Origin of the sequence: Nocardia transvalensis NBRC 15921 (assembly GCF_000308875.1) — a bacterium.
Classification (GTDB): Bacteria; Actinomycetota; Actinomycetes; order Mycobacteriales; family Mycobacteriaceae; genus Nocardia; species Nocardia transvalensis.
Window position 1 is genome coordinate 1 of record NZ_BAGL01000018.1, and the last position, 81,557, is coordinate 81,557.

Below are 81,557 nucleotides of genomic sequence, written 5' to 3' on the forward strand. Positions count from 1 at the left end.
CAGATGCGTACGGCTGGCATAGACGTGTTCGGCGATGAGGGTCGCGATGCGATCGGGCGCCTCCAGCATCGGGACGTGGCCGACGCCGTGCATCATGATGCGGTCGGCGGACTCGGGTAGCTCCCGCAGAAAACGCTTGGCGAAGGAGCGATTCGGGATCACCCGGTCGTATTCGCTCATCAGCAGGCGCACCGGGGTCCGCAGCGTGGACATGTCCTCCAGCGCGGGCATGCGCAGGCCACCGGCCAGCAACGGCAGCATGCCGGGACAGTTCAGCGCCGAGGTGATCGCCGCCTGGATCCCGCGGCGGGCGGCCGCGGCGGTGTCCTTGCTCAGCAGCAGGGCCACGGCGTGCCGGACGGGAGCGCTCATCCGGATCGGGTCGGGCAGCTGCTTGCCGATCTCCACCATCGGGACCAGCGACAGGAATTTGAGGCCTACCCGCAGCTGTAACAGCGAGGGCGTCTGCCAGCCCCCGGCCGGTGCGATCGCGGTGAGGGTGCGGGCCCGGCCGCGGCGCGCCAGCTCGAATCCGACCCACGCGCCGAGCGAGTTGCCCGCGATATGGCAGGTGCGCCAGCCCAGTTCGTCGAGCTGATCCTCGACGCGGTCGGCCAGCGTGTCGACATCGAGGTACCAGCCGTGCAGATCGGGGCCGCCCCAATGCCCGGTGAAGGCCGGAGCGAACACCTCGCAAGTCCCGGACAATCGGTCCGCCACCTGCTCCCAGCAGTGCGGCGACAGCATGAAACCGTGCAACAACAGGAGCGGATCGCCGGAACCCGTGTGCAGGGCTTTCATCGGTGTGAGCGGACGAGTGGACTGGGCGGTGCCGGACGTCATCGTCGTCACCCCTTCCTGGACCTCGATGTCCACCGGGAGGTGTTGATGACCAGCATTGTACGGTCGTCGGGTGGCATCCATCGTCTCAACGATCAACGTAAACGGGGTTCGCGCCGCGACGGGCAAGACGGGTAGGGGATGCTCGAGTGGCTGGCGGCCACCGAAGCGGACATCATCTGCCTCCAGGAGACCCGGGCAACCGACGAGCAGACGCACAAGGCGCTGGCGCCCGCGCTGGAGAACGGCTGGCATCTCGCGCTCGCCGAACCGGGACTGAAAGGGAGGGCGGGCGTCGGGATCCTGTCCCGCCGCGAGCCCCGCGCGGTGCGAATCGGCTTCGGCAGCGCGGAGTTCGACGGCAACGGCCGCTACGTCGAGGCCGAGTTCGACGACCTCACCGTCGCGAGCGTGTACGTCTACACCGGCGAGGCCGACACCCCGATGCAGGACGAGAAGTACCGGTTCCTCGGCGAACTCGGCAATCATCTGAAGGCGCAGACGGGCGACTTCGTGATCTGCGGCGACTGGAATATCGCGCACACCGAACTCGACATCAAGAACTGGAAGGGCAATGTGAAGAACTCCGGCTTCCTGCCCGGCGAGCGCGCCTGGGTCGACGAGATACTCGACGCCGGGTACGTCGACGTGGTGCGCACCCTGCATCCCGGCGTCGCGGGCCCGTACAGCTGGTGGTCCTACCGCGGCCGGGCGTTCGACAACGACGCCGGGTGGCGCATCGACTATCAGCTCGCGCGTGGCGACGTGGCCGAGCGCGCGAAACAGGCTGTGGTGGAACGCGCCCCGGAGTACGCGCTGCGCTGGTCGGATCACGCCCCGGTGACGGTGCAGTACCGATGAACCTCTCCGACAAGCGAATTCGCACCCTGTTGGTACTCGGCGGACTGATCGTCGCCGTGATCGTCGCGGGCGTGCTCGCGCTGCGCGGCGGGACGGATTCGTCCTCCACGCCGTCGAATTCGGCCGCCAGCGCCACGGCGAAGGCGAATACCAGCCGCGCGCCCGGTGTCCCCGACCGCGCGTACCAGACGTTGCGGGAGATCGATGCCGGTCGCTGGCCCGATTCGGCGAACGCCCCCGGCACGAAGGGCGGTGATCAGTGGATGAACCGTGACGGAACACTGTCGAAAACGGATTCCGCCGGCAAGCCGGTCACCTATAAGGAATGGGATGTGAATCCGAAGAAGCGCGGCCAGACCCGCGACGCCGAACGGATCGTCACCGGCAGCGACGGATCGGCCTATTACACCGGCGACCACTACAAGACCTTCACGAGGATGCGGTGATGACCACGTCGACGAGGTTGAAGCAGTTCCTGTCCGGCCCTGTGGAAGCGGCGTCGGGTGGCCCAGCGGGGCGAGGGAACGGCGGCGACGTCCCGGTCCTGGGCGCCCTTCCGGTCGACAACGCCGAATTCAGTGGCGTGCGTTATCAGGCGCCCGAGGGGTACGTCGTGCGCGAGCTGCGCGGCGATCGGATGCGCACGGTGGCCGGGCTCTACGACGAGTTCGCCGCGGCCTTCCAGTTCCCGTACTACTTCGGTGAGAACAAGGACGCCTTCGACGAATGCCTGCGCGACCTGGACGACTTCGTCGGCCGCGCACCGGGATACGTGGTGGCGATCCGCGACGCCGACCAGGTGCTCGCCGATCAGCCGGACCAGCGGGACTGGTTCACCGAGGCCATGCGGGACAACGCTCGCTACTGGTCCGTCCGCGACACCGTCTTCCGGGTCGTGCTGCAGGACAAGCCGGCGGGCGAGGCCGTGGCCCTCACGCTCTGAGCGGTCAGCCGAGGCGTTTCGCCAGGTCCTCGCCGAGCAGGACGAAGACGTCGGTGGTGTGGTCGATCAGCTCGTCCCGGGTCATCGGGAGATCGCCCTGCAGCCAGCTGCTCAGCGACTGGGCGAGCCCGCCGACCAGATAGGTGGCGCGGAATCCGATCGCCGGATCCAGATCGTCGGTGGTGAGGCCGTAGAAGTCGACGCCCCGCGCGGCAACGAGATTCGCGAACGAGCGAATGCTCTCCAGAGTGCGGGAGCGCAGCTCCGGGGTGGCGGTGCCGACGATCGAGACCACCCTGGCCTTGCGCGGATCGTCGGTGAGCACATGGATTCCGGCCGCGATCGCCGCGTGGGCCGTACCGCGGGTATCGCTGGGCGCGGTCTGCAACGCCGTCACGATGGCCGCCGCCAGTTCCTCCGCGATGCCGTCGAACAGCGCGGTGAGGACGGCGTCGCGGCCGTCGAACTGCTCGTAGTAGTACCGCTCGTTCAGTCCCGCCTGCGCGGACAGTCCGGCGACGGTGAGTTTGTCCAGGCCGTGCGTGCCGATGATCTCGAGCGCGGCGTCGAGCAGCGCGGCCCGCCGCTGGGCGCGGCGCTCGGCCGCCGAGACCCCGCCATATGTCCGCTGTGCTGCCACGCCCCGATTGTGGCACGCCCGGAGTACAACAATTCTGGTGCTTACTCTTGCCAGATGAGAAATTCTGGTGGATTCTATTGCCAGATGCTCTGCACGAGGAGGCGACGATGCCCGGCCCCGGCTACTTCTCCGACGATTCGATGATTCGCCGCGTCATGCGCAAACGGGCGGTCGGGTTGACCTACGGCCAGCGCGCGCTGGTGGTAGGCGCTGTCAATCCGCTGCTGTACGTCGGCACCGCGGAGAACACTGCGCATCGGACCACCCCCTATACCCGGCTGGCCCTCACCGGCCGGCTGTTCGAGGCGGTGTTCCTCGGTACCAAGGACGAGGCCGACCGGGCGCTGGCGTTCACGCACAAGAAGCATGTGCGCGTGCGGGGCGCGCTGCCGGAGGATGCCGGCCCGCGTCATCTCGCGGGCAGCGGCTATTCCGCCACGGACCCGCATCTGATGTTCATGACCATGGCCTTCACCTTCGACTCGGCCGAGGTGATGCACGACGTCCTGGTCCGCAGGCTCACCGACGCCGAGCGCGAGGATCTCTACCAGGACTATGTGCGCTGGGGCGAGCTGTTCGGCATGCCGCGCACCGCCGCTCCTGCCGACTACCCGGCCTTCCGCCGCTATTTCGACGGCTACCTGGCCTCCGGCGAGCTGTTCCTCACCGACGAGGCCCGCCTGGTCGGCTCGTATCTGGCGGGCAAACAGGTCCCGTACCCCATGCCCATGCCGCTGCACCAGGTCACTACGAGCGTCTTCCTCCTGATCCAGGGCAGCCTCCCGCCCCGAATCCGCGACATGTACGGAATCTGCTGGGGCACAAGGGAAGAACTGACGTACCGCACCCTCGCCCGCGGCGTCCGCACCGCCCACATCACCCTCCCCTTGGCCCCGCGCCCCCTGCACACCACCCTTGCAGGCCCCAGCGCCCCGGTCTACCGCCTGCTCTCCCGCCGCGAACACGAGCTGGTGAACTCGGGTCGGCCGAGCATGCCGGGCGTGGATCCCGGCCAAAAGCGTGCCGGGAAATGAGGTGGGGAGCGCCGGGAAATGAGGTGGGGAGTCCTACCCTGTCAATCCGCGCTGACCCCCGCCCCGCCATCCTCGACCCGCCCCGTCATCCGCCGCCGAAACCCCGAATCCTCCACGGCCGCGATTTCGATGTCGTACCAGCCGTTTTCGGTGGTCCAATCGACGGTGCGAAATGCCCCGGCAGGCAGGGCGACCCGCTGCTGAACCCCGCCGAACCGCCGGGAGGCGACGACCAGCGTGACGTCCCGCGTCCCCCGATTGGCAAGTGCCCCACGCAATCCCACCCCTGTCGGCACGGTGGCGACCTCGACCCCCGAGGCCGCTCCGTCCACACTGCCCCGCATCTCGTACCAGAACCGATTCGGCCCCTGAACCACCAGGTCGTAGGCGTCATCGATCTGGAAGACCTCGCTCGCCTCACCACGCACATCGCGATGCCGCGGATTCTCCTGTACCCCCGCGAACGGATAGATCGCGAAATGCGCCGAGGAGGCCCCCTCGTTGGTGAGCCGCACCGTCAGCGTCGTCCCGGACAGCGACCCGGAGACCGCCGGTTGATAGGGGAGCGGCCGCGCGGGCCGCGACCCGGACTCCTGTTCCGGCACCGCCTGTTTCCCCGGCGGCACAGGTTTCCACCGCGCGATCGGCTGCGGAACCGACTCGGGCCGGGTGAGTTTCGGCGGCGTGCCCGGGGCGGCGAAATCGAAGACCGAGCGCATATCCCCGCACACGGTCCGCCGCCACCCGCTGATATTGGGTTCGCGCACGCCCGTCCACTGCTCCAGGAAACGCAGGACCGAGGTGTGGTCGAACACCTCCGAGCTGACGAATCCGCCCACGGTCCACGGCGAGATGACCGTCATCGGGACCCGCGGGCCCAGGCCGATCGCCTTGCCGTCGTACCACTCGCCGGTCTCGCTCGGCGGCGGCACCGGTGACGGCACATGGTCGAAATAGCCGTCGTTCTCGTCGAAGTTGATGAATATCGCCGTCTTGGACCAGAGATCGAGATCCGAGGCGACGAGGTCGAGTAGCTCGTAGATCAGATTCGCGCTGCCGACGGGTGTGGAGACGGACGGATGCTCGCTGTACTTCGCGCTCGGCACCAGCCACGTGACCTTCGGCAGCCGCCCCGCCCGGATATCGCCGGCGACCCGCCGCAGCAGGGTGTCCGGTTCGCTGCGGTACATCGCCCGATCGAACAGGCGCCGCTCGCGCGCACTCAGTCCCGCCCGCGCGGCATCCAGCTGTGCGAGCAGCCGCCGCCGGTCGTCGGGCGATTTCCCCGCCAGCGACTCGTAGAACTTCTCGGTCGTCGGATAGTTCCCCTCCACCTGTGCCAGCAGCTTCGCCCCGATGCGTTTGAACGGCACGAAGTACTCCACCGGATTGTCGGTGAAGTTGTCCCACTCCTGATAGATCTGCCAGGAGACCCCGGCGGCCTCCAGCCGTTCGGGGTAGGTGGTCCAGTCGTAGCCGGGGTGGGCCGCGTCGTAGGCGTCGTTCTCGACCGCGCGCCTGCCGGTACCGGGCTCGTAACCGGTGGTCCCGGTGAAGAAGTAGTTGCGGTTCGGGTTCGTGCCGCCGAACAGCGAGCAGTGGTAGGCGTCGCAGAGGGTGAAGGTATCGGCCAGCTCGTATTGCAGGGGCAGGTCGCGGCGCTCGTAGTAGGTCATCGTCGCCGGGGTCTTGGCCGGGATCCAGCCGTCCCACCAGCCCTGCGCCCAGGCCGCGGCGCTGCCGCTCCACGCGTGGTCGAGGCTGTCCAGGTACTGGATATCGGTCTCGGGACGGCCCGCGCGGGCCGTCGCCTGCCGCAGGGAGAACGGCAGCACCGGCGGGAGTCCGGGCACGGGCTGCTCGAACACCGACGAGCCGCCGCGCAGCCGCAGCGGGGTGGAATCGGAGAATCCGCGCACGCCGCGCAGGGTCCCGTAATAGTGATCGAACGAGCGGTTCTCCTGCATGAGCAGGATCACGTGCTCGATCGCCCGCAGCCCGCCCGGCCGCATCGGCGCGGCCATGGCGTGGTGCAGCGAGGGAGGAAGTAGGGACAAACCCGCACCCAGCGTGACCGCCGAGCGGAGCACATTCCGCCGCGAGATGCCGGACATGACTGTAGTGAACCAGTGGAGCGCGGACGCCGGGTGATCACGACACGATCGGAACGTGAATTCGAATTTGCCGTTTCCGGGTGTGTGACCAGCGCCCATGCCCTTCCACCCTAGGGTGCCGACGGTGCCGCCGGGCGGTCCGCTCCGGCATGGAAAGATCGGGTGCATGTCGAGTCCCGCAGCATCCGGTGAGCGCAAGCAGCGTGTCCTGTCCGGCATCCAGCCGACCAGTGATTCCTTTCACCTCGGCAACTACCTTGGCGCGCTGCAGTATTGGGTGACGCTGCAGGACGACTACGACGCCCTCTACTTCATCCCCGACATGCACGCCATCACGGTCTCGCAGGACCCGAAACAGCTGCGCAACCGCACCAAGCGGGCCGCCGCGCAGCTGCTGGCGCTGGGGATCGACCCGAAGCGCTCGACCCTGTTCGTGCAGAGCCAGGTGCCCGAGCACGCCGAGCTGACCTGGGTGCTCAACTGCATCACCGGGTTCGGTGAGGCCAGCCGGATGACCCAGTTCAAGGACAAGTCGGCCAGGCAGGGCGCGGAGAACGCGACCGTCGGCCTGTTCACCTATCCGGTGCTGATGGCCGCCGACATCCTGCTGTACCGGGCGCATCAGGTCCCGGTCGGCGAGGACCAGCGCCAGCACCTGGAGCTGACCCGCAACCTGGCCCAGCGGTTCAACACCCGGTACAAGAAGACGTTCGTCGTCCCGGAGGCGCATATCGTCAGCGGCACCGCGAAGATCTACGACCTGCAGGATCCGACCTCGAAGATGAGCAAGTCGGCGGCCACCGACGCCGGCCTGCTGAACCTGCTCGACGACCCGAAGGTCTCGGCGAAGAAGATCCGTTCCGCGGTCACCGACACCGAACGCGAGATCCGCTACGACCCGGAGACCAAGCCGGGGGTAAGCAACCTGCTGGTAATCCTGTCGTCGCTCACCGGTACGCCCATCGTCACGCTGGAGAAGGATTACGCGGGCAAGGGCTACGGCGACCTGAAGGGCGATGTGGCCGACGCTCTGGTCGAATTCGTCACGCCGCTGCAGGCGAAGGTGCAAGAGTATCTGGATGACCAGGGCGAGCTCGACCGCATTCTCGGCGTCGGCGCCGAACGCGCTCGGGAAATCGCCGGCAACACCCTCGCTCAGGTATATGACAGGGTGGGTTTCCTGGCTCGGTGAGATTCGCCGCGCGGGGCTGTACTCGATCGCCGACAGGTTTCGGGAGGACGGGTGTTCGGCAACATCAAGGCGCGCATCGAAGGTGAGGTCCAGGCGCGGCCGTGGCTGGACCACGTCATCCGCGCCGGCGGGCGGTATCAGAAGCAACGCGGTGACTACTTCGCGGCGGGCATCACGTATTTCACCGTGCTGTCGCTGTTCCCGCTGGTCATGGTCGGATTCGCGGTCGCCGGATTCGTGCTGGCGAGCAATCCGGATCTGCTGGCCGAGATCCAGCAGACGGTCATCGAGAAGATTCCGGGATCGTTCGGGAGTCAGCTGACCGACCTGATCAATCAGGCGATCAACTCGCGCACCAGCGTCGGCGTGATCGGCCTGGTCGGCGCCCTCTACGCCGGGATGGGCTGGATGGCCAACCTGCGCGCCGCGCTCACCGAGCAGTGGGAACAGGAAGCGCCGGACGGCAATTGGGTCGGCACGAAGATCTCGGATCTGATCGCGCTGGCGGGATTGGGTGTGGCGATGCTGGTGTCGCTGGGCCTGTCGGCGCTGGCGGGCAGCGGTCTGGGGCGCACCCTGCTCGAGGCGATGCACCTCGACAACGCGCCCGGTGCGGGGGTGCTGCTGACCGTGGTGTCGCTGGTGCTGGCGATGCTGTCCACGTGGGCGCTGTTCGCGTGGATCATCGCCCGTCTGCCGCGCCAGCCGGTGACGCTGGTGAGCGCGGCGAAGGCCGCCCTGATCGCCGCGCTGGTCTTCGAGGTGTGGAAGCAGATCGCCAGTATCTATCTGAAATCCGTCCTGGGCAGCCCGGCGGGTGTGGCGTTCGGTCCGATCGTCGGCCTCATGGTCTTCGCCTACATCACCGCCCGCATCATCCTGTTCGCCACCGCCTGGGCCGCCACCGCCCGCGAGAACGAACCGGAGCCCGAGATCGCCCCGCCCCCGCCGGCGGTCATCTCGCCGCGGATGGTCGCGGGGATGACGGCCCGGACCGGTGCCGTGCTGTTCGGTGCGGGAGCGGTGGCCGGCGTGCTCGCGGGGTGGCGCGGGCGAAAGTAGCCGGGATCGGGAACCGGACGGGGATCCGCTGCGTCAGAACAACTGACGCATCCAGTCCGACCTCAGGGGAATCACGTGGATCCATCCGGCTACGACCAGCTGCGCGCACGCACCGGCGCGCTGCAGACGGAAGTCGACTCGATGCTCGACGCCTATCAGCGGCAGCTGGCCGATATCGACAGCGCCCGCGAGAATTTGGCCGCCACCACGGTCGAGGGCTGGTCGTCGGACAATTTGGTCCGCGTCACCAGTAACGCTGCCGGCGTGCCCGTCGGCGTCTACGTCGACCCGGCGGCCTTCAAACGCTCCACCCCGGAGAAGCTCGGCGCGGCGATCACCGAGGCGGCCCAGGTGGCGGCCCGCGCCGCGCAGGAGACGATCGGCGCCGCACTGGCTCCGGTCCTGGCCGCGGCCGACCGGTTCCAGCCGCCGCACAATCCGCTGGGCGACGATATCGAGTTCCGTCCGGTGGTCGGAATTCTGCCGCCCCTGCCCTCGCCGCAGGAGGTGCCGCCGCCCGCACCACCGGCGGACGAGCAGCCCCCGGCGGAGGACGAAGACGGCCCGCACTGGAAGGGCTGGTAATCCGATGGCCGACGACACTTTTCGTATCAATGTCGACCAGGTGCGTTCGCAGGCACCGAAATTCGAGGATCTGGCCACTCAGCTCGAGACTGGCCTGTCGTCGTTGCAGAGCACGCTCGCCGGCTACGGGGAGATGTGGGGGAACGACGAATTCGGCGCTCGATTCGCGCAGAACTACACGGGTAAGGCCGAGGAGGCGCTCACGCTGATCCAGGGCGCCGTCGCCATGTTCCGGCACCTGAACTCCGGTGTCGGCACGGCCGCGAATCTCGCCGAGGGTGTCGAGCAGAATTCAGCCGCCGCGATCCAGAAGACCGGCGACGCGATCGACCGGAAGGCCTGAGCGGCATGGGTTTGGAGATACCCGACGAGCTGAAACCGGTTGCCGCCCTGGTCGTCACCAAATGGCCGGAGGCGGACGAGACCGGCCTGCGCGGCGCCGCGGACCAGTGGGACCAGATCGCCGACCTGATCGATCAGCTCAACGACTACGGCGGCGACGTCGTCAAGGTGGTCCTCGCGAATACCCAAGGCGAGACACACGATTCGATCGACCAGTTCTGGAAGAAGGCCGGTGGCGACGAGGGCGCTCTCGGTGAGCTGTCCGAATTCTGCCGCGAACTCGCCTTCGCCCTGCGTGTCATGGCCATGCTGGTGCTGGCGGTGAAGGTGTTCATCATCGGCATGCTGGTCTATCTCGCTGTGCAACTCGCCATCAGCGCGGCGCTCGCCGTGGAAACATTGGGCGCCAGCGTCGCCGAGGGCGCCGCGGTACAGATGACAGTCCGCACGGCCATCACCCAGGCCCTGCAGAAGCTCCTACAGGAAATCGCCGTCAAGACCATCATCAAACGCGCGGCGGTCGGCGCCGGCATCGGCGCGGGGATAGGCGCCGGCAAGGAGTTCGGCTTCCAGAGCCTGGAGAAGTTTCTCGGCCTCCGCGACGGTTACGACTGGCAGGACGTGGCCTCCGAGGGGGTGCACGGCGGCATTCAGGGCGCCATCGCCGGCCCGATCAGCAATGCGCTGAAGGACAAGGGAATCAAGTTCTCGAACAACGGCGCCACCGACTGGTTCATCCGCAGCACCATCGGCAAGAAGATCGGCGACCCGATCGCCGACGCCGCCTGGGGCGACAACCAGGGCATCGGCGACCGAGTCAAGGACGACGCGGGAAAATACGTGCGCCAGCAGGCCGTCGAATTCCTGACCGAGCAGGGCTCCGGCACCGACACACCGGCCGTCGACACCGGTTCCGGCCAACGCCAGAACCACAATCCCGCCCCTCTCGCCCCGACCACCCCGGAAGAGGGGTACGAGCTGTACCCCGATTCCAGACCCGGCGGCGGCAACCAGTCCCAGCCACCCGTAACCGCGCCCGGCGGTGGGCTTTTGGACATCGGCCCCGACGACTTCCACACCGACGACGACGGAACCAAGCTCCGCATGGACTGAGCGGGTTCGTCGCTCGGTCCGCGGCACGCATCCATCGCCCAGAGGTTCCGTCCACCTGGATTCTGTTCATCTGCTGAACCTGTTGTGCACCAGTGTATTTCGAACACTTGTCCAGTGTGAAGACGTTGGTATCAGATGTGTGCGGGCCTGTTGCCGGAGGCGGGGTTGGGATAGAATTCGAACATGAGTTCGAGTGGGGGAATCGAAGGGCGGGCCGCCGGTCCGCTGTATTCCGCGGTCACCGATCTCCTCGAACTGCCCCTGACGCCACTGACCGATGACGAGGTCGTCGACGTGATGCGGGATGTCGAACGCTGTGTGCGGATGCTGGTGTCGGTCCGGCATCGGCTCCTGATCGAGGCCAGCGAACGTTCTCTCCCGGCACGGTTCGGATTGAAATCGTTGAAGAAGTTCCTGATGGAGACATTGCGGTTGGCGAGTGCGGACGCCGGGGCGCGAGTCCACCAAGCATCGTGGGTGGGCACCTTCCACGACATGACCGGCCAGCCGACCGATCCGCGCCTGCCCCACACGGCCGAAGCCTTGGCAGCAGGCGAGATATCGGCTGACCACGCCCGCGGTGTCGCGGCGGTGATGAACCGGGTACCGCGCGGTGTCTCGGAGGAGGACCGGGAGGCGGCGGAGCAGGTTCTGGCCGAGTTCGCGCGGTCGGGCAGCCCGGACGATGTCGGCAAGGTCGGCTACCAACTGCTCGCCCACCTGGACCCGGACGGCCGGTTGACCACCGACCACGACCGGGCCCGGATGCGGGGAGTCATCGTGGGCCGCCAGCGCCCCGATGGGATGTCACCCATCCGCGGCGAGATCACCCCCGTTCTGCGCGCCCTGCTGGATCCGCTACTGGCCGCCTACGCACGTCCCGGGGTGTGCAATCCGGAGGATCCGGATAGTCCGTCGGTGGATGTCGGCAACGCGGACCCGCGCACGCTGGCCGAAGCCGCCGGGCGCGACCGGCGCTCCACCGCGCAACGCAATCACGACGCGCTCACGGCACTGCTGTCGTCGGGGGTGATCACCGGCGAGCTGGGCTCGCATCGCGGAATGCCGGTGGCGACGGTCCTCACCATGAATGTCGAAGACGTGGAACATCTTTCCGGTGTGGCGACAACCGCCACCGGGGGCACGGTACCGATCGGCGACGCACTAGCACTCGCGGAGCGATCGCAGCCGTTTCTGGCGGTATTCGATCATTCGGGTCTCCCGCTGCACTTGGGCCGGATGAAACGCCTGGCATCCAGAGCACAGCGGGTGGCGTTGATCGCCGCCCTGCGCGGGTGCTCGCGGCCGGGCTGCGACGCCCCGGCCAGCCTGTGCGCGGTGCATCACGTGCTGGAGTACCGCAAAGGCGGCCGTACCGACCTCGACAATCTCACCCTCGCCTGCGACGCCTGCCACGCACTGATCCACGACGGACCGGGCGGCTGGAAAACCGTTGTCGAGGGGGACAATTCACCGTACGCGGGCCGGGTGGCCTGGATTGCGCCACCACACATCGACCCCCAGCAGATCCCACAGTTGAACCACCGCCACCACGCCGACGAACTATTCGCCGAAGTCCTCACCCGGATCCACACACGCAACCAACGCGAGCGCAGACGACGAAAACCTGTCGCGGCCTGAGGCCGTGGTTCAGGGTGTGAGATCGTGCCCCGGCACAGGCCAGGGGCACAACCTCACGTCGCAAGCTGAGCGGGCCGGCGGATATCGCGTCGCCGCACCGCGACAACTTGCTGGTACCCGTCGGATGAGTTTTCGAGGGCGAGGTTGATACCGCGCAGAAAGTACCAGACTAGGAGGTTTCCGAAGGTGGGCCGACCGCCGTCTTTCCCACGAATAACCGCCAGGCCGAAGAGGGCTTTCCCGACCGAGGCGCGGAGTACCCATTGCACGAGGGTGGTGTTGACGAACGATGCGACCAGATACGCCGCGACCGCCAGCGCGCCCGTGACGATTCCAGGCGTACCACTCGATCCCACCGCGAAGGCGATTCCGCCGTGCACGGCCACATCGACCACGACCGCGCCGATACTTCGCAGGAAGCGTGGGGAGGGGTAGCGAGGATCGTCCTCGTCGCCGTGATACTTCGACGGCCTGGGTGATCTACTCATGCTCCGAATCCTGTTGTGCCATGCGGGCTATCTCGCGGTGGATGGTCTGCTGGGAGCAGGGTTCTATGTGGAAGTCGTTGTGTTGTTCGCGGTAGATGTAGCGGCCGTCGCCTTCGACATCGATCCAGCTCAGGTACTGCGGCGGGTATGGGCGGGGGCTCTGCAGTCCGCACAATACCTCGATGTGGCCGGATCCGGAGCGTGGGGCGTGTAGTAGGCGGCGCATGCGATCGGTGACGGACTCCTTTGTGCCGGTCCAAGATTCGAGGCTGGTGCGGATCCGGTCCAGGCTCTCGACCATGGCCGGCCGGCTGCCCGCCGGTACATTGCCGAGGACGGCCGCGAACACCTTGTAGACGATGGCGGGTGACCCCACCTCGATCACGACGTTGCCGCCGAATTCGTCGGTCGGTCCGGGCCGCTGGACCATGGTGACGCCGACGGTGGTGTCGACGGCGCCGAACGCGCGCAGCGGACGCCGACGCTTGCCCGTGATCACCAGCGACACAGCCGGATTCGCCGCGACGCGCAGGACGGCCGACAAGTCGGGGTCGCCTCCCGGGGGCAGCCGCTCGCGTAGCTCCTGCGCCACCCTCGCGAAATCGTCCTGCCAGCGCACCGCCGAGATCAACTTCAGGGGGAACGGGTACCGGTCCTTACCGGTCTCGTTCCAGACATGCATGAACTCATCCGGCGTGAACTCCCACTTCACCCCCGGCGGCCCCTGCCGTCGTTCTGATCATATTGTGCCGCGGGAATATCCGCGCCGATCGCCTGCGGAACCGTAGGATCCCGCCGCCCCAGCAACTCCTCCTCGCGGTCCATGATCAGATAATCCGGAGTCTTGTGCTCGTTCTCGGACTCCTCATCCTTACGTCCACCAGCGCCGTGCCCCATTCCGGGCATCCCGCCCATCCCGGATGCACCGGCCTTCCCGGCCCCCATCCCGGAAGCCGCAGCCGTAGCATTGTTTCCAGCTCCCGGCACACCGGACGCGCCGCGCCCCGCGCCACCACTCGTCCCGCCGGCCCCACCGCCCGACAGTCCGGAACCACCGCCCCGGCCGCCACTACCGGCACCGCCGCCGAAACCAGCCGCGGACGTCGCACTCGGCCCGGCACCCGTCCCAGTCGTCCCCGCGCCCTGCTGCCCGGGAGCCGTGGACTGATTCCCTTGATTCCCTGCGGAATTCGAGGAATCCCCAGCGCTCGAGGTGCTGGTGGCATCGTTACCGGCCTGCTGCTCACCGTTGTCGGTCTTACCGTCGTTCCCCTCGGTCTTACCGTTCGTCCCGCCGGTACCACCATCGGTTCCACCGTTTCCGCCACCGGAGTTGGGGATCCCACCGTCGTGATCGTTGCCGTTGCCGTCGCCACCAGGTGCAGCGACTGGGACGAAGGTCGGAACACCTTTGCCCGCAGGGCCGTAAGTGGTGTCGTAGTTGGCCTGCATCGCGGCAATGGCATCCCGCCAGAGTTCATCTTCGGAACGTCCGGCTGCCACTGCTGCGGCCGGATTTCCGGCACCGAGTACATCAAGTACCGTGGGCACCTGCGTGCTGGCGGCACCATCCCCTGCCTTGGGCGGTGGCACGGTTCGCATGACCGCTTCGGCGCCGAAGGCGGCCGTTTCGATCCTGAGCCCCACGGCCTGGATCACCTCTTGCACATCGGTAGCCTGCTGAACGAACTTCTTAGCGGAATTGAGAGCGGCGTCGCCGAATTGGCCGTGAACACCGTCGGATAGTGCCTTCTGGATGGAAAGATTGAGGCCGAAGACCGCGCCCCCAAGACTTGCGGAGATCGTGTTCCATGCCTTTGCCGAGTCGTGCATGGCCCCCGGTTTCATATCCTGGGCATGGCTGTGGATGTCGTGATGTGACACGCCCGCCCACTCTTCGAGGCCCCGGATGTAATCGTCGTCAGTGCTATTGAATCCAAGCTGGTCCTGCATGTACTTCGAACCCTGCTTGGTCTTCGTCGCCTGCAGGAGTGCAGGGTCGATCCCCACGATCGTGGCCAGCGTGGCCTGCTGTGGATCGAGCGGAGGGTTGTCGCCGGTCATGTCAGTTGTCCTTGCCGATCGTCGGCTCGATGGCGGTGGCGATGTCGAGTAGACCGTCGCAAGGCTTCGCGTCCTGGGTTACGCCGTTCAAGGTCAACGTGGTCCCGATATCGGCGAATCCGACCTTGGTGCGAAGGTGAATGTCACAAGCGCGCGGGAGACCGGGGTCCCGAACCCACATCGCTTCTCGGCCGTTGATGGTAATGGGCTCGCTCCAGGAACCGTTCTTCCGAAGGTCTTCGTCCCAGGTTGCATTCCCGGAAAGGACTGTCAGGGTGCGAGGCTTTGAACTGAAATCACAGCTCAAGAAGGTAATCTCGGTTACGCGATCGCCAGAGCGTTTCCGGCTGGCGGGGTCGAAGCCGGCTTGCGAAATGACCCCGTCGGGTATCCATGTGCACGGGTCGAAAGCGACGTTTGGGCGTCCGTACTGTTTCTGAGGTGGCGGCTGCAGCGACGATGCGGTCAATGTCGGCTGCGGTGCGTTCGGCTGTTGGCTGGGGTGGAGCTCAGTGGTGGTCACGCTTACTGACGTGCTTCCGGGGTCCGGCGCATCACTGCCGGATGTGCACCCGGCCGCCAGTGTCGCGACAGTCATCACCGTCAGATAGAACACGCTCTGTCGCTCGCGTTTCACTTCGGAAGCCTCTCTCCCGCGACTTTGATGGCCGCATTGTTCATGGATTCCGCATCCTCGATGTGCCCGCCTGCTTGCAGGTATGCCGCCGCCATCTTGAGGGAAGCCTCCTCGAGACCGGTCAATGCCTCGATCATCTTCAGGCCCTTTTGCTCGAACCCCTGCTGCAGCGCAAGAGCGGAATCGAACGTGCCGAATCCGTCGAGTCGTTGCAGGTGGTAGGAGTCTGTGATCATCTTGTCCACCGACTCCGCGAACCGCTGATAGATCTCAGCGCACTTCTGCGCGGCCCCCGGCTCCATCTTGAAAGTCCCCGCCACGGCCTGTTGATACAGCCCCGTCGCTGTCGACTGCCCCACGTCCATCGACAGGCCCTCCCTTCGCGTCCGATCGCCTACCTTACTGGACGCATCGTCGGGGGATCTGGTTCCCTCGACTCGCGAATTTGGGGTACGGGCCTGACAGGAAACGGGACGCTTCCTGGTGTTATGTGGCGAATCGGTCGGATCGAGGGGCGGGTGGACGCCGGTCGTGTCAGGTGTCCGCACCGATGGTCGGCTCGATGGCGGGGCGATGGCGAGGAGGTCGTCGCACGGTGCCGGGCCGAGGTGAATCCGGCCTTCGTCGGCAGTGGGTTTCCTCCTGGATTGCCGTGCCACTCGAGCTGAAAGTGCAACTCTTCCTGGGGTTATGCGGTATTCGAATGAGAATTCGCTGTGGTGGGGGTCCTGGGGATTGGGCGGTGGTTCGCTGGCGGGGTCCTTGTACACGTGGAGGGAGGCGGGCATGTCGGAGAACGGGTCGACGCTGCCGCGGCGGCAGCTCGGGCGGTATCTGCGGAACGGGCGGGAGGAGTGTGGGCTGACGTTGCAGCAGGCGGCGGCGTTGATACAGCGCAGTGCGAGCACGTTGCAGCGGATCGAGCGGGGGATGGTTGTGCATGTGCGGGAGGTGGATATCGAGGCGTTGTGCAAGATCTACGGGTTCGATGATCGGCAGATGGCCGCGATGAAAGCTCTTGCGGTGCAAGGCAGCGAGCTGAGCTGGTGGTGTGAGTACGGCGACGTCATGCCCGAGAACTTCGATTTCTATGTGGGGCTCGAGGCTTCCGCGCATCGGCTGTTCACCTACGAGTCCGAACTCGTGCCGGGCTTGCTCCAGACCCCGGCATACGGAAGCGCGCTGATGCATGCGGCGCATCCCGAGGACACCGCCGAAGAGCATGGCCGTCGAGTGCAGTTGCGAATGCGTCGGCAGATGAGGATCACGCGGAAATACGAGCCCGCGACACTTGATGTCGTCCTGCGAGAATCGGCTATTCACGGCATGGTCGGAGGTCCGAGGGTCATGGCCGCGCAACTGAAACACTTGAGCGACATGGGTACTCGTCCGAATGTCAGTGTGCGGATTCTTCCGTTCTCCGCGGGCTTCCCGTTGGGAGACCCTGTCGAGTCTTTCGTGATCCTGGAGTTCGGCCCGGATCGCGCGGGACAACCGATCGAGCCGCCGGTCGTCTATGTGGAAGGTCTCCTCGGGGACTTGTATCTCGCAAAACCACGTGCTGTCGAGCGGTACCATCAAGCCTACGAGTGTCTACGGCGCAGCGCGTTGGACCCTACCGCCAGCCGAACGCTTCTCCGGCGGGCAGCGAAGGAGTATTGAGCGTGATGGTCGACCTATCTACCGCGAGATGGTTCAAGAGCAGCCGCAGTGGCGGGTCCAAGAATTGTGTCGAGGTTGCTTTTCTCTCCAATGAGCTTGTCGGCGTGCGTGATTCGAAGGCTCGAACCGGTCCCGCACTGGTATTCAGCACCGCCGAGTGGACCGCGTTCACCGCGGCCGCTCGGCGAGGTGCCTTCGATCGCTGAATCGCACTCGACGCGGAGGCGGTTTCCGTCCAGGGCCGATGCGAGTTCTGCCCGGACCGGACGCTGATCGGGGCTGATCCGGGCGGATTGCCGCTAGCGTTGCGCTGGTGTGGAGGAGAATCATCGGGGTGGTCGCGCTGGTGGGCGCGGGGGTTGCTGTCGTCTCGTGTTCGTCCGAGTCATCACCCGGGGATGCGGGTCCATCGAGTTCAGCTGCGCGGCAACCGTATCCGCAGTTTCTGGACAAGCAGACGCAAGCGGTGGTGGCTTATCGCGATACCCTCCGGGGCCTGGATCCGTGCGGGTACCTCGATGAGGCTGCGGTGAATCGGATCGGGACACCGGACTACGTCGGCGCCGACGGTGCGTTCAGCACCTGTTCGGTGATGTTCGGTGAGCCGGTGGGCGCCAAGGAGATCGTGAGCATCAGCGTGGCGATGTCCTCGCGCAGTACCGGGACATCGGGTAAGCCGGTGACGGTGGGCGACACGACGGTGCAGGTCACCGACTCGCGTGATTTCTGTAGCGCCTATCTCCCGGTAGACGACAAGATGAGTCTTCGGTTCCAGGTGACGACCAAGGGCGATCTCATGGACCGCGGCCCGAAGTTCGATCTGTGCCCGGAGACGGCGGCGATCACGGCGGCGGCCGCTTCACACCTGGGGGACCGTCCGTTGCGTGCGAACTCGACACGCGCGCATATGAATACGAAGCTGGCGCGGTTGGATCCCTGTGCGGTGCTGAGCGCCTTCGCTCAGGAGCATCCAGCCCCTTATGTGAATCCGTCGCCGAATCCGTGGGAGTGCATCGTCAACCTCGACTGGGGTGACAATTCGACCGGGCGGAATATCGAGTTCAGTTACGACTCCGACGCCAAACTCACGCGTAGTCCGGGGTCTCACGAGGTGGAGTCGCGAATAGACGGGCTTCCGACCCTGGAGGCTCCGGGCCGGCGCGGCAGCACGTACGCCGATGCGTGCCAGATCTATATCGGCACCGATCCGAACTGGGCTCCCGCCAAGGGCGTTCACGACCGCAGAACAGAAATGATCATGGTCAGTGTGCAGGGCGGTGGCTGCGATGCCGCCCGGACCGTAGCCACCGAGACCGTGCGCCTGTACAAGCAACTGCCGGAGTAACCTCCGCACCTTTCCCGCCGGACGGCACGGGCCGCCCGGCGGGCTGGGGGTGGGTCAGCGGTCCTTGTCGTGCCGCTGCTCGGGGTCTACGCCCTCGGTATCGATGCGTTCCTTGCGCAGGTTCTCGGAGACCGTGCGGTGGTCCTCGACCTCCTCGACGCCGAGGCGGACGCGCTCGACGGGCACGGATTCCTTGTGGACGTTCACCCGATCGGCGTGCAGGGTGACCTCCTGCTCCTGCTCACCCATCCGGGCCGAGCGCACCTCCGACGGGTCGGTGATGGGTTCGCGTTCGACGTACACCTCCTCGTGCGTGGTGGGCACATCGACCGTCTGTTCCTCGGTGACAACGTATTTGCGCAGCCGGGCCTTGCCGACCTCTTCCCGCTCGGTGCCGATCTCGAGCCGTTCCTCCGAGCGAACCATCTCGTCCCCGCCGTGCCCGTGGGTCATCGGCTCGTCGGGTCCGGGGCGGATCTGCTGGCGGCCGTAGGCGTTCCATCCGGCCTGGCGGGGGTCGATGCCGTAGTGCGCGAACAATTCCTGTTCGCCCGCGCGGCTGATGTGGCCGTCGTCGTCCAGGTAGGGCGCGGACTTCACGTGCTCCTTGTCCACCCGGACCTGCAATGTCCCGGCGTCCGCCTGATGCTGGGCGCCGGCCAGCGGGACCATGGAGTCGCCGCTGAACAGGCCGGTCGACACCGCGGCCCAGGTCGGTGTGCCGGTGTCGTTGTCGAGATAGATCTTCTTGACCTTGCCGATCTTCTCGCCGGCCGAGTCGTACATGGTGTTGCCGATGACGGAATCCAAGGTTGCGTTGGTCATGATTCCTCCTCACGCGCACCGTGTGATTCGGGTGTGGGTAGTGATCAGTTGCCGACGAGCACACGCGCGGTCCGGATGAGTAGCGATCGCGCCGTACTCCATCGACCAGTGGCTTCGGCGATCGCCGGATGGTTGTCCCCCAGATGCCGGTCGATCGTCAGCTACATCTTGGCAAGTACCCGGGAGTGGGGTGGTCAAACGGGGGTGCCGCGCCCGTTGTGTGGATCTCCCGGTCAGGGGGTGATGGCTCGCGAGAAAAATTTCGGGGGCGTGTCGATATGCCGTCTTCCCCGTTCGACCTATGCGTGAGAGGGTCCGACAGGGGCCCGAGAGCCGAGGAGACAACCGTGAAGTACATGCTGATCATGCGTGCCACTGACGAGGCGTGGGCGAAGATGGCCGATGTCGACTTCAACGAGGTGCTCGACACCATGGGCCGCTTCAACGACGAGCTGATCCGGGCGGGCGTGCTGCTCGCCGCGGAGGGTCTCGACGACGCGCAGAAGGGCGTGGTCGTCGACTACTCCTCCGAGACGCCGGTGGTCACCGACGGACCGTACGGCGAGACCAAGGAGCTGTTCGGCGGGTACTACATCCTCAATGTGGCGTCCCAGGAGGAGGCCGTCGAGTGGGCCAAGCGGATGCCGATGACCGGTCCGGGCATCAAGACGGAGATCCGGAGGGTCCCCAGCATCGACGAGTTCCCGCAGGACAATCAGTGGGTCAAGAAGGAGCGGGAGTGGCGCGAGGCCACCGGCCAGCTCTGAGCGGGCCGGTCGATCCCGCGAGCCGCGCGGATGTGGCCGCGGTCTGGCGGATCGAATCCGCGCGGATCGTCGGCGCGCTGGCGCGCTACACGGGTGATTTCGCGCTGGCCGAGGATCTCGCGCAGGAGGCCCTCGCCGAGGCACTCGTCACCTGGCCGCGCGACGGTGCGCCGCGCAATCCCGCGGGATGGCTGCTCACCGTCGCCCGGCGGCGCGCGATCGACGGGTTCCGCCGCCGCGCCGCCCTCGACGACAGGTATGCCGCCCTCGCTCGCGACTTGAGTGAGGGCGGCATCGTCGCTGGCGGCGCGGGCACGTCGAGGAGTAACGGGGTGGGCGCGGCGGCGAGTGAGGATGCGGGGACGTCGGCACATGGCGACACAGACATGCTGTGGGACCCGGACCTGATCGACGACGACGTCCTCGCCCTCATGTTCATCTCCTGCCACCCCGTGCTGTCGCGGGAGGCGAGGGTCGCGCTGACCCTGCGCGTGGTCGGGGGCCTGACCAGCGACGAGATCGCCAAGGCCTGCCTGGTGCCGACCGCGACCGCGCAGGCCAGGATTACTCGGGCCAAGAAGACCCTCGCCGCGGCCCGGGTGCCGTTCGAGGTGCCGCCGCCCGAGGAGCGGGCCGGGCGGCTCGTCTCGGTGCTCAGCGTGATCTACGTGATCTTCACCGAGGGGTCCTCGGCCAGTTCCGGCGACGCGCTGATCCGGGTCGATCTCGCCCGCGAGGCACAGCGTCTCGCGCGCGTGCTGTCCCGGCTGATGCCCCGGGAGCCCGAGGTGCACGGACTGCTGGCGCTGCTCGAACTCACCGCGGCCCGCTTCCCCGCGCGCACCGGTCCGGACGGCGAACCGATCCTGCTCGAGCAGCAGGACCGGCGTCGCTGGGACCGGGCCGCGATCGTCCGGGGACGGGCCGCCCTGGCGCGCGCGGCGCAGGTCGGCCGCGGGCTCGGAACCTACGGCCTCCAGGCGGCGATCGCCGAATGTCATTGTGTGGCACCGTCGGTCGAGGAGACCGACTGGGAACGCGTCGTGCTCCTGTACGAGGCGCTGGGCCGGCTCGCGCCGTCACCGGTGGTCGAACTCAACCGGGCGGTCGCGGTCGCCATGGCACAGGGTCCGGCCGCCGCGCTGTCGATCGTCGACGAACTGGCGGCGTCCGGAGCCTTGCCGACCTCGCACCTGCTGCCCACCGTGCGCGGGGAACTGCTGACCCGTTTGGGCCGCACCTCCGAGGCGCGCGCGGAACTGGAGCACGCCGCCCGGCTGTGCGCCAACGAGCGCGAGCGGTCGGTGCTCGAACGCAAGATCGGTGCCTTGGGCTGATACCCAAGGCACCGAACAACTCAGGGGAGCAATGCTTCCCGCACGGCTCAGCGACCGCTGTGGCTGTGCTGCCCGCCGCGCGATTTGGCCGCGGTGGGCTGGGCGGCGGCGCCCTTCCGGCCGGCCTCCGACGGATCGGCGCTGTGTGCCGAGCCGAAGCTGCCGGTACTGGCCAGGCCGCCCTTGCGTGCTTGCTTAGCGGTGTCCGGCCGATTACCGAACTGGCCGCGATTCTTGGGATTCGGCATGGTCGTCCCTCCTCTCCGATCCTCAGTAGGAGCCACGAGGGGCTCGTTACGCGTGTGCCCGGACATCGGGGAGTCAAACGGCGCGACGGAAATACATTTAGCGGCGGGAGCCGCCCGTCAGCTTCCAGGCCGCGACGGTGAGCACCAGCGCCGCCGCCAGCCCGCCGACGATCAGGATCGTCAGCAGATTCTCGTTGTGGTGCTCCTCCGTGGTGGCCGAGCCGGTGTCGCGCGGCGGCGGGGAGGCCACGGCCACATTGGTATTCGACGAGGTCGACGCCTCGTCCGGCAGGGTGCCGACGGAGGCGTCCGAAGCCAGCGCGAAGCCGTAGTCGAGCAGGCGCGCCGCCTGCTCGGGCGGGCGGATGGGCAGCACGTCGGCCTTCAGCAGGGTCACGACGAGCCGGTGCCCGTTGCGCTCGGCGGCGGTGACGAAGGTCTGGCGGGCGTCGTCGGTGTATCCCGTCTTGCCGCCGAGGGTGCCCTCGTAGTCGTAGAGCAGATGGTTGTCGTTGGCGATCGGGAAGCCGGGATGGTCCTGATCGCCGGGGATCTTCGGATCGGCCGGGAAGCCGGGGAAGTCGACCTGCTCGGTGTGAATCAGCTCGGCGAAGGTCGGAATCGACATCGCCTCGCGGAACAGCGCGGCCAGGTCGTAGGGCGACGTGCTCATGCCGGGACCGTCCAGGCCGGACGGGGTGGCGGCGCGAGTATCCAAGGCGTGCAACCGCTTTGCCAGGTCGTTCATCTTGGCGACGGTCGCCTTCTCGCCGCCGAGCTGTGCCGCGACGGCGTGCGCGGCGTCGTTGCCGGAACACATGATCAGCGCCTGCATCAGCTGCTTGTTGGTGTAGCGGCCGCCGGGGCCGATGCCCACGCGGGTGCCGTCGGCGTTGGCGTCCTCCTGGGTGCCCACCACCACCTTGTTCAGGTCCAGGCTGCGCAGGGCGACCGCGGCCAGCAGCACCTTGATGGTGGAGGCGGGCCGGTAGCGGCCGTGCGGATCCTTCGCGGCCAGCACCCGGCCGCTGTCGAGGTCGGCGACGAGCCAGCCGGTGGCCGAGATGTCGGCGGGCACCGGTGGCGCGCCGTCGGGCAGCACCAGCCCGCACCCGCCCAGTTTGTCGCCGCCGATCGGGGGCGACGGGACGGGGAGGGGCGCGGGGGCCTCCTCGCCCGGCTCGGGGACCTCGGAGGTGTCGATCGCCGGCGGCGTTGCCGTCTTGTTCGGGCAGCCGTCGGTATTGGGCGTGGTGAACGGCGCCGTGGTGGAGGCGGACGGAGCAGCCGCGGCGAGGGGCGCGACGGCGCCGGTCGCGGCGGTGGCGCCGATGAGCCCGGACGCCAGCGCGGCGGCCGCGAACGAAATGGGGCGGCGGAAGCGCCGGGACATGCACGTACTCATCGCCTGCGAGCTTATGCGGCGCCGCGTCGTAGCGCTCCCGGCCGTCCCCACTGGGACATCCAGGTATTGACATACCCTACAAACTGGAAGCTACTATCAAAATAGATAAACCTCCAAATGATTGGAACTGTCATGAAGACCTTGAAGTCGCGGGAGGGGATCGCGGCCGTGGGTACGGCGGGCGAGACCGGCGGCAAGGCGCGCTGGCTGGCGCTGGGCGCCCTGGCGGTCGCGATGCTGACCATCGGATTGGACACCACGGTGCTGGTGGTGGCGCTGCCCACGATGGCCGTCGATCTCAGCGCGAATACCGCTGCGCTGCAATGGTTCACAACCGCGTACACGCTGGCGCTGGCGGCTTTCATGCTGCCCGCGGGCGCGCTCGGCGACCGCTACGGCCGCAAGAAGTTCCTGCTCGTCGCGCTGGCGGTGTTCGGGGCGGCCTCGGTCTGGTGTGCGCTGGCGAGTTCGTCGGGTGAGCTGATCGCGGCCCGGGCGGTACTGGGCATCGCGGCCGCGACCATGATGCCGCTGTCGATGTCGGTGTTGCCGACGATGTTCCCCGAACCGGCGGAACGGCAACGGGCATTGACGATCTGGGTCACCTCGACCGCGATCGGACTGCCGCTGGGGCCGATCGTCGGTGGCTGGCTGCTGCAGCACTTCTGGTGGGGGTCGGTCTTCTTGCTGAACGTGCCGCTGGTGATCGTCGGGCTCGCCGCGGTGGCGGCGCTGGTTCCGGAATCCCGGAGCGACAACCGGTTCCCGATCGATCTGCCGGGCGTGGTGCTGTCGGCGGGCGGAATGCTCGGGCTCACCTACGGATTCATCCGCTTCGGTGCGCAGGGCTGGAGCGACGGCATCGGCTGGGCGACCGTGGCGGGCGGAGTGGTCGTCCTGGCGGCGTTCGTGCTGGCGCAGCGCCGGGCCGCGCATCCGCTGGTGGATCTGGCGCTGTTCCGTGCGAACGGGTTCCGCTGGGGCACAGGGTTTTCCATCCTGGTGCAGTTCGCGATGCTGGGCCTGTTCTTCACGGTCCCGCAGTACTTCCAGGAGGTTCTCGGCACCGACTCGCTGGGCAGCGGAGTGCGCCTGCTGCCGCTGATCGGCGGCCTCGTCGTCGGCACCCGCATCGCGGACAAGCTGCTGCCGAGGTTCGGGTTGCGGGCGGTGCTCACCACCGGCTTCGCCGTGCTGACCGCGGGGCTGGTGCTGGGCGCGCTGACCTCGGTGGACAGCGGATACGGCTACACCTCGGTCTGGATCACGCTGCTCGGTGTCGGTATGGGATTCGTCATGCCCTCGGCGATGGGTATGGCGATGGGCGAACTGACCCCCGAACGCGCCGGATCCGGGTCGGCGTTGCTGCAGGCCGTGCGGCAGGCCGGAGGCACCATCGGCGTCGCGGTCCTGGGGACAGTGCTGGCCACGCAGTACCGGTCCGAGCTGGGTGGTTACAACCACGAACCGGTGTCGGACGGGGTCAGCGCGGGCGTCGCGGTGGCGCGCACGATGGGCGATTCGGCGATGCTCGGACATGTGCAGTCGGCGTTCGTGAGTGGTATGAGCGCCATGCTGTGGGCGTGCGCCGGAATCTGTGTGATCGCGGCCGTCCTCGCGGCGATCTTCACCCGCGGCCGGGTACCGGACACTCCGGATGCCGCGGGTGCGGGACAATCTGTCCATGTCGGCTGAGTCGAAGGCACCGCCAGCGCGGGCTCATGGCGGGGCGTCGCCCCGCATGGGCCTGCGTGAGCGCAAGAAGGAGCGCACCCGCCACACCATCCGCACCGAGGCGTTCCGATTGTTCCGCGAGCAGGGCTACAACGAGACGACCGTGGAACAGATCGCGGAGGCCGCGGAGGTCTCGCCGAGCACGTTCTTCCGCTATTTCCCGTCCAAGGACGAACTGGTGCTGGCCGACGATCTGGATCCGCTGATGATCGAGGCGCTGGCGCGGCAGCCGGCGGACCTGACCATGCTGGAGGCGTTCCGCAACGCCACGCAGGATACGTTCTCGTCCATCGGCGAGGAGATGTTCGCGTTCGAGCGGCAGCGGGTGGCGCTGATCCGCTCGGTGCCGGAGCTGCGCGGCGCGCTCGCCAGGGAATTCGAGCGCAGCGTCCGGATGGTCGCGGATCTGACCGCCGAGCGGACCGGGCGCTCGCCCGACGATATCGAGGTGCGGGCCTTCGCCGGGGCCCTCATCGGCGCCGCGCAGGCGGCATTGCTCGACCGCGATCCGTTCGACAGCGAGACCGTCACGCGCGTCATGGACTTCCTCGCCGAGGGCATGCGGTTCCAGCCGGTCACCCGCGGTCGGCCGCGGCCCCGCTGAGGTGCGGCGCGACCGTCTCCTCGGTCGTCGACGCGAAGAACTCGCCCACCACGTCCTCGATCTCCGCGACCGATTCCGCGCAGTACAGCACCGGTTGATAATGGGTGATGTCGTAGGTGCGCGTGCCCATCTCCGCGATGTTCAGCGGCCGCAGCTGGGCGTGCCGGAACTCCTCGATCTCGCCGTACGACGACAGCAGTCCCGCTCCGTAGCAACGGATTTCGCCGCCCTCGCGGACCACGCCGAACTCCATCGAGAACCAGAACACATCGGCGAGGAACTTCAGCGCCGCGTCGGATTCCAGCCGGGCCACGGCGGCTCCGACCTCGGCGTAGATCGCGGCGAACCGCGGGCTGGCCAATTGGTTGGCGTGGCCGATGATTTCGTGGAGGGCGTCGGGTTCGGGGGTGTACAGCGGGGCCGAATGATGGCGAATGTACTGGGTGGAGTGGAAGATCCGGTCGGCGAAGGAGCCGAAGAATTCGCGCAGCGGCACCAGGCCGGCGGCCGGTACGTATCGGAAACCGCTGAGCGGCATCAGCTTTGCCGAGACCTCGTCCAACTGCGGGATGCGGTCGTCCGGTAGATCGAGGCGCTCGGCGGCGGCCAGGACCTCCGCCGAGGCGTAGGCGCGGTGTTTGCGCGCCAGCTCGGCGGAGGCGATCCGCCAGACCTCCTGCTCCTCGTCGGTGTAGTCGATACGCGGTGTCGATTCCCCCGATCGGTACGCCAGCGCCCGGGCGGCGATCGCATTTCGGCGGGCCCGGTAGTCCGGGTCGTTCACACCGGGATGCTCGTCGCTCAGGTGCACCGTGACGTCACCGTCTGCCCCGGTGGTTACCGGGGAGTACAGCTGAGCTTCGTTGAACATGCCTAAATGCAAGCACTGCTGAGCTGATCAGACAATGAACTGCCGGCTAGATGGGCAATGTGCCTAGTTCAGTGGCCGTGCAGCGAATGCACCACCGCGTGGCCCTTGCCGCGGCCGATCATCCACTTGTTGACCGGCGTGGTGATGACGAAGGCCACGGCCAGCGCGAAGATCAGCGAACCCCAGAACAGGCCGTCGGCCAGCCCGGCGTCCATCGCGCCCGGCACCGCCAGCACCACCGCGTTGTCGACGATCTCCATGACGATGATCGACACGGTGTCGGCGGCCAGCGCCAGCGATACCGCCGCGCCCAGCCCTAGGCCCGCGGCCAGCGCGCCCCGCATGGTCAGGCCGTAGCCGAAAACGAAGGCCAGCACGATCGCCAGCACCATGGTCGGCGCGTTGTGCCAGCCGAGCGCGGTGCCGATGACCAGGCCGAGGATCTCGCCGATGGCACAGCCGGTGAGGCAGTGCAGCGTGGCGCTCGCGGCCATCTTCCACGTCGCGGGGGCGTGGGTGGCCATGGTGTGTCCGCTGTGCGACTCCGTCTCGGGTCGATGCCCGCCGTGATCGTGGTGCTGATGCGATCCGGCGTGTTCCGTGTGATCGTCCTGCATGCCTCGAACAATACCCCTATGGGGTATATTGTCAACCCCATGGGGGTATGTGGCATGGCCTGTCGCGGACTTGCCGGATTTTTCCGTTTCGAAACCGATCTCTTCGCAATGATCTTGGTATCGTTGGCCCGCTAGATTTCAGATATGAGCTGTGCCACACAACTGTTTCGACGGTAAGGAGTGTGCAGGTCATGACAATCGCCAGCGGGGTACTGAGCCGCAAGCTGGATCGAATCTTCCGATTTCTCGACGCCGACGGGGACGGCGAACTTCGCCCCGAGGACGTGACCGTCCTGGCCGCTCGCCTCGCCGGCGCGTTCGACGCTCCTGGCGACAGACCCAAGATCGACGCGCTGGAACGGGCGCTCGCCGAGATCGTCCGGACCGATGTCATGCCGATGGACGCCGACGGCAACGGCGGCGTCGACATCCGCGAATTCGGGGCGGGCTTCCGCCACGCGATCGACAACGGCCCCGAGGCCATGCTGAGCCGGTTCGACGTCATGGTCGACGCGTGGATGAACCTGGCCGACTCCAACGGCGACGGCGTCATCGACCAGGCCGAATTCACGCGGATGTACACGATGACACTGGGCGTGCCCGCCGACGACCTCGCGATCGCCTTCGCCAAGCTCGACCGCGACGGCAACGGAACGCTGGACCGCGAGGAGATTCGCACGGCGACTCGCGAGTACTACACCAGCGACGACCCCGCGGCGCCGGGGAACTGGTTGTTCGGTCCCATGTGAGATGCGCCGGGTGTGGGCGGGGTGATTCCGCGCCCGCATCCGGTTCCACAATGTAAGGGGGCTGGTTGTGGTTGTGTCCAAATCGTCGGAGCGCATCGAGAGAGCCGACTCTTCAACTGTTGTACCCGCTGCGGATCCGCTGACGGATGTTGTTGCCGCGCAATCGGATCCGATGGTCGCGGAACCGGCGGGCCTGACCCAACGGCTCGAACGGCACCGAGCGCGGGTCGCGGCCGACTGGTGTGGTGCGGACCTGTTCCGGGACCGGCCGCCGATCGGCGCTGCTGATATCAACTTGATGAGCAACGATTACCTGGCCCTGGCCGGGCATCCCGCGGTGGTCGACGCGCAGGTGGCCGCGCTGCGCCGTGGCGGCGCCGGGGTGATGATGTCGGCGATATTCCAGACCGACCATGATCCCGACCGTGCGTTCGAGGCGCGGATGGCGTCGCTCTGGCAGACCGAGACCGCGATCCTGTGCCAGTCCGGCTGGGCGGCCAATATTGGCCTGCTTCAATGTATTTCGAGCAAAGACAGCCCCGTGTACATCGACAAGATGGCGCATGCCTCGCTGTGGACGGGCATCGTCGGCGCGCGGGCGCGGCCGGTGCCGTTCCCGCACAACGATGTGGATGCGCTGGCCGCGTCGATCCGGAAGTCCGGGCCCGGGGTGATCCTGGTGGACACCGTGTACAGCATGCTCGGCGATCGCTGTCCGCTGCGCGAGGTGGTGGAGATCGCCGAGCGCTACGGGTGCCAGGTGGTGGCCGACGAATCGCATGCGCTCGGTGTCTGCGGGCCGGGCGGCGCGGGCCTGGTCGCCGAATGCGGCCTCGGGTCGCGGGTGGCCTTTCGTACGGCCAGTCTGTCCAAGGCATTCTGCGGGCGCGCGGGGATCATCGGCTGTTCGCGCCGGCTCGCGGAGTTCTTTCCGGTGACCGCCTGGTCGGCGATCTTCTCCTCCAGCGTGCTGCCGTGCGACGTGGCCGGACTCGACGCCACGCTGAATCTCGTGCTCGCCGGTGATCGGCGTCGTGCGGCACTGGCGGTGGCGGCCCGGCGGCTCTGGGACGGGCTCACCGGACTGGGTTATCCGGTGGGTGACCTCGCGCCCAGTCACATCCTCGCCGTGCGCGCGGGCGCCGAACCCCGGCTGGTGGCGTTGCGCCGGGCCTTCGAATCGCGGGGCGTCTTCGGCGCGCCGTTCTGCCCGCCCGCCACGTCGGCCGAGCACACGGCATTGCGGCTGTCGCTGCACAGCGCGCTGAGCGAGGAGCACTGCGCGCGCATCCTGCGGGTAGCGGGCGAGGTCCGGGACGAGCTGAATTTCTCCTGACGGAACTACCGCCTGTCGAGATACGGTCGATCTGTTCGTCATCCTCTTCGACCGACCGTGAAACGGGTGAGTGGAGGACCTGTGCAATACATGCTGCTGATCTACGACTGCCGACGGCCCGAGCCGGACGATCCGGACTTCGCCGAGGCCCTGGCCAGGGTGAACGCCTTCGCCGACGAGTGCCGCCGGCGCGGCGTCTTCGTCTCCGGGCATCCGCTGCAGGACGAGCACGCCGCCACCACCGTCAAGGTGCGGGACGGTCGCACGATGATCACCGACGGGCCGTATGCCGAGACGCACGAGCATCTCGGCGGGGCCTACGTCCTGGACTGCCGCGATTTGGACGAGGCGCTGGAACTGGCGGCGCTGTGCCCGCTGGCCGAACTGGGCGGTATCGAGGTCCGGCCGGTCGCCCCGGTGCCGGGTCTGGACCATCGTCGCTCGGATTCGGCGGCCTCCGGAAGATGAGCGCCGCGCCCGTCCTGCAGCGGGTCTACGGCGAGCATCGGGCACGGATGCTCGCCGCGCTGGTCCACGCGCTCGGCGACTTCGAACTCGCCGAGGACGCGTTGCAGGAGGCGTGCGCGAAAGCCCTGCGCACCTGGGGAGATTCGGCCCCGGACGATCCGGTGGCCTGGCTGCTGACCACCGCCCGCAACAGCGCGATCGACCGGCTGCGGCGGGCCCGGCTCGGACGGGAGAAGCTCGCCCGGCTCGGTGCCGCGCCCGAGGTGACGACCATGACGGACGTCGGCGACGACAGCCTGCTCGAACTGGGTGACGAGCGGCTGAGCCTGATCTTCACCTGCTGCCATCCGGCCCTGGCCGAGGAGGCGCGGGTCGCGCTGACCCTCCAGGCCGTGGCCGGGCTGACGGCCGGGCAGATCGCCCGGATGTTCCTGGTGGGCGAATCGACCCTGGCCCAGCGGCTGGTGCGGGCGAAACGGAAGATCCGCGATGCCGGCATCAGCCTGGCGGTGCCCGCGGATCCGGTACTGCCCGAACGTCTTTCGGGTGTGCTGGCGGTGATCTACCTGATCTTCACCCAGGGCTACACCGCCGCCCCGGATCGCCCCGAGCACCGTGCGCTGCCCCGGGAGGCAATCAGGCTCGCCAAGCTGGTGGCCACGCTCATGCCCGACGAGCCCGAGGCGCTCGGAATGGTCTCGCTTCTGCTGCTGCAGGATTCGCGCACTGCCGCGCGGTACGACGAGGCCGGTGCTGTGGTGCTGCTGGCAGACCAGGACCGATCGCGCTGGGATCGCGCCGAAATCGCCGAGGCCGTACGTCTTTTGGGCCATGCGTTGCGCCGGGAAGAGCCGGGCCCGTATCAGGTGCAGGCCGCCATCGCCGCCCTGCACGCCCAGGCGGTCTCGGCCGAAGCGACCGACTGGCCCGCCATCGCGGCACTGTACGCCCGTCTGCTCGCCATGACACCGTCGCCAATCGTCGCTCTCAATCACGCTGTCGCCGTGGCCGAGTCGACGACTCCGGATGACGGGTTGGCGTTGATCGACGGGCTCGCGGGGCTCGACACCTATCACCTCCTGCACGCCACCCGAGCCGACCTGCTGCGTCGCCTCGGCCGCGAGGCGGAGGCGGCGCAGGCGTACCGGCGCGCACACGAACTCGCCGCCAATCCCGCCGACCGGCGCTTCCTCGCCGGGCGGTTACACGACCTCGACATCACGGAGTTCCGATGAGACTGTCCGTCCTCGACCACGGCCACCGTCGCCGCGCCAAGCTGTTCCTGGGATTCACCGCGGCGACCTCGCGGGTGGACAGCCCGGACATCGTGAAGATGCTGCTGTACCGGCCGGGCCTGCTCACCCGCCCGCTGCTGGACCTCACCGCCGACGCCATGCGCGGACCGTCGTACTGGACCGCGGGGGAGCGCGAATACCTCGCCATGAGCACCGCGCAGCTACACCGGTGCCCGTTCTGCGTCGACTCCCACGCCGAACTCACCCGCATCGCCGGTCAGGGGGAGATCGACCCGGACGACTCCGCGTCGGCCCGCCCCGAGCTGCGCGCAGTCCGCGAATTCCTCGACCTGATCAGCCGCACGCCGGACGAGGCGGACGCTACCGGAGTCGCCGAGGTGCCGGAACACGCGGTGCGGGAGGCGCTACGCGTGAATCTGGTGTGGAACATCGTCAACCGGCTGGCCAACGCCTTCGGCTTCGTCCTGCGAGAAGGCCAGCTGCACAGCGGAACTCGCGCCCTGCACCGCTTCGGCTATCGCTTCCCGCGCTTCCTGCTCGCAGACGGGCCCGCCGTCGATCACGGCGACGATGCGGCCAACCTCAGTTACTCGGTGCTGGAGGCCCCGGCGACCACCGACCCGGCTCTACGCGCCGCCGCCGCGACCGGCGATACTCTTCCCGAACCCGTGCAGGCCTATGCCGCATCCGTTCGCAACGCGTCCTACCGGATCACCGACGTCGACATCGAAAAGCTCACGGCTGCTGGGTATTCCGAAGACCAGATCTTCGAGATCACGGTTGCGGCGGCGGTCGGCGCAGCCCTGCGCAGCTATGACGCGGGCCTGAACGCATTGGAGCACAAAGCGACTCGCTGAGATGCGGCGTGGAGGTTCGGCTCTGTGCGCATCCCGAAAGCAAAGACCGCCCCCATCCGAAAAGACGGGGACGGCCCTTGGTCTCAAAGATTCACCGCGCGAAGAGCAGAGCGCGCTTGACTTCCTGGATGGCCTTGGTGACCTCGATGCCTCGGGGGCAGGCGTCGGTGCAGTTGAAGGTGGTGCGGCAGCGCCAGACGCCCTCGACGTCGTTGAGGATGTCCAGGCGGTCGCGGGCGGCCTCGTCGCGGCTGTCGAAGATGAAGCGGTGCGCGTTGACGATCGCGGCCGGGCCGAAGTAGCTGCCGTCGTTCCAGTACACCGGGCACGAGGTGGTGCAGCAGGCGCACAGGATGCACTTGGTGGTGTCGTCGAAGCGGGCGCGGTCGGTCTGGGACTGGATGCGCTCGCGGGTCGGCTCGTTGCCGTGGGTGATCAGGTACGGCTTCACCGCACGGAACGCGTCGAAGAACGGCTCCATGTTCACGACGAGGTCCTTCTCCACCGGCAGGCCGCGGATGGGCTCGACGGAGACGGTCAGCGCCTTGCCGCCCTTGGGCAGCATGTCGCGCATCAGCACCTTGCACGCCAGCCGGTTGACACCGTTGATGCGCATGGCGTCCGAACCGCAGACGCCGTGCGCGCACGAGCGCCGGAAGGTGAGCGTGCCGTCCAGATAGGACTTGATATAGATGAGCACGTTCAGGAAGCGGTCGGTCGGCAGGACCGGCACCTGGAACGAATCCCAATGCGCCCCTTTGTCGTCCTCCGGGTTGAACCGCGCCACCTTGACGGTGATCATGGTCGACCCGTCCGGAACGGGCGCCGGCTTCTGGTTGGCGGGAGCTTCGGCTACAGCGGTCATCAGTACTTACGCTCCATCGGCTCGTAGCGGGTCTGCACCACCGGCTTGAAGTCGAGGCGGATGTCGGCGATCAGCTTGGCGTGCTCGCCGGGCTCGACGTCCTTGTAGGCCATGGTGTGGCGCATGAAGTTGGTGTCGTCGCGATCCGGGTAGTCCTCGCGGGCGTGGCCGCCGCGCGACTCCTTGCGGTTGAGCGCGCCGACCACGGTGACCTCGGCCAGCTCCAGCAGGAAGCCCAATTCCACGGCCTCGAGCAGGTCGCTGTTGAAGCGGCGGCCCTTGTCCTGCACGGTGATGTGCTCGTAGCGCTCCTTGAGCGCGTGGATATCGGTGAGCGCCGTCTTGAGGGTCTCCTCGGTGCGGAACACCGCGGCATTGGCGTCCATGGTGACCTGCAGCTCGCTGCGGATGTCGGCGACGCGCTCGTTGCCGTGGTCCGACAGCAGCCGGGCCAGCCAGCCCTGCACGTACTCGGCGGGATCCTCCGGCATCTCGACGAATTCGGCGCGCGACGCGTACTCCGCCGCGGCGATGCCCGAGCGGCGGCCGAAGACGTTGATGTCCAGCAGCGAGTTGGTGCCCAGCCGGTTCGAGCCGTGCACCGAGACGCACGCGCACTCGCCCGCGGCGTACAGGCCCGGGACGACGTCGGTGTTGTTGCGCAGCACCTCGCCGCGGATGCGGGTCGGGATGCCGCCCATGACGTAGTGGCAGGTCGGCATGACCGGCACCGGCTCCTTCACCGGATCCACGCCCAGGTAGGTGCGGGAGAACTCGGTGATGTCGGGCAGCTTCTCCTCGAGCACGTCCTCGCCGAGGTGGGTCACGTCGATGAAGACGTAGTCCTTGTTCGGACCGCCGCCGCGGCCCTCTAGGACCTCCTTGACCATCGAGCGGGCCACGATGTCACGCGGCGCCAGGTCCTTGATGGTGGGGGCGTAGCGCTCCATGAACCGCTCGCCGTCGGAGTTGCGGAGGATGCCGCCCTCGCCGCGGACCGCCTCGGAGATGAGGATGCCCAGGCCGGCCAGGCCCGTCGGATGGAACTGGTGGAACTCCATGTCCTCCAGCGGAAGTCCCTTGCGGAACACGATCGCCATACCGTCGCCGGTCAGCGTGTGCGCGTTGGAGGTGGTCTTGTACATGCGACCCGAACCGCCGGTGGCGAAGATGATCGCCTTGGCGTGGAAGACGTGCAGTTCGCCGGTGGACAGCTCGTAGGCGACCACGCCGGTCGCGACCGGGCCGCGGTCGGTCTCGGTCATCACCAGGTCCAGCACGTAGAACTCGTTGTAGAACTCCACGTCGTGCTTGACGCAGTTCTGGTACAGCGTCTGCAGGATCATGTGGCCGGTGCGGTCGGCGGCGTAGCACGCGCGGCGGACCGGGGCCTTGCCGTGGTCACGGGTGTGGCCGCCGAAGCGGCGCTGGTCGATCTTGCCCTCGGGCGTCCGGTTGAAGGGCAGGCCCATCTTCTCCAGGTCGAGCACCGCGTCGATGGCCTCCTTGGCCATGATCTCCGCGGCGTCCTGGTCGACCAGGTAGTCGCCACCCTTCACGGTGTCGAAGGTGTGCCACTCCCAGTTGTCCTCTTCGACGTTCGCCAGCGCGGCGCACATGCCGCCCTGCGCCGCGCCGGTGTGGCTGCGGGTCGGGTACAGCTTGGTCAGCACGGCCGTGCGGGCCCGGGGCCCGGCCTCGATCGCCGCGCGCATCCCCGCACCACCGGCGCCGACGATCACGACGTCGTACCGGTGCTCCTGAATCGGTCGGGATTCACTCATGCCTGCACCTCGCTGCGCTCGGCTCCGGCATAAGCGAAGCACGCTGTGTCGATGATTCGTTCGCTGCGCTCACTCATCGTCGGGGCCTGTTCCTAACTGATGTTGGGGTCGAAGGTGAAGATGACGTAGCTGCCGACGCCCATGATCAGGATCATCGAGACCGCCAGCAGGGTCTTGAGCCAGAACCGGGTGGAGTCCTTGCGGGAGTAGTCGTCGATGACCGTCCGCAGGCCGTTGCCGCCGTGCAACTGGGCCAGCCACAGCATGGCCAGATCCCACAGCTGCCAGAACGGGTTCGCCCACTTGCCGGCGACGAACGCGAAGTTCAGCCGCTTCACGCCGCCGTCGACCATGAGCCCGATGAACAGGTGGCCGAAGACCAGCACGATCAGCAGCAGGCCGGAGAACCGCATGAACAGCCAGGCGTACTTCTCGAAGTTGTTGCCCGCGGTGCGCCGGGGCGCGCGGGGTGCGTCGAGGCTGGCGGGGATGTCGTAGGACTTGCCGAGGATGGGGGCGCTCATATCAGTGCTCCGTCAGCAGGTAGAAGAACTGGCGACCGATGCCGGCGGCACCGACCAGGATCCAGACCGCGAGGACGATCCAGAGCATCTGGCGCTGGTACTTGGGGCCCTTCGACCAGAAGTCGACGAGGATGATCCGGACGCCGTTGAGCGCGTGGAACAGCACGCAAACGACCAGGCCCATCTCCATGAAGGCCACGAGCGGGTTCTTGTACGTCTCGATGACCCGGTCGTAGGTGTCCGGGCTGACCCGCACGGTCGCGGTGTCGAGCACGTGCACGAACAGGAAGAAGAAGATCGTGACGCCGGTGATTCGATGCAACGCCCAGGACCACATGCCGGGGTCGCCGCGGTACAGCGTCTTCCGCTTCGGCTGTGCCGGAGCTTCGAGTGTGGCGGTCATTGAGTGCGATGCCTCCAACGTCGTTGATGGACACGCCGGCGAGCCGGCAAGTCAGTCCCGGTCGCGGTTTTCGGCGCGCGGGCATGGAACCGTTGGATCTGGAAAACACCAGCTCGCGTCCGGGGCCGACTCCCCGGCGGTGGAGGCCGGCCCGCCGCCGGGAACCTGAACCGATCTGTCTCGAACTCTAATCCCCGGCGATTCGCGGAACTAATTCGGCGTGCCGCGCGTTGAGCTGTAAATCAATGAGTTAGGTTTGCCTTGCCTGACGAATTGACCGGCCCGCGATGCCTTTTCTACGGTCGTGTTCGACACGTTCGAGCGGAGGTCCGTTATGCCCGAAACCGATTGGGACGCATTGCGCCACAGTGCATTTCAAGTTATGCAGAATGCGTATGCACCGTACTCCGGGTTCCCGGTCGGTGCGGCGGCTCTCACCGGCGACGGCCGAATGGTGAGCGGTTGCAATGTGGAAAATGTCTCATACGGCGTCGGCCTCTGCGCCGAAACTGTACTCGTGGGTAACTTGTTCGCGACCGGCGGCGGGCGATTGCTGGCGGTTGCGGTGTGTGATTCCCGCGGTGCGATTCTGATGCCGTGTGGCCGCTGCCGTCAGGTGCTCTACGAGCACGGAGGTGCGGAAATGCTGGTGGATCACCGCGACGGGCCAGTGCCGCTCGGGCGTTTGCTGCCCGATGCCTTCGGTCCCGATGATTTGGCGGCCGGGCAGCGTTCTGTGTGAATTTCGGCACCCCGGCGACGATTTGGCGCCATTCCCGGGAATGCCGCCCGCGTCGAATCGGCTGCGGCAATCGCGAACAGCCCTGGTGGGCACGTATTCACGCGCCGTCTGACAGGCTGTCGGGCATGGTGAGTGCGCATTCGGCGGTGTCGGTGATCACGTCCAAACGGGACGGGGGAGAACTCGACGACGGGCAGATCGACTGGGTGGTGGACGCTTTCACCCGGGGCGAGGTGGCCGACGAGCAGATGTCGGCGCTGGCGATGGCGATCCTGCTGCGCGGGATGACGCGCCGTGAGATCGCGCGGTGGACCCGGGCCATGATCGAGTCCGGCAAGCGCATGGACTTCACCGATCTGCCGCGGCCCACGGTCGACAAGCACTCCACCGGCGGTGTCGGGGACAAGATCACGCTGCCGCTGGCGCCGCTGGTCGCCGCCTGCGGGGCGGCCGTCCCGCAGCTGTCCGGGCGCGGGCTCGGGCACACGGGCGGCACGCTGGACAAACTGGAGTCGATTCCGGGCTGGCGTGCCGACATCACGGTGCCGCGCATGCGGGAGATGCTGGCGGACCCGAAGATCGGGGCCGTGATCTGTGCCGCGGGCGCGGATCTCGCCCCCGCCGACAAGCGGCTCTACGCGCTGCGCGACGTCACCGGCACGGTCGAATCCATTCCGCTGATCGCCAGTTCGATCATGAGCAAGAAGATCGCCGAGGGGACCGCGGCGCTGGTGCTCGATGTGAAGGTGGGCGGCGGCGCCTTCATGAAGGACATCGGCTCGGCGCGGGAGTTGGCCACGGCGATGGTCGAATTGGGGACCGACGCCGGGGTGCGCACGGTGGCGCTGCTGACCGCCATGGACACCCCGCTCGGCCGGACCGCCGGAAACGCCCTGGAGGTGGCCGAGTCTGTCGAGGTGCTGGCCGGCGGGGGACCGGCCGACGTCGTCGAACTCACCCTCGCCCTGGCCCGGGAGATGGTGGCGCAGGCCGGGATTCACGACGTGGATCCGGCCGAGGTCCTCGCCGACGGCCGCGCCATGGACCACTGGCGGGCGATGATCGCGGCCCAGGGCGGCGACCCCGACGCCCCGCTTCCGACGGCGAAGCACACCGAAACGCTGACCGCCGTGGACTCTGGGACTCTCACCCGGCTCGACGCTCTCCCCGTCGGTCTCGCCGCTTGGCGGCTCGGCGCGGGCCGCGCCCGCCAGGGCGACCCTGTCCAGTCCGGCGCGGGCATCGAAATCCACGCCAAACCCGGGGACCCCGTCACCGCGGGCCAACCCCTCCTCACCCTCCACACCGACACCCCCGACGCCATCCCCGTAGCCCTGGAAACCCTCCGCGACGCCTATGCCATCGGCCCCGGCTCGGCCGCCCCCACCCCCTTGGTCCTCGACCGCATCGCCCCCTGACCCCGGCCCACGTCGGCAACGCACCCCTTGTTCCCGGCACGCCAGCCCCTTGTTTCCTGCATGCCAGCCCCCTTGTCCCGGCACGCTTTTGGCCGGGAGCCACTGCGGTGGGTGGATTCCGGCCAAAAGCGTGCCGGAAACAAGGTCGGTGTGCGTGCGGGGAGCGAGAGTGGTGTGGGCGGGGCGATTCCCACGCACAGGAACCGGAGGACATGGTGCTGGGATGATGGGGCGCGTGTCTGAGCGCCTGAAGAGCGGAACTCATGGTTCCAGGGCTACCGCGATGGTGGCCCGGCGGTTCAGCGTGCTCGATGGGGTTCGGGTGGGGTTGTTGGTGGCGGGGGTTCTGTGTGTGGTGACGGGGTTGTTGCCGCGGGCGGAGGCGGCGGCGAATATGCGGCGGGTCGGGCCGCTGCTGTTGTTTCTGGGGAGTGTGATCGTGCTTGCCGAGTTGGCTCGGCAGGCGAAGGTGTTCGACGTGATCGCGTATCGGCTCGCGATCGTCGGGCGGGGGCACTATCCGGCGTTGTTCGTGTTGTGCGTGGCCTTCGCCTCCGCGACCACGATGCTGCTCAACCTCGATACCACCGCGGTGCTGCTCACGCCGGTGCTGCTGGCGCTGGCGGTGCCGGCGCGCATTCCGGCCCTGCCGCTGGCCATGACGACCCTCTGGCTGGCCAACACCGCGAGCCTGCTGCTGCCGGTCTCGAATCTGACGAATCTGCTGGCGGCGGAACGGGTCGGGCTGAGCGGGACCGAATTCGCCGCGACGATGTGGCTGCCACAGCTGGTCGCGGTCGTGGTGACGATGCTGTGGCTGTGGATGTGGTTCTGGCGGCGCGGGCAGCGGGGCGTCGATCGCTATCTGCCGCCGGAGCCGATCCGGATCGACGACCCACGCCGGCGCGTGCTGCTCTACCTCACCGGCGGCGCGTGCCTGCTGTTCATCGCCGCGATCCCGATCGTCGGTGACCTGATCGGGATCGCCGCCCTGGCCGCCGCGCTGCTCGCCGTCGGCGCGTTCGCGATCCTCGATCGTTCGGCGCTGCGGCCGTCGCTGATTCCGTGGCAGCTGCTGATCTTCGTCGTCGGCCTGTTTCTGGTGGTCCCGACGCTCGGGCGGTTCGGTCTGTCGCCGCTGATGCACGCGCTGATCGGCGCGGATTCCGGTGCGGCCGGGACGTTCCGGGCCGCGGCGGCGGGGGCGGGGCTGTCGAACGTGGCCAACAATCTCCCGGCCTACACCGCCGGGGAGGCCGTGGTTCCCGAGGGCAATCGCACCCAGCTGCTGGGCCTGCTGATCGGCACCAATCTCGGGTCGGTCGTCACGCCGTGGGCGTCGCTGGCGACGCTGCTGTGCCTCGAGTTCTGCCGCACCCACGGCGTGCGGGTCCCGATCGGCCGGTTCGTGGCGGCGGGCTGTGTCCTCGCGGTGACCGCGACCGCCGGGGCCGTCGGGGCCCTGCTGCTCGCGATGTGACGCCCGCCTCCCAGCGCTGGGGTTAACCCTTCAACTAACGTGCCATTATTTGACGGTACATTGCGTGGGTTACTCCCTAGACGAAGGACGTGTGCTCGTGAGTGCTGTCGCTCTTGGGCTGGTCTTCCTGTTCATCCTGGCCGCGGGCGGATTGCGATCCGTCGAGGTCGGTTGCCAGAACACGCAGAAGATCCACTTGAAGAACCTCTGGTTGTGCGCGGTGGTGTCCTATGCCGTTGCGCTACTGGGATTTTCGATCTTCCTAGCGGTGTCGGCCGTGGTCTCGGACTCGGCCTGGCCGACGCTCGCCGACCTGCGCCAGATGCCGTGGTGGGCGCCGTTCGGCGGGCTGATCGGCGGTGTCGCGGTGGTCGGCATGATCACCGTCGCCCGGTACGTCGGCGTCGCCACCTTCAACGCCGTGGTGATCGTGAGCGAGATGCTGGTCGCCCTGATCATGGACGACCTGGGCCTGATGGGTTTCGCTGTCCGGGAGATCACGCCGCCGCGCCTGGTGGCCGCCGTCCTGATCACCGTGGCGGTCTATCTCATGGCCAGCGACTCCGGTGAGTCGCAACCCGAACCGCGGCCCGCGGTTCTCGTGGGGGAGGGATCCCGATGACCGCGCAAGCCACCGCCGCAACCCCTGCGCGCCCGTCCCTGCGGGGTCGCGCCCTCGCGCTCGTCTTCGTCTTCATGCTCATCGGCGGGGCCCTGCGCTCGGTGGAGGCCGGGTGCCAGAACTCGCTGAAACTGGCTCTGCACAACGTCTTTCTGTGTGGAGTGATCTCCTACGCGGTGGCGCTCACGGGCGTCGGACTCATCTTCGCCGTCACGCTGGCGCTGTCGAAGAACCGGCGCTGGCCGTCGCGGGCCGACCTGAAGGCCATGCCGCGCTGGGCCCCGTTCGGCGGATTGACCGGCGGCGCAGCGATTTTCGCGATGATCGCCGTTGCCTCCAGCGTCGGCGTCAGCACCTTCAACGCGCTGATCATCGCGGGCCAGATGCTGCTGGCGACGGTGATGGACCACTACGGCGTCATGGGTTTCCCGCGCCGCCGGATCACCGTGCAGCGCCTGGCGGGATGCGCGCTGATCATCGTCGGTTCCTATCTCATGGCGAAGTACTGAGGCGCTGTCACCCCAGCGACACGCGGGCGACATTCCGGCTACGACATGCCAGCGAGAGGATGGACACACGGAGAGTCGGGTGCGGAACCGGGCCGGGACGGATAGCGTCGGTACATGACTGGACCGATGCCTTTGACCCTTGCCTCGATCCGCCAGGCCCCCAAGGCCGTATTGCACGATCACCTCGACGGCGGACTGCGCCCGTCGACCGTGCTCGAGCTGGCCGCCCAGTGCGGCTACGACCAGTTGCCGGCGCACGACGCCGACTCCCTGGGCCAGTGGTTCCGCGATGCCGCCGACAGCGGGTCGCTCGAGCGCTATCTGGAAACCTTCGCCCACACCGTGGCGGTGATGCAGACCCCGGAGGGGCTGCGGCGGGTCGCGCGCGAATGCGCTCTCGACCTCGCCGCGGACGGCGTGGTGTACGCCGAGGTGCGATTCGCCCCGGAGCAACACCTCGAACGTGGCCTCTCGCTGGACGAGGTGGTCGAACACACCCTGGCCGGATTCGAGGAGGGCGCCGCCCTGGCCACCGAGGCCGGCACCCCGATCCGCGTGATCTGCCTGCTCACCGCCATGCGGCACGCGGCCCGCTCGCTGGAGATCGCCGAGCTGGCCGTGCGCTTCCGCGACCGCGGGGTCGGCGGATTCGATATCGCCGGCGCCGAGGCCGGCTATCCGCCGAGCCGGCACCTGGACGCGTTCGAGTACATGCGCGCCAACTGCGCGCACGTCACCATCCACGCCGGTGAGGCGTTCGGCCTGCCGTCCATCCACGAGGCCGTCGCGTTCTGCGGGTGCGACCGGCTGGGGCACGGCGTGCGGATCACCGACGACATCTCCGATTCCGAGACCGAACCGCGGCTCGGACAGGTCGCGAACTATGTGCGGGATATGCGCATACCGCTCGAGCTGTGCCCGTCGTCGAATGTGCAGACCGGTGCGGTGCCGTCGCTGGAGAAGCACCCGTTCGACCTGCTCGCCCGGCTGCGCTTCCGGGTCACGGTCAACACCGACAACCGCCTGATGAGCGATACCGATATGAGCCGCGAGATGCTCAAGCTGGTCGAGACCTTCGATTACGGCTGGAGCGATCTGGAACGCTTCACCATCAACGCGATGAAGTCGGCCTTCATCCCGTTCCCGGATCGCCTGCGCATCATCGACGAGGTGATCAAGCCGGGATACGCCGTGCTGCTGGGCTAGCGCCTAGCCCTTCTGCAGCCGGTTCTCGAAGGCCTGCTCCAGGGCCCGCCACTGCTCGGCCTCGGCCGTGAACGGCGGGCTCGGAGCCATCCGGCTCGGATCCGGCTCCAGCAGATACGACACGTACCAGCCCAGCGGGGTCGACTTGGCCAGCGCCTGTTCGACGGTCTCGTCCTGGGCGTAATCGGCTGCGTCGGTGAACAATTCGACCGCCAGGTCCAGCTGCTCGATATCGACCGCCTTCGGGCCCTCGGCCAGGTCGTCGGCCAGGCCGGGCAGGACGTAGACGTTCTCGTCGCTCACCTCGATCTCCAGCGAGCCGTCGGTGGCGGCGGTCTGGACCTCGCCGTAGGTGCTCACCCGGGCCAGGTCGTGATCGTGGTCGTCGGCCAGGTAGCGGGCCAGGGCGCGCTCGGAGGTGAACACCGTGATGGTGCCCTCGGTGCCCAGGAAGACCGGGTCGTCGTCGAGGTAGCAGCGCAGGGTGAACAGCGTGTCGCCGGAGGTGACGATCTTGACCGGGTCGATGCCGACCTCGTGCCAGAAGGTCTCCTCTTCCTCCTCGTCGTCCTCTTCTTCTTCGTCCTCGTCGAGGTTGACCGGCTCGAAGTCGTTGTCGTCGTCGTTGTCGGCGGCGTCCTCCGCGTCGACCACATTCTCTTCGGCCGCAAGCAGTTCCGCCTCGGCGACGGACACGGCCTCGGCATCCACGTCGGGGGTCTGCATCGCCGAATCGATGGCGTCGACGACCGCGTCCCAGTCCTTGGCGATGGCGGCGCCGATCTGGTCCCACAGCTCCTCGCCCTCGCGGCCCGCGAACGCGCTCACGCCGGCCGGCAGCGCGCCCAGGACCGGATGCGAGCCGAAGAACTTCGTGACCACCTCGAGTTCGCACACCTCGCCGAGGGTGCGGACCATGTCGAGGGTCTCCTCCAGCTCCGAGAGCGTTTCCGGATCGGGCTCGCCCGCGGCCAGCTCGGGGACGCCGACCAGATCGAAGGCGTACTGCTCCTCCGGCTCCAGCTCCGCGGCCGACAGCCCGGCCACCACCTTCCACGACGGATGGTCGACCAGGTCGTTGTCGTCGTTGGTGCGGATGAACGCGGCGAGCTCCGCCACCGACTCGAAACCGTAGAGCGCGTCCTCGTGACCGAGGAATGCCTCCCACTCGTCGTCACCGTCTCGCCAGCGCGGTGCCCACAGTGTGACGAGGTCGCCGTCGGTCAGGCCGAGCTCGATCGGGACGATGTCTCCAGAAGCCATGACCGGAAGCCTATCGAGCCGACGCCTGCGGCACTATTCGGCCCGCCCCCCAACAGTTCCCGACTCCGGGGATGCCGACTCCGGCGGCACGAATGCGGAGTTCAGCTTGCCGACGACTTCGGAACGCTGCGTGCCCGCATCCTGCGCGGCCTGCTGGCACGCCCAGACGATCAGCTGGCTGACCTCGGCCGGTGGCCGCGCGGTGACCGTCTCGGCCAGCTCCAGCCCCACCAGCGCGCCGCTCGAGTCCACCTCGACGGTGACCGAGTCGTCCTCGGAGGTGTAGCGGCCCCGCACCTGCTGCAGGCCGTACAGCGCGGCCTCCAGCGCCTCGAGCTTGTCGGTCGCCCGTGCGACCAGGGCATCCATCTCAGCACTCATGTTTGCGCCTCGCTTCGCTTCCCCTAGACCGGCCGCATCCAGGACGTGGGGCCCGTATCCGCGTCGTCCATGCGGTCCAGTTCGTCGACCGCCTGGGCGCGCGTCGGCAGCCCGAGCTTGTCCAGGATCTCGGTCGGCATGCCGGACTCGGCCAGCAGCTCGCGCCGCCGGGCCTTGGCGACGATAGCCGACCGCTTGGTCAGGCGCAGGATCTCCGCGGCCAACGCCTTTGCGCCGTAACGGTATTCGCTGCGCTCGAATTTGATCTCCACCGGCATGCCCTGGTCGGTGGCCCGGACGCTGATGGTGCCGGCGCGATTGGTGCTCGCGGCGACCGTGACGTTCGGGATCTGCTGCTGTGGCTGCTGCTGGTCGCTCATGCGGTGGGCCTGTAGAAGCCGTGGAACGCCATTCCGCTGTTCTCCGTTCGGATCGGGCCGGTCTGTACGGGATCACCGGCCTCGACGAGCTGTCCGTTACCGATGACCATCGCGACATGACCATCCCAGATGGCCAGATCGCCGGGCTCGAGGTCGCCGGGGCTGACGGGCATGGCGCCCGCGCTCTGGTCCGCTGCCAGGCGCGGGAGGTCGACGCCCGCCTCGCCGTAGGCCCACTTGGTGAGGCCGCTGCAGTCCAGGCCGGAGCCGGGAGTGTTGCCGCCCCAGACGTAGGGGGTGCCGGTGGCGCTCAGGGCCGAGGTCACGGCCTTGGCCGCCTTCTCGTTGGGCGCCTCGACCTGGCTGCCGTCGGGCAGGGTGATCATGACGCCGCCGTGGCGGCCGCGCTCGCCGGACGTCGAAGTCGACCGGTCCTTGGGCGTCCCGGAGCTGTGGCCCGACTTCGAGGACGACGTGGTGGCGGCCGACGCCGGGCTCATCAGCGAACTCATCATCGAGCCGCCGGTGGAGGCGACGCCGCCCAGCATCGAGCCGGCCGTCGACAGGCCGCTCGCGATCGGGGCGGCCGACGCGGCGGCGACGGGGGTGCCCGCCGTCGACGGCGTGGACGGCGGCGGGGTGAGCTCCGTCATCGACGCTGTGTGGGTGTCCATCTCGGAGCGGGTGCGGGTGACCACGTTCAGCGCCTGGCCGAGGTGGTCGATCGCGGAACTCACCACGGTCGCCAGGCCGGGCGGGGTGGTCACGGCCGGGCCCAGCGCCGTCACCGATTTCACGAAGGACTGCAGGATGCCGTCCAGTTCCTTCTGGCCGGTCTCGATGGAGGCGGCGGCCTGGGTGACTACATCGGCCATGTCCAGGCCGCGGTCGGAGATGGACGCCGCGGAGGTCTGCACCTTCAGCGCCTTGTCCATCGCGGCGTCGCCGCCCTGGCCGTGCCAGGCGTTGGTCATCTGGTTGATGCCCGCGCTGCCGGCCTGATGAATTCCGTCCAGGGAGGTGGACGCCTGGCGCAGCGCGTCGGCCGGGCCGCCGCCCGGCAGGATGCCGTGGCCGAAGCTGGAGAGCAGCTCGATGATCGGCTGGGCCAGCGCCTCGAGGTCGATCACGGCCGTCACGGCAGTTCCCCCTGGGTGGCGCGGATGGCCGCGGCCTCGCCGAGATCGGTCTCGGAGTAGGCGCCCACGGCGCCGGCCGCGGCGGCGCCCATGCTGCCCATCACCGCCGACAGCTGCCCGATGCCCGCCACGTGGCCCGCGTGCGCGGCCGCGTAGGCGGTGACGAAATCGCCGCCGATCAGTCCGAAGATCGGGCCCAGCAGCAATGGATCGGCGCCGGCCGCACCGGCCGCGGCGGCGGCCATCTCCGCGGACAGGCCCCCTGCTGTCGCACCGTAGGCGGCGACGCCCTCGGTGTCGACCGAGATCTTGTGCATCAACATCCCCCATCGTGCTGGTCTGGTGGCAGATTACGGCATCCGAGTACTTCGACGCAGGCACTGCGGCAACGGTTCCGCCCCCGGGACGAGAAATCCGCCGGGGGCCCGGACCCCGAACCCCGTAGAGACCTTATCGTTCCCTCATGCGCACGCACATCGTGGATCATCCGCTCGCCGCCACCCTGTTGACGACCATGCGCGACGCGCGTACGGCCAATCCGGGATTCCGGGCGGCACTGCGGGATCTGACCGGATTCCTGATCTACGAGGCGTTGCGCGACGCGCCCGTGGCGCGCTTCGAGGTCGATACGCCCGTCGCCGCCACCGAAGGAGTTCGGCTGGCACGTCCGCCGCTGCTGGTGCCGGTGCTGCGGGCGGGGCTGGGCATGGTCGACGTCGCCAGCGCGCTGGTTCCGGAATCGCGGGTCGGCTTCGTCGGCATCGCCCGCAACGAGGAGACACACCAGCCGGTGCCGTATATGGAATCGCTGCCCGAAGATCTGTCCGGACATCCGGTGTTCGTGCTGGATCCGATGCTGGCCACGGGCGGCTCGATGCTCCACACGCTGGAGCTGCTGGCCGCCCGCAATGCCACGGACATCACCGCGGTCTGCGTGGTCGCCGCACCCGAAGGTGTTGCGGCGCTGGAGAACTCCGGGCTGCCTGTACGGTTGGTCACCGCGGCTGTGGATCGGGGGCTCAACGCAGATGCTTATATCGTGCCGGGGCTGGGTGATGCGGGGGACCGGCAGTTCGGGCCGCGTTGACGCGGGAACTCTTGCAGCGCTGCGGTAACCGTTAGAGCGCCGCGCAGAACTCACGCAGCTCGGCCAGACGCCGGGCGGCCGCTTCCCTTGCCTCGGGGAGCGCCGCTCGGGCCGAAACAGCTTCCACGACTTCGAGATAGCACTTGAGCTTGGGTTCGGTGCCGGACGGGCGGATGACGAGGCGCTGAGACTCGCCCTCGAAGATCAGCGCGTCGGTGCGTAGCGGGCCGCGCGCCTGCGACAGGTCCGTGCAGGTGACGGGGACGCCCGCGATGGTCTCGGGCGGCGTGTCGCGCAGCCGTGCGACCACCTCCGCGGCGGCGACCTGATCAGCCAGGCGCAGCGAGACCTGGTCGTTGACATACAGCCCGAATTCCTGGGCGTAGTCGTCGAGGACGTCGCGCGGCGTGCGCCCGGCCGCGCGCAGCCGCGCCACGAGATCGGCCGCCGCGACGGCCGCCGAGATGCCGTCCTTGTCGCGGACCGCCGCCGGGTCGACGCAGTGGCCGATCGCCTCCTCGTAGGCGTAGACGAGGCCGTCGCCCGCGCGGGCCAGCCATTTGAAGCCGGTGAGCGTCTCGGTGTAGCGGGCGCCGCGGGCCGGCGCCAGCGCGCTCAGCAGCCGCGAGGACACGATCGTGGTCGCCACCAAGGCATTCGGCGGCGCGGCGCGCAGCACGTAATCGGCGAGCAGGACGCCGGTCTGATCGCCGCGCAGCATCCGGAATCCGTCCGGTCCGGGCACGCCGATCGCGCACCGGTCGGCATCCGGATCCAGCGCGATCGCGAGATCGGCGTCCACCTTCGCCGCCAGTTCCAGCAGCAGATCGGACGCGCCGGGCTCCTCCGGATTCGGGAAGGCGACGGTGGGGAAGTCCGGATCGGGCGCGAACTGCTCGACCACCACATGCACATCCGTGAACCCGGCCGCGTGCAGGGCAGTCACGGCGAGTTCGCCGCCGACGCCGTGCATGGCGGTCAGCGCGATGCGAAGATCGCCGCGCTGTGCGGGTTCGGGGCGATGCGCCGACGCGGATTCGATGCTCGGCCGCGGGCGCGAACCCGGTGGGGCAAGGCCGGGACCGTCCGGTCCGCCGACCAGATACGGGAGCGAGGCGACCCGGGCCAGATAGCGCTGGACGATCTCCTCGCCCATCTGACTCGCCGTGGCCCCGACCGACAGCGACAGTGTCGACGGCGCGGGTGCGGTGGGCCGCGGGTCGGCGCGCGAGATCGGTTCGCGCACAGCCTCGATGCGGCGCTCGATCTCGGCGTCGGCGGGCGGGATCAGCTGCGAACCGCCGTCGAGGTACACCTTGTACCCGTTGTCGGTGGCCGGATTGTGCGAGGCCGTGATCTGCACTCCCGCAACGGCTCCCAGCTCCCGCACGGCGAACGCGACGACCGGGGTGGGCAGCGGGCGGGGCAGCGCCAGCACCGAGAACCCCGCGGCGGCGAAGACTTCCGCGGTGACGGTGGCGAACTCCGCCGACCCGTGCCGGGCGTCGCGGCCCACGATCACCAGGCCGCCGCCGAGGCAGCGCTCCCGCAGCCAGTCGGCGAGCCCGGCCGAGGCCCGCGCGACCGTGTCGACGTTCATGCCGTCGGGGCCGTCCTGGAGCGGCCCCCGCAATCCGGCTGTTCCGAATCGCAACATCAGCCGATCCGTTCCAGTACGCCGCGCAGCAGTTTGCCCAGGCGCGGCGCGGCGGCGTGGCCCTCGGCGAGCACCTCGGCGTGCGACAGGGGAGCGCCCGTGACACCGGCGGCCAGGTTGGTCACGAGGGAGATACCCAGTACTCGGGCTCCGGCGGCGCGGCAGGCGATGGCCTCCAGGACCGTTGACATGCCGACGAGATCGGCCCCTATGGTTCCCAGCATGCGGATCTCGGCCGGGGTCTCGTACTGCGGTCCGGTCAGCCCCGCGTACACGCCCTCGGTGAGGGTCGGGTCGATCTCCTTGGCCAGTGCGCGCAGGTCCGGGTCCCAGGCGTCGACCAGATTCACGAAGGTCGCGCCGGACAGCGGGGTGCGCGCGGTGAGGTTGATGTGATCGCCGATCAGCACCGGCTCGCCGACGCGCAGGCCGGGCCGGATGCCCCCGGCCGCGTTCGTCAGCACGATGGTTTCGGCGCCGGCCGCCACGGCCGCGCGGACGCCGTGCACCACCTCGTCCGGCGTATAACCCTCGTACAGGTGCTGGCGGCCCATCATCACCAGCGTGGGCACGTCGTTCACCAGCACCGAGTGCACCGCGTTGCGATGTCCCTGCGCGGTGGGCTTCCCGAAGCCGGGCAACTCGCTCATCGGCACGGACGCCGTGGGCGTGCCGATCTCGGCCGCCGCGTCCTGCCAGCCCGATCCCATCACCACCGCGATCCGGTGCCGCGCGACGCCCGTACGGTCGGCAATCGCCTCGGCGGCCTGTTCGGCAAGCATGGAGGCCACAGTAGTCCCGGCGCGCCCCCGTTCGCCCGTCGAACCTGGACGAGCGGGGCCGGGTCTCAGGGGGTAGACACCGGGATTCGGCGCGGCAGGGCAGGATGAGGCCGTGCGTGAACTCGTCGTGTTGGGGACGGCCAGCCAGGTGCCGACCCGCCAGCGCAACCACAACGGCTACTTTCTGCGGTGGGACGGGGAGGGGCTCCTGTTCGATCCGGGGGAGGGGACCCAGCGGCAGATGCTGTACGCGGGTGTCTCGGCGGCGAGCATCACGGGCATCGGCATCACGCACTTCCACGGGGACCACTGTCTGGGGCTGCCCGGCGTGCTGGGCAGGCTGAATCTCGACCGGGTCGCGCATCCGGTCGACGTGTGGTTCCCGGCCGACGACCACGACTACTTCGAGAAACTGAGCGAAATCGTGCCGCGCCAGCGGGATCCGGGGCTGCGGCCGCACCCGATTCCGGCCGACGGCCCGGTGCCGGTGCCGGATATGCCGTTCCGGCTGGAGGCGGTCGCGCTGTCGCACCGGGTCGCGACGTTCGGATACCGGCTCGCCGAACCCGACGGCCGCCGCATGCTGCCCGAGAGGCTGGCCGCGTTCGGCATCTCGGGCCCCGATATCGGCGAATTGCAACGTACGGGCGCGCTCGCCCTGCCCGGCGGCCGCACGGTCACCCTCGACGAGGTGTCCACGCTGCGTCGCGGTCAGCGGTTCGCCTTCGTCATGGACACCCGGATGTGTTCGGGCGTCGAGGAATTGGCGCAGGACGCCGACATGCTGGTCATCGAGTCGACGTTCCTGGACGACGACGTATCGCTGGCCCACGAATTCGGCCACCTGACCGCCGCGGAGGCCGCCCAGGTGGCCGAGGCGGCGGGCGTGCGCACGCTGGTGCTCACCCATTTCTCGCAGCGCTACCCCGACCTCGACGGCCACCGCACCGAGGCGAGCAAGTACTTCCACGGCGAACTGGTGGTGGCCGAGGATCTCATGCGCGTCCCCGTCCCGACTCGCCGGTAACTTATGCCGCTACGCTGATCGCATGCCATATTTGGAGCGTGACGGGGACGTCTTCGTCCTCTATCTGGGCAACGAGGGCCAGACCGACAGCGAGAACCGTTTCCACCCCGACTTCATCGAGGCATTCCACGGCCTGCTCGACCAGGTCGAGGCGCACGAGGGCCCCGCGGCCCTGGTCACCGTCGCGACCGGCAAGTTCTACAGCAACGGCCTCGACACCGACTGGCTGTTCGGCAATCTCGACCGCATGCACTGGTACCTGGACCGGGTGCATTCGATGTTCAGCCGCCTGCTGACCTTCCCGATGGCGACCGTGGCCGCGGTCAACGGGCACGCCTTCGGCGCCGGCGCGATGCTGGCCACCTCGCACGACTTCCGCGTGATGCGCGGCGACCGCGGCTACTGGTGCCTGCCCGAGGTGCACCTGGGCATGCCGTTCACCGTGGCGATGAACGCCCTGGTCACCGAGCGGCTCACCAACCAGGTCGCGCTGGAGGCGATGACCACCGGCCGCCGCTACGCCGCCGACGACGCGATCGCCGCGGGCATCGCGGACGAGAAGGCCGACGCCGACAAGGTGCTCGCTGCCGCCGTGACCCGCGCGGCGGCACTGGCGGGTAATCGCAAGCCGAACCTGCCGGTGATCAAGCGCGCGCTGCACGGCAAGGCGCTGGCCGGGCTGAATACGCCGACCACTCCGGAGAACCTGGCGTTCGCGGCCGGATGAGGCGTACCTGCGGCCGGTCCGCGCCGTTCGCGGCCCGATAACCCGATGGGCGCGGGAGCGCCCACGGTGTAACACTGTGTGCCATGCCACGCAGCCCCGGCTTTCCGACACCCGACCGCGGTTCGGACCGAACAGTCGGCTCGGTCTGTCCGGATGACGCTGATCCCGCGCTGATCGCGGCCGCCGATACCGCCATCAGGGCGGCGTCCGCCGAACTGCTCGCGCTCTCGCACGACATCCACGCCGAGCCCGAACTGGCCTTCGCCGAGACCCGCAGCGTCGCGAAGACCCTGGTCCCGCTGCGTGAACGCGGATTCGCGATCGAGTCGCCGGTCGCCGGTCTGGACACCGCCTTCACCGCCACGTACGGCAGCGGCGAACTGGTGGTGGGAATCTGCGCGGAGTACGACGCGTTGCCCGAGATCGGGCACGCCTGCGGGCACAACATCATCGCCGCGTCGGCGGTGGGTGCCGCCCTCGGGCTGGCCGAGGTGGCCGATGCGTGCGGTATCACGGTGAAGGTGTTCGGCACGCCGGCCGAGGAGAGCGGCGGTGGCAAGGTGCTCATGCTCGAGCGCGGCGTATTCGACGGCACGGCGATGGCGATGATGGTCCATCCCGGCCCGTTCGACATCGTCGGCGCGCGGTCGCTGGCGCTGGCCGACCTCTCGATCGTGTTCCGCGGCCGCGCGGCGCATGCCAGCGCGGCCCCCGAACAGGGCCGCAACGCGGGCGACGCGGCGACCGTCGCGCAGGTTGCCATCGGATTGCTGCGACAGCATTTGAACCCTGGACAACAACTTCACGGTATAGTCGAGCGGGGCGGCGTTGCCCCCAACATAGTGCCCGGACATGCGGAACTGCTGTACTACCTACGGGCAGAGGATTCCGCATCCCTCGACGATCTGATGCGACGTGCGTCGGCCTGTTTCGAGGCGGGAGCACTGGCGACCGGGTGTACCCAGGAAATCCGGACGCTTGCGCCCACATATACCGAGCTGACTCCCGATCCCGCACTACTGTGTGCCTATCGCGAGCAGATCGTCGGCATGGGACGCGTGCCGCTCGCGCCGGAACTCGAGGCAGCGCGGCCGCTGGGCAGCACCGACATGGGCAACGTCACCAATGTCATCCCCGGCATCCATCCGGTTATCGGAATCGATGCCGGCGGCGCGGTGACACATCAGCCGGAATTCGCCGCGGCGTGCATCACGCCGTCGGCGGATCTCGCGGTGACCGACGGGGCCACGGCGCTGGCACGTACCGCGATCCGGGTCGCGAGCGATGAAATTCACAGAGACAGGTTGTTGGAGCTCGGCATTCAGCGACAGGAGGACATTCGGTGAGTACAACCGGCGGGTCCGATACCGCATCCGGTGCGGACCTGGAGGCGGCGGGGTACGGGAGACCCGTATCCACGAACGGCGCCGCATCGGCGAACAAGGCGACGACGAGCCGCAGGGCCGTCGACGCGTGGCTGAACGAGCACGCGGAGGATCTGATCGGGTGGCGGCGGCACATTCACGCCAACCCCGAACTCTCCCGCACCGAATTCGCCACCACCGAGTTCGTCGAGACCTGGCTGGTCAAGGCCGGGCTCGAACCGCGCAAGCTGCCCACCGGCACCGGTCTGATCTGTGATATCGGCCCCGACGGCCCGCGCATCGGCCTGCGCGCCGATATGGACGCGCTCCCGCTGCAGGAGTACACGGGACTACCGTTCGCCTCCGCGGCCCCGGGCGTGTCGCACGCCTGCGGGCACGACGCGCACACCGCGATCCTGCTCGGCACGGCGATGGCGCTGGCCGAGGCGCCCGAGCTGCCGGTCGGCGTGCGGCTGGTGTTCCAGCACGCCGAGGAGGTCATGCCCGGCGGCGCGATCGATATGGTCGCGGCGGGCGCGATGGAGGACGTGTCGCGTATGTACGCGCTGCACTGCGATCCGCGGCTGGAGGTGGGCCGGGTCGGCATCCGGGTCGGGGCCATCACCTCGGCGGCCGACACCGTCGAACTGGTGCTGGACTCGCCCGGCGGGCACACCTCGCGCCCGCACCTGACCAGCGATCTGGTCTATGCGATCGGCACCGTCATCACGGGTCTCCCGGGGTTGCTGAGCCGCCGGATCGATCCGCGCACCAGCACGGTGATGGTGTGGGGCGCGGTGTCGGCGGGCAAGGCGCCCAACGCGATTCCGCAGACCGGGATGCTCACCGGAACCGTCCGCACCGGTGACCACGCCACCTGGTCGCTGCTGGAGCCGATGGTCCGCGAGATCGTCGAGGGCCTGCTCGCCCCGACCGGCGTGCGGTATCAGCTGAACTACAAGCGCGGCGTGCCGCCGGTGGTCAACGACGAGCACGCGACCCGCGTGTTCGAGGACGCCATCCGGGCCCTCGGTCCCGACGCGCTGGCCGACACCCCGCAGTCCGGCGGCGGCGAGGACTTCTCCTGGTACCTGGAAGAGGTGCCCGGCGCCATGGCCCGCCTGGGCGTGTGGTCCGGCACGGGCCCCCAACTGGACCTGCACCAGCCCACTTTCGACATCGATGAGCGCGCGCTGGCGGTGGGGGTGCGGACCCTGACCAATCTGGTGTTGCAGTCCCGGTAGCTCAACGTCCTCGATGTGGTCCCGGCCGAAAGCGCGCCGGGACCACTTCGAGGACAGGAGCGCCGGGACCACATCGAGGACAGGAGCGCCGGGACCACATTGAGGACGGGAGCGGCGGGATCACATCGAGGACGGCGAAGTCAGCCCATACGTTTTTGTTGTTTCCGGCACGCTCTTGGCCGGAAACTCACAACTCGAAGGTCCCCGGGCCCACGTTCTTGCTGTTGCGGGTGCGCAGGGCGTGGACGTAATCGCTCGGCGCGCCTGCTTTTTCGGCGGCGTCGGCGATGACGCCGATGTAGCGGGCCGAGGGCAGTCCGCCCTCGTAGGCGTCGAGGACGTACAGCCAGGCCAGGACGGGCGCCGCGCCGGCGCCGGGACCCGAGGTGACGCGCAGCCGGATCTTCTTGTGGATGCCGAAGTCCGAGCCCTCCCAGCGGTCCAGGCTCAGCTCGTCCTCCGGCGACACGTCGTAGAGCACGACGAAGACGCGCGAGCCCGGCTCCTCGACCACCGTCGCGAGCGGTCCCTCCCAGCCGATGTCGTCGCCGGCGAAGGTCAGGCGCCATCCCTCCAGCCAACCGGTTCCGTACACCGGGGAGTGCGGACAGCGCTTGAGCATCTGCTCCGGGTCCATGTTGGACCCGTAGGCGGCGTATATCGGCACCAGGAAAGCCTATCGGACAATGGCCGCACCTCGACCGAATCCCAGCGTGTTGAATCGCGGCACGTACCTCGGGGTAGCACCGATCTGCGGTGATATGCCCGAACATTGAGCAGGAACACACCTTCCGGCCCCGGCTACCACCGCGGTTCGACCGGGGGCCGCAAACCCGCCGCGACACGGGAGCGGCAAGAATGAACACCACCGGAGATCCCGGACTACAGCTCGACAGCGGAGGTATACATGTCCCGCATTGCGATCATCGGGGGCGGCCCCGCCGGCTACGAGGCGGCATTGGTGGCATCCCAGCACGGCGCGACGGTCACGGTGATCGACAGCGACGGCATCGGTGGGGCGTGCGTGCTGTGGGACTGTGTGCCGTCGAAGACGTTCATCGCCTCGACCGGTGTCCGGACCGATCTGCGCCGGGCTCGTGACCTGGGCATCACGCTGCATCCCGCGCAGGCGCAGGTGCGGTTGTCGGAGGTCAACTCCCGGGTCAAGACGCTGGCGCAGGCGCAGTCCTCGGATATCCGCTCGAAGCTGCAGGCGGCCGGGGTGACCATCCTCAACGGCCACGGCAGGCTCATCGATCAGATCCCCGGCCTGGCCACCCACCTGGTGCGGGCCACGCTGTCCGACGGGACCGAGCGCGTCCTCGAGGCCGACGTCGTCCTGATCGCGACGGGAGCCAGCCCGCGCGTGCTGCCCGGCGCGGAGCCCGACGGCGAGCGCATCCTGAACTGGCGCCAGCTCTACGACCTCAAGGAACTGCCCGAGACCCTGGTCGTGATCGGATCCGGTGTCACCGGTGCGGAATTCGTCTCCGCCTACACCGAGATGGGCGTGAAGGTGAAGGTGCTGTCCAGCCGCGACCGCATCATGCCGAGCGAGGACGCCGACGCCGCGCTGGTCCTGGAGGACGCGCTGGCGGAGCGCGGCGTGGAGCTGTTCAAGCAGGCCCGCGCCGACGCGGTGGAGCGCACCGCCGACGGCATCGTGGTGAAGCTCTCCGACGGCCGCACGGTCACCGGTTCGCACGCACTGATGACGGTCGGCTCCACCCCGAACACCCAGGAGCTGGGCCTCGAGCGCATCGGCATCGAACTCGGCAAGGGCGGTTATCTGCGAGTGGACCGGGTGTCGCGGACGTCCGTTCCGGGCATCTATGCCGCCGGTGACTGCACCGGGCTGCTGCCGCTGGCCTCGGTGGCCGCCATGCAGGGCCGCATCGCGATGTATCACGCACTGGGCGAGGGCGTGCAGCCGATCCGGTTGAAGACGGTGGCCTCGGCGGTGTTCACCCGCCCCGAGATCGCGACGGTGGGCGTCAGCCAGACCGCGATCGATAACGGCGAGACTCCGGCCCGGACGGTCATGCTGCCGCTGAACACCAATCCGCGGGCGAAGATGTCCGGCCTGCGCCGCGGCTTCGTGAAGATCTTCTGCCGGCCCGCCACCGGCGTGGTGATCGGCGGCGTCGTGGTGGCCCCGATCGCGTCCGAGCTGATCCTGCCGATCGCGATGGCCGTGCAGAACAATCTGACGGTCAACGATCTCGCCCAGACATTCTCCGTTTACCCGTCGTTGTCGGGGTCGATCACGGAGGCCGCCAGACAGCTCATGCGGCACGACGACCTGGGGTGATGGGCCACCGGTCGGTGTTCCCATGAGTGGCCTCCGGGATCTGTTGCCTGAAACTTGTTCGTGTGGTTCACTTCCCGCAGAGATGTGACTGGTGGGCGGTTGGTTGGTTGTCGTGTACGGGGGGATCCACCTTTCCCGAACCGGAGCTCGCGAACGGCCCCCGGGCCGGTAGTACGCGACCGGGCATCTGTGAGCACAGTTGGAGTTCGGCCGAACCTCGGTGAGGGGGCGCAGCCGGGCTCGGGAAAGGGATTGCGAGACAGTGAAACATCGTCAGCCGGGCCGGGCAACGAGAACGATGGCCACCACGTCCTTGCCGCTGGCCACCGCCGCGGCCGTCGCCACCATCCTGACCGCCTCTCCCGCCGCCACCGCCGCGCCGGTCGAGCCCGCGGTACCCACCACTCCCGCGCAGCCGGGCACCAACGAGGTCCAGTCCCCGGAGGGGCAGCAGGCGCCCTCGACCCAGCCGCAGGAGCCGCAGTCCCCGAGCCAGCCGGGCGCGACCTCGCCGCAGCCGGGCGTCACCACGCCGCAGCCCGGTGTCACCACTCCGGATCCCAATGCGCCCAAGCCGGATCCGAACGCCCCGAAGCCGGACGAGAAGAGCCCGAACCGCACCCAGCCGGGTGTGACCACCCCGCGCGTCGCGCCGCTGCCGGTGCCGGGCCAGGAGGTCCAGCCGCCGGTCACGCCGGGCCAGCCGGACGGCGGCCAGACCGACCAGCTCAAGCCCCAGCAGCCGCATCCGGATCAGCCGCAGGTGACGCCGCGTCCGGCACAGCCGGGCCAGGGTGGTCAGGGCGGACAGGGCACCGGCCAGGGCGGTACGGACAACCTGACGGGCAACGGCCCGTCGCAGGATTCGACGCAGCCGCGCTGGAACGCGCCGAGCCTGCAGTCCGCTCCGGCCGCTCCCGTCGTCCCGATGCAGGGCCCGCACACCGAGGTCGGCGCGAATATCGACGCCGGCGGTGTGATGCCGGGCTACGTGGCCAACACCCATCACTTCAGCAACCTCGACGGCTACGTCGGCACCGTGGGGTACTCGACCCCGACGGGCACCGGCGACGGCGGCGTCTCGCTGGAGTTCGTCGAGGCCAACAAGATCAAGGTCACCACCTACACCCACACCACGGGCATCGACGACCTGAAGTCCGCCACCGGCTTCAACGACATCACCAACGAGAGCTACGTCGACACCACCCAGGCGAACGCCGCCAAGGCCGCCGTCGAGGGCTGGATCCGGATGCAGCCGGGCGGTGAAGCGGCGCTCCAGGCCGCGGGCCAGGTTGGTAAGCTGCCGGAGGGCGAGCTGGCTCCGCAGACGGTGGATGTCGCCGGTATCACCACGCAGTGGAGCGGGTCGGTCCAGAACTGACACAGACTGAATCGCGCGTGGGGCGGTCGTTCTCGACCGCCCCTTGTGTGTGTCATGGGAAGGGACTGTAGGAGATGGCCTCCGAGGACGATGCCAGGCGTGACGACTCCGGACGGTCCGGTGCACGAGACCGGGGCGAGTCGGAATTCGGCCCACCCGTCTCCGGATTCGGGCCGCCGCTCAACGAATTCGGTCCCCCGCTGAACGATTTCGGCCCGCCGACAGGCGAATCCCCGGCCGTGGGCTGGTCCCCGGGCGACGCGCCGGAACGGCCGAACCTGGGCTGGCAACCGGCCGACGGCCCGCCTGCCCCGCCCGCGCCGCCGGTTCCGCCACCGCCGCCGCAGTATCGCGCGCCTGATTCGAGTACCGCGGAGGCCTCGCGCGCCCCCGCGCCGGATACTCGGCGGATGCCCGCGCCCGAGGCCCCGTCCGCTCCGGAAACCCGTCGCCCGCCCGGTCCGGAGGCCTCCCGCACTCCCGCGCCCGAGACCCGCCGCATGTCCGCACCGGACACCCGCGGTGGTCCCGGTCCCGAGCCCTCACGACCGGTCCAGGGCGGCCCGCCTCCGCCGCAGCGCCCGGCGGATCCCCGCCCCGCGCGCGAGTCCTCCGGATCGCTGTGGGACGACGACGATCTGGCCAAGAAGCTGGTCGCCGCGCGCCCGACCCCGCAGCGGGAGTCCTCGTCGCTCTGGGACGACGACGATCTGGCGAAGAAACTCGGGACGCCGCGCCCCGAGCCAGAGGATGAACCGGAGCGCCCGCGGCGCAATATGGGAGTGCTCATCGGCGGTCTGGCCGCGGCGTTCGTGGTGATCGTCGCGATCGCGGCGGTGATCGTCTTCACCACGCGCAAGAGCGAACCGGAGGGTCCGGGAGCCGCGCCGGCCGGCCCACCGGCGGGCGAGCCGCTGGCCTGTCCCGCGGTCTCCGACGGCAAGGTCGTCATCGGCAACGGCCCGGGCGGGACCTCCAGCGGTCCGCAGGCGATCCTCGGCTTCGAGCACGCGTACTTCGCCGACCGCAATGCCGCGAAGGCGCGCACATTCGCCGCACCGGACGCGAATCTCGAGGCGCCCGACCTGCTGCAGAAGATCATCGAGAGTCAGGTGCCGCAGGGCACGTCCTACTGCGTGCGGATCGAGTCGGCGGCCCCGGACCGGTTCCTCGTCGACATCACCGTCAAACATCCCGACGGCAATTCCCCCAAGTACATCTCCACGATCACGACCGTGAATCGGGACGGGCAGAACCTGGTCTACCTGATCGAATAGTTCCATATCTCACAGTGTGAGAAATGAATTTCAGACTCTGGACGATAGCGTGCGACAATCGTGGCGTTGCGCGTTCTTTCGGAGGTTGTCCATGTCGCCGATCACCCCGCCCCTGGCCCGCCGCCTGGCCGGTCTGCGCAGTTCCGCGATTCGCGATCTGCTGACGCTGACCTCGCGTGCCGACATCATCGGCCTCGCCGGTGGCCTGCCGGACGCGCAGCTCATGCCCCGGGACCGGATCGCGCGGGCGACCGAGGAGGCACTGGCCGACCGCTCGCGGCTGCAGTACACGGAGTCGGCCGGATGGGGCCCGCTGCGCGAGGTGCTCGCCGGACGGGAATCGGCCCGGCTGGGCCGCCCGGTGCCGGTCGAGGAGATCTTCGTCACCCACGGATCACAGCAGGCGCTGTCGCTGCTGTCCGAGGTCCTGCTCGATCCGGGGGCTCTGGTGGTCGTCGAGGATCCGGCGTACGTCGGCGCGTTGCAGGTGTTCCGGGCCGCCGGTGCGCGGATCGAGGCGGTGCCGCTGGACGCCGACGGTATGCGGATCGACGCGCTGTCGGAGTTGCTGGAGCGCGGCGAGCGCCCCGCGGTCGTGCACACCGTGAGCAATTTCCACAATCCGCGCGGCGTCACCATGGTCTCGGACCGTCGTCGTGCCCTGGCCGACCTCGCTGAGCGGTACAACTTCTGGGTGATCGAGGACGATCCGTACGGTGAGCTGTGGTTCGACCGCCCGTCGCCGGAACCCGTCGCGTCCTACTCGCCCAACGTGATTCGGCTGTCGAGCGCGTCGAAGATCCTGGCGCCGACGTTGCGGGCCGGCTGGATGGTCGCCCCGGATCGGGTGTGCCGGGGCGTCGAACTGCTGAAGCAGGGCGCCGACCTGTGCGGTTCGGCCCTGACCCAGCAGGTCACCGCGGATCTGCTCGCCGACGACGCCTGGCTGACCGACCACGTGGACAAGGTCCGCCGCATCTACGGCGAGCGGGCGGAGGCGCTGGTCGGCGCCCTGCGCGCCCGGCTCGGCGACCGGATCGTGAGCACCGACGCCGCGGGCGGGATGTTCGTGTGGGCCGATTTCACCGACGGCACCGATACCGCCGACTTGCTGCCGCGCGCGGTCGAGCACGGCACGGCCTACGTCCCCGGTTCGGCCTTCGCCGTCTCCGCGGACTACCGCCATTCGATGCGGCTGTGCTTCACCACCTCGGACGCTGCGACACTGCGGGAGGCGGTCGATCGCCTGGTGGCGGCCCTCGACGGGTAGTTCGCCGCCGGGATCACATCGCGAGAAGATCGCCCGTGAGTTACCGTGGGCTTCGGTTACTCGTGGGTAGGCGGTGCTGGGACGCGCGACACGAGCGCCGCACCGGCCGGGAAGTCCCGGTGTTCCCATAGCCTGGACGCGAGCAGCCGGACGAGAGCTTTCACCAACGGCGGGTCGATCCGCAACCCGCGACCACGGGCGTTCTGGAGGTGTCGGGCTATGACGGAGAAATCGCGATCGCAGGGGAAACCGGCCGGTGGGCTGGGGCCCGCGCAGCGGGCGGAGGCGTGGGACCGGCTCGGCACAGACCATTTCGACATGGTCGTGATCGGCGGCGGCGTGGTCGGCGCGGGTATCGCGCTGGACGCGGCCACCCGCGGGCTGGAAGTGGCGCTGGTGGAGGCCCGCGACCTGGCGTCGGGGACATCGAGCCGGTCGTCGAAGATGTTCCACGGCGGCCTGCGCTATCTGGAGCAGCTGGACTTCGGGCTGGTCCGCGAGGCCCTGCACGAACGTGAGCTGAGCCTGAAAACCCTTGCGCCGCATCTGGTCAAGCCGTTGCGGTTCCTGTATCCGCTCACCCACCGGGTGTGGGAGCGGCCGTACGTCGCCTCCGGCCTGGTGCTCTACGACACCATGGGCGGCGCGAAATCCGTTCCGGGACAACATCATGTGACCCGTTCGGGTGCGATGCGGCTGTCGCCCGGAGTGCGCCGCGACGCGCTGATCGGCGGCGTCACCTACTTCGACACGGTCGTCGACGACGCCCGCCACACCATGACGGTCGCCCGCACCGCCGCGCACTACGGCGCGGTGATCCGGACCTCCACCCAGGTGGTCGGATTCCTCCGCGAGGCCGACCGGGTGGTGGGCGTGAAGGTGCGCGACAGCGAGGACGGCCGCACCACCGAGGTCCGGGGGCACGTGGTCGTCAACGCCACCGGGGTGTGGACCGACGAGATCCAGGCGCTCTCGCACCTGCGCGGCCGTTTCCACGTGCGCGCCTCCAAGGGCGTGCACATCGTCGTGCCGCGCGACCGCATCGTCAGCGAGGCTGCGCTGATTCTGCGCACCGCCACCTCGGTGCTGTTCGTCATTCCGTGGAGCACCAATCACTGGATCATCGGCACCACCGACACCGACTGGAATCTGGACCTGGCGCATCCGGCCGCGACCAAGGCCGATATCGACTACCTGCTGGACCAGGTCAACAAGGTGCTGGTCACACCGCTCACCCACGACGACATCCAGGGCGTGTACGCGGGACTGCGGCCGCTGCTGGCGGGGGAGAGCGACGAGACCTCGAAGCTGTCGCGCGAGCACGCGGTGGCGCGCATCGCCCCTGGCCTGGTGGCCATCGCGGGCGGCAAGTACACGACCTACCGGGTGATGGCCTACGACGCGGTAGACGCTGCGGCACAGGACATTCCGCAGCGCGTCTCGTCGACGATCACCGACAAGGTGCCGCTGGTGGGCGCCGACGGCTACTTCGCGCTGCTGAACCAGACCCCGCATCTGGCCGAGACCTACGGTGTGCACCCGTACCGGATCGAGCATCTGCTCAATCGTTACGGTTCGCTGGTCACTCGGGTGCTGGATCTGGCCGAGGGCAAACCCGAACTGCTGCAACCGATTACCGAAGCACCAACCTATCTGAGGGTGGAGGCGGTGTACGCGGCCGCCGAGGAGGGCGCGCTGCACCTGGACGACATCCTGGCGCGCCGCACTCGCGTCTCCATCGAGTACTCCCATCGCGGGATGGATTGCGCCCGGGAGGTCGCCGAACTCGTCGCACCTGTGCTGGGTTGGGACGCAGCGGAAATCGACCGGGAGGTCGAGACCTACCGCGCCCGGGTCGAGGCGGAGATCCGCTCGCAGACGCAGCCGGACGACGCCTCCGCCGATGCGTTGCGGGCGGCCGCACCGGAACCGCGCCCGGAGATTCTGGAGCCGGTGCCGTCCGAAGGGTGAGGGTGGCGCTCGGTTACCTTGTCCGGCCCTGATATTCACCGTCCCAGCCACGTTCCGCGTGGAATGCCGTGGGGTGTTCAGACGCCTTGTGTACCTTCGATATTCGCCGCCCAGGCGACGAGTGACCGCAGGTAACGCAGTACGGTCTCGTCAGAGTACGCCGCCGGGTCTTCCAGATGCAGCCGGGCCAGTTCCTCCAAGGCCGCCAACAGGATTCGCGCGGTGGGCCCGTCGGGGTCGACGGTCGCCCCGGCGAACCGGGAGAGGTGCCGGGCGCCCACCCGGCGGGCGTAGGCGCGGCCCAGTTCGATCTGCTCGCGCAGGTCGGGCGGGGCGCCGTCGGGCGGGCGGAGGATGATCCGCCAGCTCACCGGCGCCGCATGGAGATACGCGAGAATGCCGCGGCCGACGGCGTCCACATCGTCGTCCGGTGCGAGCCGATCGATACTGCCGACGCCGGCGAGGGCGATGGTCCGCTCCCGCTCCAGCAGTGCGTCCATCAGGCCGGGCAGATCGGCGAACTGCTGGTACACCACGGCCCGGGTGACATCCGCGGCGCGGGCCACGCGATCGATACTCACGGCGGCGAAGCCCTCGGCGGCGACGATATCGCGGGTCACGTCCAGCAGTTGCGCCCGCCGATCGGCGGCCGACATCCGGCGCTTGACGGCGGGACGCTGCGGGCTCACGCCCTCGACGGTAGCTCGAGCAGCAGATCCACCGCCCGCGCGGCGCTCTGCACCGCGCTCTCCATCGTGGCCGACCAGTCGGTGGCGGTCCAGTCGCCGGCGAGCACGAGCCCGGGCACCGAGGTGCGCTGCGGCGGCCGCAGTCCGTGCGTGCCCAGCACCTGCGAGAACGTCGCCTTCGGCATCTTGACCACCTGGGCCGTCACGATATTCGCGTCCGCCGCGGCCGGATAGTAGCGCCGCAGCAGCGCCATCTGCTCGGCGACGATCTCCTCGTTGCTCTTGTGGATCTGCTCGTAGGCGCCGCTGGTGGTCAGGCAGTACAGCCAGGCGCGGTCGGTGTCGCGGCCGTGCATGCGCTGGCGGTCGAAGACCTCGTCGATGACGCCGGTCCCGCCGATGAGGGCCTCGAACTCCGCCTCGGTGCCCAGCGCGCGATCCAGGTACAGGTTGGTGCTGACGATGGGCGTGTACCCCAATTTGTCTGCGGCGGCGTAGATTTCGGCATGCTCTGGCAGATCGTCCAGCAGCCCGCCGACGGCGGAATTGGGCACCGCGCACACCACCGCGTCGGCGTCCACCACCGTGCCGTCCGCCAGCGACACCCCGGTGACCCGGTTGTCGGCGATATGGATCCGGCGCGCCACCGCGCGGTAGCGCACATCCACGCCGCGCCGCTCGAACAGGGCGAGCGCGCCGTCGATGTAGAGGGTGTCCAGGTCCACGGTCGGATAGCCGATGGAGACCGGGATGCGGTGTTTGATCCCCAGCCGCAGGCCCGTCGCCATCACGTCGGCGAAGGCCTTCGCCGATTCCCGCTGCACCGGTTCGGCCGCGATGCCCAGGGCCAGCCAGTCCCACAGCGCCTCACGGGCGGTGGCGGGCATGCCGACCCGCTGGAACCACTCTTCGGTGGTGATATCGGCCAGATCGGCGGGCTGGCGCAGGCACTGGCGGCCCAGCCGGACGGTCGCGCGGGCCGCGCGGAGCCGATCGAGCACGCTCGCGGACGGGTGCGCCCCGAACAGGGCCTTGATCGCCGTGGGGCCCGAGGTGGCCATGACCGCCTTGCGGCCGTCCGGCCAGCGCAGGGTCGCGCGCTTGGGGAAGGCGACGAACTGCCGGGTGCCGACGGTCTCGAGGTAGCGGAACAGATGGTCGTAGCCGCTGGCGATCACGTGCTGGCCGTTGTCGGGAACGTCCTGCACCGCCTCGGCCCGCATGGCCTGGGTGCGCCCGCCGAGCCGCCCGCGGCGCTCCAGCAGGGTGACCTGTTTCCCGGCCTCGGCCAGCCAGACCGCGGCGGCGAGTCCGGCCAGGCCGCCGCCGACGACCACGTAACGACGCGGATCCTCACCCATGACAGGCTCCTCACCTAACTAACAAAATGTAAGTTAAGCGAGGTGCGGTGTGCGGTCAAGGGTTTCGGCAGAGGTCGGCGCGAAGGTCTCAGCGCGGCGCGGTGACGCCCGGGGGTTGCTGTCCGGTGGGCCGGGAGACGTTGCCGTGTGGATGGTGATGCTGGAGCAGCAGGCAGGAGAAGAAGACGGTCGCCATCGTCGCGACCGTGGCGATCAGAACCTGGGTCGCAATGCCGCTACGCCGGGCCGTGGTGGCCGCCATGCCTGCTCCTATAGTCGGTTCCGATCGGTCGGTCGCTGGGACTGTCGGTCCGACTCGTTGAAATGTTAGCAATCGGGTGGCTAAAAGCGTCCGGACCGGCCGGTCCGTCCCGCGTGTTCGGCCCGGCCGTCAGCGCTCGCCGGGTGCCGGTTGGCAGCGCGGGCAGAAGTAGATGCCGCGATCCGCGCGGGTGGCGGTCTCGTCGCCGAGCAGATGGACGACCATCCCCGTGCCGCAGCGTCGGCACGGCTGTCGCTGCCGGCCGTAGGCGAGGGCGCGCCAGGGCGGCTCGTGGGCGGCCTTGGTGAGGACCCGGTGCGCCTCGTCGACGAGCCCCGGCAGATCATCGATCGCGGCGACCGGAGCGGCCGGATGGACCCGGCGCAGGAAGCAGATCTCGCTGCGGTAGATATTGCCGATTCCGGCGAGATTGCGCTGGTCGAGCAGGGCTAGACCGATCGGCTGATCCGGGTGGCCGGACAGTCGGCGGACCGCCTCGGCGGCATCCCAGTTGGGGCCCAGCAGGTCTGGGCCGAGGTGGTCGACGGCGGTGTGTTCGTCGGCGCGGCGCAGCACCTCGACCAGTCCCAGGGAGAAGCCCACGGCCTCGGCGTCGTCGGTGGCGAGGATCAGGCGGGCGGTGAAACCGGGTTTGGTCCACCGCTGCCCGGGCCGGTACACCCGCCACGTTCCCTCCATCTTGAGGTGCGTGTGGATGCTGACCGTCGGCGTCCGGATGAACAGATGTTTGCCGTAACTGCCGACCTCTTCGACCTCTTGGCCCCGGAGATCGAGCGTCGCGTACCGCGGAACTCGGAAATCGCTGCGCGTCAGCTTCTTTCCAGCTATCGCTCGGTGGAGTCGTGCGGCGGCGAGATAGACGGTGTCACCCTCCGGCACGGCGGCCTCGCCGGTGAGTAACAGAATTACTTGGCGGCCAGCCGGTTTCGCGTCGTGCGCCGGATATGTGAGGGTGGCCGGTCATGGCCGGCTCCGTAATCGGAAGCCGCGCGGGGTCGTCGCGAATCCCGCCTCGGTGAGGAAGGCGGCGAACGTGTTGCCGTGCACGGACTCTCCGTCCACCCGATCGATCACCAGGGAGTCGACCCGGCGGTCGTGCACGAGCCCGGCGAGAGCCGCGGCGGCGAGGGTGCGGACCTCGGGACGCTCGGTGAAGGTGAGCAGGGTCTTACCGCCGCGCTCCAGATACAGGACGAGTTCGCCGTCCACGAGCACCACGAGGGCGCCGGCCTTCCGGCCCGGGCGGTGCCCGCCGCCCTCGGGCCCCTTCGGCCACGGGAGGGCCGCGCCGTACGGGTTGGCCGGATCGCAGGCGGCCAGGGCGAGCGCGACGCTCGGAGTCTTCTCGGTGCGCTCGGTGTCGAACGAGCGCAACCGGTCCACCACGTCGGTCGTCGAGAACTGCGCGCCGCCCAGGGAATCGACGAAATAGCCGCGGCGGCAGCGCCCCCGGTCCTCGAATTCGGTGAGTACGCGGTACATCAGCGCGAAACCACCCGGCACCCCTTCGCCCTGGACCGCGCCCCGGGTGAGGACCCCGTACCGCTCCAGGAGCAGGTCCGCCGTCGCGTGGGCGCGAACGGTGTTGTCCGCCACGCGTTCCGGAAGCAAGGACCAGCGTCCGGCCACCGCCGGAGGCCCGGTCCGGCTCGGCATGCTCGCTCTCGGCAGGTACGCCCGCCCCCGCGGGGTGCGCCTGGGTGTGCGATGCGCGGTGGTGCTGCGAGTGGTCCCCCACAGCATGGCCCGCACCGGCGCGAAGGTATCTCCTGCGACGTAACCGGCCCAGACCAGCTCCCACAGCGCCGCCGTCACCGCGGCGTCATCGAGCAGGCCGGTGGAATCGGAGAGCTGGCGGAAGAAGTAGGCCCCGCCGGTGCCGGGCACGACGTGGACGCGGGCTTGGGTGTCGGTGGGTTGTGCGCCTTCGTCGGCTGCGCTCGAAGCGGTGCGAGTGTTATTGGGAGGGTGCGCTGTCGGTGGCGTGCGGTCCCCGGAGAGGTTTGTTGTCAGTGACGTGTGCTCCCCAGCTGGGTGCGCTGTCGGTGGCGTGCTTTTCTCGGGGTGGTCGGAGGTGGGCGTGCCGGAGGATGCTCGTCGCGTGTTGGCTCGGTCCTGCGTTGAGTCTGTCTGGTGTGCAGGTGATTCCGGGATGACCGTGGCGCCGAGCGCTAGCAGTAGCTGGAGCTGGGTTTCGGTGAAATCGATGGTGTCAGGCGGGGGGAGGGTCAGGCCTGCCTGGTCGGCAGGGTGCAGCGCGATCCAGCCGTCCTTGGCGGTGATGGAGCCGTGGCCGGACCAGATCACCTCGCCGGTGGCCATCAGCTCGTCGAGCATGGCGGGGGAGTAGTCGCGGACTCGGGTGGGGAGGATCAGTGATTCCCAGGCCGAGGCCGGGATCGGTACGCCCGCAAGCTGTTCCACCACGGCGGCGACGCCGTCGACACCGCGCAGATCGCCGCCGACGTGCTGCCAGGACGGGAGGAAGCGGGCGAATGCCGCTGTCGCGACCGGCTCCACCTCCTTGCGCGCGGCGGCCAGTGACCGCCGCCGCAGGCGCCGCAGCACCTGGGCGTCGCACCATTCGGCGCCGGACGATCCGGGCGTGAATTCGCCCTCCACCACCCGCTTCTCGCCCGCCAGGCGATGCAGGGCGGTGGCGGCGACGGCCGCGCCGAGGCCGAAACGGCGAGCCACCGCGTCGAGCGTGAACGGGCCGTGGGTGCGGGCGTAGCGGCCGACCAGATCGCCCAGCGGATCGGCGACGGGTTCGATGAAGGCGGCGGGTGTGCCGATGGGCAGGGGAACCCCGAGCGCGTCGCGCAGCCGCGCCGCATCCTCCACCGCTGCCCACCAGTGCTGCCCGGCGAACGAAACCTCCAGGGCGCGACGGGCTTTCGACAGCTCCTCGAACCACGGCCGCGGATCGTCGAGGCAGCGGGCGGCGGCCTCCTCGGCGGTGAGCGGGCCCAGCAGGCGCAGCAGGTCGGCCAGCCCCTCCACGTCCCGCGCCTGCCGTTCCGGGGTGAGGCGCTGCAACTCGCGCTCGGTCTGTTCGAGGACCTCCGCGTCCAGCAGCTCGCGCAATTCGACGCGGCCGAGCAGTTCGGCGAGGAGCGACGAGTCCAGCGACAGCGCGGCCGCGCGGCGTTCCGCGAGCGGGCTGTCGCCCTCGTACATGAACTGGCCGATGTAGTCGAACAGCAGCGCGTTGGCGAACGGCGACGGCGTGGCGGTCTCCACCTCCACCAGCCGCAGCTTGCGGCGGGCCACATTCACCAGCAGCTCTCGCAGCGACCCGAGGTCGTACACGTCCTGCAGGCATTCCCGCACCGTCTCCAGCAACATCGGGAAATCCGGGAATTTGCGTGCCACGTCCAGCAGCTGGGCCGCGCGCTGGCGCTGCTGCCACAGCGGCGCGCGACGGCCGGGATCGCGGCGGGGCAGCAGGAGCGCCCGCGCCGAGCACTCCCGGAACCGGGACGCGAACAGCGCCGAGCCGCCGACCTGCTCGGTGACGATCTCGTCGATCTCGTCGGGTTCGAAGACGAACAGTTCCGCGCCGGGCGGGTCGTCGGTGGTATCGGGCAGCCGGACGACGATGCCGTCGTCGGAGGCCGTCGGCGCGGCATCCACGCCGAACCGCTCCCGCAGCCGCGACCCGACGGCCAGCGCCCAAGGGGCATGCACCGGAAGCCCGTACGGCGAATGCAGGATCAGCCGCCAGTCGCCCAGCTCGTCGCGGAAACGTTCCACCAGCAGGGTGCGGTCGGTGGGCAGATGCCCGGTGGCCTGCCGCTGCTCGGACAGCAGGGAGACCAGATTGGCTGTCGCGAAATCGTCCAGCCCGGCGGCGTGCGTGACCTGTTCCAAGTCGGTCAGCGTGGCGGCCTTCGCCCCGGATTTCTCTGCGGGGGAATTCTGTTGCCCACGTTCCACCGCCTGGCTCGCTTTACGGACGAATTCACCGAGGGCCGCGCCCAATTCGGCCGGGCGGCCCAGGGAATCGCCGTGCCAGAACGGCAGCCGTCCCGGTAGGCCGAACGCGGGGGTCACGAGGACCCGGTCGTGGGTGATCTCCTCGATGCGCCAGCTCGTCGCGCCGAGGGCGAAGACATCGCCGACGCGCGACTCGTAGACCATCTCCTCGTCGAGTTCGCCTACGCGCGAGGCTTTTTCGCCGACCATGAACACCGGGAACAGGCCACGGTCGGGGATCGCGCCGCCGGAGGTCACCGCCAGGCGCTGCGCGCCGGGGCGTCCGGTGAGGGTGCCGGCGTCGCGGTCCCACACCACGCGGGGCCGCAGTTCGGCGAATTCGTCGGAGGGATACCGGCCCGACAGCAGGTCGAGGACCGACTCGTAGGCCGATCGCGGCAGCGTCGCGTAACTGCCCGTGCCACGGACGGTGTCGAACCAGGTGTCGGCGTCGATCGGCTCCAGCGCGCAGGCCGCCACCGTCTGCTGGGCGAGGATGTCCAGCGGGTGGGTGGGAATGCGCAACTCCTCGATCTGGCCGGCCGTCATGCGCATCGACGCCACCGCGCAATGGATGACGTCGGTGCGGTGCTTCGGGAAGATCACGCCGCGGGAGATCTCGCCGACCTGATGCCCGGCCCGGCCGACCCGCTGCAACCCGCTCGCCACCGACGGCGGCGCCTCGACCTGCACCACGAGATCGACCGCGCCCATATCGATGCCGAGTTCCAGGCTGCTGGTCGCGACCACGCAGCGCAGCCGGCCGCTCTTGAGGTCGTCCTCGATCAGCGCGCGCTGTTCCTTGCTCACCGACCCGTGGTGGGCGCGGGCCAGCAGCGCCGAACCACCGTGGCTCACCGCGCTCGGCGTGCCCAGCTGCGAGGGCACGTCGTGGTCGGTCTCGACGGTTTCGCCGACCCGTTCGGCGTACGCCTCGTTCAGCCGGGCCGTCAGCCGTTCGGACAGCCGCCGCGAATTCGCGAAGACGATGGAGGAGCGGTGCTCCAGCACCAGGTCCACGATCGCCGAATCGACGTGTGGCCAGATCGAACCGGGCTGGTCGGAGTCGCCCGCCTCGTCCGGTTCGGTCATATCGGCGACGGGTACGCGGACCGACAGGTCGAATGTCTTCGGTGCCGGGGGTGACACGATGGTGATCGGGGCCGTGCCCACCAGGAACCGGCCGACCTCCTCCGGCGGCCGCACCGTCGCCGACAGACCGATCCGCTGGGCGGGGCGCTCGGTCATCAGGTCCAGCCGGGCCAGCGAAAGCGCCAGGTGCGCACCGCGTTTGGAGCCCGCGATGGCGTGCACCTCGTCCACGATCACGGTGTGGACCTCGGCCAGCGACTCGCGCGCGGCGGAGGTCAGCATGAGGAACAGCGACTCCGGCGTGGTGATCAGGATGTCGGGCGGGGTGCGCTGCATGGAGCGGCGGGCCGCGGCCGTGGTGTCGCCGGAGCGCACGCCGACGCTGATCTCCGGCGCCGGCAGCCCGAGCCGCTTGGCCGTCTGCGTCACGCCGACAAGGGGGGCACGCAGGTTGCGTTCGACGTCGACCGCCAGCGCCTTGAGCGGTGAGATGTAGAGCACCGACGTCTTGCGCGGGGCGTCCGACGGTTCGCGCGCGGCCAGCCGGTCGATGGCCCACAGGAAGGCCGACAGCGTCTTACCGGACCCCGTCGGCGCGACGACCAGCGTGTGTTCCCCGGCCGAGATGGCCTTCCACGCGCCCAGCTGCGCGGCCGTCGGCGCCGGGAAGGCGCCGTCGAACCACTCCTGAGTGGGGCGGGAGAACTGGTCCATGGCCCCAGTGTGCACCCGGGCACCGACAAGCGAGCGCCGCCGGAGACCGGTGGTTAAGGCTCCGCAATCACGGCACGGGGCCGAGCGCTGGGTCGTACGCTTCCAACCGTGCAGAAGGTGCTCCGGGTCGACCTCGTCAGCCACGGCATGACCGAGGCGATGCGCAAGGCACGATTTCCGGTGGACGAACCGCTGACCGAGGCCGGCCGGCGGGCCGTCTCCACGGCGGGCCGCCTGCACGCCGCGCGGGTGCTCACCGCTCCCGAGCGCCGCGCCGTCGAGACCGCCGCGCTACTGGGCCTGCTCGGCGACGAGGACGAGCGGCTGCGCGACCTGGACGCGGGGGCCTGGCGCGGCGGCGAGCTGATGTCGGTGCCGCAGGACGAGCTGTACGCCTGGCTGACCGATCCGAAGTTCCGCGGGCACGGCGGCGAGGCGGTCATCGACGTCATCGAACGGACCCGCGAGTGGCTCACCGATATCGCGACCCAGGGCACACCGACCATCGCCATCACCCATCCGGCGGTGATCCGCGCGGCCCTGCTCGTCGCCCTCGACGCACCCGCGAAATCGTTCTGGCGCATCGATATTCCGCCGATCAGCGTCACCCGCATGAACTACCGCGACGAGTGGACGTTGCACTTCCGGACGTGATCTCAGGGCTCCGCCCGGCCCGCGCGCACCAGGGCCCGGACCGCGTCGGTGATCAGCCCGGCCGGCAGTGACGGATCGATCGCCCGCTGGATGCCAAGCCCCAGGCCCATGCTCAGCACGGTCGTGGCCGCGTCCTCGGCGGGCATCGGCAACCGCAGCCCGGTCGCCGCGGCGAGATTCTGCAGCAGGGCGGCCACGGTGCCGCGGACCAGGGCCAGGCTCGACACCAGCGCCGCCTGCAGCTCCGGATCCTCGCGCGCGACGATCGCGAATTCGAATTCGAGCATGGTCCAGCCGACGTCGCCGAGGGTGCGCTCGGCCCAGCCCTGGAAGCGGGCCAGCCGGTCTTCCAAGTCGCCGCCCACCTCCAGCAACTCGCCGACCTCGGTGAACTTCGTCTCGTGGATATCGGCGAGCACCTCCAGGCACAGCTGGGACTTGGTGCGGAAATTCGAGTAGACCGCGCCCTTGGAGTAGCCGGCGGCCTCGGCCACCCGCTCCAGGCTGGTGCGCGCGTAGCCCTCGGTGAGGAACAGCTCGCGCGCGGTGGCCAGCAGGTCCGCACGGGTGCGGGCCTGACTCTCGGACCGGGTCAGTCGTGCCATGCCCAGCATTCTAGGTACCGCCGGATTCCGAATACCGCCGGTATTTAGATTCTGATATGTTTGCAACTATGGGTAACGGCAATCGGCCACAGCGACGTGGCCTGGCGATCGGGTGCGGTGGCACGCTCGGCGCGGCATGGACCATCGCGGCGCTGGCCGCGGTGCGCGAGGTGCTGGAGTGGGATCCGCGGGAGGCTGATGTGCTGGTCGGCACCTCGGCCGGTGCGGAGCTGGTGACCATGCTCGGCAGCGGGGTCGGCGTCGACGAGCTGACCGCCATGCAGGTCGGCAACGTGACGAATCCGGTGCTGCTGCGGCACCTGCGCGACGCGCCGGGTCGGTTTCCGCCGCTGCCGCGGCCTGCGCCGGGTGCGTTGCGAATGGCCCTGCACGGCAAGCGATCCGAACAGGGACTGCTGACCGCCGGGAGCGGGCTGCTGCCTGTGGGCAGCGGTGACGCGGGCTGGCTGGAGCGGCTGGCGACGGAGCTGAATCCGGGGCGGGCGTGGGTGTCGCATCCGGCGACGTGGCTGGTCGCGATGGATTACGCGACCGGTGAGCGGGTGCCCTTCGGCGCGCCGGGCGCGCCCGTGGTCCCGATCGGCACCGCGTTGCGCGCCTCCTGGGCCGTGCCGGGCTGGTTCCCGCCGGTCGTGGCCGGTGGCCGCCGCTATATCGACGGCGGCGCCGCGTCGACGGCTTCGGTGGATCTTCTTGTGCCGCATGCGCTGGACGAGCTGGTGGTGCTGGCGCCGATGGCGTCGACCGGTCGCATCTCCGCCACCGGGCCGGGGCATTTCCTGGAGCGTCAGCTGCGAAACCGGATGAGCGCCAAGCTCGATGCCGAGATCGCCGCGGTCCGGGCGGCCGGCACCCGGGTCTTGCGCGTGGACGCGACCGCCGACGATCTGGCGGTCATGGGACCGAATTTCATGGACGGCCGCCGCCGGCGCGCCACCTTCGAACACAGCCTGCACCGCACGCGTCGTGCGGTCGAGCAGGGCAGCTTCGCATGAGAGGAAACGGTATGAGCCTCTGGGGCATCGGCTATCCCGCCATCGATCTGCGCGGTGCGCGGGTCCTCGTCACCGGCGCCGGGCGCGGTATCGGCCAGGCCACCGCGGAACTGTTCGCGGGCAAGGGATCCCACGTGACGATCGCGGATGTCGACGTCACCGCGGCGCAGGCCGTCGCGGCGGAACTCGGCGGGCGCGCGGTCGAATTGGATGTGCGCGATCGCGAGCAATGGGACACGGTGATCGCCGATGTCGGCGGTATCGACGTTCTGGTCAACAATGCCGGGGTGATGCCCGCCGGCGCGTTCCTCGACGAGCCGGATGCGGTGGGGCGCACCACGATCGACGTCAACGTGTGGGGCCTCATCCACGGTATGCGAGCCGTGGTGCCGGGTATGGTCGAGCGCCGTCGCGGGCATGTGGTGAACGTGGCCTCGCTGGCGGGGAAGATTCCACTGCCGGGCCTGGCGGTGTACAACGCCAGCAAGTTCGCCGCCGTGGGATTGTCGGCGGCGACCCGGCTGGAGTTCGCCGAGTACGGCGTCAGCGTCAGCTGCGTTTTGCCCTCGGCCGTCCGCACCCGGCTGTCCTCGGGCCTCGCCCTCGGCCACGGCCTGCCCACGGTCGACCCCGAGGACGTGGCCGCCGCCGTCCTGCGCACCTGCCGGACCCGCCGCGCCGAGGTCGCCGTGCCCGGCTACCTGAACCCCGTCGACGTCGCCCTCGCCGCCGCTCCCGAGCCCGCGGTCCGCCTGGTCCGCCGCCTCTTCGGCGGCGACCGAGCCCTCCACCCCGCCGATACCACGACCCGGGCGGCCTACGAGGCTCAGGTCCGCGCGATCACGGAGCCCGACACCCACACCTGACCACCCTGTTTCCGGCACGCTTTTGGCCGGAATCTCGCCTTGTGGATTCCGGCCGAAAGCGTGCCGGAAAATGGAGGAGCGCTGCGGATTTCGGCGTCAGCCGAACTGGATGCCTTGGGCCAGGGGGAGGTCTGCCGAGTAGTTGACGGTGTTGGTGGCTCGGCGCATGTAGGCCTTCCAGGAGTCGGAGCCGGATTCGCGGCCGCCGCCGGTGTGTTTCTCGCCGCCGAAGGCGCCGCCGATCTCGGCGCCGGAGGTGCCGATGTTGACGTTGGCGATGCCGCAGTCGGAGCCGTCGGCGGCGAGGAAGCGTTCGGCCTCGCGCTGGTCGCCGGTGAAGATGGCCGACGAAAGGCCCTGCGGCACTTCGTTGTGCAGCGCGATCGCGGCATCCAGGTCGTGGTAGGTGAGGACGTAGAGAATGGGGGCGAAGGTCTCCTCCCGGACCACCTCGGTCTGCGCGGGCATGCGCACGATCGCGGGGCGCACGTAGTAGGAGTCCTCGCCCGCGAGCATGACTCGCTCCGCGCCGCAGACCAATTCGCCGCCGTCGGCCACGGCACGGGCGATCGCGTCCTGCATCGCCGTGTAGGCGCGGCCGTTGATCAGGGGGCCGACCAGTACGTCGTCGTCGAGCGGGTTCCCCACGCGCAGTTGCTGATACGCCTTTTCGATACTGTTCACCAGCGGCCCGACTACATCGGCGTGCGCGATGACGCGGCGCAGCGTGGTGCACCGCTGCCCGGCGGTGCCCGCGGCGGCGAACACCACACCGCGCGTGGCCAGCTCCAGATCGGCCGACGGCGTGACGATCGCCGCGTTGTTCCCGCCCAGCTCCAGCAGGCAGCGCCCGAACCGGGCCGCCACCCGTGGCGCGACCGTGCGCCCCATCCGCACCGAGCCGGTCGCGCTCACCAGCGCGACCCGCTCGTCGTCGACCAGCCGCTCGCCCACCTCAGCGGCGCCCTGGACCAGCTGGTGGATCTCCGGATCGGCGCCCACGTCCGCCGCGGCCCGGCGCAGCAGCGTATGGCAGGCCAGCGCCGTCAACGGCGTTGTCTCGGAAGGCTTCCAGACCACCGTGTCCCCGCAGACCAGCGCGATCGCGGTATTCCACGACCACACCGCGACCGGGAAGTTGAATGCCGACAGCACCCCTACGACCCCGAGCGGATGCCAGGTCTCCATCAGCCGGTGCCCGGGGCGTTCGGACGGCATCGTGCGCCCGTAGAGCTGGCGCGACAATCCCACCGCGAATTCGCAGATGTCGATCATCTCCTGCACCTCGCCGCGCGCCTCGGCGCCGATCTTCCCGGCCTCCAGCGTGACCAGTTCGCCGAGTTCGGCGATGTGCTCGGTGAGCAACTGTCCCAGCCGGCGCACGACCGCGGCCCGCTGCGGCGCGGGCACCGTGCGCCACGCGCGAAAGGCGTTGGCCGCCTTGCCGATAGCGTCCTCGACCGCGGCGCCCGAACTGGGCCGCAGTGTCGCCAGTTCACCGCCGGTGATGGGCGTGCGCACCGCCAGCGGGCCGGGCTCGGGCACGGCGGCGCCGAGCGCGCCCAGCAGATGGTCGGCGCGGGAGCGCAATTCGCGGGTGTCGGGAGCGGTGAGTGCCGGTGCCATGCAGTACTCCGTAATCGAGGGTGGATTGGTGGGCCTGTTCATCGTCGTGCAGGACCGTGCGCACGGGCCGAATTGCGCGCGCCGCGTGTCCTCCGACGCGCCTGCTCGTGCAACGGTTCCCGCCACGATGTCGGTGTGCTGGGTTAGCCTTCGCTGATGGCGGATGCACCGGCGAGACCTGCTTTGGACGACATCGATCGACTTCTGATCCGGGAGCTGATGGCAGACGGCCGCGCCACTCTCTCCAACCTCGCGGAAAAGGCGAATCTGTCGGTCTCGGCGGTGCAGTCGAGGGTGCGGCGGCTCGAGGCGCGGGGGGTGATCCGCGGCTACACCGCCAAGGTCGATCCGGAAGCGCTCGGTCAGCTGCTATCGGCATACGTGGCGATCACTCCTCTCGACCCGTCGCAACCGGACGACGCACCCGCGCTGCTGCAGCACATCCCCGGCATCGAGGAGTGCCACTCGGTAGCCGGCGAGGAGAGCTACATGCTGCTGGTGCGGGTGGCCTCGCCCCGGCATCTGGAGCAGTTGTTGCAGGAGATCCGCGCGACGGCCAATGTCCGGACCCGAAGCACCATCATCCTGCAGACATTCTATGACAGATGATGCCTGATCGTAATCTTTACGGAGAGTCGTAGCGAAAGCGTAAAAATTTTCGTAACCTCGGAGAGGTGACCCTCGAACTGGAGCGCCCCGAGACGGTTGCCGACGCGACGCCGGTCACCCCCTCCCGGGTGCACGAGATCCTGACCGCGAACATCCTGGCCGACGGTTTCGACCTGGTGCTGGATCTACGCGCCTCGCGCGGCCGTCGCCTGGTCGACGCCCGGGACGGCACGTCCTACCTCGACATGTTCGGCTTCTTCGCCTCCTCGGCGCTGGGTATGAACCACCCGGCGCTGGCCGGCGAGGAATCCTTCCGCGCCGAACTCGCCGCGGCGGCGATCAACAAGCCGAGCAATTCCGACATCTACACCGTCGAGATGGCGCGTTTCGTCGACACTTTCGCGCGGGTGCTCGGCGATCCCGCACTGCCGCACCTGTTCTTCGTCGACGGCGGCGGCCTCGCGGTCGAGAACGCGCTCAAGGCGGCGTTCGACTGGAAGAGCCGGCACAACGAAATGCACGGCCGCCCAGCCGAACTGGGCGCCAGGGTGCTCCACCTCACCGGCGCCTTCCACGGCCGCACCGGGTACACCATGTCGCTGACCAATACCGATCCGGTGAAGGTCGCCCGCTTCCCGAAGTTCGACTGGCCGCGCATCGAGACGCCGTACCTGCGCGCGGGCGCCGATATCGAGGCGGCCGAGGCCCGCGCCCTGTCCCAGGCCCGCGCGGCCTTCGCCGAGCACCCGCACGACATCGCCTGCTTCATCGCCGAACCGATCCAGGGCGAGGGCGGCGACCGGCACATGCGACCGGAATTCCTGCGCGCGATGCGGGAGCTGTGCCACGAGAACGACGCGCTGTTCGTCCTCGACGAGGTGCAGACCGGCGTGGGCGCCACCGGCAGCATGTGGGCCTACCAGCAGCTGGGCCTGTCCCCGGACGTCGTGGCCTTCGGTAAGAAGACCCAGGTGTGCGGGGTCATGGCGGGTGGCCGGGTGGACGAGGTGCCCGACAACGTCTTCGCCGTCAGCTCCCGCCTGAACTCCACCTGGGGCGGAAATCTCACGGATATGGTGCGGGCCCGCCGGATCTTCGAGGTGATCGAGAGCGAGGGCCTGGTCGCCCGCGCCGGCCGGCTCGGCGCGCATCTGCTGGATCGGCTGACCGCGCTGGCGGCCCGGCATCCGGCGATCACCGATCCGCGCGGGCGCGGCCTGCTGTGCGCGGTCACCGTGGAATCGGCCGCGCTGCGCGACACGATCGTCGCCGACGCGTACGAGCGGGAGCGGGTGCTGATCGTCGGCACCGGCGAACGCGGTATCCGGTTCCGCCCGCCGCTCACGGTCACCGCGGACGAGCTGGAAGAGGCCGTGGAGGCGCTGGACCGCGTGCTGAGCTGACGCGCCGCGTGACGCGCCCGTGTGACACGGCGCATGCGCGACATCGCTGATAATTTGCTGCCAAAGCCGGTGCGGCGCTCTATCATTCGCCGCATGCCGTCTTGCCGCCCTGATGTCCGCCCGGGGTGCGGCGCGTGATCGCCCGGCGCGCACGCCTCGGAATCCTCGTCACGATTATCGTACTGGCCGGTTGCTCATCCGGAACGGACGCGGAGAAAGAACAGACCGCGGGGCATTCGCCCGCGGTTGCCACCAGTAGCGGAGATCCGTCGCAGGCGGCGATGAATCTGCTGCCGGGCATGCCGCCGCCGGTCTCGGCGACCGATGTCTACGCGGGAGCGCGGGAACTCAGCCCAGCGGTCGCCGATCATTTGCCGCGCGTCTATGTGCCGAACAGCAAGTCGAATACGGTCACGGTCATCGATCCGGCGACGTTCGAGGTCGTCGACACCTATTCCTCGCAGGGCGCGGAGCCGCAGCACGTGGTGCCGTCCTACGACATGCAGACGCTGTACGCCACCAATGACCTGCCCATCGGTAGCGGGAGCCTGCTGCCGATCGATCCGCGCACGGGACAGCCCGGCGCTCCGCTGCCCGTGCGCGATCCGTACAACATGTACTTCACCCCCGACGGCCGCAACGCGCTCGTCGTCGCCGAGGCGGACAAGTCTGTGGACTTCTACGATCCGCACACCTGGCAGCGGACCGGCGCCATCCCGGTGCCCGACTGCGCCGGCGTCGATCACATGGATTTCACTGCCGACGGACGCCACGCCCTGGCCAGCTGCGAATTCTCCGGGCGCATGGCGGTACTCGACATCGGCGCGGCGCGTCTGGTGAAGATGGTGGACCTGCCGGGCGGCGCGCACGGTATGCCGCAGGACGTGAAACTGTCGCCCGACGGCTCGACCTTCTTCGTCGCCGACATGACGGCCGACGGCATGTACACCCTCGACGCGAAATCCTTCGAGGTCACCGGCCACATCCCCACCGGAAGGGGCGCGCACGGCCTGTACGTCACCCGCGACTCGCGGCAGCTGATCGTCACCAACCGCGGCGAGGGCAGCCTGTCGGTCTGGGATTTCGCGGCGCGACGGCTGGTGCGGAAGTGGGAGATCCCCGGCGGCGGCAGCCCCGACATGGGCAATCTGTCCGTCGACGGGCGGGTGTTCTGGGTGGCCGGGCGGTACAGCGACGAGGTCTACGCCATCGATGTCGCCGAATGGAAACTGCTGGCGCGCATACCCGTCGGGCACGGGCCGCACGGCCTGACCGTCTGGCCGCAACCGGGCCGCTACTCGACCGGGCATACGGGAGTCATGCGCTGAGAAATTTCGAGGCGTGTTTTCGGCTGCCCCGCACCACGTCTCACCTGGGGTTTTCTACTGGCATATAGCCAATAGGCGTACCGGGCGGTAGCCCCTACCAACATTTCCAGTCGGCTTGGCACTCGTTACACTCCGGGGCATGACGAGTGTCCAGCAGCAGCCTACGCCGGGTTCGGCGGGGGCCCCCGATATCCACACCACCGCTGGGAAGCTGGCTGATCTGCGCAATCGGCTGGAAGAGGCGAAGCACCCGATGGGTGAGGCCGCGGTCGACAAGGTCCACGCGAAGGGCAAGCTGACCGCGCGCGAGCGCATCCTGGCACTGCTGGACGAGGGCTCGTTCGTCGAGATGGACGCGCTGGCGCGGCACCGCAGCGTGAATTTCGGTATGGAGAACAACCGCCCGCTCGGCGACGGCGTGGTGACCGGCTACGGCACCATCGACGGCCGCGACGTGTGCATCTTCAGCCAGGACTCCACCGTCTTCGGCGGCAGCCTCGGCGAGGTCTACGGCGAGAAGATCGTCAAGGTCATGGACCTGTCCCTCAAGACCGGCCGCCCGCTGATCGGCATCAACGACGGCGCCGGCGCCCGCATCCAGGAGGGCGTGGTCTCGCTCGGCCTGTACGGCGAGATCTTCCACCGCAACATCCAGGCCTCCGGCGTGATCCCGCAGATCTCGCTGATCATGGGCGCGGCCGCGGGCGGGCACGTGTACTCCCCGGCGCTGACCGACTTCGTCGTCATGGTCGACCAGACCAGCCAGATGTTCATCACCGGGCCGGACGTCATCAAGACCGTCACCGGCGAAGAGGTGACCATGGAGGAGCTGGGCGGCGCCCACACCCACATGGTGAAGGCCGGTACCGCGCACTACGTGGCCTCCGGCGAGCAGGACGCCCTGGACTGGGTCAAGGACCTGCTGAGCTACCTGCCGAGCAACAACCGCGCCGAGGCCCCGCGCTTCCCGGCCAGCGATCCGGTCGACGGGGCGATCGAGGAGTCGCTGACCGAGGAGGACATCGAGCTCGACACCCTCATCCCGGATTCGCCGAACCAGCCCTACGACATGCACGAGGTCATCCGGCGGCTGGTCGACGACGACGAGTTCTTCGAGGTGCAGGCCGAGCGCGCGATGAACATCATCGTCGGCTTCGCCCGCATCGACGGCCGCAGCGTGGGTTTCGTGGCCAACCAGCCCACCCAGTTCGCCGGCTGCCTGGACATCGACGCCTCGGAGAAGGCCGCGCGGTTCGTGCGCACCTGCGACGCGTTCAACATCCCGATCATCACGCTGGTCGACGTGCCGGGCTTCCTGCCGGGTACCGACCAGGAGTTCAACGGCATCATCCGCCGTGGCGCCAAGCTGCTGTACGCCTACGGCGAGGCCACTGTGGGGAAGATCACGGTCATCACCCGCAAGGCCTACGGCGGCGCCTACGACGTCATGGGTTCCAAGCACATGGGCGCCGATGTGAACCTGGCGTGGCCGACCGCGCAGATCGCGGTCATGGGCGCGTCGGGCGCGGTCGGGTTCGTCTACCGCAAGAAGCTGGCGCAGGCCGCCGCCGAGGGCGCCGACGTCGATGCGCTGCGGCTCGAGCTGCAGAACGAGTACGAGGACACCCTCGTGAACCCGTACGTGGCCGCCGAGCGTGGCTATGTCGACGCGGTCATCCCGCCGTCGCACACCCGCGGTCAGATCGTCTCGGCGCTGCGGCTGCTGGAGCGCAAGATGGTCACGCTGCCGCCGAAGAAGCACGGCAACATTCCGCTGTGATCCGACGATATGCGCGGTGTGGGGCGCACACTTGATTGTGAGAAAGAACAGCATGCCGCGCATAACTGCCTCATCCGAGCAAAGATGGTAGGGAATGGTCCTCACACGCGAGGGCCTGAACGAGTACCGTCCGCGGGTCCGGGGACCGGTCCCCGCGGACGCCGGACCCGCGGGGTCCGGCAACTGGACAGGAGGAGCTGGCGCCGTGACGGCTGTAGCTGATGAAGAGGTATTGCGCGCCGCCGAGCTGGATCTGTCGGTCGACGACCTGGTCGCGATCGAGCCGGTGGATTCCCGTACCGACACCGATACCGAATCGAGCACGGGACCGGTCATCCGGATCCTGAAGGGCTCGCCGACCGACGACGAGATCGCCGCCCTGGTGTGCGTGCTGGCCGCCGCCGCGAACTCCGCGGCCGCCCCCGCCCCCGCCGGCCCGGCCGATCAGTGGGGGCGTCCGACGCTGATGCATCGCGGCACCTCGCCCTGCTCCCCGTACGCCTTCCCCTATCTGTCGCACCTGCGCGACTGACGTGACGGAGTTCGTTCTCGGCTCCGCCTCGCCCGCCCGGCTGCAGGTCCTGCGGTCCGCGGGTCTCACGCCCCTCGTCCGCGTCTCGGATGTGGACGAGGACGCGGTGGTCGCGGCGCTGCCGACCGGAACCGCCCCCGACCACGTGGTGACCGCCCTCGCGCGCGCCAAGGCCCACACGGTGGCCGCGGCATTGATCGCCGAGGGCGCCGCGGCCGTCGTGGATTGCGTTGTCGTCGGCTGCGATTCGATGCTGCTGGTGGACGGCGAGTTGCAGGGCAAGCCCCGGACCTCCGAGGTCGCGCGCGAGCGCTGGGCGGTCATGGCCGGGCGCAGCGCCGATCTCCTCACGGGTCACTGCGTGCTGCGGTTGCGCGACGCCGAGGTGGTGGCCGAGGCGGCCGACTGCAGCGGCACCACCGTGCATTTCGCCAAGCCCGAACCCGAGGAACTCGACGCCTACATCGCCACCGGCGAGCCGCTGCAGGTCGCGGGGGCCTTCACCCTCGACGGGCGCGGCGGCTGGTTCGTCGACCGCCTCGAAGGCGATCCGTCGAGCGTGATCGGTATCGGGCTACCGCTGCTGCGTCGACTGCTTGCCGGTGTGGGCCTCGGCATTGCGCAGCTGTGGGTCCGTTCGTAACTGCGGGCCGACCCGGCTGCCCGACGGGGCCGCCAGCCGCGGTTCGACCGTCTCCGCCATATCCGGCAGATCGGCCGGGTCCGGCACCAGCGAACTGGCCAGCGCCTCCAGCCGCGCGACACACATCTCCGGCTCCACGAACGGATGCAGCCGCACGTTGACCGTGTCACGGCCGCCGTTGCGGTCGATCACCTCGCGCATCAGCCCGAGATGGACGCCGCACACCACCTCCGAGTGCGTGCGGGCCAGATCGCGCAGCGGGCAGGCCGTCAGCCGGATCAGCACCTGCTCGTCGGTCTCCGAGGACGGATCCCGCTCGGGCGCGAAGCCGAGTTCCGACATCGTCGTGACGGTGACGTCCCTGGCGTCGGCGAGCGAGGCGATCGGCTCGTCGCCGGTCTCCAGCTTGGCGCCCCACGCCCGGCCCGCGGCCACGGCCGCGTCCGAGCGCCGGCGCGGATCGCTGCCGAGCTGGTCGGCCAGCACCTGTGCCAGGTCCTGATAGCCGACAGATCGCTGCACGGCGGTGTAGCCGATGCGCGGACGGCCGCGCCCGCGTGGCGGCTGCTGGAACTGCCGTACCAGCGACTCGCGCGTCAGCACGTCCAGATGGAACCGGACGGTGGTGACGTGCTGCCCGGTGACTCTCGCGAGTTCTTGGGCATCGAGAGGCTCGCTGGCGCCACGTAGGATCGCGAGCAGGCGCCGTCGTGGCCAAGAATCAGACATAGCTCACCCCTCCTCCCGGGAGACTTTATCGGATGAGGCTGCGACTTAATCGCGCTTCATCCGATCGTGATGTGAAACCGCCTGCTGTAACGCTTCGCACCTACGATCGGTGTGGAACTGCCGACCACCCGTCTACCACGCGTGAAGGACCAAACACAGTGCCCGTCGCCCCGGACCCACATCCATCCCTCGGTTCCCACGCACACTCTCACCGACTAGTAACCACAGAATGGCTGTCGGCAAACATCGGCGCGCCGGGGCTCAAGATAGTGGAGTCCAACGAGGACGTTCTGCTCTACGACATCGGGCACGTACCCGGTGCCATCAAGATCGACTGGCGGGCTGAGCTTACCGACCCGAGGACGCGAGACGTCATAGACGGTGCCCGTTTCGCCGAATTGATGCGAGCGAAGGGTATCGAGCGCGCGGACACGGTGGTGGTCTACGGCGACAAGTCCAACGGGACAGCTGCGGCGACACTGTGGGTGTTCGACCTGTTCGGGCATCCGGACGTGCGCCTGCTCGACGGCGGCCGGGAGGCGTGGATTTCCGAGGAGCGCGACACCACCTTCGAGGTCCCCGATGTCGGGCTGGGCGAATATCCGGAGGCCGAGCGGGACGACCGGCGGACGCGGGCGTTCCTGGACGACGTGCGATCGGGGCTGGGGCGGCCGCTGATCGACGTGCGCGCGGCGGCGGAGTACAGCGGCGAGTGCGACCGCATCACCGACCGGCCGGAGGAGCAGGCCCTGCGCGCCGGGCACATTCCCACGGCGGTGAGCATCCCCTGGACCACGGCAGTCGCCGGCGACGGGCGCTTCCGGACGCGCGCCGACCTGGACCGGGTCTACGCCGATTCCGCCGGCGCCGCCGAGACGATCGTGTACTGCCGGATCGGCGAGCATTCCGCCCACACCTGGTTCGTCCTGACCTATCTGCTGGGCCGCGAGAACGTGCGCAATTACGACGGTTCGTGGACCGAATGGAGCAATGCCGTGCGCACGCCGATCGTCAAGGGGGCTGAACCCGGCGAGGTCGCGGCGCCCCGCTCCGCGATGCCGTCGCCCGAGGTCGTGTAGTGCGCCCTCGCGGTTGACGCCCGGTCCGGCGACAAGGGTTCGCGAGGATAACCCGAGGGCCCGTGGACTACGGCAAGAATTACCGCCTACTGTTCGGTAGCCCCTATCCCGGTTCGGCG

80 protein-coding genes and 1 pseudogene are annotated in these 81,557 nt (G+C 68.8%); 48 read left to right on the forward strand and 33 right to left on the reverse strand.

Annotated elements, in window-relative coordinates:
- On the reverse strand, nucleotides 1-843 hold an 843-nt coding region (gene ephH / locus ON41_RS07010; protein ID WP_040746280.1), incomplete at its 3' end, for an epoxide hydrolase EphH.
- 70 nt (nucleotides 844-913) lie between these two features.
- Between ephH and ON41_RS07015 the strand changes: the two are divergent.
- From ON41_RS07015 to ON41_RS07025, 3 genes and pseudogenes are all read left to right on the forward strand, one after another.
- Nucleotides 914-1,701: pseudogene (locus tag ON41_RS07015) on the forward strand (exodeoxyribonuclease III).
- Nucleotides 1,698-2,147 (forward strand): guanyl-specific ribonuclease, encoded by a 450-nt coding sequence (locus ON41_RS07020; protein ID WP_051161068.1) that lies wholly within the window; start codon nucleotides 1,698-1,700, stop codon nucleotides 2,145-2,147. The pseudogene ON41_RS07015 and the gene ON41_RS07020 overlap by 4 nt, the downstream one beginning before the upstream one ends.
- Nucleotides 2,147-2,644, forward strand: a complete 498-nt coding sequence (locus ON41_RS07025; protein WP_040746199.1) for a barstar family protein — start codon at nucleotides 2,147-2,149, stop codon at nucleotides 2,642-2,644. The genes ON41_RS07020 and ON41_RS07025 overlap by 1 nt, the downstream gene beginning before the upstream one ends.
- A gap of 4 nt (nucleotides 2,645-2,648) precedes the next feature.
- Here ON41_RS07025 and ON41_RS07030 read toward each other — a convergent pair whose 3' ends face one another.
- Nucleotides 2,649-3,284, reverse strand: a complete 636-nt coding sequence (locus tag ON41_RS07030) for a TetR/AcrR family transcriptional regulator (protein WP_040746200.1) — start codon at nucleotides 3,282-3,284, stop codon at nucleotides 2,649-2,651.
- A 107-nt stretch (nucleotides 3,285-3,391) separates the two neighbouring features.
- Here ON41_RS07030 and ON41_RS07035 point away from each other — a divergent pair, with 107 nt between their 5' ends.
- A complete protein-coding gene (locus ON41_RS07035) occupies nucleotides 3,392-4,318 on the forward strand; it encodes an oxygenase MpaB family protein (RefSeq protein ID WP_040746202.1) in 927 nt (308 codons plus the stop codon).
- A gap of 41 nt (nucleotides 4,319-4,359) precedes the next feature.
- Here ON41_RS07035 and ON41_RS07040 read toward each other — a convergent pair whose 3' ends face one another.
- Nucleotides 4,360-6,432, reverse strand: a complete 2,073-nt coding sequence (locus ON41_RS07040) for a phosphocholine-specific phospholipase C (RefSeq protein ID WP_040746203.1) — start codon at nucleotides 6,430-6,432, stop codon at nucleotides 4,360-4,362.
- Between the two features lie 166 nt (nucleotides 6,433-6,598).
- On the opposite strand from ON41_RS07040, the gene trpS reads away from it, so the two are divergent.
- The 6 genes from trpS to ON41_RS07070 all read left to right on the forward strand — a co-directional run bounded on the left by trpS (nucleotide 6,599) and on the right by ON41_RS07070 (nucleotide 12,367).
- On the forward strand, nucleotides 6,599-7,624 hold the full coding sequence (gene trpS / locus ON41_RS07045) for a tryptophan--tRNA ligase (RefSeq protein WP_040746204.1): 1,026 nt from the start codon (nucleotides 6,599-6,601) through the stop codon (nucleotides 7,622-7,624).
- A 51-nt stretch (nucleotides 7,625-7,675) separates the two neighbouring features.
- Nucleotides 7,676-8,686 (forward strand): inner membrane protein YhjD, encoded by a 1,011-nt coding sequence (yhjD, locus tag ON41_RS07050; RefSeq protein WP_040746205.1) that lies wholly within the window; start codon nucleotides 7,676-7,678, stop codon nucleotides 8,684-8,686.
- Between the two features lie 75 nt (nucleotides 8,687-8,761).
- Nucleotides 8,762-9,271: a YbaB/EbfC family nucleoid-associated protein gene (locus ON41_RS07055; protein WP_040746206.1), complete on the forward strand. Its 510-nt coding sequence runs from the start codon at nucleotides 8,762-8,764 to the stop codon at nucleotides 9,269-9,271.
- Between the two features lie 4 nt (nucleotides 9,272-9,275).
- Nucleotides 9,276-9,614 (forward strand): hypothetical protein, encoded by a 339-nt coding sequence (locus tag ON41_RS07060; RefSeq protein ID WP_040746207.1) that lies wholly within the window; start codon nucleotides 9,276-9,278, stop codon nucleotides 9,612-9,614.
- Between the two features lie 5 nt (nucleotides 9,615-9,619).
- The gene (locus tag ON41_RS07065; protein ID WP_040746208.1) at nucleotides 9,620-10,726 is read left to right on the forward strand and encodes a WXG100-like domain-containing protein; all 1,107 of its coding nucleotides are present in this window, start codon (nucleotides 9,620-9,622) and stop codon (nucleotides 10,724-10,726) included.
- A 183-nt stretch (nucleotides 10,727-10,909) separates the two neighbouring features.
- On the forward strand, nucleotides 10,910-12,367 hold the full coding sequence (locus ON41_RS07070) for an HNH endonuclease signature motif containing protein (protein ID WP_063709845.1): 1,458 nt from the start codon (nucleotides 10,910-10,912) through the stop codon (nucleotides 12,365-12,367).
- A gap of 53 nt (nucleotides 12,368-12,420) precedes the next feature.
- Here ON41_RS07070 and ON41_RS07075 read toward each other — a convergent pair whose 3' ends face one another.
- The 5 genes from ON41_RS07075 to ON41_RS07095 are packed head-to-tail and all read right to left on the reverse strand — an operon-like array spanning nucleotide 12,421 to nucleotide 15,921.
- Complete coding sequence (locus tag ON41_RS07075; RefSeq protein ID WP_169336474.1) at nucleotides 12,421-12,855, reverse strand: RDD family protein; 435 nt, start codon at nucleotides 12,853-12,855, stop codon at nucleotides 12,421-12,423.
- Nucleotides 12,848-13,567: an ESX secretion-associated protein EspG gene (locus ON41_RS07080; RefSeq protein WP_051161070.1), complete on the reverse strand. Its 720-nt coding sequence runs from the start codon at nucleotides 13,565-13,567 to the stop codon at nucleotides 12,848-12,850. The genes ON41_RS07075 and ON41_RS07080 overlap by 8 nt, the downstream gene beginning before the upstream one ends.
- Nucleotides 13,564-14,919 carry a PPE domain-containing protein gene (locus ON41_RS07085; protein WP_040746209.1) on the reverse strand — a complete coding sequence of 452 codons (1,356 nt, stop codon included), beginning with the start codon at nucleotides 14,917-14,919 and terminating at the stop codon, nucleotides 13,564-13,566. Before ON41_RS07085 ends, ON41_RS07080 begins: the two co-directional genes overlap by 4 nt.
- 1 nt (nucleotide 14,920) lies before the next feature.
- Nucleotides 14,921-15,556: a DUF3558 domain-containing protein gene (locus ON41_RS40080; RefSeq protein ID WP_157185391.1), complete on the reverse strand. Its 636-nt coding sequence runs from the start codon at nucleotides 15,554-15,556 to the stop codon at nucleotides 14,921-14,923.
- Nucleotides 15,553-15,921: a hypothetical protein gene (locus ON41_RS07095; RefSeq protein WP_040746211.1), complete on the reverse strand. Its 369-nt coding sequence runs from the start codon at nucleotides 15,919-15,921 to the stop codon at nucleotides 15,553-15,555. The genes ON41_RS40080 and ON41_RS07095 overlap by 4 nt, the downstream gene beginning before the upstream one ends.
- A gap of 421 nt (nucleotides 15,922-16,342) precedes the next feature.
- On the opposite strand from ON41_RS07095, the gene ON41_RS07100 reads away from it, so the two are divergent.
- The 3 genes from ON41_RS07100 (at nucleotide 16,343) to ON41_RS07105 (ending at nucleotide 18,563) form a co-directional block, all read left to right on the forward strand.
- Nucleotides 16,343-17,218: a helix-turn-helix domain-containing protein gene (locus ON41_RS07100; RefSeq protein ID WP_040746289.1), complete on the forward strand. Its 876-nt coding sequence runs from the start codon at nucleotides 16,343-16,345 to the stop codon at nucleotides 17,216-17,218.
- Between the two features lie 5 nt (nucleotides 17,219-17,223).
- A complete protein-coding gene (locus ON41_RS40085; protein WP_083905198.1) occupies nucleotides 17,224-17,424 on the forward strand; it encodes a DUF397 domain-containing protein in 201 nt (66 codons plus the stop codon).
- A 323-nt stretch (nucleotides 17,425-17,747) separates the two neighbouring features.
- Complete coding sequence (locus tag ON41_RS07105) at nucleotides 17,748-18,563, forward strand: hypothetical protein (RefSeq protein ID WP_040746212.1); 816 nt, start codon at nucleotides 17,748-17,750, stop codon at nucleotides 18,561-18,563.
- 54 nt (nucleotides 18,564-18,617) lie between these two features.
- On the opposite strand, the gene ON41_RS07110 is transcribed toward ON41_RS07105, so the two are convergent.
- On the reverse strand, nucleotides 18,618-19,388 hold the full coding sequence (locus ON41_RS07110) for a PRC and DUF2382 domain-containing protein (protein ID WP_040746213.1): 771 nt from the start codon (nucleotides 19,386-19,388) through the stop codon (nucleotides 18,618-18,620).
- A gap of 347 nt (nucleotides 19,389-19,735) precedes the next feature.
- On the opposite strand from ON41_RS07110, the gene ON41_RS07115 reads away from it, so the two are divergent.
- Both ON41_RS07115 and ON41_RS07120 read left to right on the forward strand, forming a co-directional pair.
- Nucleotides 19,736-20,155, forward strand: a complete 420-nt coding sequence (locus ON41_RS07115) for a YciI family protein (protein WP_040746214.1) — start codon at nucleotides 19,736-19,738, stop codon at nucleotides 20,153-20,155.
- Entirely contained in the window at nucleotides 20,128-21,492 is a 1,365-nt protein-coding gene (locus tag ON41_RS07120) for an RNA polymerase sigma factor (protein ID WP_051161071.1), read from the forward strand. Before ON41_RS07115 ends, ON41_RS07120 begins: the two co-directional genes overlap by 28 nt.
- Nucleotides 21,493-21,539: 47 nt before the next feature.
- Here the strand turns inward: ON41_RS07120 and ON41_RS07125 are convergent, their stop codons facing one another.
- Complete coding sequence (locus ON41_RS07125) at nucleotides 21,540-21,740, reverse strand: hypothetical protein (RefSeq protein WP_040746216.1); 201 nt, start codon at nucleotides 21,738-21,740, stop codon at nucleotides 21,540-21,542.
- A 97-nt stretch (nucleotides 21,741-21,837) separates the two neighbouring features.
- Nucleotides 21,838-23,145 (reverse strand): D-alanyl-D-alanine carboxypeptidase family protein, encoded by a 1,308-nt coding sequence (locus ON41_RS07130; RefSeq protein WP_051161072.1) that lies wholly within the window; start codon nucleotides 23,143-23,145, stop codon nucleotides 21,838-21,840.
- Between the two features lie 234 nt (nucleotides 23,146-23,379).
- On the opposite strand from ON41_RS07130, the gene ON41_RS07135 reads away from it, so the two are divergent.
- Together ON41_RS07135 and ON41_RS07140 are read left to right on the forward strand one after the other, a co-directional pair.
- A complete protein-coding gene (locus ON41_RS07135; protein WP_083905199.1) occupies nucleotides 23,380-24,840 on the forward strand; it encodes an MFS transporter in 1,461 nt (486 codons plus the stop codon).
- Complete coding sequence (locus tag ON41_RS07140) at nucleotides 24,830-25,483, forward strand: acyl-CoA-like ligand-binding transcription factor (protein WP_051161080.1); 654 nt, start codon at nucleotides 24,830-24,832, stop codon at nucleotides 25,481-25,483. Before ON41_RS07135 ends, ON41_RS07140 begins: the two co-directional genes overlap by 11 nt.
- Here ON41_RS07140 and ON41_RS07145 read toward each other — a convergent pair.
- Nucleotides 25,455-26,354 (reverse strand): phenylalanine 4-monooxygenase, encoded by a 900-nt coding sequence (locus ON41_RS07145; protein WP_040746219.1) that lies wholly within the window; start codon nucleotides 26,352-26,354, stop codon nucleotides 25,455-25,457. The two genes, ON41_RS07140 and ON41_RS07145, sit on opposite strands and share 29 nt — an antisense overlap.
- A gap of 68 nt (nucleotides 26,355-26,422) precedes the next feature.
- Nucleotides 26,423-26,971, reverse strand: coding sequence for a DUF4396 domain-containing protein (locus ON41_RS07150; RefSeq protein ID WP_040746221.1), 549 nt, complete (start codon nucleotides 26,969-26,971; stop codon nucleotides 26,423-26,425).
- Nucleotides 26,972-27,162: 191 nt separating this feature from the next.
- Here ON41_RS07150 and ON41_RS07155 point away from each other — a divergent pair, with 191 nt between their 5' ends.
- The 5 genes from ON41_RS07155 to ON41_RS07175 all read left to right on the forward strand — a co-directional run bounded on the left by ON41_RS07155 (nucleotide 27,163) and on the right by ON41_RS07175 (nucleotide 31,637).
- Complete coding sequence (locus ON41_RS07155) at nucleotides 27,163-27,720, forward strand: EF-hand domain-containing protein (protein WP_040746222.1); 558 nt, start codon at nucleotides 27,163-27,165, stop codon at nucleotides 27,718-27,720.
- Between the two features lie 67 nt (nucleotides 27,721-27,787).
- Nucleotides 27,788-29,056 carry an alpha-hydroxyketone-type quorum-sensing autoinducer synthase gene (gene cqsA, locus ON41_RS07160; RefSeq protein WP_157185392.1) on the forward strand — a complete coding sequence of 423 codons (1,269 nt, stop codon included), beginning with the start codon at nucleotides 27,788-27,790 and terminating at the stop codon, nucleotides 29,054-29,056.
- A gap of 66 nt (nucleotides 29,057-29,122) precedes the next feature.
- Nucleotides 29,123-29,524, forward strand: coding sequence for a YciI family protein (locus ON41_RS07165; protein ID WP_246829464.1), 402 nt, complete (start codon nucleotides 29,123-29,125; stop codon nucleotides 29,522-29,524).
- A complete protein-coding gene (locus ON41_RS07170; RefSeq protein ID WP_040746224.1) occupies nucleotides 29,521-30,759 on the forward strand; it encodes an RNA polymerase sigma factor in 1,239 nt (412 codons plus the stop codon). Before ON41_RS07165 ends, ON41_RS07170 begins: the two co-directional genes overlap by 4 nt.
- On the forward strand, nucleotides 30,756-31,637 hold the full coding sequence (locus ON41_RS07175; protein ID WP_040746226.1) for a carboxymuconolactone decarboxylase family protein: 882 nt from the start codon (nucleotides 30,756-30,758) through the stop codon (nucleotides 31,635-31,637). Before ON41_RS07170 ends, ON41_RS07175 begins: the two co-directional genes overlap by 4 nt.
- Nucleotides 31,638-31,728: 91 nt before the next feature.
- Here the strand turns inward: ON41_RS07175 and ON41_RS07180 are convergent, their stop codons facing one another.
- The 4 genes from ON41_RS07180 to sdhC form a co-directional block, all read right to left on the reverse strand.
- Nucleotides 31,729-32,502 carry a succinate dehydrogenase iron-sulfur subunit gene (locus ON41_RS07180; RefSeq protein ID WP_040746227.1) on the reverse strand — a complete coding sequence of 258 codons (774 nt, stop codon included), beginning with the start codon at nucleotides 32,500-32,502 and terminating at the stop codon, nucleotides 31,729-31,731.
- Nucleotides 32,502-34,268, reverse strand: a complete 1,767-nt coding sequence (gene sdhA / locus ON41_RS07185) for a succinate dehydrogenase flavoprotein subunit (RefSeq protein WP_040746293.1) — start codon at nucleotides 34,266-34,268, stop codon at nucleotides 32,502-32,504. Before sdhA ends, ON41_RS07180 begins: the two co-directional genes overlap by 1 nt.
- A 110-nt stretch (nucleotides 34,269-34,378) precedes the next feature.
- A complete protein-coding gene (locus ON41_RS07190; RefSeq protein WP_040746229.1) occupies nucleotides 34,379-34,810 on the reverse strand; it encodes a succinate dehydrogenase hydrophobic membrane anchor subunit in 432 nt (143 codons plus the stop codon).
- A 1-nt stretch (nucleotide 34,811) separates the two neighbouring features.
- Nucleotides 34,812-35,213 carry a succinate dehydrogenase, cytochrome b556 subunit gene (sdhC, locus tag ON41_RS07195; RefSeq protein ID WP_051161073.1) on the reverse strand — a complete coding sequence of 134 codons (402 nt, stop codon included), beginning with the start codon at nucleotides 35,211-35,213 and terminating at the stop codon, nucleotides 34,812-34,814.
- Between the two features lie 334 nt (nucleotides 35,214-35,547).
- Here sdhC and ON41_RS07200 point away from each other — a divergent pair, with 334 nt between their 5' ends.
- The 6 genes from ON41_RS07200 to ON41_RS07225 all read left to right on the forward strand — a co-directional run bounded on the left by ON41_RS07200 (nucleotide 35,548) and on the right by ON41_RS07225 (nucleotide 41,190).
- Nucleotides 35,548-35,955: a cytidine deaminase gene (locus ON41_RS07200; protein ID WP_040746296.1), complete on the forward strand. Its 408-nt coding sequence runs from the start codon at nucleotides 35,548-35,550 to the stop codon at nucleotides 35,953-35,955.
- 125 nt (nucleotides 35,956-36,080) lie between these two features.
- The gene (locus tag ON41_RS07205) at nucleotides 36,081-37,373 is read left to right on the forward strand and encodes a thymidine phosphorylase (RefSeq protein ID WP_040746231.1); all 1,293 of its coding nucleotides are present in this window, start codon (nucleotides 36,081-36,083) and stop codon (nucleotides 37,371-37,373) included.
- A 235-nt stretch (nucleotides 37,374-37,608) separates the two neighbouring features.
- Nucleotides 37,609-38,853, forward strand: coding sequence for an ArsB/NhaD family transporter (locus ON41_RS07210; protein WP_246829465.1), 1,245 nt, complete (start codon nucleotides 37,609-37,611; stop codon nucleotides 38,851-38,853).
- Between the two features lie 97 nt (nucleotides 38,854-38,950).
- Entirely contained in the window at nucleotides 38,951-39,475 is a 525-nt protein-coding gene (locus ON41_RS07215; RefSeq protein WP_157185393.1) for a DMT family transporter, read from the forward strand.
- Nucleotides 39,472-39,984 carry a DMT family transporter gene (locus ON41_RS07220; protein WP_040746235.1) on the forward strand — a complete coding sequence of 171 codons (513 nt, stop codon included), beginning with the start codon at nucleotides 39,472-39,474 and terminating at the stop codon, nucleotides 39,982-39,984. The genes ON41_RS07215 and ON41_RS07220 overlap by 4 nt, the downstream gene beginning before the upstream one ends.
- Before the next feature lie 114 nt (nucleotides 39,985-40,098).
- Entirely contained in the window at nucleotides 40,099-41,190 is a 1,092-nt protein-coding gene (locus ON41_RS07225) for an adenosine deaminase (protein ID WP_040746237.1), read from the forward strand.
- A gap of 3 nt (nucleotides 41,191-41,193) precedes the next feature.
- On the opposite strand, the gene ON41_RS07230 is transcribed toward ON41_RS07225, so the two are convergent.
- The 5 genes from ON41_RS07230 to ON41_RS07250 are packed head-to-tail and all read right to left on the reverse strand — an operon-like array spanning nucleotide 41,194 to nucleotide 44,670.
- Nucleotides 41,194-42,453: a SatS C-terminal domain-containing protein gene (locus ON41_RS07230; protein ID WP_040746238.1), complete on the reverse strand. Its 1,260-nt coding sequence runs from the start codon at nucleotides 42,451-42,453 to the stop codon at nucleotides 41,194-41,196.
- 33 nt (nucleotides 42,454-42,486) lie between these two features.
- Complete coding sequence (locus tag ON41_RS07235; protein ID WP_040746240.1) at nucleotides 42,487-42,834, reverse strand: YbaB/EbfC family nucleoid-associated protein; 348 nt, start codon at nucleotides 42,832-42,834, stop codon at nucleotides 42,487-42,489.
- Nucleotides 42,835-42,857: 23 nt separating this feature from the next.
- Nucleotides 42,858-43,214 (reverse strand): hypothetical protein, encoded by a 357-nt coding sequence (locus tag ON41_RS07240; protein ID WP_051161075.1) that lies wholly within the window; start codon nucleotides 43,212-43,214, stop codon nucleotides 42,858-42,860.
- Nucleotides 43,211-44,353, reverse strand: a complete 1,143-nt coding sequence (locus tag ON41_RS07245) for an NlpC/P60 family protein (RefSeq protein ID WP_373281326.1) — start codon at nucleotides 44,351-44,353, stop codon at nucleotides 43,211-43,213. The genes ON41_RS07240 and ON41_RS07245 overlap by 4 nt, the downstream gene beginning before the upstream one ends.
- Complete coding sequence (locus ON41_RS07250) at nucleotides 44,350-44,670, reverse strand: type VII secretion target (RefSeq protein ID WP_040746303.1); 321 nt, start codon at nucleotides 44,668-44,670, stop codon at nucleotides 44,350-44,352. Before ON41_RS07250 ends, ON41_RS07245 begins: the two co-directional genes overlap by 4 nt.
- A gap of 146 nt (nucleotides 44,671-44,816) precedes the next feature.
- Here ON41_RS07250 and upp point away from each other — a divergent pair, with 146 nt between their 5' ends.
- Nucleotides 44,817-45,440 (forward strand): uracil phosphoribosyltransferase, encoded by a 624-nt coding sequence (gene upp / locus ON41_RS07255; RefSeq protein ID WP_040746242.1) that lies wholly within the window; start codon nucleotides 44,817-44,819, stop codon nucleotides 45,438-45,440.
- A gap of 31 nt (nucleotides 45,441-45,471) precedes the next feature.
- Here upp and ON41_RS07260 read toward each other — a convergent pair whose 3' ends face one another.
- Nucleotides 45,472-47,097 (reverse strand): phospho-sugar mutase, encoded by a 1,626-nt coding sequence (locus tag ON41_RS07260; protein WP_051161076.1) that lies wholly within the window; start codon nucleotides 47,095-47,097, stop codon nucleotides 45,472-45,474.
- Nucleotides 47,097-47,879: a purine-nucleoside phosphorylase gene (locus ON41_RS07265; RefSeq protein ID WP_040746307.1), complete on the reverse strand. Its 783-nt coding sequence runs from the start codon at nucleotides 47,877-47,879 to the stop codon at nucleotides 47,097-47,099. The genes ON41_RS07260 and ON41_RS07265 overlap by 1 nt, the downstream gene beginning before the upstream one ends.
- A 112-nt stretch (nucleotides 47,880-47,991) precedes the next feature.
- Between ON41_RS07265 and ON41_RS07270 the strand changes: the two genes are divergently transcribed.
- The 4 genes from ON41_RS07270 (at nucleotide 47,992) to ON41_RS07285 (ending at nucleotide 52,241) form a co-directional block, all read left to right on the forward strand.
- The gene (locus ON41_RS07270; RefSeq protein ID WP_040746244.1) at nucleotides 47,992-48,906 is read left to right on the forward strand and encodes a ribonuclease Z; all 915 of its coding nucleotides are present in this window, start codon (nucleotides 47,992-47,994) and stop codon (nucleotides 48,904-48,906) included.
- A 22-nt stretch (nucleotides 48,907-48,928) separates the two neighbouring features.
- On the forward strand, nucleotides 48,929-49,633 hold the full coding sequence (locus ON41_RS07275; RefSeq protein ID WP_040746246.1) for an enoyl-CoA hydratase-related protein: 705 nt from the start codon (nucleotides 48,929-48,931) through the stop codon (nucleotides 49,631-49,633).
- Nucleotides 49,634-49,716: 83 nt separating this feature from the next.
- Complete coding sequence (locus ON41_RS07280) at nucleotides 49,717-50,979, forward strand: M20 family metallopeptidase (protein ID WP_174411303.1); 1,263 nt, start codon at nucleotides 49,717-49,719, stop codon at nucleotides 50,977-50,979.
- Between the two features lie 131 nt (nucleotides 50,980-51,110).
- On the forward strand, nucleotides 51,111-52,241 hold the full coding sequence (locus ON41_RS07285; protein ID WP_040746311.1) for a M20 family metallopeptidase: 1,131 nt from the start codon (nucleotides 51,111-51,113) through the stop codon (nucleotides 52,239-52,241).
- Nucleotides 52,242-52,428: 187 nt separating this feature from the next.
- Here the strand turns inward: ON41_RS07285 and ON41_RS07290 are convergent, their stop codons facing one another.
- Nucleotides 52,429-52,908 (reverse strand): gamma-glutamylcyclotransferase family protein, encoded by a 480-nt coding sequence (locus ON41_RS07290; protein WP_040746248.1) that lies wholly within the window; start codon nucleotides 52,906-52,908, stop codon nucleotides 52,429-52,431.
- Between the two features lie 240 nt (nucleotides 52,909-53,148).
- Between ON41_RS07290 and ON41_RS07295 the strand changes: the two genes are divergently transcribed.
- The 5 genes from ON41_RS07295 (at nucleotide 53,149) to glpD (ending at nucleotide 60,451) form a co-directional block, all read left to right on the forward strand.
- On the forward strand, nucleotides 53,149-54,552 hold the full coding sequence (locus ON41_RS07295; protein WP_040746250.1) for an NAD(P)H-quinone dehydrogenase: 1,404 nt from the start codon (nucleotides 53,149-53,151) through the stop codon (nucleotides 54,550-54,552).
- 298 nt (nucleotides 54,553-54,850) lie between these two features.
- Nucleotides 54,851-55,933 (forward strand): hypothetical protein, encoded by a 1,083-nt coding sequence (locus tag ON41_RS07300; RefSeq protein WP_051161077.1) that lies wholly within the window; start codon nucleotides 54,851-54,853, stop codon nucleotides 55,931-55,933.
- Between the two features lie 74 nt (nucleotides 55,934-56,007).
- A complete protein-coding gene (locus ON41_RS38835) occupies nucleotides 56,008-57,210 on the forward strand; it encodes a DUF8176 domain-containing protein (protein WP_051161078.1) in 1,203 nt (400 codons plus the stop codon).
- 91 nt (nucleotides 57,211-57,301) lie between these two features.
- Nucleotides 57,302-58,480 (forward strand): aminotransferase-like domain-containing protein, encoded by a 1,179-nt coding sequence (locus ON41_RS07310; RefSeq protein ID WP_040746252.1) that lies wholly within the window; start codon nucleotides 57,302-57,304, stop codon nucleotides 58,478-58,480.
- 219 nt (nucleotides 58,481-58,699) lie between these two features.
- Entirely contained in the window at nucleotides 58,700-60,451 is a 1,752-nt protein-coding gene (glpD, locus tag ON41_RS07315; protein ID WP_040746254.1) for a glycerol-3-phosphate dehydrogenase, read from the forward strand.
- Between the two features lie 77 nt (nucleotides 60,452-60,528).
- Here glpD and ON41_RS07320 read toward each other — a convergent pair whose 3' ends face one another.
- From ON41_RS07320 to ON41_RS07335, 5 genes are all read right to left on the reverse strand, one after another.
- Nucleotides 60,529-61,107, reverse strand: coding sequence for a TetR/AcrR family transcriptional regulator (locus tag ON41_RS07320; RefSeq protein ID WP_040746316.1), 579 nt, complete (start codon nucleotides 61,105-61,107; stop codon nucleotides 60,529-60,531).
- Nucleotides 61,108-61,136: 29 nt separating this feature from the next.
- On the reverse strand, nucleotides 61,137-62,501 hold the full coding sequence (gene hpnE / locus ON41_RS07325; protein WP_040746256.1) for a hydroxysqualene dehydroxylase HpnE: 1,365 nt from the start codon (nucleotides 62,499-62,501) through the stop codon (nucleotides 61,137-61,139).
- 88 nt (nucleotides 62,502-62,589) lie between these two features.
- Nucleotides 62,590-62,763, reverse strand: a complete 174-nt coding sequence (locus ON41_RS41405; protein WP_157185394.1) for a hypothetical protein — start codon at nucleotides 62,761-62,763, stop codon at nucleotides 62,590-62,592.
- A 129-nt stretch (nucleotides 62,764-62,892) separates the two neighbouring features.
- Entirely contained in the window at nucleotides 62,893-63,663 is a 771-nt protein-coding gene (locus ON41_RS07330) for a DNA-formamidopyrimidine glycosylase family protein (protein WP_040746258.1), read from the reverse strand.
- A gap of 81 nt (nucleotides 63,664-63,744) precedes the next feature.
- Nucleotides 63,745-68,568: an ATP-dependent helicase gene (locus ON41_RS07335; RefSeq protein WP_051161079.1), complete on the reverse strand. Its 4,824-nt coding sequence runs from the start codon at nucleotides 68,566-68,568 to the stop codon at nucleotides 63,745-63,747.
- Between the two features lie 108 nt (nucleotides 68,569-68,676).
- Between ON41_RS07335 and ON41_RS07340 the strand changes: the two genes are divergently transcribed.
- A complete protein-coding gene (locus ON41_RS07340) occupies nucleotides 68,677-69,222 on the forward strand; it encodes a histidine phosphatase family protein (protein WP_040746260.1) in 546 nt (181 codons plus the stop codon).
- A 2-nt stretch (nucleotides 69,223-69,224) separates the two neighbouring features.
- Here the strand turns inward: ON41_RS07340 and ON41_RS07345 are convergent, their stop codons facing one another.
- Nucleotides 69,225-69,827 (reverse strand): TetR/AcrR family transcriptional regulator, encoded by a 603-nt coding sequence (locus tag ON41_RS07345; RefSeq protein WP_040746320.1) that lies wholly within the window; start codon nucleotides 69,825-69,827, stop codon nucleotides 69,225-69,227.
- A gap of 68 nt (nucleotides 69,828-69,895) precedes the next feature.
- On the opposite strand from ON41_RS07345, the gene ON41_RS07350 reads away from it, so the two are divergent.
- Complete coding sequence (locus tag ON41_RS07350; protein WP_040746262.1) at nucleotides 69,896-70,843, forward strand: patatin-like phospholipase family protein; 948 nt, start codon at nucleotides 69,896-69,898, stop codon at nucleotides 70,841-70,843.
- An 11-nt stretch (nucleotides 70,844-70,854) separates the two neighbouring features.
- Nucleotides 70,855-71,709 carry an SDR family oxidoreductase gene (locus ON41_RS07355; protein ID WP_040746264.1) on the forward strand — a complete coding sequence of 285 codons (855 nt, stop codon included), beginning with the start codon at nucleotides 70,855-70,857 and terminating at the stop codon, nucleotides 71,707-71,709.
- A gap of 96 nt (nucleotides 71,710-71,805) precedes the next feature.
- Here ON41_RS07355 and amaB read toward each other — a convergent pair whose 3' ends face one another.
- Nucleotides 71,806-73,335 carry an L-piperidine-6-carboxylate dehydrogenase gene (gene amaB / locus ON41_RS07360; RefSeq protein ID WP_040746265.1) on the reverse strand — a complete coding sequence of 510 codons (1,530 nt, stop codon included), beginning with the start codon at nucleotides 73,333-73,335 and terminating at the stop codon, nucleotides 71,806-71,808.
- A 156-nt stretch (nucleotides 73,336-73,491) separates the two neighbouring features.
- Between amaB and ON41_RS07365 the strand changes: the two genes are divergently transcribed.
- From ON41_RS07365 to ON41_RS07390, 6 genes are all read left to right on the forward strand, one after another.
- Nucleotides 73,492-73,944, forward strand: coding sequence for an Lrp/AsnC family transcriptional regulator (locus ON41_RS07365; protein WP_040746268.1), 453 nt, complete (start codon nucleotides 73,492-73,494; stop codon nucleotides 73,942-73,944).
- Nucleotides 73,945-74,009: 65 nt separating this feature from the next.
- Nucleotides 74,010-75,347, forward strand: coding sequence for an L-lysine 6-transaminase (lat, locus tag ON41_RS07370; RefSeq protein WP_083905195.1), 1,338 nt, complete (start codon nucleotides 74,010-74,012; stop codon nucleotides 75,345-75,347).
- Nucleotides 75,348-75,628: 281 nt separating this feature from the next.
- Complete coding sequence (locus ON41_RS07375; protein WP_221332877.1) at nucleotides 75,629-76,675, forward strand: YVTN family beta-propeller repeat protein; 1,047 nt, start codon at nucleotides 75,629-75,631, stop codon at nucleotides 76,673-76,675.
- Nucleotides 76,676-76,814: 139 nt separating this feature from the next.
- Nucleotides 76,815-78,455, forward strand: a complete 1,641-nt coding sequence (locus ON41_RS07380; RefSeq protein ID WP_040746270.1) for an acyl-CoA carboxylase subunit beta — start codon at nucleotides 76,815-76,817, stop codon at nucleotides 78,453-78,455.
- Nucleotides 78,456-78,660: 205 nt separating this feature from the next.
- Nucleotides 78,661-78,987, forward strand: a complete 327-nt coding sequence (locus ON41_RS07385; protein WP_040746272.1) for an acyl-CoA carboxylase epsilon subunit — start codon at nucleotides 78,661-78,663, stop codon at nucleotides 78,985-78,987.
- A 1-nt stretch (nucleotide 78,988) separates the two neighbouring features.
- A complete protein-coding gene (locus ON41_RS07390) occupies nucleotides 78,989-79,630 on the forward strand; it encodes a Maf family protein (protein ID WP_040746274.1) in 642 nt (213 codons plus the stop codon).
- On the opposite strand, the gene ON41_RS07395 is transcribed toward ON41_RS07390, so the two are convergent.
- Complete coding sequence (locus ON41_RS07395) at nucleotides 79,562-80,359, reverse strand: helix-turn-helix transcriptional regulator (RefSeq protein ID WP_040746276.1); 798 nt, start codon at nucleotides 80,357-80,359, stop codon at nucleotides 79,562-79,564. The genes ON41_RS07390 and ON41_RS07395 overlap by 69 nt on opposite strands.
- Nucleotides 80,360-80,517: 158 nt before the next feature.
- Between ON41_RS07395 and ON41_RS07400 the strand changes: the two genes are divergently transcribed.
- Complete coding sequence (locus tag ON41_RS07400; protein ID WP_040746278.1) at nucleotides 80,518-81,438, forward strand: sulfurtransferase; 921 nt, start codon at nucleotides 80,518-80,520, stop codon at nucleotides 81,436-81,438.
- Nucleotides 81,439-81,557 lie beyond the last annotated feature (119 nt).

What these genes read in the sequence shown, in the direction of transcription:
- ON41_RS07020 (WP_051161068.1), top strand. Translation starts at nt 1,698, where the DNA reads ATGAACCTCTCCGACAAGCGAATTCGCACCCTGTTGGTACTCGGCGGA.
- ON41_RS07025 (WP_040746199.1), top strand. Translation starts at nt 2,147, where the DNA reads ATGACCACGTCGACGAGGTTGAAGCAGTTCCTGTCCGGCCCTGTGGAA.
- ON41_RS07035 (WP_040746202.1), top strand. Translation starts at nt 3,392, where the DNA reads ATGCCCGGCCCCGGCTACTTCTCCGACGATTCGATGATTCGCCGCGTC.
- ON41_RS07040 (WP_040746203.1), bottom strand. Translation starts at nt 6,432, where the DNA reads ATGTCCGGCATCTCGCGGCGGAATGTGCTCCGCTCGGCGGTCACGCTG.
- trpS (WP_040746204.1), top strand. Translation starts at nt 6,599, where the DNA reads ATGTCGAGTCCCGCAGCATCCGGTGAGCGCAAGCAGCGTGTCCTGTCC.
- ON41_RS07060 (WP_040746207.1), top strand. Translation starts at nt 9,276, where the DNA reads ATGGCCGACGACACTTTTCGTATCAATGTCGACCAGGTGCGTTCGCAG.
- ON41_RS07065 (WP_040746208.1), top strand. Translation starts at nt 9,620, where the DNA reads ATGGGTTTGGAGATACCCGACGAGCTGAAACCGGTTGCCGCCCTGGTC.
- ON41_RS07070 (WP_063709845.1), top strand. Translation starts at nt 10,910, where the DNA reads ATGAGTTCGAGTGGGGGAATCGAAGGGCGGGCCGCCGGTCCGCTGTAT.
- ON41_RS07075 (WP_169336474.1), bottom strand. Translation starts at nt 12,855, where the DNA reads ATGAGTAGATCACCCAGGCCGTCGAAGTATCACGGCGACGAGGACGAT.
- ON41_RS07085 (WP_040746209.1), bottom strand. Translation starts at nt 14,919, where the DNA reads ATGACCGGCGACAACCCTCCGCTCGATCCACAGCAGGCCACGCTGGCC.
- ON41_RS07095 (WP_040746211.1), bottom strand. Translation starts at nt 15,921, where the DNA reads ATGGACGTGGGGCAGTCGACAGCGACGGGGCTGTATCAACAGGCCGTG.
- ON41_RS07100 (WP_040746289.1), top strand. Translation starts at nt 16,343, where the DNA reads ATGTCGGAGAACGGGTCGACGCTGCCGCGGCGGCAGCTCGGGCGGTAT.
- ON41_RS40085 (WP_083905198.1), top strand. Translation starts at nt 17,224, where the DNA reads ATGGTCGACCTATCTACCGCGAGATGGTTCAAGAGCAGCCGCAGTGGC.
- ON41_RS07110 (WP_040746213.1), bottom strand. Translation starts at nt 19,388, where the DNA reads ATGACCAACGCAACCTTGGATTCCGTCATCGGCAACACCATGTACGAC.
- ON41_RS07125 (WP_040746216.1), bottom strand. Translation starts at nt 21,740, where the DNA reads ATGCCGAATCCCAAGAATCGCGGCCAGTTCGGTAATCGGCCGGACACC.
- ON41_RS07130 (WP_051161072.1), bottom strand. Translation starts at nt 23,145, where the DNA reads ATGAGTACGTGCATGTCCCGGCGCTTCCGCCGCCCCATTTCGTTCGCG.
- ON41_RS07135 (WP_083905199.1), top strand. Translation starts at nt 23,380, where the DNA reads ATGCTGACCATCGGATTGGACACCACGGTGCTGGTGGTGGCGCTGCCC.
- ON41_RS07140 (WP_051161080.1), top strand. Translation starts at nt 24,830, where the DNA reads ATGTCGGCTGAGTCGAAGGCACCGCCAGCGCGGGCTCATGGCGGGGCG.
- ON41_RS07145 (WP_040746219.1), bottom strand. Translation starts at nt 26,354, where the DNA reads ATGTTCAACGAAGCTCAGCTGTACTCCCCGGTAACCACCGGGGCAGAC.
- ON41_RS07150 (WP_040746221.1), bottom strand. Translation starts at nt 26,971, where the DNA reads ATGCAGGACGATCACACGGAACACGCCGGATCGCATCAGCACCACGAT.
- ON41_RS07155 (WP_040746222.1), top strand. Translation starts at nt 27,163, where the DNA reads ATGACAATCGCCAGCGGGGTACTGAGCCGCAAGCTGGATCGAATCTTC.
- ON41_RS07170 (WP_040746224.1), top strand. Translation starts at nt 29,521, where the DNA reads ATGAGCGCCGCGCCCGTCCTGCAGCGGGTCTACGGCGAGCATCGGGCA.
- ON41_RS07175 (WP_040746226.1), top strand. Translation starts at nt 30,756, where the DNA reads ATGAGACTGTCCGTCCTCGACCACGGCCACCGTCGCCGCGCCAAGCTG.
- ON41_RS07180 (WP_040746227.1), bottom strand. Translation starts at nt 32,502, where the DNA reads ATGACCGCTGTAGCCGAAGCTCCCGCCAACCAGAAGCCGGCGCCCGTT.
- ON41_RS07190 (WP_040746229.1), bottom strand. Translation starts at nt 34,810, where the DNA reads ATGAGCGCCCCCATCCTCGGCAAGTCCTACGACATCCCCGCCAGCCTC.
- sdhC (WP_051161073.1), bottom strand. Translation starts at nt 35,213, where the DNA reads ATGACCGCCACACTCGAAGCTCCGGCACAGCCGAAGCGGAAGACGCTG.
- ON41_RS07200 (WP_040746296.1), top strand. Translation starts at nt 35,548, where the DNA reads ATGCCCGAAACCGATTGGGACGCATTGCGCCACAGTGCATTTCAAGTT.
- ON41_RS07205 (WP_040746231.1), top strand. Translation starts at nt 36,081, where the DNA reads ATGGTGAGTGCGCATTCGGCGGTGTCGGTGATCACGTCCAAACGGGAC.
- ON41_RS07220 (WP_040746235.1), top strand. Translation starts at nt 39,472, where the DNA reads ATGACCGCGCAAGCCACCGCCGCAACCCCTGCGCGCCCGTCCCTGCGG.
- ON41_RS07225 (WP_040746237.1), top strand. Translation starts at nt 40,099, where the DNA reads ATGACTGGACCGATGCCTTTGACCCTTGCCTCGATCCGCCAGGCCCCC.
- ON41_RS07230 (WP_040746238.1), bottom strand. Translation starts at nt 42,453, where the DNA reads ATGGCTTCTGGAGACATCGTCCCGATCGAGCTCGGCCTGACCGACGGC.
- ON41_RS07235 (WP_040746240.1), bottom strand. Translation starts at nt 42,834, where the DNA reads ATGAGTGCTGAGATGGATGCCCTGGTCGCACGGGCGACCGACAAGCTC.
- ON41_RS07240 (WP_051161075.1), bottom strand. Translation starts at nt 43,214, where the DNA reads ATGAGCGACCAGCAGCAGCCACAGCAGCAGATCCCGAACGTCACGGTC.
- ON41_RS07250 (WP_040746303.1), bottom strand. Translation starts at nt 44,670, where the DNA reads ATGCACAAGATCTCGGTCGACACCGAGGGCGTCGCCGCCTACGGTGCG.
- upp (WP_040746242.1), top strand. Translation starts at nt 44,817, where the DNA reads ATGCGCACGCACATCGTGGATCATCCGCTCGCCGCCACCCTGTTGACG.
- ON41_RS07260 (WP_051161076.1), bottom strand. Translation starts at nt 47,097, where the DNA reads ATGTTGCGATTCGGAACAGCCGGATTGCGGGGGCCGCTCCAGGACGGC.
- ON41_RS07265 (WP_040746307.1), bottom strand. Translation starts at nt 47,879, where the DNA reads ATGCTTGCCGAACAGGCCGCCGAGGCGATTGCCGACCGTACGGGCGTC.
- ON41_RS07275 (WP_040746246.1), top strand. Translation starts at nt 48,929, where the DNA reads ATGCCATATTTGGAGCGTGACGGGGACGTCTTCGTCCTCTATCTGGGC.
- ON41_RS07280 (WP_174411303.1), top strand. Translation starts at nt 49,717, where the DNA reads ATGCCACGCAGCCCCGGCTTTCCGACACCCGACCGCGGTTCGGACCGA.
- ON41_RS07295 (WP_040746250.1), top strand. Translation starts at nt 53,149, where the DNA reads ATGTCCCGCATTGCGATCATCGGGGGCGGCCCCGCCGGCTACGAGGCG.
- ON41_RS07300 (WP_051161077.1), top strand. Translation starts at nt 54,851, where the DNA reads ATGGCCACCACGTCCTTGCCGCTGGCCACCGCCGCGGCCGTCGCCACC.
- ON41_RS38835 (WP_051161078.1), top strand. Translation starts at nt 56,008, where the DNA reads ATGGCCTCCGAGGACGATGCCAGGCGTGACGACTCCGGACGGTCCGGT.
- ON41_RS07310 (WP_040746252.1), top strand. Translation starts at nt 57,302, where the DNA reads ATGTCGCCGATCACCCCGCCCCTGGCCCGCCGCCTGGCCGGTCTGCGC.
- glpD (WP_040746254.1), top strand. Translation starts at nt 58,700, where the DNA reads ATGACGGAGAAATCGCGATCGCAGGGGAAACCGGCCGGTGGGCTGGGG.
- ON41_RS07320 (WP_040746316.1), bottom strand. Translation starts at nt 61,107, where the DNA reads ATGTCGGCCGCCGATCGGCGGGCGCAACTGCTGGACGTGACCCGCGAT.
- hpnE (WP_040746256.1), bottom strand. Translation starts at nt 62,501, where the DNA reads ATGGGTGAGGATCCGCGTCGTTACGTGGTCGTCGGCGGCGGCCTGGCC.
- ON41_RS41405 (WP_157185394.1), bottom strand. Translation starts at nt 62,763, where the DNA reads ATGGCGGCCACCACGGCCCGGCGTAGCGGCATTGCGACCCAGGTTCTG.
- ON41_RS07335 (WP_051161079.1), bottom strand. Translation starts at nt 68,568, where the DNA reads ATGGACCAGTTCTCCCGCCCCACTCAGGAGTGGTTCGACGGCGCCTTC.
- ON41_RS07345 (WP_040746320.1), bottom strand. Translation starts at nt 69,827, where the DNA reads ATGGCACGACTGACCCGGTCCGAGAGTCAGGCCCGCACCCGTGCGGAC.
- ON41_RS07350 (WP_040746262.1), top strand. Translation starts at nt 69,896, where the DNA reads ATGGGTAACGGCAATCGGCCACAGCGACGTGGCCTGGCGATCGGGTGC.
- ON41_RS07355 (WP_040746264.1), top strand. Translation starts at nt 70,855, where the DNA reads ATGAGCCTCTGGGGCATCGGCTATCCCGCCATCGATCTGCGCGGTGCG.
- amaB (WP_040746265.1), bottom strand. Translation starts at nt 73,335, where the DNA reads ATGGCACCGGCACTCACCGCTCCCGACACCCGCGAATTGCGCTCCCGC.
- ON41_RS07365 (WP_040746268.1), top strand. Translation starts at nt 73,492, where the DNA reads ATGGCGGATGCACCGGCGAGACCTGCTTTGGACGACATCGATCGACTT.
- ON41_RS07375 (WP_221332877.1), top strand. Translation starts at nt 75,629, where the DNA reads ATGAATCTGCTGCCGGGCATGCCGCCGCCGGTCTCGGCGACCGATGTC.
- ON41_RS07380 (WP_040746270.1), top strand. Translation starts at nt 76,815, where the DNA reads ATGACGAGTGTCCAGCAGCAGCCTACGCCGGGTTCGGCGGGGGCCCCC.
- ON41_RS07395 (WP_040746276.1), bottom strand. Translation starts at nt 80,359, where the DNA reads ATGTCTGATTCTTGGCCACGACGGCGCCTGCTCGCGATCCTACGTGGC.